Origin of the sequence: Rhodomicrobium lacus, assembly GCF_003992725.1 — a bacterium.
Classification (GTDB): Bacteria; Pseudomonadota; Alphaproteobacteria; order Rhizobiales; family Rhodomicrobiaceae; genus Rhodomicrobium; species Rhodomicrobium lacus.
The window spans coordinates 622,760-735,834 of sequence record NZ_RZNF01000002.1 but is presented as its reverse complement, the minus strand read 5'-3'; the positions used below and the strand labels follow the sequence as shown (position 1 = coordinate 735,834).

Below are 113,075 nucleotides of genomic sequence, written 5' to 3'. Positions count from 1 at the left end.
GTAAATATCCCGTCGGCGGAGGGCTCGCGCGCTACCCATGCGGAGTCGATGGCCGCTTCATGCAGGTGCATGTTGAAGCGTGGATCGAGGATATTGTACCAGGGGCCTGTCGCCATGACCTTGGAGATTGGCCCCGTGTAACTCTGGATCGCGCCGGAATTGCCGACGACGACGCCGATGGGCGTTGCCGTTGCCGCCGCCCTTTCGAGAGCGGCGCGGAGCGCGCGCGGGGCAACGCGGGTACGGTTGCCGGGCGTTGGATCTGGTGGCGCAAGGCGGGCAGGCGTCACGTCGAGTTCGTTCGATTGCTCGGCGTGCATGAAGCGCCCGACGATGGCGTCGAAGGCCGCGCGGTCTGTGTTCTCGGTCTGGTAGACCTTGTGCACCGCCGTGCCATCCGCGTCGAAAAACTGAAGGCTGGTCATGATCATGCCCATCTCGCCTTCGTCGGTGAGCTTGTAAGCGTGGCGCCAGTGGCCAAGGAAGAGCTGAAGCTGCAATCCCTCGCCGCGCACGCTGACGGCGTCGCCATCGATGGCGACGGTTTCGAACGTGCCGTGCTTCTCGTGGACGCAATGCTCGTTGCGCGTAAGCGCCAGCACCTCGCCGACGCCGGATAGCGCGTGAACGATGTCTGCGAAATCGGGTTCTAGGCGGATGGCCTCGTGCCCGACTTTTGCCGCCACAAATTCCGCCTCGCTGACGCCGAGACGCGTGGCGGCGTCGCGTGCGCGAAGTTTTTCCGCTTCCCTCAGACGAAGCATGGCTCCCCTGAGTGCGCCGCCCCGAAGCCGCTCGCCACGGGCCGGAATGCCGTCCTCCAACATCCGGTCCTCCTCCGCCTGAATCTTGCCGGAGTATAGTCCGCGGCGAAGGGGGTATTCAATGGTAAATATCTAATTTAGAACGATAATATGTTTAATATGAGCCAGATGCGCGATGGTAACGAAGCGGCCGGAAAGCAGCAATGAAGTGTTTAACTCGCGGCGGGGCAGCTCTCGCCCGGGCTTTTTTCACGGATGGACCTCGCGCGGAGCCGTCGCGGTATAAGGCGCGGCGTCGCCCCCAACCGCCGGTTGGCGGTCGCTCGATCTCCTGCTAAAGCGGAGCCAGGCGAAGCGCGGGAGGCTCGGCGATGGACCTGATGGCGATTGCATTTCCGTTCAACGACCCCGTGGCGGTGCATATCGGGCCGCTCGGCATCCGCTGGTATGGCCTTGCCTACATGGCGGGGCTGCTGCTCGGCTGGCTCTACATGCGCCGTCTCTGCGGAAACGAACGCCTTTGGGGCGGCCCGTCGCCGATGACGCCTTATCAGGCCGACGACTTCCTTTTCTGGGCGACGCTCGGCACCGTTCTGGGCGGGCGGCTCGGCTTCTTCCTGATGTACGAACCGACAATGCTCCTGCACGATCCGCTCCGCTTTTTCCGCCTCTGGGAAGGCGGCATGGCGTTTCACGGCGGATTGCTCGGCGTGGGCGCGGCGATCTGGATTTTCGCGCGCATGAACCGCATCCCCGTGCGCTCGCTGATGGACCTGTCGGCGGCGGCAGTGCCGTTCGGGCTCTTCTTCGGGCGGCTCGCGAATTTCATCAATGGCGAGATTTACGGGCGGCTCACCGATGTTCCTTGGGCGGTGGAGTTTCCCGCGCGCGTGCTGCTGGCGGGCGACGCCGCCGGGCCGCGTCACCCGACGCAGCTTTACGAGGCAGCACTCGAAGGTCTCGCGATGTTTTTCCTGTTGCGCTACTCCACGCATACGCGGCTTGCGCTGCAACGGCCGGGGCTCGTGACCGGCGTCTTTCTCGCGGCTTATGGGGTGTTCCGCATCGTCGCGGAGTATTTCAAGGAATGGGACTTCGGCCAGTTCTTCACGACGGCTTATTTCTCGGAAGGCGTGGTGTATTCGCTGCCGATGATCGCGCTGGGAGTTTTGTTCGTGGCGACGGCGCGGCGGGGGAGGGGGAAGGAGCCGGCACCTGCATGAAGCGGGCTCGCTGATCTTATTCGCGAGAGGGTCCGGCGCGTTCGAGCGAAGGAAGCTTCGGGGCACCGTTCTTGCGAACAACGTCGGCTTTCTCTCCTCTCCTAGACGATCGAATGGTGACTTGACGCGGGCCGATACAAGAACGCTTTGGGCTCTCCGGCGCGCCGTTACGCGAAAGCAACCGGTACGCTTCGCCGCCGCCACCTGATCGCCTATATATGGACGGCAGACGCTCCCTTTCTCCGGGAGCGGCAGCGATAGCCACCCGCCAACCCGGCCATTCCCGCAGAACAGTTCGCCATGCCGCGCCCATGATCATTCCTCTCGTCGTTGCCTGCGGGCTGTTCATGGAAAGCCTCGACGCGACGGTCATTGCCACGTCACTGCCAGCCATCGCGGCGAGCCTCAACGAAGACCCGATCACGCTGAAGCTCGCGATGACGAGCTACCTTCTCAGCCTTGCCGTGTTCATCCCGATTTCCGGCTGGGTGGCGGACAGGTACGGCGCGCGCAGGGTTTTCATGGCGGCTATCGTCGTCTTCGCGGCGGGATCGATGCTGTGTGGACTGTCGAACGGCCTGCCCGAGTTCATAGCCTTTCGCATCCTGCAAGGAATTGGCGGGGCCATGATGGTGCCGGTTGGCCGGCTCCTGATCCTCCGCTCCGTGCCGAAACATGAGTTGATCCGCGCCCTGGCATGGCTGACGATCCCGGCGATGTTCGGCCCGGTGGTCGGGCCGCCCCTCGGAGGTTTCATCACGACCTATCTGGACTGGCGCTGGATCTTCTACGTGAACGTGCCCATCGGAGCGCTCGGCTTGTTCCTGTCGTGGCGTTTTTTCGAGAACATACGCGAGGAGCGCTCGCCACCGCTCGACAGGACGGGCTTCGTTCTATCCGGCCTTGCGCTGGCCGCCATCGTGTTCGGGCTCGCGCTTCTGGGCGAGACTCACGAGTCCATGCTGACGGGCGCGGCCATGACGTTGGGGGGCGTCGTTTTCGGCGCCGCGTATGTGCGTCATGCTTTTCGCGTCGACAACCCGGTGATCGACCTCAGGCTTCTCGGCATTTCCACATTCCGCGCCGGGGTGATAGGCGGGTCGGTGTTCAGGATCGGGATCGGGGCAATGCCGTTCCTTTTGCCACTGATGCTGCAACTCTGTTTTGGGCTTTCGCCGTTTCAGTCGGGCATGCTCACGCTTGCAGCGGCGGCAGGCGCGCTCGTCATGAAGACGACGGCACCGGTGATCATCCGGCGATTCGGGTTTCGCAATGTGTTGATCGTCAACGCCGCCATCAGTTCGGCGTTCATCGCTCTGTCGGGCTTTTTTACCGACGCGACTCCACACGCCGCCATTGTGGCCATTCTGCTCGCGGGCGGCTTCTTCCGTTCGCTGGAATTCACAGCCATCAATGCATTGGCCTATGCCGACATCAAGCCGTCCCAGATGAGCCGCGCGACGAGTTTCGCGAGCGTGGCGCAGCAGGTTTCGCTTTCGCTCGGCGTCGCTATCGGAGCGCTCGTTTTGCAGGCGTCACAGGCGACGAGGGGCGAGCCCACGCTGACGCAGGCCGATTTCGCAACGTCATTCTGGGTCGTGGCGGCCCTATCGGCACTTGCGACGGTGTGGTTCTGGCGATTGCCCGAAGGAGCCGGGGCATCGCTGTCTTACCGGCCGGAAACCGACCGCGAGGCAGACTCCGCGAGCGGCGTGCATGTCGCGGTGAAACACGATTGACAGTCGAAGGACGGCGCCCTGCGTCAGGCGGAAAGGCGCTCCACCATGGTTTCGACGCCGAAAAGGAACATCCCCGAGCCGCCGATGAGAATGTGGGACACCGTCGCCGCCATCAGCGAGTTGGTGCGGGCGAAGATCCATCCCCATAAAATGCCGGGCAGGAATGCGGCAAGCGCGAAGGCGAGGCTGATATGCGCATGCGCCGCCGCGAACACGAGGTTGGACGCGAGGATGGAGGCCCAGCGGCGTTTCAATTCGCTCCCGTGCAGAAACGCGTAGAGCGGTGCCTGAATGCCGGAACGCGCGACGAACTCCTGCATCGGGGTCAACAACAGATAAACCGCAAGCGCGACCCAGTACCACGCCGAACCGCTCCCCAGATGCCCATCCACCTGAACGTCGGCCCTGTCGATAAGGGGGAGGTCCGCAAAGCTCTGCGTGCTGCTGATGAGCAGCCATTTCACGGTGATGAAGAACAGTATGAACATCGACGACACGCGCAGCGAATACGCCAATGCCGGACGCCAGTTGCGGAGCTGAAGCCCGAAGAAGCTCAGCGGAAAGCCGCTTGTCGCGATGATGGGTATGAAGGAGAGGCTGAAAAGCAGGATGATGAGCGGCGAAAGCGCGAAATTTGCATGCGCCACGCTTTTGAAGGCCGGCAGGAAACTCAGCGTCAGCGTGTAGAAGGACAGAAGACACAACGTGGTGACGACGATGTGTCCGACGCCGTTGCGGTACGCGGAGAATTCGTTTTCGAGCTGCAGCGTGTTCACACGCAGGGTCACCGACTCATCGGCATGGCGGGCGATATGGTGGCGAAGCTTGCTCGTCACGATCTCCCTGAGCCGCCTTGTGCGGCGGAGCCGTGCCGAACCGCTGAGGTCGAGCACCGCCACCGTCGCCTCGACCGTCGCCGTGAAGGTCAGCGCGCTCGGCTTTCCGTCCACGAAGGAGAGTTCGCCGAAGATGTCGCCTCGCCGCATCAGGCCGATCTCGTATGACGTGGGCACCCCTTCGATGGGCGACAGCCCGAGCTTCGTGGCGGCCACCTGACCTTCGATGACGATGAAAATCTTGCCGGGATTTCGTTGCCCTTCGGCCAAGATCTCCCGACCCGGCTTGAAACGCTTATACTTTACGTGGGGAAGAACGAGCCTGATTTGCGCACGCGAAAGGCTCGAAAACAGAGCATTTCTGGGAATCTCGATAGTGTTGTTTCTTACCCTCGCGTGAAGGCGAGGCAGGGCCGGGGCGGCCAGTGTATTTGCCAATTCAACCATATGCTCCCAAAACCGCTCTTCAGATTCAGTCTATCGATTTTCTCCAGTGTATGCTCTTCAAAACCGCGTAATGATAAAACGATCCCGCAGTGCATGCCTGTTATGCTTTCGTATGCTACTGAGGGTAGCTGAATCGAACAGGCTTCGCGTTTCACATTTCATTACAATTGGACATGACGACCGCCCGGGCAACACGCGGTCCCGGCGGCGCGCACAAAAAAGGCCGGGAAAGCCCCGGCCTTTTTGCTCGATCTTTTGACGCGGTACGCTACCGGCGCAGATCCGGCGGCACGGCCTCGGCCGCGATCCGCGCAACGGCCTCGTCGAGCGGCAGCGTCTCCTGCGCCTGGCTGCCGAGCCTGCGCACGGACACGGTCCGCTCTTCCGCCTCGCGCTTGCCGACGACGAACAGCACCGGCACCTTCGCAAGGCTGTGCTCGCGCACCTTGTAGTTGATCTTCTCGTTGCGAAGATCGGTTTCGGCGCGAACGCCCGCCGCCGCCAGCGCCGCCTCCACCTCGCCCGCATAAGCATCGGCGTCGGAAACGATGGTCGCCACCACGGTCTGAACCGGCGAAAGCCACAGCGGCAGATGTCCGGCGTAGTTCTCGATCAGGATGCCGAGGAAGCGCTCCAGACTGCCGAACAGCGCGCGGTGGATCATCACCGGCGTATGCTTCGCGCCGTCCTCGCCGATGTAGAACGCGCCGAGCCGCACAGGCAGGTTGAAGTCGAGCTGGATCGTCCCGCATTGCCATTCGCGGCCGATCGCGTCGCGCAGCGTGTATTCAAGCTTCGGGCCGTAGAACGCGCCTTCGCCGGGGTTCAGCGTGTAGGGCTCGCCCGCCGCTTCCACGGCGGCCTTCAGCGCGGCCTCCGCCTTGTCCCAGACCTCGTCGGAGCCGACGCGTTTCTCGGGACGCGTGGACAGCTTGATGGCGACGTCCTCGAAGCCGAAGTCGCGATAGATCGACAAGAGGAGGCTGTTCAGATGCACGCACTCTTCCGTGATCTGCTCGGGCGTGCAGAAAATGTGCGCGTCATCCTGCGTGAAGTGGCGCACGCGCATGATGCCGTGGAGCGCTCCGCTCGGCTCGTAGCGGTGCACCTTGCCGAACTCCGCGATGCGAAGCGGCAGGTCGCGGTAGCTCTTCAGCCCGTTCTTGAAGATCTGGATATGGCCGGGGCAGTTCATCGGCTTGCAGCAGAACACGCGCTCGTCGGGCGTCTCGGTGACGAACATGTTCTCGCCGAACTTCTCCCAGTGCCCCGATTGCTCCCAGAGCTTGCGTTCCATCATGTCGGGCGAATTCACCTCGACATGGCCGCTCGCGTGCTGGCGGCGGCGCATGAACGCGATGAGCGCCTGGAACACCGTCCAGCCTTTCGGGTGCCAGAAGACCGAGCCCGGCGCCTCCTCCTGCAAGTGGAACAGGTCCATCTCGCGGCCGAGGCGGCGATGGTCGCGCTTCTCGGCTTCCTCCAGCATGGTGAGGTACGACTTGAGCTGCTCGTCGCTCGCCCAGGCCGTGCCGTAGATGCGCTGAAGCTGCTCGCGGTTCGAATCGCCACGCCAGTAGCTTCCCGCGAGGCGCATCAGCTTGAACGCCTTGCCGACTTTGCCCGTCGAGGGCAGATGCGGGCCGCGGCACAGGTCGAGCCAGTCGCCCTGTCTGTAGATCTTGAGATCCTGACCCTCGGGGATGGCATCGATCAGTTCGACCTTGAAGCCCTCGCCTTCGGCGGCGAAGAAGTCCTGCGCCTTCTCGCGAGACCACACTTCCTTCACGAAGGGCTTATCCGCCGCGATGATCTCGCGCATCTTCGCCTCGATCTTTTCGAGGTCGTCGGGCGTGAAGCTCTCTTCGCGGTAGAAATCGTAATAGAAGCCGTTTTCGATGACGGGGCCGATGGTGACCTGCGTGCCGGGAAAAAGCTCCTGCACGGCCTCGGCCATCACGTGGGCGGCGTCGTGGCGGATGAGTTCCAGCGCTTCGGGGTCGTCGCGGGTGACGATCTTGACGCGCGCGTCGGCCGCGATCGGGTCGGCGAGGTCCGCAAGCTTGCCGTCGAGGGCGACCGCGACGGCCTTTTTAGCGAGCGATTTCGAGATGGATGCGGCGAGTTCCGCGCCGGTGATAGCGGCGTCGAAGGAGCGTGCGGAACCGTCGGGAAACGTCAGCGTGATCATGGTGTGCCTCTCACTCCCGCCTACTTGCGCGGGTAAGATGTTGGGATGCCCCCGTATTGGCTTCTGCGCCGCGCGATGTCAAGGGCGGGGGGCGACAATCAAAAAGCACTTCTCTCTTAAGTGCGCTCGTTCCGCACCGCTTACAAAGCCGGGCACAGACGCGCCCGCCCCTTTAAATTCCGCGCGACCGGGCCGAGTTAAGGCGCTATAACCTGCGGCAGAACGCGCAGGGACAGGACTTCCTTGACACAGACACATATCGCGATACGCGGCGCGCGCGAGCATAACCTCAAGAACGTCTCGCTCGACATTCCGCGCGAAAAGCTCGTGGTCATCACGGGCCTGTCCGGCTCCGGCAAATCGAGCCTCGCCTTCGACACCATCTATGCCGAGGGCCAGCGCCGCTATGTCGAAAGCCTGTCGGCCTATGCGCGCCAATTCCTTGAGATGATGCAGAAGCCGGACGTCGACCTGATCGACGGCCTTTCGCCCGCCATCTCCATCGAGCAGAAGACGACGAGCCGCAATCCGCGCTCCACCGTCGGCACCGTCACCGAGATTTACGATTACATGCGCCTTTTGTGGGCGCGCGTCGGCGTGCCCTATTCGCCCGCGACCGGGCTTCCCATTGAGAGCCAGACCGTCAGCCAGATGGTGGATCGCGTGCTTGAATTGCCCGAGGGCACGCGGCTTTACCTGCTCGCGCCGATGATTCGGGGCCGGAAGGGCGAATATCGCAAGGAACTCGCAGACCTTCAGAAGCGCGGCTTCCAGCGCGTGAAGATCGACGGCACGTTCCACGAAATCCCGGACGCGCCGGCCCTCGACAAGAAGTTCAAGCACGACATCGACGTGGTGGTGGACCGTATCGTGGTGCGCGGCGATATCGGCACGCGGCTTGCGGACAGCTTCGAGACTGCGCTCGAACTCGCGGACGGCATCGCCATAGTGGAATTCGCCGACGCGCCCAAGGCCGAGCCGGAAGCGGACGGCGGCGGCAAGAAGAAAAAGGCCGCGCAGAAAGCCGACGAGCCGCGCCGCATCACCTTCTCGCAGCGCTTCGCCTGCCCCGTTTCGGGCTTCACCATCGACGAGATCGAGCCACGCCTGTTCTCGTTCAACAACCCGTTCGGCGCCTGCCCGAAATGCGACGGCCTCGGCACGGAATTGAAGTTCGAGCCGCAGCTCGTCGTTCCCGATCAGTCGCTTTCGCTGCGCAAGGGCGCGATCGTGCCTTGGGCGCGCACCGGCAACACCTCGCCCTATTACACGCAGACGCTCGACGCCATCGCCGCCCACTTCAACGTCTCCATGGAAACGCCGTGGAGCAAGCTGCCGAAAAAGGTGCAGGACACGATCCTGTTCGGCTCCGGCGGCGAGGTGATCGCCTTCACCTATGACGACGGCATGCGCACCTACACCACGCGCAAGGCGTTCGAGGGCGTCATCACGAATATCGAGCGGCGCTGGAAGGAAACGGACAGCCAATGGGTGCGCGAGGAGCTTTCGCGCTACCAGTCGAACCAGCCTTGCGAGGAGTGCAACGGCTTCCGCCTGAAGCCGCAGGCGCTCGCGGTGAAGATCGACGGCCTGCATATCGGCGAGGCGTCCCGGATGTCGATCAAGGCGGCGAACGACTGGTTCGCGACGCTGTCGGGCAAGCTCACGCCGAAGCAGAACGAAATCGCGACGCGCATCCTGAAGGAAATTCGCGAGCGGCTGCGCTTCCTGAACGACGTCGGCCTCGATTACCTCGCGCTCAGCCGCAACTCGGGCACCCTGTCCGGCGGCGAAAGCCAGCGCATCCGGCTCGCCTCGCAGATCGGCTCGGGCCTGACGGGCGTGCTGTATGTGCTCGACGAGCCGTCCATCGGCCTCCACCAGCGCGACAACGCGCGGCTGCTCGACACGCTGAAGCACCTGCGCGACCTCGGCAATTCGGTGATCGTGGTCGAGCATGACGAGGACGCGATCCTCACCGCCGATCATGTGGTCGACATCGGCCCAGGCGCCGGCGTCCATGGCGGGCGCGTGATCGCCGAAGGCACGCCCTCCGAGATCAAGGCGCACCCGGAAAGCCTCACCGGGCAATATCTTACGGGTAAACGAGCGGTGCCGCTGCCGACGGCGCGCCGCAAGATCGACAAGCGCCGCATGCTGACGGTGCGCGGCGCGCGCGGCAACAATCTGAAGGACGTCACCGCCTCGATCCCGCTCGGCTGCTTCACGGCGGTCACGGGCGTTTCGGGCGGCGGCAAGTCCACGCTCCTCATCGAGACGATCCAGAAGGCGGCATCCCGGCGGCTGAACGGGGGAGGCGAGACGCCCGAACCGTTCGACGCGCTCGACGGCATCGAATTTCTCGACAAGGTCATCGACATCGACCAGTCGCCCATCGGCCGCACACCGCGCTCGAACCCGGCCACCTATACCGGCGCGTTCGGCCCCATCCGCGACTGGTTCTCGGGGCTGCCCGAGGCGAAGGCGCGCGGCTATCTGCCGGGGCGCTTCTCGTTCAACGTAAAGGGCGGACGCTGCGAGGCTTGCCAGGGCGACGGTGTCATCAAGATCGAGATGCACTTCCTGCCGGACGTCTATGTGACGTGTGACGTCTGCAAGGGCCACCGCTACAATCGCGAGACGCTCGACATCAGGTTCAAGGGCAAGTCCATCGCCGATGTGCTCGACATGACGGTGGACGAGGCGGCGGAGTTCTTCAAGGCGGTGCCGTCCGTGCGCGACAAGATGGAGACGCTGCAACGCGTCGGCCTCGGCTACATCAAGGTTGGTCAGCAGGCGACGACGCTGTCGGGCGGCGAGGCGCAGCGTGTGAAGCTGTCGAAGGAGCTGTCACGGCGGGCAACCGGCAAGACGCTGTATATCCTCGACGAGCCGACCACGGGGCTGCATTTCCACGACGTGGCGAAGCTGCTCGAAGTGCTGCATCAGCTTGTGGACGCGGGCAACACGGTGGCGGTGATCGAGCACAATCTCGAAGTGATCAAGACCGCTGACTGGGTGATCGACCTTGGGCCCGAAGGCGGCGACGGCGGCGGCCGCATCGTGGCGGAGGGGCGCCCGGAGGACATCGCCGAGGCGGAAGCGAGCTATACGGGGCGGTTCCTGAAGGAACTGCTCCAGCGCCGCCCCGCAGCGAAAGGGAAGGCGAAGGTGGCGGCGCGGGCTGCGGAGTAACGGGAGGACAGATGGCGGGCTGCTGCGATAACGGTGTTTGCGAGGGGGACACTCGTCGGGGCGACCCTTCCTTCAAGCGCGTCCTGTGGATCGTTCTTTTCATCAACGCCGTCATGTTCGTCGTGGAAATCGTCGCCGGTCTCGCAGCGGGGTCAGCGTCCCTGCAAGCCGACGCGCTGGACTTCCTTGGCGACACGGCGAACTATGCGATCAGCTTGTTCGTCGTCGGGATGGCGCTGCGGTATCGCAGCATGGCAGCGCTCGCCAAAGGTGCGACAATGGGGCTGTTCGGCCTCTGGGTTATGGCAACCGTGGTATGGCATCTGCAAGCGGGAACGGTGCCGGCGCCGCAGACGATGGGCCTGGTCGGCGTTGCCGCGCTCATCAGTAATGCGATCTGTCTCGCGCTTCTCTATGCCTATCGCAACGGCGAATCGAATATGCGCTCCGTGTGGGTGTGCTCGCGCAACGACGTTCTGGGCAACGGTGCCGTGCTGCTGGCGGCACTCGGCGTATTTGGAACCGGCACAGGCTGGCCCGATCTGGTCGTAGCCGCGATTATGGCAGCACTCGGGTTGCAAGGCGCGGCCGTCGTTATGCGGCATGCCACGGCCGAACTGCGTGCAGCGAACCGCGCAGGGCGAACGGCGGCTTCGGTGGAACCCTCGGCCAGCAGCCCGTTTTAGAAACGCCGGGCCGTAGCCACGCACGCCGAGCATTCGTCAACGCGCAGCCTTGCCGGAATATCGGCCCTGTGGGCCTTTGCGCCTTAGCCCCTTTGCTGTTTCATGCAGGCAGGATGGACGCCCGGTCATGCTCTGAGACGGGCGGGGAAAGATCAAGGCGCCCAATGGTGGCCGCCTCATGTGGTGTGCGTCCCGGCTTAACGCTCTTCTGATGCGGGGGCATCGCCTGTCCTCGCTTGTTCAGTCCTCGTCGCCCACCTGATATTTCCGGGCCAATACCAGTGAGTTACCGGATTTTCTCCCAAGTGGCCGCCACTGTCGGGGCCACGCATTTTCCCTTCTGATAGAACTTGCCAACGCCGCATTTGCCCGGCGCGGGCTTGACCTTCTTGACCGCGACCGGCGCAGGACAGTCGCCGCAAAGGTAATTCCAGAACGGGCCGTTGAACGTGGTGATCGTGTAGGCCTGAACGCATTGCGCGCTGGCCGATGAAATTGCGCCGGCGCAAGCCATGGCAAGACCGGCGAACAGCGCGGTTTTAGCAGGACGCATGACGGTTCCCCCGCTTCGAATAATCAACACGTGCGAGGATAGGGGAGAAGCGATAAGGGCCAGCTAAAGCGTGATCGGCAATTTTATGTGCCTGATCAGCTTGTTATATGATCGCATCGCGGCTGGGAGCGCCTGTAGCGCCAGACGCGCCAGGGTGCCCAGAAGGGGATTTCTTGCGTCCGTAGATCGGGCGCAGGATCGTAACCCGAACTTCCCCATGGATGACAGCGGAGGATGCGCCCAATGGTGAGCCAGCCGCCGAACCACGCGCCGTTCTTGTCGATTGCGTCGAGAGCGTATTGCGAGCACGTCGGCATGTGGCGGCATCGCGGCCCGATGATCGGCGAGATCGCATATCGATAAACGTAAACCGGCGCCTTTACGACCGTCTTCAGTAATGTGGGAAGATCGACTGTCACGCCTTAGTCTTCGAGGGAGACGGTTTCGAAGCGGATGGAGCCGCTCGCATCCTTTACCGTCAGCGTCGCTTCGCGCCGCGCGAGCGCCCGCAGCTCGTTCAGGCGCTGGTCGAGATCGTCGGCAGAGCGGATCGGCGCGTGCGCCGCTTCGACCACAAGCTCCCCCGGATTGAGATTTCCGTGCGCCACGATCCGGCTTTCGTCGGCCGAAACGACGGCGCCTTCGGCGTCAGCCGAAAGGCCAAGCCTGGAGCGGCTATCCTCGGACAGTGACTCGAAGCTGATCTTTCCGAGCCTCTGCCGCTTGGCTTTTTGCTGTGCGGGTGGCAGAACACCCGACCAGTCGGCCTCGATCATGCGGCCAACCTTGACCTTGACCGTTTTTCTTTCGCCGGCGCGCTGGATCAGAACATCGGCGTCTTCGCCCACATTGGATTGGGCGATGAAGCGCGGAAGCTGGCGCGCATGTTTTACGGGCAAGCCAGCGAAGGCCAGCACCACGTCGCCCTCCTGCAAGCCTGCGGCTTCGGCGGGGCTTCCCTTGTCGACGCGAGCGATCAGCGCGCCCTCGGCATGGGAGAGATGAAGATGTTCCGCGATATCGTCGCTCGGCGTTTGCAGACGCGCGCCGATCCAGCCCCAGCGAATTTCGCCGTGCTTGCGCAATTGTTCGACAATACGCTTCGCGGTGTTCGAGGGAATGGCGAAGCCGAGGCCGATGCTGCCGCCCGACGGTGAGAAAATCGCCGTGTTTATGCCGATGACCTCGCCTCGCGTATTAAAGAGCGGGCCACCGGAATTGCCGCTGTTGATCGAGGCATCGGTCTGAAGGAAATCGTCATAAGGCCCGGCGCTGATGTCGCGGCCGCGCCCCGACAAAATACCCGCCGTTACGGTGCCCTTGAAGCCGAACGGATTGCCGACGGCTATCACCCAATCGCCAATGCGCATTTGCGACGAGTCGCCGAACGAAACGGGCGTCAGCGGCCTCGACGGCTTCGGCGTGATCTTGAGGACGGCGATATCCGTCTTGGTATCGCGTCCGACGATCCTGTCGACCTTCACCTCGGAGCCATCGGGCAACGCGACAAAAACCGTGTTGCCATCCTCGATGACGTGATTGTTGGTGACGATGATGCCGCTCGCGTCGATGATGAAGCCCGAACCGACCGAAGTTTTCTGGAGCACGCTCTGCCCCCCCTTCGGAGCACGCGAGCCCTCGCCTCGGCTTCGCCGGGCTCCCGACGCGCCGATTTCCTCCGTGACCTGGGCCGACACGCTTACAACCGAATTTCGCACACGCGCGGCAACATCGGAGAAGGACTCGCCAGATTTCATCTCGACTGCGAATACGGGGGGCGGGGCGGCAAAACTGCCGAGAGCCAGAAGGCTTGCCCCAAGAAGCAGCCGGAGATGATGGTGGATCGCCATTAGCCTCACCTTAAAACACACGAGACAACGCTGCAAACCGCGCCATGCCCTTCGGGTTCCGAAACCAGCGGCAGATGCGGTGGGAATCCGTGCCTGCCTATAAGGTGAGACATAAAGGCGTCGAGTGCAATGTCCATGCACTCGACGATAGGTAGTGAAAGGAAATATTCCGTTTTCAACCCTTGATTCAGCGCACCGGGGGCGTAGCCGCGGCGGCGCTGGACCCTGTCTGTCCGGCAGGCGAAGGCGTCCTGACGCTTCCGGGTGCCGCACTCATAGGCTCATTGAAATAACGGAAGAATTCGGACGAGGGCGACACCACGATGCGGGTGTGGCTGCCCTTGAGCGATTCTTCGTAAGCCTGCATGGAGCGGTAGAAGGCGAAGAAATCGCGGTCGCGACCGAATGCGTCGGCATAGATGCGGTTCCTTTCGGCATCGCCTTCGCCCCGGATGCGCTCGCCGTCGCGATTCGCGTTGGCGGTGACGACGGTCACTTCCTTGTCGGCGGTCGACCTGATGCGCTGCGCCTGCTCGGCGCCCTGCGCGCGCAGTTCGGCGGCTTCACGCTGACGCTCGGTCTGCATGCGGCGGAAGATGGCCTGGCTGTTCGCCTCCGGCAGGTCCGCGCGGCGGATGCGGACATCGACGACTTCGACGCCGAAACCGCGAACGTCGTTGTTCACGAAAGCGAGCGTCTGCTTCATGAGCCCCTCGCGCTGATTACGCACGAGATCGATGAAGGTCGCGCGCCCGAGCACGCTGCGGATCGTCGAATCGACGATGGCAGTGAGACGCTGACGCGCGGCAAGTTCGTTGCGGAAGGCCCGGTAAAACGCGAGCGGATCGCTGATCCGGTACCGGGCGAAGGCATCGACGATGATACGCTTCTGGTCGGCTGCGATCACTTCCTGCTCCTCGGTCTGAAGATCGAGGATACGCCGGTCGAACTGCACGACCGTCTGCACGAACGGCAGCCGCCAGTAAAGGCCGGGGTTGTCTATCGTGCGGACCGGCTCGCCGAATTGGAGCACGAGCGCGCGATGTGTCTGCGGCACGATGAACGCGGAGAAACCGACCGCGATGACCAGGCCCGTCGCAAGGAGAATGAGGAATCCCACAATCGCGGTTCTCATCGCTGGCCTCCGGTCTGGGTGCGCTGAAGTTCGTTCAAGGGAAGATAGGGCACGACGCCGTTGGTTCCGGATTTCTCATCGATGATGATCTTGTCCATACCGCCCAGCACACGTTCCAGCGTTTCGAGATACATGCGTTTGCGCGTCACATCGGGAGCCTTCTGATACTCTTCGAAGACCTTGAGGAAGCGCTCTGTCCGGCCCTTGGCCTCTGCCACCGCCTGCTCGCGATAGCCCTGCGCGCCCTGAAGGATGCGCTGCGCTTCGCCTCGGGCTTCCGGCACGACGCGGTTCGCGTAGGATTCCGCCTCGTTTCTGAGGCGCTCCTGATCGGCGCGCGCGGCCTGAACGTCGCGGAAGGCCGCGATGACCTCGCTTGGCGGATCGACCTTTTGCAGATTGACCTGTGTGATGTTGATGCCGGACTTGTAGCTGTCGAGTGTGCGCTGGATGAGCGTCTTGACCGACTCCTCGATGTCCTGCCTGCTCTTCGTGAGGATGGGCTGGATATCGTTCTGGCCGATCACCTCGCGCATGGCGCTCTCGGCTACTGCCTTCACGTTCGGACTGGCATCGAGGCTGTCGCCCTGATTACGCACGTTGAAGAGGTAAGCGGGCGCGTCCTTGACGTTCCAGAAGACGTTGAAGTTCAGTTCCACGATGTTTTCGTCGCCCGTCAGCATGAGGCTTTCCTCATTGCGGGCAGAGGAACGGATCGCGCCGAATGGCCCTGTCGGGCCGCTCGAAAAGCCGACCTCGACGCGGTTCTGGCGTGTGAACGGAACGATGGTCACTTCCTCGACGGGATAAGGCCAGCGGAAATTGAGGCCGTTCGAAAGCTCGCGGTCGTATGCGCCGAAGCGCTGCACGACGCCGCGTTCATCCGGATTGATGCGCACCGTGAAGCCGAAATAGCCGACTGCGGCAGCGAGCACGAACAGGAGAAGCCCGATGCCCGCGAAGCCGACACCGCCCGGCACGGCCTGGCGCAGCTTGTCCTGACTGCGGCGCAGGATTTCTTCGAGATCGGGGGGAGGCGAACCACCGCCGGCGGGGCCTTGTCCCCAAGGGCCGCCGCTCGGACCGCCCTTCCAGCCTCCGCCGCCACTCTGATTCCACGGCATAATGCGTTTTCCTTTACCATCGGCGGGTTTAGCCCCGCTTCGCCCCGGCCAGCGGGGCCAGAATTCTGCTCGTAACAGGGTGTTCGAATGTGGCCCGCGTTTGACAATCGCGTGTCAATTTCGGGGCGGCCGCCACATTCGGGTGCGGGGCCGGACACACTCGGAAGGTGTTCCGCATATGGCTTCCGCTATCGCTCGCGTCAAGCGCGCGAGGACCGCTCCAGCGTAAGATCGGTCACCGAAAACTCGTCGGACTCGCTCGCGGGCCATTCCTCTCTGGACACAACGAGCCATTCCTCTTCCGGCGGCGTTCGCCAGTATGCGTCGCCGGACGGCGAGGCGTGGACGCGGGCGAGATGGATTCGATCGACGAAGGGCAGGGCGATGGCGAAGATTTCCGCGCCGCCGATGACGAAAGCCCCGGCCACGCCGCGCTCTTCGGCACGCGCACGGGCGAGGTCGATCGCGTTCGCCATCGACGTCGCCGTGAACAAACAGGGCTGCGGAGAAATGGCTGCCGGATCGCGCGTCAGGACGATGGAATCGCGGCCGTCGAGCGGCTTGCCGATGGAGGCGAACGTCTTGCTGCCCATGATGAGGGGATGGCCCATCGTGAGCTTGCGGAAGCGCTTGAGATCGCCTTTCAACCGCCAGGGCAGCTTGCCGTCGCGGCCGATGACGCCGTTTTCGGCGGCCGCCACCACGAGCGCGAGAGTGAAAGACCGCGCCTTGTTCATACCGCCACGGGCGCCTTGATCGCCGGATGGGGATCGTAGCCTTCGAGCTTGAAGTCGGCATACGTGAAATCGAAGATCGAGCGAACCTCGGGGTTGAGGGTCATGCGCGGGAGCGGGCGCGGCGCTCTGCGAAGTTGCTCGTCGGCCTGCTCGATATGGTTCAGGTACAGGTGCAGGTCGCCGAAGGTGTGCACGAAGTCGCCGGGACGCAAGCCCGTCACCTGCGCCGCCATCATGGTCAGGAGCGCGTAGGAGGCGATGTTGAAAGGCACGCCGAGGAAGATGTCGGCCGAGCGCTGGTAGAGTTGGCAGGACAGGCGGCCGTCCGCAACGTAGAACTGGAACAGGCAGTGACAGGGCGCCAGCGCCATGCGCGGCAGGTCCGCCGGGTTCCACGCCGAGACGACGAGGCGGCGCGAATCGGGATTGGTGCGGATTGCATGGATGACGTCTGCGATCTGGTCGATGGCGCCGCCGTCGCGCGCGGGCCATGACCGCCACTGCGCGCCGTAGACGGGGCCAAGGTCGCCATTCGCGTCAGCCCATTCGTCCCAGATCGAGACGCGGTTTTCCTTGAGATACGCGATGTTTGTATCTCCCGCGAGAAACCAGAGCAGCTCATGGACAATCGATTTCAGGTGCAGCTTCTTGGTCGTGACCAGCGGAAAGCCGGCTTCGAGATCGAAGCGCGCCTGACGCCCGAAGAGGCTCAGCGTGCCCGTACCGGTGCGGTCGTCCCGGCGGGTGCCCTGGTGGCGTACATCACGAAGGAGGTCGAGGTAAGTTTGCATGGCGTCAGAATACGCGATTCCTTGAAGGGCGAGGCGAGGCCCTGCTGCGAATTGCATCAGAACGGCCCATTGGGTGCAAGAGAAGCGGTGAAACCGCAGGCGTCGATACGCGTTTTTCCCAAGAGGGCACTTTGTCGCAATGGGTCCTTATACCTGAATTCTTTTTTATTTTCCGTGCGGCTTGAAACGCGGTAGGCGGTTCTAAGTTCTTTAAGGTGACGTTTAGAATTATTGTGTTTCACGCGATTTTCTGATTGAAACACACGCCATCAGAGTGACCTTAAACGGTGCAGGTGAAACTATGAAAGCAGTCAAAATCGCCATGGTCGGCGCAGCTCTCGTCTGGTCGGCTTCGGCATATGCCGCTGGCGATCCGGTGAAGGGTGAGCAGGTCTTCAAGCAATGCAAGATCTGTCACCAGGTTGGCCCGACGGCGAAGCCGGGCGTCGGCCCCGTGCAGAACAACGTCGTCGGCGCGAAGGCGGGCTCGCGCCCGGGCTTCAACTATTCCGACGCGATGAAGAACTCCGGCCTGACGTGGGACGAAGCCACCCTCGACAAGTATCTCGAAAATCCGAAGGCTATCGTTCCGGGCACGAAGATGGTGTTCGTCGGCCTGAAGAACCCGCAGGATCGCGCGGACGTCATCGCGTATCTCGCGACGCAGCACGGCCAGTAAGCCGCTGTCGGTTTCGGAAAAAGGCACCCGCGAGGGTGCCTTTTTTTGTTGCCCCGGACGGCTTGGGCCCGCCCATCGGGCGAGACTGCCCGCGCGCGCCTTGTGGCCGCGCCGCCGTCCTCGACGAAATCAGATCGAGCTGGCGCAGAGAAGCTGATCGACAAGACAAATCTGCCGAGCGCGCGGCGTTTGATTTGCCGCATGCCCGAGAGCGCTGGCGCGATTTTCGGCACGCGCTTGGCCCAGCTCTCCGGCGGAAAGCTTGTTTTACAATCAGGAGGTCAGGTCGGCTTTCTGAACCGCTTCACCATGTCGAACACATGTGAAATCCCGGCTAGCGTGACGAGCGCGAGCACCGGCAGCAAGGGCGACGTTTCCGTCCAGGCGAGACGGACCGCCAGCATGAGGAAAAAGCCGGACGCGAGGTAGGCGAGATCGGACGGGATCGCAGAAGCCTCGTTCCTCCGAAAGCGGAACGCCGCGATGACGGCCGATTCCACCAGAACGAGCACGAGAATGATGTCGAGAAGCGTCGTCATGGCGCAGCCGATTTGTGTAAGTGAAGTGCAGCCCCGAGGCGGAGCGGAATTTGGGGGGGAACGGACAGGAAGGGCAGGGATGGCCGGGCGTACCCGGCCACGTTGACGCTATTGCGCGACGATCTGCGGGTTCAACTGAACCACTGTGTAATTCAGGAAGCCCGCGAAGGTCACCCATGCAAGATAGGGCACGAGCAGCCAGCTCGCCGTCTTCGAGTAACGCGCCAGAACGACGATCGGAATGAATACCGAGGCCCAGAGCGCGCCCACCTCGATCAACGCCCAGTCCGGCCGATGAAGCCGAAAGAACAGCAGGCTCCAGAGCAGGTTGAAGAACGCCGTACAGAGGAACAGGAGGACGATTGTCAGCCTGTCATCGCGGGTGGGAGCCTCGCGCCACGCGTAGACGGCGGCAAGCGCGGTGAAGGCATAGATCACCGTCCACGCCGGTCCGAACGCCCAGTCCGGCGGCTGCCACGACGGCTTGTTGAGCGAAAAATACCAGGAAGAAAGGTCGGTCGTCAGCGCTCCCAGGCCGCCGACCACCATGGCCAGCAAAAATGCGATTCCAAAGGGCTTCCAGAACCCCGGCCGGGGCCCTGCCAGCGCTTCCGCGGTGTCTGTGTGTGTATAAGTCACGTTCGTACCAATCCCAGAAGGTGAGCCAGATCCTTGAAGAAGATCCTAGCATGGGCAACAGGATTGGAGCGAACTAGTTCCTTATGCATGTATGACTGCCAGGTGAGGCGCTGAACGTCCTTGTCCTGACAGATGTTCACGAAGCGTTCACGGCGCTTGTCGTTGCGGTACCAGAAGTGCTGCATGATTTCGAGCACCCAGAAAATCCTTCCGTGCTCCTTCATGAAGCGCTTGCGGGCAGTGGCGAGCGCCCTGGCGTCCGCAGTCTTGAGGAACTCTGCTACCGCTTCTGCCGCGAGTCGGCCGCCCAGCAGAGCGTAATAGATGCCCTCGCCCGAAGCCGGGGCAACCACGCCGGACGCATCGCCCGCGAGCACCACGTCGCGGCCATTATCCCAGCGTTTCAGAGGCTTGAGCGGAATGGGCGAGCCTTCCCAGCGCAGCGTCTCCGCATGCTCTTCGTCGAGGCCCACATGCTTGCGCAGGTCCGCCACCGCCTGACGCATGTCGAAACCCTTGATCATGGTGCCGGTGCCGATGCTGACCGTGTCGCCGTGCGGGAAGATCCAGCCGTAGAAGTCAGGCGACAGCTTGCCCTGATAATAGACGTCGCAGCGCGTTGGATCGTAGTTCGTCAAACCGCCGACCGGAGCCTTCACAATTTCGTGATAGGCGTATACGAGCGGCACCTTCTTCACGTCGGGCAACGCCTGCTTGGCCACTTCCGAGTTCGCCCCATCGGCGCCGATGACGGCTTTTGCGGTGACGTTGACGCGATCCCCTTCGGGCGTCTTGTAGGTGATGACGGTGCGACCCTTGTCGTCGCGCGAATACTTCTCGAACTTGCCTTTGCGGCGCTCGGCACCAGACGCCGCTGCGCGGTTCCGCAGCCATTCGTCGAACGTGGCGCGGTCCACCATGCCGACGAAGCCGCCGTCGATGGGCATGTCCACTTCCTTGCCGGACGGCGCAACCATGCGAGCCGAGGTGATGCGCGCAACGAGGCACTCGCCGGGTATGGCGAAGTCCTTGATGGCTCGCGGCGGGATCGCGCCGCCGCAAGGCTTGATGCGGTGCCCCCGGTCGAGCAGAAGCACGTGATGGCCCATCCGTGCGAGATCGTTTGCTGCCGTTGCACCGGCGGGGCCGCCGCCGACCACGATGACGTCGAATGTGTCAAGATCGGTCATTGTCAAACTTGCTCCGGATGGACCCGCAACGGGGCGTTCGTCTGGTGAGAAAGCTCTGTATCGCGATGCGATTCGGTTGGGGCTTGGGCGGCCGCGGTCAGCCGGAAGGCGAGGTAGGTCGAGAACGCGAAAAGCACGCCCTGAATGATGAACAGCAGAGAATAGGCGGCTGCGGCGGAGCCGAGCGCGACGCGTGCGATATCGACCGAAGCCGTGCCCACGACGCCGCCGAGCCCGAAGGCCACCGCTTGCGCCGCGCCCCACATGCCCATGCGGACGCCCTCGCGCGAACCCTTGCCGATGCTCGCCATGGAAATCATGGTGCCGATGGCGGCCACAGCGTAAATGCCGTTTGCCACGCCGAGCGAGAAGACGACGCTCTTGAGAAACCCGCCCTCGGCGCCGAGACCGACGGCTGCGAGCGCGAAAAGCCCGGCGGAAGAGGCGAAGCATCCGCCCGCCACCCAGTACCGCCCGAGAGAGTTACTTTTGGCGGAGAAGATGCCGAGGAGCCCGCCCGCCACCATGCCGAGCACAATGCCCGCGCGATGAGAGCCGAACAGCTTTGCCGTCTCGGCTGGCGTCAGGCCGAAGACCGAGCCCGCGAACGGTTCGAGAAGCAATTCCTGCGCGCTGAAAGCGAGCATGGAGATGAAGATGAAGATCGTCATGCGGCGCGCGTCGCGCTCTGACAGAACGTCCTTCATGGCTTCGATAAAGCTGTGGGCCGGCTTTTCCTTCGGTTTCTCCGCCGCGTCGACCACGCGCCGCTCGACGCCCCAGATGGCGAGGACGGCAATCGTAAATGCGATGGCCGAGATCGAGGCGCTGACGGCTATGAGCCGTTCCATCGAGAAGGGGGCGAGCATGAAGCCCGCGAAGCCCGCCGCGAGCGCGGTCCCGCTTATCATCAATGTCCAGACGATGGCGGCGGCGGTAGCCTTGCGGTCGGGGGCGGTCGACTTGGCGACGAGGACGAGAAGCGATGTTCCCGCCGCGCCCGCGCCGATGCCGATGCCGATATAGGCAAGGACCGCGCAGGCGATGCCTGCCGTCGTGTTCGTGGACATGAGTGCAATGGAACCGGCCGCGCCGACACCCGAAAGCGCGAGAACGGCCATGCCGCCGATGATCCACGGTGTGCGCTTGCCGCCCTTGTCGGAGCCGTGGCCCCAGCGCGGGCGGAGCATTTCGGCCGCGTAGTGGATGCCGAACAGCAGGCCCGGCAATGTCGCGGGAAGCAGAAGCTCGACCACCATAACCCGGTTCAGCGTCGAAGTGGCGAGAGCCACGATGCCGCCGAGCGACATCTGTACGAGTCCGAGGCGGACGATGCCAAACCAGCCGAGCGTCGTGGACATTTACATCTGACCCTGCAACAACGGACGCAATGCGAAAGCCGTGACGAGCATCCCGAGCACGTAGAGCGTGGTGCCCGTGGCGTTGTACCAGATCGCCTGCTCGCGCGGGTTTCCGAGGAAGCGGCGCATCAACACGAACTGCGCGACGAGAAGCGCCGAGACGATGCCCGCGTGCCACAGGCTGTCCCACGAGACGAGAAGGCCGATCACGATCACCTGCGGCAACGCCATGACGACGCAGGCGAGCCAAGCGGCGTTGCGAACGCCGAGCTGCACGGGCAGGGAGCGCACGCCCATCTTGATGTCGCCTTCGACAGACTTGAAGTCGTTCAGCGTCATGATGCCATGCGCGCCGAGGCTGTATAGAAGCGCGACCGTCAGGATGCGCCAGTCGGGAAGCGCGGCGGCAATGATGGCGGCGGCGGTAATCCACGGCAGCCCTTCATAGGCGAGCCCGCAGGCGAGATTGCCCCACCAGCCGTTCTGCTTCAGGCGGAAGGGCGGCGCGCTGTACATCCACGCAAGGATGAGGCCGAGGGTCGCCGCGGCGAAACCCCAGAAACCCAGCGTGGTCGCAAGGATCAGCGAGAGGATCGTCCATGTGACGGAGATATAGAAACCCCAGTTTCCGGGCAGTCGCCCGGACGGGATGGGCCGGTTCGGCTCGTTGATGGCGTCGACGTGGCGGTCGTACCAGTCGTTGACGGCCTGGCTCGTGCCACAGACCATGGGGCCCGCGAGCAGCACGCCCGCGACCACGATCTGCCAGTTGCTGCCGAAGCTGAAGCCTGAAGAGATCAGTCCGCAGCCGAAAGCCCACATGGGTGCGAACCACGTGATGGGCTTCATGTATTCGAGGATGGTTGCAAAGTCGGGCCGGTTCATGGCCGGACACTAGATTTTACATTGGCGCCTGTCAATTTGGGTTTACAGGCGGTATCGCTGGCTGAGGCAAAAAATCCTATCCGGCTGAAGCTTGTCGGAAGAAGCGCAATTTCGCTGTTTCAGCGTCAGCTCTATTCGCCGCTGCCTTCCGGTTGCAGATCGCCGAGCCCGTAGCGGCGAAGCTTCACATACAGGCTCTGGCGCGACAGCCCCAGCATTTCCGCCGCCGAGGCCCGATTGTCGCCGGTCAGTTCGAGCGCGGCCTCGATACAAAGCTTCTCGATGAGGTCGCTCGATTCGCGCACGAGATCCTTCAGCGAGACGCGCCCGACAAGTTCGGTCAGTTGATCGACGGATCGCGCGAGGTTCGCCGGGCGCGCGGCCTTTTGCTGTGAGGCTCGTGTCGCGGACGAACGAATGACGAAACCGAAACCGGGCTGCTGCCCATTCGGCACGGACACGGCGGAAACTTCGACATCTTCCAGCGAGCCATAGGCTCCATTGACGATTGTCGGGAAGCCGCGAACGGAGCCGTGCTCGCGAAGGTTGGCCATCAGCACGTTCATGTCGACGCCGGAGCGGCCAAGCCAGTTTTCGAGAGCATGGCCCTGCGCCTGCTCGGGATTTGAAAGCTGCGCGAGATCGAGAAAGGCGGTGTTGGCGGAAAGCACGCGCCCATCGGCATCGGTCGTGACGAAGCCTTCGGGCAGCCGTTCGAGAATTCTGTCGAGCATGCCCGTCTTGCCGGGCATGCATTCGCACACCTGAGGATCGACGGGCGCGATCCGCGCGAGGATGAATGCGCTGGCCCCTTGCCGGAAGAACGAGCTTGAAAAGGTGAAGCGCCGGTCGAGACCCGCGAGCCGCAAGACGACACTGTCGCCCGCCCCCGTGGAGCGGACGGTTGCGAGAAGGTCATGAAGCGCGGCGGCGTCGGCCGGATCGACGAGGTCGACGAGTGTCTGCGCGGTGAGCTTCTTCGACGATTCGCCGATCAGCGTCTGCGCGGCGGGGTTCACCTCGGTGATGCGGCCGGACCAGGCGTCTGCGATGACGATGGCTTCCGACGCGATCTGAAAGAGCAGCCGGTAACGAAGCTCGGACTGCCTCAGCCGCGCGTAATCGCGTTCGATCGAAAGCTGTGCGTCGACGAGTTGCTGCTGGAGGCTCGCCAGCGCGCGAAGGTCGCGTCCGAAGGCGACGATGCGGCCGTCGGAGCGAATCTGGAGCGCGGAATAACGCACCGGCACGAGATCGCCGCCGGGTGCGGTGTGGTTGACTTCGCGCCACCGTGTGGGAACCTTGAGCGCGGCCTCGCGGAGCAGTTCCTCAACCTTGTGGCGGCTTTCCGGCGTCACGGTGTCGACCCAGGGCACACCGATCCATTCGCCGAAACCGGCGTTGGCGAGGTCTTCGCTGCCGACGGCGATATCCTTGACGATGCCGCTCTTGTCGACGACGAGCGCAACATCGGCCGCGGCGGAGATCAGCCTCGCGATGACGCTGGCGTTCAGCGAACCAAGCGACTTCTTCGGTGCCTGAAACGAGTTCACGTTGCGAGAGACCAGGATCTCCATTGTTGCGCCAAATATCCTCTCGCCTCGCTAATTACGCAGAGGCTTCTGCGCGAGTAAGGTTCGCGCCCGCAAGACAGCCAAACGCCCGTCGGTGGCAAATGCGTCGGCTCCAACCCGCTCCACCAAATCAGGCTGCTGAAGGAACACCGCGCCGCCTACAAGCACGCCGATATCGCGGTTGCACGAGTGCCGCCGGACACTTCGGATCAGCGACGCCAGCCGATCCAGAAATCGCTCCGAACTGAGAGAGAACCCGGCGACGGCGAACCATTGCCTGCCGACTAAGTGGGTAATTTCCTCGCTCGAGTCAATCTGTCCCCCCCACACATCCCAACCGTCGCGGCGAAAAAAAGATTCGACCACGAACAATCCCAGCGTGTGCTGGTCGCCGGGCGTGGAGGCAAGGAGCGCGCGCCGTCCGTGATGCCAGATTTGCGCGTTGAATTCGTAGGAAACGGCGCGTGTCCGCAGCAGTTCCCGAAGGCGCGAAACGGCAATCGTCACCTGCGTGAAGCCGCAATGGTCGGATTCCCAGAGATGCCCGAGACGAACTGCCGCAGGTCCAAAAAGGCCGAGAAGGATGGTCTCCGGTTCGTAGCCCTCGTCGCGCCTGCGGTCGAGGAAGGCTGACGCGCCCGAGCCGTCGGGCGACAACAGGAGAGACGTGAAGCGCTCAATATCGCTCGGGGTGAAGTCTCCCGCGTCAGCCGCTGCGGGCTTTATGGGCATGCCGGATTGAAGAGCAACAAGAAGCCGTGAAATGGTCTCACCCTCTCATCGTTTGGCAAGTCCTCCGGTTCGAACCGGTGACGAAGAGGGCCACAATCCTGCGCCTTCACGTCAGCTTGCCTTTTCCTCCTGCCGGCGATAAGTGACACGATCTTCAAGCCCGGCGTAACACCCGGTCGACGATCGCTTGTATCGATGGGGTGAGACTTGGGCGAGGCTTACGCTGAAAGGGATGCGTTATTCAAACGAATTCCGCCAGCCGCCAGCGCACTCTGCGCCCAGCGTTCTCCAAACGACACAGCTTAAGGTAACTGTAAATTGGGCGTTACGTCAAGTTTTGTTGACAGTCCATTGACACCAGTTCTAAATGCCAGCGACTTTTTGTGGGGATAGCGCATGCAACAAAAGCTGGGCAAAAAACCGCGACGCCCGCTTTACACGCCTGAAGAACGCATCCGCCGCGACGCCTCCCCCTGGACCATCGTTCAGGGCGTGCTCGCGCCATTGCAGTTTCTCGTCTTTCTTGTAAGCCTTGGGCTTGTGGTCCGCTATCTCGCGACCGGCACGGGCGAATATGCGGCGACGGTGTCCATCGTCGTCAAGACGCTGGTCCTGTATACGATCATGATTACCGGCGCGATCTGGGAGAAGAAGGTTTTCGGGCAGTATCTGCTGGCGCCTGCCTTCTTCTGGGAAGACGTGATGAGCTTCCTCGTCATCGCGCTCCACACCGCCTATCTTGCCGCTCTCGTCTATGGTGTGTTCGATACGCGGACGCAGATGTTCATCGCGCTCGCGGCCTACACGGCTTACGTCGTGAACGCGGCGCAATTCCTTCTCAAGCTTCGCGCTGCCCGCCTCGACGAGGCGAGGGCCGCCGCCGAACCGAAAGCCGCAGTCGAGCCGGAGATGGCGCAATGAGCATTGAAAACGCCGTCGCTGACGCTGGTTGTCAGGACCGGCAGGTTCGTCACGAACGCGGCCAGCGCGCCGTTTTCTGCGGGCTTACCAGCATCGTCTGGCTGCATCGCAAGATTCAGGATGCCTTCTTCCTTGTCGTCGGCTCCAGAACCTGCGCGCATCTGATCCAGTCGGCCGCCGGTGTGATGATCTTCGCGGAGCCTCGCTTTGGCACCGCCATTATAGAAGAACGGGATCTGGCGGGCCTCGCCGACATGAACGAGGAACTCGACCGCGTGGTGAACCGGCTGCTGGAACGCCGCCCGGACATCAGGATGCTGTTTCTCGTCGCCTCATGCCCATCCGAGGTGATCAAGCTCGATCTCGATCGCGCGGCGCAGCGGCTTTCGGCGAACTTCGCGGGCAGCGTCGGCATTTTCAGCTATTCCGGCAGCGGCCTCGACACGACCTTCACGCAGGGCGAGGACACCTGTCTCGCGTCGCTGGTGCCGGTTCTCCCGGAAGCGGGCCGGGACGCCCCTCGCTCGCTGATGGTCGTCGGCACGCTTGCGGATGTGGTGGAGGATCAGTTCGCCAGGCTTTTCCGCGACATAGGCCTTGAAAATGTGCATTTCTTCCCGCCGCGCGACAGTCAGCATCTGCCGCCGGTCGGCGAGAACACCCGGTTTCTTCTCGCGCAGCCATTCCTCACGGAAACCGCTCGCACACTTCAGCGTCGCGGCGCGCGGCACATCCCGGCTCCGTTTCCGCTGGGCGAGGAAGGCACGACAGGCTGGCTGCAGGCTGCGGCGAGAACCTTCGGCGTGCCGGACGAGCGCTTCGAGGCCGTTGTCGCCGCGCCGCGCGAACGCGCAAGACGGGCGCTCTCCGCGCACAAGGCGAAGCTCGAAGGCAAATCCATCTTCTTCTTCCCCGATTCGCAGCTGGAGGTGCCCCTCGCGCGCTTCGCGAGCCGGGAACTCGACATGACGCTCGCGGAGGTGGGCACGCCCTATCTTCACCGCCAGCATCTTGCGGCGGAACTCGATCTGCTTCACAAGGACGTCGTGATCTGCGAAGGACAGGACGTCGAACGCCAACTCGACCGTTGCCGCCAGGCGCGCCCCGATCTGACGGTGTGCGGCCTCGGCCTTGCCAACCCGCTCGAAGCGGAAGGTCTCGCAACAAAATGGTCGATCGAGCTTCTATTTACGCCGATCCAGGGCTACGATCAGGCTGGCGATCTCGCGGAGCTTTTCGCGCGGCCGCTGAATCGTCGCGGGCGGCTGGAGGTTTAACGGATGCAACTCACCGTATGGACCTATGAAGGCCCGCCGCATATCGGAGCGATGCGCGTCGCCACCGCGATGACGGGCGTTCATTATGTCCTTCATGCGCCGCAGGGCGACACCTACGCCGACCTTCTCTTCACAATGATCGAGCGCCGCGACAAGCGTCCGCCCGTCACCTACACGACATTTCAGGCGCGCGATCTCGGCACCGACACGGCGGAACTGTTTCAGGCGGCGCTTGCCGAAGCCTACGAGCGGTTCAAGCCGCAGGCGCTGCTCGTCGGCTCGTCATGTACGGCCGAACTCATTCAGGACGACCCCGGCGGTCTCGCCGAAGCGCTCGGCCTGCCGGTTCCCGTGATCCCGCTCGAACTGCCCGCCTATCAGAAGAAAGAAAACTGGGGCGCGGCCGAAACCTTCTATCGTATCGTCCGCACCCTCGCGGGTCCGCGTCAGGGGCAGGAGCGCCCGAAGAACGAGCGTCCCCTTGCGAATCTCCTCGGCCCGACCGCTCTCGGCTTCCGCCATCGCGACGACATCCTCGAAATCACGCGCCTTCTCGACAGCATGGGCATCGGCGTCAACGTGGTAGCGCCGCTAGGAGCCTCGCCCGCCGACATCCAGCGCATTCCCGACGCGGATTTCAACGTCGTGCTCTATCCCGAACACGCGCTGTCGACCGCGCAGTGGCTGGAGCGCGCTTTCAAGCAGCCCTATACGAAGACCGTGCCCATCGGCGTCACCGCGACGCGTGCCTTCATCGCCGAGGTCGCCCAAGTCGCCGGCGTGTCCGCAGACGTGACGGAGCGTACGCGGCTGCCGTGGTACTCCCGTTCGGTCGACTCGACGTACCTTACCGGCAAGCGCGTCTTCATCTTCGGCGACGCGACGCATGCGCTCGCCGCCGCCCGCGTGGCCTCGAAGGAACTTGGTTTCCAGGTCGTCGGCCTCGGCACCTACAGCCGCGAATTTGCCCGCGAGATCCGCGCCGCCGCCGCCGAATACGGGGTTCAGCCGCTGATCACCGACGATTACCTCGAAGTCGAATCGGCAGTCCGCGACTCCAATCCGGAACTCGTGCTCGGCACGCAGATGGAGCGGCATGTCGCCAAGCGCCTCGGCATCCCTTGCGCCGTCATCTCCGCGCCTGTCCACGTTCAGGATTTCCCGGCGCGCTATTCGCCGCAGATGGGTTTCGAGGGCGCGAACGTGCTGTTCGACACGTGGGTGCATCCGCTCATGATGGGCCTCGAAGAGCATCTGCTTCGCATGTTCCGCGAGGATTTCGAGTTTCAGGAGGCCCCCTCGCATCTCGGCGCTGCGCCGCAAGCCCCGAAGGAAGCGCCCGTCGCGCGAGAGGCTGCGGCCGCCACGGCTCAGGCGGCCGCAGTTGCGGTGGCCGCGCGGCCCGCGGAAAGCTCCGGCACGGCCGCAGCGCCGGTGTGGCTCGCCGACGCCGAGGCCGAGCTTCGCAAAATTCCTTTCTTCGTTCGCGGCAAGGCGAAACGGAACACCGAGCGCTACGCCGCCGAAAAAGGCATCTCGAACATTACGGTAGAGACACTTTACGATGCAAAAGCGCACTTCAGCCGCTAGCAGCACACCCGTGCGCTTCGTCATTGTAACGCTCGACAGCCATCTGGCGAGCGCCGTCGAGCGTGCCAAGGAGACGCTGGCAGACGAACTGCCGGGCCTTCGCATCACGCTTCACGCCGCGAGCGAGTGGGGTCAGAACCCCGAGCTTCTCGACGAGTGCCTCGACGACATCCGCGAGGGCGACATCATCCTCACCACGATGCTGTTCATCGAGGAGCACATCAAGGCGGTGCTGCCCGCGCTCGAAGCGCGCCGCGACCATTGCGACGCCATGATTGCCTGCATGTCGGCGAGCGAAGTCGCGCGCGTCACCAAGATGGGCGGCTTCAACATGGACGGCTCGGACAAGGGCGTCCTGTCGCTTTTGAAGAAGCTGAAGCCGAAGAAGAAGGAAGGCGAGAGCCAACCGGCGAACGCCGGCGCCAAGCAGATGGCCATGCTGCGCCGCCTGCCGAAGATCCTGCGCTTCATCCCCGGCGCCGCGCAGGACGTGCGCGCCTACTTCCTCACGCTGCAATACTGGCTCGCCGGTTCCGACGACAATATTGCGCACATGGTTCGCTATCTTGTGAACCGCTATGCGAGCGGCCCGCGCCAGGCTCTGCGCGGCAAGATCAGCGCGGCCGAGCCGGTGGAATATCCCGAGGTCGGCGTTTATCACCCGACGCTTAAAAATCGCGTCGGGCACAGCATCGACGAACTGCCGCACGCAAAGGGCAGCGACAAGGGCACGGTCGGCGTGCTCGTCATGCGTTCCTACGTGCTCGCGGGCAATTCGCTCCATTATGACGGCATGATCGAGACGCTGGAGAAGCGGGGCTTGAACGTGATTCCCGTCTTCGCGAGCGGCCTCGACGCGCGCGAGGCGATCGAGCGTTATTTCATCGAGAACGGCAGGTCGAAGATCGACGCGCTCGTCTCGCTCACCGGCTTCTCGCTCGTCGGTGGTCCGGCCTATAATGACGCCAAGGGCGCGCAGGAAATTCTTGCGAGGCTCGACGTCCCTTATATCTCCGTCCAGCCGGTCGAATTCCAGACGCTTCAGCAATGGGCGGGCGACGTTCGCGGGCTTATGCCCGTGGAAAGCACTATGATGGTGGCGATCCCCGAACTTGACGGCGCCACGGGTCCGGCGGTGTTCGGCGGCCGATCCGACTGCACCGACGCGCCTTGCCCCGGCTGCGAACTCGGCTGCGTCTTCCCGGCCTCGACCGCCCGCGACATGCATTCCTGCGTCGAACGCGCCGATATGATCTCTTCGCGTGTCGAGCGTCTGATCCAGCTTCGGAAGAGCGCGCGCGCGGAGCGAAAGCTCGGCGTCGTGATGTTCTGTTTCCCGCCGAATGCTGGCAACATCGGCACGGCGATGTCGCTTGCGGTGTTCGAGTCGCTCTACAACACGCTTCAACGGCTGAAGGCGGAAGGCTACACCGTCGAGCTGCCCGAGTCCGTCGATGCGCTGCGTGAACGCGTGATCGGCGGCAATTCGGCCCGTTACGGCACGCCCGCCAACGTGCTGGCCCGCATCCCGGTTAACGATTACATTCGCGCCGAGAAGTGGCTGCCGCAGATCGAAAAGGCGTGGGGCGCCGCTCCCGGCCGCCAGCAGACCGATGGCGCGACGGTGTTCGTGCTCGGCGAGACGTTCGGCAATGTGTTCGTCGGCATCCAGCCCGCGATGGGCTATGAAGGCGATCCGATGCGCTTGCTGTTCGAGCGCGGTTTCGCGCCGACGCATGCCTTCTCGGCGTTCTACCGCTGGCTGCGTGACGATTTCGGCGTGCACGCGCTGCTGCATTTCGGCACCCATGGCGCGCTCGAATTCATGCCGGGCAAGCAAACCGGCCTCTCGGGCGACTGCTGGCCGGACCGGCTCATTGGCGACCTGCCGAACTTCTATCTCTATGCGGCGAACAACCCGTCGGAAGGCACGCTCGCGAAGCGCCGCAGTGCGGCGACGGTCGTCAGCTATCTGACGCCGCCCGTCACGCAGGCGGGGCTTTATCGCGGGCTGCTCGACCTCAAGGCTTCGGTGCAGCGCTGGCGCGAGTTCACCCCCGAGACGGTCGACGCCGAGAAGGAAGCACTCGCCGCGCTCATTCAGGCGCAGGCTTCCGCCGTCGATCTCGCCGAAGCCGAGCCGCAATGGCCTGCGGCCGAGGTCGAAGGCAAGGTGGCGGCGCTCATCAATGCCGTGATTGAGCTTGAAGAGACGCTGATCCCGCATGGCCTCCACGTGGTTGGAAAGCCGGCGACCGACGACGAGCGGCGCGACCTTCTCGCCTTCGCCGCCGAGGCGCTCGACGGTTTCAGCCCGCCTCACGATCTGATCCGCGCCGTAGCGGGTGGCCAGTCGCCGGAGGAGGCGCTGAAGCGCGCGGGGCTCGAACGCTCCGAGCAGAATATCGCCAAGCTCGCCAAGCTCGCGGAGATGTACAACCACCTCGGCGAGGACGCGGAACTGCCCGCCATCGTGCGCGCGCTCGACGCCCGCTACATCCGCCCCGTCGCGGGCGGCGACATCATCCGCAATCCCGACATCCTGCCAACCGGCCGTAACATCCACGGCTTCGACCCCTTCCGCATCCCGAGCGTGTTCGCGATGAAGGAAGGCGAGAAGCAGGCGGCGCGGCTCCTCGACCGCCATATGGCGGAAGGCAACGCGCTGCCCGAATCGGTCGCGTTCGTGCTCTGGGGCACCGACAACCTCAAGACGGAAGGCGAGCCGATCGCGCAGGCGCTGGCGCTCATGGGCGCGCGCCCGCGTCTTGACAGCTATGGCCGCGTGTGCGGTGCCTCGCTCGTGCCGCTCGAAGAACTCGGCCGCCCGCGCATCGACGTGGTGATGACCATGTCGGGCATCTTCCGCGACCTCCTGCCCTTGCAGATGAAGCTGCTCGCGGAAGCGTCCTACGAGGCCGCCATCGCGGACGAGCCGCTCGACAGGAACTTCATCCGCAAACACGCGCTCGCCTATCAGACGTCGCAAAACTGCGACATGGAAACGGCCTCGCTTCGCGTTTTCTCGAACGGAGACGGCGCTTACGGCGCGAACGTCAACCTGCTCGTCGACTCGGGCGCATGGCAGGACGAGGACGAACTGGCCGAGACCTACAGCCGCCGCAAGTCGTTCGCCTACGGACGGCAGGGCAAGCCGATGGCGCAGCCCGCGCTCCTGAAGACGATGCTCGCGGACGTCGATCTCGCCTATCAGAACCTCGATTCGGTCGATCTCGGCGTGACCACCATCGACCAGTATTTCGATACGCTGGGCGGCATCACGCGGTCGGTCAAGCGCGCGAAAGGTGGCAAGGATCTGCCCGTCTATATCAGCGACCAGACGCGCGGCGAGGGCAAGGTGCGCACGCTTTCCGAGCAGGTTTCGCTTGAGACGCGCACACGGGCGCTCAACCCGAAATGGTATGAAGGCATGCTGGAGCACGGCTATGAGGGCGTGCGCCAGATCGAGGCGACCGTCACCAACACGATGGGCTGGTCGGCGACGACAGGGCAGGTCGATCCATGGGTCTATCAGCGCCTCACGCAGACCTATGTGCTTGACGAAACGATGCGCAAGCGGCTCGCGGCCTTGAACCCGACAGCGACCGCGCGCATGGTGAACCGTCTGAACGAAGCTTACGAACGCAACTACTGGAAGCCGGACGACGAGACGCTCGACGCTCTTCGCAAGGCGTCCGAGGAACTCGAAGACCAGATAGAAGGGGTTGGCATGGTAGAGGAAGCCGCATGAGCATGTACACGCGCATACCGGCGCAGCCGATCCCGCAATATCGCGCCAAGGGCGCCGCAGGCCAGGACGAAGGCGACGGCGAAGGCAGCATGCAGGTGCATCTCGATCCGAACATGAAGATCGGGAATGCCAAGGTTTTCGCAGTCTACGGCAAGGGCGGCATCGGCAAGAGCACGACGTCGTCGAACCTGTCGGTCGCGTTCTCGAAGCTCGGCAAGCGCGTGCTCCAGATCGGCTGCGATCCGAAGCACGACAGCACGTTCACGCTCACGAAGAGCATGATTCCGACGGTCATCGACGTGCTCGAAACGGTGAACTTCCACACCGAGGAGCTTCGTCCCGAGGACTACATGTTCGAGGGCTATAACGGCGTCATGTGCGTCGAGGCGGGCGGACCGCCGGCGGGCACAGGCTGCGGCGGCTATGTCGTGGGGCAGACGGTGAAGCTCATGAAGGAGCATCATCTGCTCGACGAGACCGATGTCGTGGTGTTCGACGTGCTGGGCGACGTGGTATGCGGCGGCTTCGCGGCACCGCTGCAATATGCCGAGCGCGCGCTGATCGTGACGGCGAACGACTTCGATTCGATTTTCGCGATGAACCGCATCGTCGCGGCCATTCAGGCGAAATCGAAGAACTACCGCGTGCGTCTTGGCGGCGTTGTGGCGAACCGCAGCCGCGCCACCGACGAGATCGACCGCTTCAATGCCGCTATCGGTCTGAAGCGCATGGCACACGTCCCCGACCTCGACTGCATCCGCCTTTCGCGTCTCAAGAAGAAGACCCTGTTCGAGATGGACCCGTCGGAGGATGTGGAACGCGCGCAGTCGGAATATCTGAAGCTTGCGCAGGCGATGTGGGACGGCGCCGAGCCGCTGGAGGCCACGCCGATGAAAGACCGCGATATTTTCGAATTCCTGGGATTCAACTGATGACGACGCAGTCCTACCTCGATCGCCGCCACGACCTCAAAACCTATTTCGACAGGACTGCGGCGGATGCGTGGGCGAAACTGACGACCGATGCCCCTGTCAGCGGCGTGCGCGCGACGGTGCGCGCGGGCCGCGACCGCATGCGCGCGACGCTCATGAGCTGGCTTCCCGACGACCTGACAGGCGCGCGTCTTCTCGACGCCGGTTGCGGCACCGGGCTTCTCTCGGTGGAAGCGGCGCGTCGCGGCGCGCATGTGGTGGCGGTGGATCTCTCCCCGACGCTCGTCGGCATCGCTCAGGAGCGCATGCCGGAAGATGTCGCCGACCGAATCGAATTCCATTCCGGCGATATGCTGGACGCTTCGCGCGGTCGCTACGATTTCTGCGTCGCGATGGATTCGCTCATTCACTACAAGGCGGACGACCTCGTAAGCGCGCTTTCGGGTCTCGCCTCGCTTGCAGATCGGCAGGTGCTTTTCACCTTCGCGCCAAAGACATTCGCGCTCTCCGTCATGCACAGCGCGGGCAAGCTTTTCCCCCGTTCGGATCGGTCGCCGGCCATCGAACCTATTGCGGAAACCAGACTTTCAGGGATGATCACGAAGGATAGCCGCCTCGCGGGCTTCACACAGGGTCGCTCGGAGCGGATCGTGAACGGGTTCTACACCTCGCACGCCATGGAGTTGGTCGCCGCGTGACGGATGTCGGAGGTCATAGGCAGGTGGGCGCGCCCGGCACTCCGAAGGAGACGCCGGACGAAACAGCTGCCGTGTCCGATTCGACAGCTTACGCCGCGCCGCAGCCCGCTAACGCCACCCTGACTTCAGGGGGCGACAAAGCAACCGATATTCCGCCGATTTCGGTTTCCACCGCAAACCCGTCGAAGCCTTCCGGCTCGCAGAAGGCAACCGAACCCAAGGCGTCGCCGCCAGCAACCTCACATCCAAGCGCCGCTTTCCTGTTCCTGAAGGGCCTCGGGCCGAAGTTTCTGCCTTTTGCCGACGCGGCGACGCCGCAATTTCCACTGCACCGGCTGCTGCGCCTCTCCCTGTTTCAGGTGACGGTCGGCATGGCTCTGGTGCTCGTCAACGGCACGCTGAACCGCGTGATGATCCTCGATCTCGGCGTGCCCGCGTGGCTTGTCGCCCTGATGATCGCGATCCCGCTCGTTTTCGCACCGTTCCGCGCTCTCCTGGGCTTCAAGTCCGACACGCACCGCTCGCTCCTCGGCTGGAAGCGTGTGCCTTACATCTGGTTCGGCACGCTGATCCAGTTCGGCGGCCTCGCCATCATGCCTTTTGCTCTGATCCTCCTGTCGGGCGATACGCAAGGGCCGCCGATCCTCGGTCAGTTCGCGGCCGCGCTCGCCTTCCTGCTCGTCGGCGCGGGCATGCACACGACCCAGACGGCCGGACTCGCGCTCGCGATGGACTTGTCGCCCGCCGAGAAGCGGCCGCGAGTCGTCGCGTTCCTCTATGTCATGCTGCTGATCGGCATGAGCGTGAGCGCGCTGCTTCTGGGCGATCTGCTCACGAATTTCAGCCAGATGCGGCTTATCGAGGTGATCCAGGGCACAGCGCTCGCGACCATGGTGCTGAATATTGTCGCATTGTGGAAGCAGGAGCCGCGCAGGCCGCGCCGCCTCGTCGAACACGAGCCCAAACCCGATTTCGGCGAAGCGTGGCGCACGTTCATGGCGACCGGCAACTGGAAGCGCATATTTGTGGGCCTGGGGCTCGGCACGGTCGGCTTCAGCATGCAAGATATCCTGATCGAGCCATATGGCGGTCAGGTTCTCGGGATGACGGTGTCGCAGACGACGGCGCTGACGGCCTTTTTCGCGCTGGGCGCGCTCATTTCGCTCGCCATTGCCGCGCGCCGCCTCGACAGGGGTGTCAATCCGCACCGGCTCGCCGCGCAAGGCGTGATGGTCGGCCTCGCGGCGCTGGCTGCGTTCGTCTTTTCCGCGCCCGTCGGCGAACGCCTCCTGTTCGAGGTGGGCGTCGTGGCGCTGGGGTTTGGCAGCGGCTTTTTTGCCGCAGGCACTCTGACGGCCGCAATGGAGCTTGCAAAAGCCTCTCAGGCCGGTTTAGCGCTTGGTGCGTGGGGTGCAGTCGGTGCCTCTGCGACAGGAGGCGGAATTGCACTCGGCGGTGCCATCCGTGACATTAGCGCGACCCTTGCGGCGAACGGTAGCCTGGGTGAGGCGCTAATGCGCACAGACACAAGTTACCTCATTGTCTATCATATCGAAATTGCCCTGTTGTTCGCGACGCTCGTGGCCATCGGCCCCCTCGTGCGCACAGCGGGTGATACATCAAGGCAAAAGCCGCCGCAATTCGGCCTAGCTGATTATCCGGGTTGAGAAAAAACTTTGGAGGTTTTAATGCCAACCGGCGCACTGACATCACATCTCGACGTCGCCCAGGTGACGTTGTACGCGTTCTGGATCTTCTTCGCGCTCCTGATCCTTTACCTGCGCCGTGAAGACCGGCGTGAGGGGTATCCCCTGATCAACGAATCGACGGGCAAGCCGCAGAACGACGGCTATCTCACGATCCCGGACAAGAAGATCTTCCGTCTTTTCCATGGCGGCACGACGACCTCTCCTCAGCCCTACAAGCCCGAGCGTGAGATCAAGGCCAAGCCCGCGACCAATCATCCCGGCTCGCCGCTCATTCCGACCGGCAATCCGTTGATCGACGGCGTCGGCCCGGCTTCGTGGGTGCAGCGTCAGGACGTACCGGATCTGACCTATGACGGTCTGACCCGCATCGCTCCCCTGCGCGTCGCCACCGATTATGCGGTCGACGAGCATGACCGCGACCCCCGCGGGTTCACGGTTTATGGCGCCGATGGCGTCAAGGCCGGCAAGATCCGCGATGCGTGGCTCGATCGCTCGGAAGTCATCATCCGCTATCTCGAAGTTACGACGCCGAAGGGCCGGAATGTTCTCGTTCCGATCACGCTCGCCAAGGTCGACCAGGGCAAGGGCAAGGTCGTTCTCGAATCGATCCTCGGCGCCCAGATCGAAGATGCGCCGAAGCTCGCCAACCCGGATCGCGTGACGCGACTCGAGGAAGACAAGGTCGCCGCGTACTATGCGGGCGGCATCTTGTACGCTACGCCGGCTCGTCAGGAGCCTCTTTTATGAGTGAATACGACTACGAGCCGATACGGGGTCTCCCGTACCGGCTTCCCGAGGATGAAAAAATCCTTTGGCAGGGATCGCCTAAATGGCGGTCCCTGGCCGTTCATCTCTGCCATGTGCGCACGATCACGCTCTATTTCGCGCTTTTGATCGCGTGGAGGGTCGTTGCCACAGCGCTCGACGGCAAGCCCGTATCGGAAGCGTACGAACTCGCTGCCTTTCTCGCTTTGCTGAACGGCATCCTGGTCTCGATAGCGGTGATCTGGTCGATCCTTCTCGCCAAGACGACGATCTACACGATCACGACGCGGCGCGTGGTGTTGCGTTACGGGATCGCGTTGACGAAGGCCGTGAATGTGCCGCTCCGCTTCGTCAAGAACGTCGCCATGAACAGGCATTCGAACGGCTGCGCGGATATCGCTTTCGAAACGAGCGGCAAGGACCGCATCGCCTATCTCATCTTGTGGCCTCATACGCGGCCATGGCGCGTTTCTCCGACGCAGCCGATGCTCCGTTCGGTAGCGGAGCCGGAAAAGGTTGCCGAAATTCTCAAACAGGCTCTTGCACCGTTTGCGGCGCAGAGCGTAGATGAGAATGAAAATAAAGAGACGCAGGCTGCAACCGATCAGCAGGATGCGGAAAAAAAGGTGACTGACCCCGGTCAGCCCGCTGCCGAGGCAGCGTAATCGAATTGGAAACGCACCGGTATGTTCAAGGGTGTGAACAAAGCGCTGCTTCTGGGAAGCGCGGCAGTCGCCGCTCTCCTCGTTATCGTCATCGGCTCAAGCGTCGTCGATAGGTTCGGCGGCGGCGTGGCGGATGCTTCGCGCCGCCCCGTCGTTTCGCGGGCCGTCATCTTCCGAGACGCGCCTTCCGGGGGGATCGCGGTATTCGATCAGGGAGCAACCGAGCCCTTCCAGATCCTCGACCGCGAAAAGAATTCATTCATGGCGACGGCGATGCGCATTCTTCGCCAGGTGCGTCAGGCGCGATCCAAGGCCGGGCCAGACGCGCCGTTCGTCGTCACGCAGTGGAGCGATGGCAGGCTGACGCTGACCGACCCATCGACCGGTGAAACGGTGGAGCTTGCCGCCTACGGTCAGAAGAACGCCGAAACCTTCGCGCAACTCCTTCCCGATACGAGCGTGCCTCGATGATGCGGGTTCGAGCAGAAGGGGGCTCTCGCGGGGTCGTGCAGATTTTTGGCGTGCATGCCGATCCGGGATTTTTGAACGCTGTCGGAAGAACAGCGATGGCTTGCGGCTCGCCTTGCCCACAGAGCATGGAAGGCGTCAAGGCCCTTGATTTCTTCGCAACACAGCGCCGTTCCAGGGCGGTGCGGGTGCTGCTGCCTCAGAGCAACGGGCGTGTTCTTGCAGCGCAGAAGCGGGCACACCCCGGCGTCGGCGAGCCCGGGCGCGCGGACTTGATTGATATCAAGGATCGGGAGCCTCTATTTGTCATAAATGCATCAGACGCGTCGCGGCGCTTGCCGCTGAGAGAAATATCGCGCTCATCGGGGAAGCCAGCTTTGTCCTTGCGCGCGGTTGTCGCGCGGCTGCCTTTCAGGGCGCCTGGCGCGCCGCGGGCAGTGCGGTCGCGAACGGCGAGCTAGCGAGGGTAGGGCATTGATACATTACGGGCTTCCGACCCTCTACGTTCTCTTTGTCTGGTGGTTCAGCACTGGCGCTGTTCTGTATCTCAACAATCTGCCAAAACACACCTACAAATGGAGCGTGCTCGGCGGAACGCTCGTGCTGCTGGGCTCGCTCTACGGTCTGCACGTCTCCAGCCAGAGCCAGACGGTTCTGGCAGCCTATGTCAGCTTTACCTGCGGTCTTCTCGCCTGGGCGTGGACGCAACTGACGTTCTACACCGGCGTCATCACCGGACCGCGCAAGACCGCCTGTCCTCCGGGCTGCTCCGGCTCAAGGCACATGTGGCATGCCGCCGAAACTTGCCTTTATCACGAGGCTAGCGCGGCGCTTCTCGGTGTTGCCGTTTGCTTCGCAACGCTCAACGGCACGAATCACATCGGGTCCTGGACGTATACGGTGATCTGGCTCATGCATGCGAGCGCGAAGGTGAACGCCGTCCTCGGTGTCCGCAATCTCAACGATCACTTCTTCCCCGAGCATCTGCGCTATCTAAGCTCCTACCTGCGCAAGAAGCCGATGAACCTTCTGTTCCCGGTTTCGATCACCGTATCGACCGTTTTCGCGGCCATCCTTGTGCACAAGGCGGTCGAGATGCAGCATTCGCCCTTTGACGCGCTCGCGCTGACATTTTCGATCGTGATCCTGGTGCTCGGCATCATCGAGCACTGGTTTCTCGTCCTGCCCATCCCGGCGGAGGCGCTCTGGAACTGGAGCGTCAGGGCCAAGACCGGCGTTGTCAAGCAGGAGTCGGTGAGACTTCCGGAGATCGTCGATGCGAGCAAGCCAGCTTCGACGCGCCTTCGCATCGTAGCGAGCCGCGGCGACATCTAGTTGTCCGATTCCGACAATTGCATCCGTTTGCAGCACGCTTGCGCGTGTCGGGATCAAAAGGACCATCGGCAAACCATGCTTCTGGTGCAGCTTTTGAATTTGACCTTTGATTGAAAGCTCGGAGCAACCGGGGCTCAGAAGTCGCATTCGCTCCACTTGACGGAGCCCAAAGCGGCCTTCTTGGTCGTTGGCGAGCGTAAGCTTGTCGTGCGACCGCCGCCTTTGAGGGTCGGGATCTCGCGATAACGCAGCGCGCCACAGCCCTTGCTGCATCCTGCCGCAAATCGGATGTGGCCCGACGCTTTATGTTTCTGGTCTCGACCTGCTTCTTTGCTTGCGGCGAAACGTGCGGCGCCCGGTTGAGGTGCTCCCGGATGAAATCGCGATGCCGGCACGAGGCTGCGCTTGCCGTCGCCGCCCATCTTGCCCGTGCGACGAGCCCGTCGCCCGGTAAGCGGCATCGGCTTCACCCCAGCCGTGCCTGAAGTTCTGGAAACGGGAGCGGATGGGACAAACGGCTTCTTGAGAGCCGCTTTCGTCGGATCGTGATGTGTAGGCTTCTTCGTTGATCCTCTAGTCGGAGCGGTAGGGCGGGTTGGCAGTCGATCTCTAGAGTCTCGATGCCTGGGTCCTTGCCGATTCGCATCGGAATGCTGGCGAACGAATGCTCCCCCTCCGGCCCTCGCGCGGGGGGCGGGGCTTCCTTTTTCAGGGCCAGTTTGAGACCAGCTCCTCCGGCCCCTCGCGCGGGGGGCGTCGCGCGTCGTAAACGCTGGAAGGCGTCATCAAAGCGGGCTGCGGCCGCCCTCTTGCCCGCGCCGCCAGTCGCGCAACTCACGCTGACGCAGATCGTTCGAAAGAGGAACGTGGCGTCAATGCCGGCTTCCCCTGGCCCGCATCTCGAATCCCGGTTCAATCAAGGAGGGAATTGCCGCTATTCGGCCATGCAGTAAACCGGCCTGATACGCTCTAGCGGCGTTTCTTGGCGGCGGCCTTCGGAGGCGCGGCGATGACAAGGGTTGCAGCCTGTGGCGTCGGCGCGGCTTTCGCGGCGGCGAGGCGCTGATACCCGTCGAAGCCCGCCATCAGTTCCGCGAACAATGCGCGCGCAGAACGCAGATTTCCGGCCTCCGTCAGCGTGAAATGGTCGGGGGCGGCCAATGGCGGGTTGACAGTCGTCCATGCATGGATCGAGCAGTGGCCGCCCATGTATTTCGCCCAATCCCAATAAAAGGCCCCGCTTGCTGCTGCCGTGCGCCGGATGGCGGAGCGGACCGCTTCGAGGCGCGGCGGTGCGTGCCAGCGGCCGAGGCGCTCGTTGCCGCGGCCGAGAAGGCGCGTGTAGCCGGCGATTTCCTGCGGATTGAGGGCGCGGCAGACCTGCGCGCCGCCGGAACCGGAAAAGGTCGGCAGCCGCGCCGCGTCGGGTGGCCCGATCAAAAGGAGCGACGCACCTGGCACGGCGCTCTTGATCTGCTCCACCGTCAGCCTGAGGCGGGCCTCATAATCGCGAATGTCGAGATCGTCATCGAAGCCTTCCTTCTTTCCGAAACTCAGGATCACGAGATCCGGATCAAGCTTCTTGAGGTCATTCGCAGCGAAGTCGCGGGACCATTTGCCGAGCGTCATCGCGGTCGCGCCGGGGACACCGGCATTCGAATAAACGATGCCTGGCGTTTGCGTGCCGGTTGTCAGCGACAGCATCGTCACTTCGCCGTCGCCGCGCGGGCGGATCGTGACTTCGCGCGCCTTCGCCATGATGCGTATCGAGGTCTGGCTCACGTTCGGCGCCCGCGTCGGGACGAGCTTCATCTCTCCATCGACGCTGATGGCGACGGTGCCCTGCTGAGGCCCTGTCATGAAAGAGGCTTCGACCCAGTCGAAGGCGGTTTCCGCGGAGGTGAACCGCAGCCATGCATCGGAGGCGGCCGAGGTCACACGCACGCCGGACAGGCCGAACGGACCGGACGCGCTGCTCGCCGCGCTGGCAAGCGACCACGCGCCGCCGCGATCGATCTTCATCCCCCGAACGGGATAGAGGCCGGGCAGCATGAGGCCACGCCCGGCGTTGCCGAAGCGGCTTGTGAGATGCTCCCTGAGAGCGCCAGCGAAACGGTCGTCCACGATTTCGTCTCCACCGAGATGGACGATCTTCGCGGCGCCCGAACGCCTCCCGGCGTTCAACTTTGTGAGTGCGCCGTAAAAGTTCTGCAATGCTTCGGCGGCGGTGATGGCCTGCGGCTCGTAAGCCTCTGTCGTGTCGAGGGCAAGCGCGAGCGAGGCGTCCGAAGGGGAGGGGCGTCGCGCTTCGAAGGTGGAGAACGCGAAGAGCGACGGTCCGCTGTCGGGCATGAGCGTCGGAGCGGGGTGCGATCCGGCAGAAGACGGAGACTGGAACGACAGGAAGTTCGTCTTGTAGGACCGGTTCAGCGCGGGTGATCCGTCGTTGTCTTCCGCGAGAGGCGCACGGCCCGTATCGTCGCCCCATCCCATGCCGGGCAGGCATCCGCCCAGAAGCGGGAGGGCTGCCAGTCCCAATGCGGGCAGCAATCGCTTCCAACAGAAGCGCCGATCGGGTCGTTGACTTCCCTGCATGAAGACTCCGGCGCACTTACTCGACGACATCTGACAACACGAAGTGGAATTACTGCTGCGACGTGGCGCTATCCTCGCGCCACGTGAAATCATCGGCTCGCCCTTCTTTCGATGGCAAGGCATCGCCACGGCTCAGAACCTTGAAATACAGGCGGTCGGCGAGGGGCGTCTGCCGCTGGATCTCCCGCATCGAGAATTCACCGACAGGCGATATGGCAGCAATGGCCGTCATGCCGTCGCCGAGGTCGCCGAAGATCAGTTCACCGCCCTGAAAGCCGGAGGAACCGGCGAAGGCGGCATGCTCGCGGGGTTCGTCGCCGGCGCCAGCCGGCGCGGTGTCTGGCCCCGCTGCCGGACCATTGTCTTTTGCTGAAGCAGCTTTCGTTTCCGTCCCTGTACCGGCGGCCGGCCCGTCGGGCCTTGCATCCGTTTCCGTCGTCCAGACGGATTTGCCGCCAGCACCCTTTGCAGAGCGGCTTGCACCCGGAACCACCCGTGCCTGTTCTTCCTCGTCGCCCGCGAGCGGGATGTTGCGCTGCGCCTTCGCCTGGGCAAGATCGCGCCTGAGCACGATTTCCACGTAATTGGCGAGCTTGCGGCTGCCTGCCGCCGTAAAGCCCACGCCGTCGCCTTCGCGCAGACGTTTCGTCTGGCCGCTAAGGTCGGGGCCATAAGCCGTGTAGGCCCCGGATTGATCGGTAAAGCCCGCGCTCGTTTCGATGAATTTTGCGCCATTGACGTAAGCCGACTGGCGTACCGCGTCGTTCATGGCAGCAACCGCTTCGTTTCTCTGGCTATTCGCCATGACGGGAAGGCCGAGCCAGTAAACCGCTATGTTGGCGGCCTTCAGCTTGCGAATGAGCTTTTCGGCTTCCCGACCGTAGACATCCTTCCATTCGGCGGTGCCGGGCTGAAGTCGTCCTGTACCTGTCGGCGCTTTCATGGAGATAACGTCATTCACGCCGAGCATGATCACCGCGACATTGACGGGGGGTGTCGACGCGACCAGCTTGTCGATGTCGGCAAAGAGGCCGATCTGCTCCGTTCGCGCGAGGCCGTAATTCGATTTCGACGCATCCTGAATCTGTACCGATGCATCCTGCTTGAAAGCGTCCTGAAGGCCGTTTGTGAGGCCCGGCCCGAGCCAGTCGCCGATAATGCGGACCAGATATCGATCCGTCAGCGGAAAGGGTGTCACGTAGCTCGACGAGAGAGGGTTCGGTGTCTGCGCAAGGACGATTCCGCCCCCTGCGGCGAGGGCGAAGACGATGGCGACCAATAACGCCAGGGCGCGGGATATCGAGGTCATCTGATTATCCTCGCTGAACGCGCCAAAGACTAAACTCCACCCCATTTTGCCTCACGGCCTTGTTTTATGCGGGAATGTGTCAGGATCAAGCCTGCACCGTGGCCGCACACCTTTTTCCACCTGTCTCAGGGAAAGCGCGCTTCCCTACGCCAGAACCCGGGCTTTCGCTTATCGCCCGTCTATCGCGATGAAAGCTCGGCGGCCAGTCGATCGGCGAGCAGCCCTACCGCGAGAGCATACAGATCCGAATTGTTGTATGTCTTAATGACATCGAAGTTCGCGACAGTGAGAAATGCCAATGTGTTGGCTTTTTCGCCCGTGAACGGATTTGTTTTCTCCGGCAGGAAGAGGCGCGCGGTTTCACCCGGCTTCGGGAAAGGCTCACCCGTTTCGCGCGCCACGCCGAGCTTGCGCCAAGTTGCGATGGGCCTGGCTTCCTGTGCGTCGGTCGGCGCGAAGCCATCCGGCAAGCGGACCGCGTAGCCCCAGGTTCGCCGCCGCTGCCAGCCCGATTGGGCGAGGTAGTTCGCCGTGGAGGCCATCGCGTCGGCAGGGTCGTCCCATATGTCGCCTCGCGGCCTGCCCGAGAAGCTGATGCCGAACTTGTTGTAAGTGGACGGTATGAACTGCGTGTGGCCCATGGCGCCCGCCCAGGAGCCTGACAGCTTGTCGGGCGAGATGCGCTGGTTTTCGACGATCTTGAGCGCTTCCACGATTTGCGTCTTCCAGAAATCCGCGCGGCGTCCGGCTGCGGCGAGCGTTGCCAGAGAGCGGAAGACCGCCCACGATCCCTGCTTGTTGCCGAAATCGGATTCGGCGCCCCAGATCGCGACGAGAATGAAGCGGCTCACGCCGTAGCGCCGCTCGAGCACCTTGAGCTTTCCCTCATATTTGAGATAGGCGGCCTTGCCGTCGGCGATGCGCGCGGGCGTGATGATGCGGTCGAGATATTGTGTCGCGGTGAGCGTGAATTCGGGCTGGCGGTTGGCGAGCCGCAGCACTTCCGGGTCCGGTTCGAGGCCCGCGAAAGCCGCGTCGAACGTGTCGCGTGCGATGCCTTCTCGTTCCGCCAGGGGCCAAAGCTCCGACTTCAGGGCGCCGAATGCCGTGTCCTGTGCCTCCTCCGCGCGCGCGCCTCCGAAGCCTGCGAGCGTCATCATCGCGATCAGCGCGGCGGCCAGCCGCGCGGCGACCCTATGCAAATCGATTCTCCCTCAGCGTGCCTCGCGGGAGCCGCAATTAGCGCTTCTATCTCGGCGCGCGTTCGCTATATCGTTCGCGAACGGTCTCACCGCTGAAGCGCCCGAGAATCTTCGTCGATAAGCTCAAACCCTCACCGAGAAGTCCCATGAGCAAGCCTATCCGCAAGGCCATTTTCCCCGTCGCCGGTCTCGGCACGCGCTTTCTCCCCGCCACGAAGGCGATGCCGAAAGAGATGCTGACCGTGGTCGACCGCCCCATCATCCAGCACGTAGCCGACGAGGCGCGCACCGGCGGCATCGAACATTTCATCTTCGTAACTGGGCGCAATAAAGGCGTCATCGAGGATCATTTCGACCGGCAATTCGAGTTGGAAGAAGTGCTTAGGCGGCGCAACAAGCAGGAAGAGCTGCTGAACCTCGAAACGCATCTGCCGAAGCCCGGCGCGACGAGCTTCACCCGCCAGCAGGAGCCGCTCGGCCTCGGCCACGCGGTCTGGTGCGCGCATGACATCGTGGGCCGCGATCCGTTCGCGCTGCTTCTGCCCGACGTTATCGTGCTGCCCGATGGCGAAAGCTGCCTCGGCCAGATGATCCGGGTCTATGACGGCCTCGTGGAAAAATATCCCGAGGCGAAGATCAACATCATCGCGGTGGAAGAGGTGGCGCCCGAGGAGACGAGTTCCTACGGCGTTGTCGGCCTCGCGGGCGTCGAGGGCGACCGTCTGTGGCGCATCGATTCGATGGTGGAAAAGCCCGCGAAGGGCACGTCGCCCTCGAACCTCATCATCATGGGCCGCTACATCCTCCAGCCCGAGATCTTCGACATCCTGAAATATCAGGAGCGCGGCGCGGGCAACGAGATCCAGCTTACCGACGCGATGCGCACGCTGATGCAGGATCAACTGTTCTTCGCCTACAAGTTCCGTGGCAAGAGCTACGATTGCGGCTCGAAGCTCGGCTTCCTCACGGCGAACGTGGCATTTGCGCTCGCGCGTTCCGACCTCGGCCCCAAATTTGGCGAGGAACTGAAGAAGCTCGCCGCCGAGGTGCAGGCGAAGAAGGCCGCCGAGTAGGGCGAGAAAAACTCGAAGCGAATTCCGATGCAAGATCGGAACTCGCTTCTTTTGCCAACAGCGTGCGGCCCGACGCTTTATTTTTCCGCTGTCGATCAGCTTCCCTGCGCCGCTTCGGCGGAGGGTTATCTAATGCGCCTCGTCCCAGTTCCGCGCGGCGCGGGCGTCCACCTTTAGCGGCACGGAGAAGGCCACGGCGGGCTCGGCGGCGCGCTCCATGACGCGGGTCACGGCCTTGATCGTGGCTTCCACCTCGGCATCGTCGGCCTCGAACACGAGTTCGTCGTGCACCTGAAGCAGCATCTTCGCACGGACGCCCGCCTTTTCCAGGGCGGCGGGCACGCGCACCATCGCGCGGCGGATGATATCGGCGGCGGTGCCTTGAATCGGCGCGTTGATCGCCGCGCGCTCGAAGAACTGCCGCATGTTCCACTTCGGTGTGTTGATCTCGGGGAAGTGGATCTTGCGGCCGAACAGTGTCTCCACATGGCCGTCTTCGTGCACCTTCGAGCGCATTGCATCCATATAGGCGCGGATGCCGGGGAAGCGCTCGAAATACCTGGCGATGTAGTCGCCCGCCTCCTGACGCGGGATGCCGAGCTGCTGCGACAGGCCGAACGCTGAAATGCCGTAGATGATGCCGAAATTGATGGCCTTCGCGCGGCGGCGCACCTCGCCCGGCATGTCCTTCACCGGCACGCCGAACATCTCGCTCGCCGTCATCGCGTGGATGTCGAGCCCTTCGGCGAAGGCGTGTTTCAGCGCCGGAATGTCGGCCATATGAGCGAGCACGCGAAGCTCGATCTGGCTGTAATCGGCGGAGATGAGCTTCTTGCCCGGTTCCGCGATGAAGGCCGAGCGGATCATGCGGCCTTCGCGCGTGCGGATGGGGATGTTTTGCAGGTTCGGCTCGGTCGATGACAGCCGCCCGGTCGAGGTGGAGGCGAGCGAAAAACAGGTGTGGATGCGGCCCGTGTCGGCGTCGATGTGCTGCGGCAGCGAGTCGGTGTAGGTGCTTTTCAGCTTCGCAAGCTGCCGCCATTCGAGGAGCTTCGCGGGCAAGCGGCGCTGGTCTTCGGTGAGGTCTTCGCTCGATACCAGGTCTTCGAGCACCTTTGCGCCCGTGCTCCACTTGCCGGTGGAGGTCTTCTTGGCACCGGGCAGGCCGAACTTGCCGAAAAGCAGGTCGGCGATCTGCTGCGGCGAGCCGATATTGAAGCGCTGGCCGGCAAGCTCGTAGATCTCATCCTCAAGGCGCGCGAGGCTCTGCGCGAAGTCGGCGGAAAGGCGTGAGAGGACCGCGCGATCGACCCTGATGCCGTTGAATTCCATGGTGCCGAGCACTGCGGGCATCGGGCGTTCGAGCGTCGCGTAAACGGCGGCCATGCCCTCGGCGGCGAGGCGCGCGCGGAACAAGTGCCACAGGCGAAGCGTCACGTCGGCGTCTTCGGCGGCGTATTCCGTCGCCTTGTCGACCGCGATGCAGTCGAAGGTGGACTGTGCCTTGCCCTTGCCCGCAACATCGGTGAAGGCGATGGGCGTGTGTCCGAGATGGCGTTTCGACAATTCGTCCATGCCGAAACCCGCGAGCCCGCCGCGCCCCTGATCGCAGGCATAGGCCATCAGCATGGTGTCGTCATAGGGCGTGACGCGGATATCGTCGTGGCGGCGCATGACGAGCGCGTCGTATTTGATGTTCTGGCCGATCTTCAGCACGCTGTCGTCTTCGAGGAGCGCTTTCAGGCGGGGCAGGGCGCTTTCCATCGGAAGCTGGGCGATCTCGCCCGCGCCCGTAAAGTCGAGGCCGTCGCCCGCGCGATGCGCAAGCGGGATGTAGCAGGCACGGCCGGGTTCGAGCGCCAGCGCCACGCCGCAGAGCTTCGCGGACATGGCGTCGAGCGCTGTCGTTTCGGTGTCGAAGGCGACGAACCCTTGCTCGGTGGCGGCTGCGATCCAGTCTTCGAGCGTCTGGAGGTCCGTCACCTGCTGGTAAAGCGAACGGTCGAACGGGATCGCCTTCAGCCACGCTTCCACGCGGCGCACTTCGTCGGCGGGCGTGTCGCCGCCGGGCGCTTTATCCGGGGTTTCCCCTTCGACCGCTTCGGCGGGCGATGGCCGCGTCATCTCCCCCGTGGACGGCTCAACGCCGAACGCCTCGGAAATCCGCTTCGTCAGCGAGTTGAATTCCATCGTGCGCAGGAATTCGAGCAGCGCGTGCGGGTCCGGCTCTTCGACGGCGGCGATGTCGAGCGGCTTTTCGACGGGCATGTCGCAGCCAAGCTCGACGAGGCGGCGCGACAGCCGCGCCTGGTCGGCGAACTCGATGAGCCGCTCGCGCCGCATCTTCTGCTTGATGAGGGGCGCATTGGCGAGCAGGTTTTCGAGGTCGCCATATTCGCGGATGAGTTCCGCCGCCGTCTTGATGCCGATGCCCGGCACGCCCGGCACGTTGTCGACCGAATCGCCCGCAAGCGCCTGCACGTCGACCACCTTCGCGGGCGGCACGCCGAACTTCTCGATCACCTCCGCCTCGCCGATCACCTTGTTCTTCATTGTGTCGAGCATGGTCACGCCGGGGCGGACGAGCTGCATCAGATCCTTGTCGGATGAGACGATGACCACTTCCGCGCCTGCGTCCGCCGCCTGGCAGGTGTAGGCCGCGATGATGTCGTCGGCCTCGAAGCCCTCCTGCTCGATGCAGGCGACGTTGAAGGCGCGCACGGCATCGCGGATCAGCGCGAATTGCGGCACGAGTTCGGCTGGCGGCTCGGGGCGCTGCGCCTTGTAGGCGGCGGAAATTTCGGTGCGGAAGCTCGCGCGGCTGTGGTCGAAGATCACCGCGAGATGCGTCGGCGCCTTTTCGCCCTTCGTCTCGCGAAGCAGCTTCCAGAGCATGTTGCAGAAACCGTGCACCGCGCCGACCGGCAACCCGTCCGACGGGCGCGTCAGCGGCGGCAGCGCGTGGAAGGCACGGAAGATGTAGCCCGAGCCGTCGATAAGATAGACGCGGCTGCCGGGTGGCACGGCGGCTTCGGCTGGGGCGGTGGAAACGGACGTTTCGGCGAGCGATGGGGCGGCTGTCATGCGGCGAATATAGGCGGGTTCGAGGCGACCGGCCAACCCCAATCGGCGGGCATCGACAGGCGTGTGAGTGGCGCCATCGCTTTCAGCATGACGTTTTGCCCGTGCGCCGACCGAGATGACTTATTGCGACGGCGCGGGGCTTCGGCTATGCTCCCGCCAGATGCTTGCATATCGGTTTGCGAACCGGTATGCCTTGGCACACGCACCCGTAGCTCAGCTGGATAGAGTACTAGATTCCGAATCTAGGGGTCACAGGTTCGAGTCCTGTCGGGTGCGCCATCCAGCTATTTTTGCGTTGATTTTGTTGGGTTTTTTCTCTGGTGGGACAGAGGGTGAGACAGAGCCCAGCATTTTGCCAGCCGCGCTCGCGGCCATTTTTTTCTGGGCGGCGGCCTTCGTGTACACCCTCGCCATCTTCGGATCGTCCCAGCCGAACAGCGCCATCATCTCGTATTCGGACGCTCCAGCTTCGGCGCATCTCGTCGCGGCGATCTTGCGCAGGCCGTGTGACGAGCACTCAGGCAGGCCGATCGGCCGGCACACATCGTCGCGGAACCAATTCCCGAAAGAGTTCGTGCTCGCGAACGGTTTCCCGGCTTGGGTTAACAGGTAGGTATCGCCCGCCTTACAGGCATCGATCGCTTCGCGCAGCGGTGGCAGGATAGGCAGTGTCAGGATCTTGCCGAGGCGCTTGCGGCCTTTATAAACGGGGAACGTGATCGACGCGCCATCGGCGGCTTCGTCCTTGGGCCCGATTCTTACCGCGTCGGAGACGCGAACGCCAAGATACAGCATGACCGACATCGCGAGGCGCTCGCGAGAGCCGACAGGCCAGTGACGCTCGAATTTGTCGAGGTCTTGCTCCGTCCAGGTGTAGTAGCCCGTCTCGTCATATTCGACGCGACTGACGCCCTTGCAGGGGTTCGTGGCGGTAATTTCTTCCTTAACGGCCCATTCGAACAGCGCCGAAAGGTGCTTCAGCCGATGGTTCGCCATCGACCGCTCCTTCATGTCGCGTAGCTTCCGGACCCGCTCCCGCGTCATTCCAGCGAACGGCAAGTCGCCGACGCGGCGTGTCGCAGCGCCAGCCTGGAAAGCTGTGTCTCTCACGCTGTCGAGGTGCCGCCGCTTGACGACGCGCGTGATCTCCTCGAGCGAGCCGAACCGCTTGGAAGCGTAATACTGCTGGCACAGCCAATCGAACGTCTTTTGGCGGGGCGCGCCGTTTTCTCCGGCCAGCGCCTCCTTGTAAGCCGCCATAAATTCTTCAGAGCCCGGCGCGCCGGGCAACCGGATCTTCGCCTTGCCCGGTCGGCGGAAATAAAAACGGATATTGCCATGACGGTCTCGGTCGCGCGTCACGAACTGCAATTTGATTGTGGCCACAGCTATGCTGCCCTGTCGAAGTCGCTCCACGGGTCGTCTGCAATAGCGGCGTCTTCACTTTTCATGGCGGAGAAGTAAAGATCGACGTCGACGCGGTCCCAGACGGGCTTGGTATTGATCCGCATCGGCCGAGGCATGCGGCCGTCCTTCACGAGCTGGTCGAAGAGGGCAGGGCTCACGCAGATATATTCGGCGGCCTGATCGCGGCTCAAACCTCTGGGCGGGAGCGATGGCGGCAGCCTAGATTGCTTTGGTGTCGGCATAATCGCACCTCAGAACGGGATTTCGTCGTCGAGGCGGTCTGACGATCCGCCCCCGGCCGAGCCGCTGTAGCTCTCACGCGTCTTGGTGCTGCCGTAGGCGTCCTCGCTGCGCGTGGCGCCGCTGGGCTTGCCTTCGAGCGACAGGCTGCCGTCAAAGCGGCCGATCACGACTTCCGTCGTGTAGCGGTCTGTGCCGTCTGAGTGCTGCCACTTGCGGGTTTTCATCTTGCCCTCGATGGCAACCCGCGAGCCCTTGGTGAGGTGCTGGTCGATCACCTTGATCAGCGCCTGGTTAAACACGACGACCGTGTGCCACTCAGTGCTTTCCCTCTTTTCGCCGGTGTTCTTGTCGGTCCAACGCTCCGATGTGGCGACGGAAAACGTCGCAACACGGTCTCCGGTTGTGGTCGACCTGACTTCCGGATCTTTGCCGACGTTGCCGAGCAGGATGACGCGGTTGATGCTCATGGCTTCACCTTTGCAAGAGCGGTTTTGGCCGCATCCATTTGCTGATCGTGTGTTTCGATCAGCTTCAATGCCGCGTCGTAAAGCGGCGCCATTACTGCTTCCGTTGCGCGGCGCTCCTGATTGAGCCAGAGCGTCGGATCGACAAAACAACCGAAGGCATCCATGTCGCGGCGTTCTTTCTTGAATTGCTCGATCAGTTCCTTGTGAGGCCGCAAAATCATTACAGCCACGCCTATGGCATGCCCCAGCTCGATCAGCGCCTCGCGCGCTTCCTGCCTGTTCACGATGTTGCCTCGCGTTCAATGAATTCTGGGAAACTCAGCGTCGAAAACGTCGCCGCCAACGCATCAGCTCGTTTCTCTCGTCGACCAGCCATGGCCTTCGTGGCAAAATCGCGCATCGAAATGGGGCGCGCGCCGCGAGCTATCGCCGCCTCGCGCTTCGACTTGCAGATGTCGTAGTGGTCACCCTGGAACCACCGCCTTGCGACGCCGATGGCCTGGGCCATCTCGTGCAGTTCGGCCTCGCTGTCAGCGATCATGTGCGACATCTTCATGCGGCCAAAGCACCCCATGGGCGTGGTGTGCATATCGTCGACGTAGACGGTCATCTGCCCACCTCGCTCTGCGTGACGACGTCGGAAGCCCGCCCCTTCAGGCGCGCGAGGTGGAAGGCGGCCGTGGCGCGCTCGCGGGAAGTCGCGGCGGGATCGCCCGCCACCCATTGCAGGAATCTCTCGTCGTCGATGGCCGCCCAGCGTCTGCTCAGCCAGGGAGAGCGGATCCTGCACCGCTCCTGAAGCGTCGGCAGCCCGGTCAGGTGCAGGAGATGCTCCAGCGGGTGATCGTCCAGCATGCGGCGCAGGATATGCGCGACAACGAGCGCGGCCGCTCCGGCCTTGTGCTTGTCGGCCTCCTCGCGCTGAACGGGGAGCTTCAGCCAGTAGCGCAGCGCATGCTTCTGGTAGGACGGAGCCTCAGGCCAGAGACGCAGCGCGCAGCGGTACGTGTCGATCCACGGCGTATGCTCGGTCATCGCGTCCGTTGCCCAGCGGCGCGTGAACGAGATCTGGTGAGAGGCGAACGCGACCGCGCCATGCCGCTCGGGTGGCACGATCTCATCGAGCAGCTCCGCCCACGACACCATCCCGCGCACGTCCTCGTTCAGGATGTGATGTACGGCGCTCGCCTGCGGCGGGATATAGCGGCCCGGATTGCAGAGGTAGTTTGCGCACGGGCCGATTTCCCACGAGGCGATTTCGTTTTCGAGCACGGTGCCGGTGGCGACAAGGTCGGCGTAGCCCACTTCGCAGGGCGCGTGGAAGCGCTCGTCTTCTCCGGTGGTCCGGAGTTCCAGAATGCGGATGCGCATTGGTCACTCCTCCCAATAAGACATTTCGATTTCTACGGCTGTACGGGGCTCAAACTCGGCCAATGCGTAGGAAAGCGCACCGGCGTAGCGCCATGCTTCGAGGCGCTGCATGCCAGTGAGACGACGAAGCCAGTAAGCTGTGCGCGCGCGCCAGATAAGAGCGGTGATCATGCCGACGCCCTTTCCCGTTTCGCGGCCATGGCGGCCTCGTATTTCTCTTGCTGGGTTTTGCCGTTCAGGCCGCTCGGCAGTTGCCGCTCAAGCAACGTTTCGAGAGCGGGGAGATCGCCTCGGCGCAGAAGAGAGAGGGCTTCCTCGCTCAAATCCTGATCAGTGAGCAGGCCTCGCCAGCGTGCTTCCTCGACCGCTTCTTCGAGTTGGGAATCGGTCAAGAAGTTCACATCGAACGCAAACGGCTTGTCGAGTTCGCGGCAGAGCATCGCCCAACCCCACGCTCTGCGTGGGTTGTATTTCGCGGCTGGAAGAGCCTTGAAAAATACTTTCAGGAATTCTTTCGGGCTCATCGCTCAGACCCTCATCGGCATGAGGACGAGCAGGCTGTCGGCGTCGTCGGCAGGCTGGAACAGCGTCGGGCTGGAGCCGTCCGAGAGCGCGATCGACACTCCCCCTTTTGGCAGGTTCGCGAGCGTGTCGGCGAGATACCGGGCGTTGAAGCCGATCTCGACCGGGCTGGCTGTAGCCTCTTCGAGGTCGACCTCGTCGGCGGCGGAGCCTCTTTCCGGGTCCGTCGCCTCGATGCGAAGCGTCTCGCCAAACGAGAGCTTCACCGCCCGGCCCTTCTCGGACGAGACGAGCGACACGCGGTCGGCGGCAGCCGCCAGCGCCTCGTTGTCGACCACAGCGCGGAGCTTATTCGACGCCGGGATGACACGCTGGTAATCGGGGAATGACCCGTCGACGAGTTTCGAGGTGAGCGTGGTCGTGCCGAAGGTGAGCCGGATCTTCGCGGGCGAGATATCGACCGCAATCTCCTTCACGTCCTTCGCGAGTTTCACGATCTCGCCGACGCATTTGCGGGGCACGATGATGCCCGGCATGCCGGACGCGCCGTCCGGAGCCGGAACGTCGCGGCTGGACAGGCGGTGACCGTCGGTCGCGACGCCGCGCAGTTTCACGCCGTCGCCCTTGTCGATCGTGTGCAGATAGACGCCGTTCAGATAGTAGCGTGTCTCTTCCGACGACATGGCGAAGGACGTGCCGTCGAAGATCGTGGCGAGCGCGTCCGCCTGGGCCGTGAAGCTGTGCTGGAATTCGGACGCGCCGAACTCGGGAAAATCTTCGGCGGGAAGGGTCATCAGCTCGAACCGCGAGCGCCCCGCCTTGACCGTGGCGCGGCCCTTGTCCCCGTCCCACGACAGCGATATGTCCCCGTCCGGCAGCTTCCGGACGATGTCGGACAGCGGCCCGGCGGGCACGGTGAAGCCGCCTTGCGTGGTGAGGTCTCCTGAGCAATCGATCGTCGTGCGCGCCTCGAGGTCGAGGTCGGTCGCGGTGACGGTGAGCTTGCCCTGGTCGACGGTGAGCAGGAAATTGGAGAGGATCGGGATCGTGTTGCGCTTTTCGACGACGCGGGACAGCCGCGTGAGCGCGCCGGACAGGTCGGACTTGCGGGCAGAAATGGTCGGCATGATCGCCTCAAATCGAAATCTCGGGAAGGTGCCGGGTTGCTCTCCACCCGGCGTAAGCCACGCGCTGGTTTGAGTGGCGCTGCGCCCCGCTGGCCGCGCGCCTGTTATCCTCTGGCCGGCGTTCGCCGCTCGGCCGAGGCTCAGCCGAGTTCGGGTGTGCCTTCGTAGCCGGGCAGGCCAGTCTCCTTGACAGCGAGGTCGAGATCGGCCTTCACACGCTGGCGCAGATAATCGTCGAGGCGATAGAGCTGATAGCCCCAACTGATGCCGCCCTTCAGCCGGTAGCGAAGGCGCGCGGGCACGCGAATGAACTCGCTGTCAAGAAAGGGCTGAACCGAAATCATAAAGATGCCGGGAACATCGACCTTTTCGCCCGCCGCATTCAGATGCTCTTCGGTGAAGACGATCTCGCGCTCGCCGTTCGACAGGCGCGTTGCGTTCCGGACCTTCGCCCCGACATAGACTTCGAGAGCGCGTGACAGTGCAATCAGTTCGTTCGGCGAGGCAAAACGTTCTTTGAACAGCGGCTCGAATTGCTGGCGCTCGTCCTCGGTCGGCGCGGCCAGTTCAGCGGCGTGCTCTTCGATGAAGGCAGCGAATTCACCTTGCCCCATCAGCTCACCGTCGAGCTTCTGCCAGGCGGTCAGTTCCTCCGTGATCGGGAATTTATAGACGATCCGATGCTGGAGGTGGCGGGGCAGGAACTTCACCAGAGTTTGCGCCGCATCCGCTATGGGTTTGACGTCTTGTCTGGTGTAAGCGGGTTTCTCCGCCATCTGGTGATAGTCGATCACGGCAGTGAGCGCTGGATCGGGCAGCGTCGTCTTGGCGAAGATCGCCGAATGCTCGTCGGAGTGATAGTTCACGAGACCAATGAATGATTGCAGCGTGGTCACATGGGCCGTGCCGCGACGGCGTTCCGGGCGCTGACGGTAAGCCTCGATCTGCGAGGCGAGATTGCCGACGATAGCCTTCTCGCCCTTGGCGTCGACCGTGATCGGCACGACCGGCGGCAGACCTTCGCCGAGGCCATCCGTCTTGATGTCGAGTACGCTGAAGCCGGAACCCTGTCTTGTCAGTTCCGCGATCGCCGCAATGCCAGCGGCATCATCGGGGATGAAAGATGTGGAGGCGGTAAGCTCAATTTCGTTTGCCATTGGAAAACCTGTCTGGGTTAAGTGGCTTAAGCGCGGTCGCGCAGGCGCTCTGTTGCGTCGCGCGGACCGCCGAACATGTCGATCTGGCTGGGATGCTGGGTGGAAAGGCCGCCCTCGTGCGTCCAGAACGGCGTTGCGCCGAACTTGTCCCCCTCGGGGAGCTTCGATTTCACGGTCGGCGTTACGTCGACGCGACCGCCCTGGTAGGCGATTTCGATCTCGACCGTGATCTTCGCCTTGCCCTTCTCGCCGGGCAGGGCTTCGAGCGTTTCGACGGCCTCGCGCAGCACGTCGTCACATTTTTCGGCGAACTTCCCGCGGTGCAGGAGGCCGATCATCTGATCGAATTTGCGAATGGTTGGTTGGCTCATGGCCGTGGTTCCTCGACAGTGAAAGATCAGGCCGCCGCAGAGGCGCGGACGGACCGGGTGATGCTGGAGCGTTGCCGACCGCGCAGACGCCCGACGCGCGGCGCATAGCGCTCGACGCGGGCGCGGTACTCGTCGGCCGCCATGGGCCACGGCCAGAGGCCGAGCTTGCCCATCACGCGCAGCGTCGGCTCGTCTGGCGGGAGCGTTTCGCCGAGCAACTGCACGGCTTCGGTGTTGTGGAGGCGGCGGTCGACGTGGAGCAGCCGCGCCATGGCCGCGTCTGAGAGCGGCCATTCAAGGCCAGCGGCCTGATGCACGGTCGACAGGATCGTGTACTTCAGATCGTCGAAAGCGGCCTCGGCGGCGCGTCGCGCGGCGGGCACGATTGTCTCGCGCGGCATCGTGGCCTGGAATTCCTGGTCGAGCCGAGCGGCAGCGGCGAACCAGGCGCCATAGGCCACAAGGGCGGCCTGTGCGGTCCGGCCGAGATAGGCCTCATGCGCGGCGTGAAACAGGAAGGTGGCCGCAAGTGCGTCTGAACCCGTTTCGCGGGCAACGGCGTCGGCGCCGATCACGCAGTGCTGCGCGACCGAATAGACGCCTGAGGCACAGCGGCCTCCGGTGTGGTCGATGCGCGAGAGGACCTCGGCGAGGTCGTTGAAATCGATCTGCTCGGGCGCGGGGCGGAGCAGGTCGACGGCGATGCCGGACGGCATCCGCGTGCAGGCGGCGTGAGCGGTCATATCAGCGCCCTCTCGTCTTGTTGCCCGGCTTCGCAGGGCGCGTTATCTTGGGCGCTGGCTCTTTGGGGGACGCAGCATGGACGGCACCAATCTCTTTCTCTCGAGTGGCATCGCCGAGCACGACGGGGACGTTTACGGCGTGATCCATATTACGGTGGAGACGCCCTCCTTCCGCACCGTGTCTTGCCAGGCGAGCGTGGAGGAACTCGAGCGCTTCGCCGCAATGTTTCTGGAGACAGCCAGCGAGGTCCGCCGGCGACAGAGTGTCTATAAGTTCCCAGAGCGGAGCTGATACGAAAGCACCGCCCAGAGGGCGAAAGATCACCTCGTTGTGGAGTTCGTAGCCGAGCTTTGCGGCGAGCGCCTGCGCGCATGCGGCTTTCAGCGGGTCATCGAAATAGGCGCGCGCATCGTCCCGGACATAGTCGAGGATGCTCGACGCGAGGTAATTCGCATCCCTGATCGGGAGGCGAAGGCGAAGCGTCTCGTCGTCAGTCTTGAGGCAGATCGCGATCTGCGCGCCGTCTCCGGTTTCAGCCAACGGCGATGTGTTGGCCCAATTCGCAACAGGATAGGAGAAAAACCGATTGGACGGCGTCGGCGCGCCATCGGGCGCGGCACTGGCATGCGTGGCGTGAGACAAGGGCGGCCTCCGTTAGCTGGCAAAATGAGCGGGATGTGTGGGAGAGTGTTCGGCGCGGCATTCGCTACCGCGCCGCTTCTTGGCGGAAAGCATGGGCAACCCATCCGCGAACCGGGCGCTGAGCACGCCTTTCTGCGCCGATGAGGTGAGATTGGCCGGCAGCTCGCGGCCGTCGAGGAAAGCCGCCACCTGATCGCCGTGAACGTCCGGTGGAAGCGATACCGACAAGCGGAAGCCGCGCCCGTTCGAATTCGCGTGAAGCTTCGTGCCCGTATTCAGTTTCGTGATGCGAGAAATCTGGAACGCACCCAGATCTTCATCCACGCCCATGGCGATGGCGAAGCGTTCGCCCGAGTGCCAGCGCAGCCTGTCGATCAGCGCGACGGACAGCACGAAGGTCAGGCGACTGCGGTCCAGGTTGCGCCCGGTCTTGCTGACATACAGGCGCAGGTCGCTGGCGTTGCGGCGGGCGCGGCCATCGGAAAGGATGGGGAGGAAAGCCATGTCAGCACCCTCCGCGTGTGGTAGGGTTCGCCCCGCGATACAGGGGGGGCATCGGATGTTTGGTTATTGGGAATTCAGGACGCACGGTCACTCGATCCGGATCGTTCCGCAAAGCGAGAAACGGTGGATCATCATGGACGGCGATGATGCGCTCGAAAGTCATCCCTCGGACCTCGCGGCCCTGGACGCTCTTCTCGCCGGTAGCACATGTCTGCTTTCGGACGGCATCAACACAGCGGAACTCGGCCTGCCCGACGATTTGTCGGAATGGCGGTTCGTCCGGTTGCGATAAGCCGCGTCGAACTCGCTGATCGTCTCCGCGATGTTAAGTGCACGCGAGCGGGATGCGAAATCGCAGGGCCTGATCGCCTAGCCCGAGAGCCAGCATAAGCTGAGGACCGTTCGGCGTATCCGCGACGGGCGACGTGCTGTGCCAGCTTGCTGCCGGCCAAGAATAAAATGCTTTGGATGGCGTTGAAGCGCACCTGAGAGGAGCGGAGGGGGCCCATCCTTCGCCCGGGCGGGCGCGGCCTATTTTCGGACCGCGAAGCACGCGCCATGCTTTCGCAAACCGCTGAGAAAACGTCAGCAGGCCCGACGGTCCGGCGCTGGAAAGGGGTGCGTGAGACAAGGGCGGCCTCCATCAGGGGTGATGAAGACCTGGTTATATCGGTTTAAAAACCGCGTCAATCCACAATCGGTTTAAAAACCGCAGCGATGCGGATTAAGGATGACTGGTGCCTGCGCCTGAGAGCACTGCGGCGATCTTCGAACTTAAAACATATGTTCGTGAGAAGCGGTCTTCCGCGACTGGCTCTGGGAAGCACCACCATATTTCAGGCCTACCAACCCCGACCCGGCAAACGAGATTCCCATAGAGCTTGGCGGCTCGTTCGTCATCCTGACCGGTTCGGTCATAAAGCGGTTGAAGCGGCGATCCTGTCCATTCAGGAGGCCGGGGCATGAACGCCCTGATCGCGGTCGTAACATTCATCCGCCCCGTTTGATTAGACTTTGCCGCGTCAAAAATGTTGGCATCGATCCAGTCTATCGCCGCCTGGCGTTCTTGAGCATTTAGCAACAGGAACCCGTTGTTAAGCTCGACGGGAAACCAGCAATCTCTCAGTCTAGGAAAATTAATATTCCCCGCATCAATTACAGTCATCTCTCACCCGGTCATTTCTCTATTTTCAGGCTGGTTCTTACTACCGGCGCACGACCAGCCAGGGAAGTTGCCGTTCATACCTTTAACACTCATGCTACGTTTCTGAAGATGACATCACTGACCAGTTCGGTGCCCAGGAAATCAACAAGCATGTTTGAGTTTGTGAGGTCCTCTCTCGTCAAGGCTCCAATCGCCTGACCAACCACCACTTCCCAGGGCTTTTTGCACTCCAGCGCCGCACAGACGAGCGTGCGGACCTCTTTGATTTTCTGGTAGCGGAACCGATCATCGGATTCGGCAAGTTTCTTGAGAAGGTCTCGGCAATGGTTTTTCGGATTTTCCTCGCCCCATTTTATCGCGGCGGCTACAAACCCCTGCCAGGTTGCCCCCATCAAGGCAAGACAAGGGTCAGTTAGAAGCGCATTTTCGATTGCATAGCATCGCAGGCGGTATCGCTTCACAGGGGGAGTATGTTCGATCGGCTGATTCACCAGGCCGTCGCCGTCGCGAAGGGAGAAGGCCACCGGATTGTCATAGAGCGTGCGAAGCAGATCGGCGCAAAAGGTTTCTAGGCGGCCCAACTGGTCCACGCTGCCAGCCAGCACAGGAAAGACCCTGATCCGCCCCTGCGACGTTCGCGCAGCCTGCTGCCAGACCCTTTCATCGTCCTCGCCTTCTAGGATCAACGCGGCGTCTTCGCTCAGCGAAAGTGAAAGAGGGTGACCGAAGAACGGGGCAACTTTGCGAAGTTCGGCGCTGGCAGGTTTGAGTTCAACAGTGTCTACTGCGAAGCTTTTGGTCCCTAGCGAAACATATCGCGAATCCGCAAGAGAACAGACCAACGGGCAGCTATGCGTGGAGAGGCATACAGCGATGCTTTCAGCATGACTCTTGAACTCGTCGAGCATGGCGATGATCAGCTTACCGAGGCGCGCTTGGAGATCGGGATGAAGGTGCACATCCGGCTCATCAAGGAGCAGAACGTTCATTTTTGTCGTATCAATCGTATCGAAGAAATATAAAATCTCGGAAGCCAAAGCTACGGCTTCTGACTCTCCGCTACTGATCTGGTCTGGGCTAATTGGCTGGCCATCAGACAGCGAACGGAATTCGAAATCGACTCTACCCATCTCAAGCGAGATATTAGTGAGCAGTTGATTTACCTTACTCAGCCGATCTGTTTTAAAATTGCGCGTCGAATCCTCTCGGATTTCCGGCGTGGCGGCTAGGCGACGCAGGTAAAGCACTTCTGTTTCACGGAACAGCGTCGCTGATGCGGCTTTGAAGTTGCCGGCCTGATTAAACGCCCTTGTTTGCCGAAGCCAAGTGGGGTCTTGACTTATAGATGTAAGTACAGATCCATCGCGCCTAAAAGTTCCAGCCCGCTCAGGGCTAATATAGCTAATATTAAATAGTTGATTATTATCGCTGTTACTTTTCTCAAGATCTCGAAGGAAGCGGCTTTTTCCTGCCCCGTTGCGCCCCATAATTATATTGATGTTGTTCATGTTAGTAAGGTGAGCGTTTTTCCCTTTTAATTCGATTACTTTCAAAATAGCCCCCGTGTTTTTATCTCATATACGGCATTGGCAGGGGAGACAGGATTGTGCCAGCCTCCAGATCGAGGCGAGCCTCACAAATCGGTGATTACTTTTCTAACAGTGCCGATCACTTCCGTAGGCTGATTAATAAAAATGGTCTCGTGGGAGGAATTTGTTGAGAACGGTTCCAGGCGATCGGGGTTGTGGCGATATCTCTTGAATGTCGCCTCACCATCACTTGTTAACACGACGTAAAAATTGCCATTTATCAGCATTTTTTCGCGTCGGTTCACCAGAATATGCGATCCTTCTGGTGCAACTCTATCCATGGAATCGCCCTTAATTGTCAGAGCGATCCACTCGCCTGCTCGGAGCCCCGCCATGAGCAGTTTCGGGCATTCCGACAAGCCGCTTTGGGGCTCTACATGGAAAAGCCGCCCGGCGCTCACCCAAGATATTATTGGCACTTCGAACACATCGACAGGATTGGTCGTTTCTTCGTCCCCAGCACCTGTAAGTAGCCAAGCGGCATTGGTGCGGAGCGGCTTTGCAAGCTTTTCGGCTGTTGCGGCAGTGATACTTCTCGGGCGCCCAATTTCGACGGCACGCTGAATATTCCTGATAGTGTCCGGGGACCCAGTAGCCGCGCGCGATGCAGCGGCGGCGCTGATGCCGACCGTTTTCAGCCTTCGATTGATCCTGTCCAACACACCGTTGCTCATGCGGTTAATTTACCGCTTAGCGCAAGCGGCTTGTATCGGTTATAAAACCGTTGACATAGCGGTTTAAAAACCGCTAACCCTATCGGCATGTTCACCGACGCCATCATCACGGTTGCCGCGAGATATCTCGAAGCGCGCAACTTGTCGCCCAAGACGCTGTCCCACAGGCTTTTCGGCGATAGCAAAGTCTTGCCGTCGTTCATGCGCGGCGAGAGGACAATCACGCTTCTGCGCGCAGAGCGCGCGATGCAATGGCTCTCGGCGCATTGGCCTGACGGGGCCGTGTGGCCTGCGCATGTGCGGCGACCGTCATCCGATCAATCGATCACCTCCCCGGGGCGACGACCCCCAGTATCAGCCGCGTCGCTCCCAACTGACGAGGCTCCGGCCTCGTCCTTTTCTTCCGAACGGGACGCCGCGTAGCGCCACGCGCGGCACCACGGCCCCGGCCAGCTTTGGCCGGGGCCTATCATCCTCACAGACGGGGCAAACATGAGCAGCATCTCCATCGTGCTTTTTGAGATCTTCGTCCGATGGGCTCATGGCTTTCCCTTTTTCGTAAAGAGCGTCGGTGCCGCCTAGAGCGGCGTCCGCTCCGGCCGGGTTGGCCGGAGTGGGATCACCCTATTTACGCGAGGTGCCTCATGAAAGAGATCGTTTCCATTTTGAGACGTTCGCGGTTCCTCGCTCGTTTTTGCCTGCCTTCTTGCCCGCACCTCTTGTTCAAGGGCGTTTTTCATATTTGCCAGAACCGCCGCGAGCCGGAGTTGCCGCTCCGTCTCGCGCGCTCTGGCGTCCAGATGTTGGGATTGTGAGATGACTGCCACGTCTTCCACCGTTGCCATAGGGCTCCAGGCCTCAGCGCCCGACCCTCTGATGCACACAGCATCGGAGGGATCGATCGGAATGTCTTCTCAGAAAAATGGAAAACTTTCCCAGAATTCCGGAAAACTTTCCGGAAAAATTGGAAAACTTTCCGGGCCGTGCGCGGAGCGCGCCGTAGCGTTCCTGCGGGCGACGCACCCGGAAAAGACGGCTGAGGCGATAGAGGTCGAGACGGCGGGCATCGTTTCTGCCGACACGGCGCGCAAGTGGCTGGCGGGATCGTCGACGCCAAATTTCCGCGCGACGATGACGCTGATCGCGATCTATGGCCCGCCGTTTCTCGCCGCCGTTTTATCCGACGATCTTCATTGGGTGGCGCGCGCAATGCGCGCCGAACGTCTTGCCGCGCTCGAGGCCGAGCATGCGCGCCTGAAACATGAAATCGAAACCATAACAAGGGGTTAGTCGTGAGCGCTCTTCGGCGTATCTATCACGTGTGGCTGGCTGAATTTCACCATGCGATGGCGAAGCGTCGCATGGCCGACGCTGGACGGCATATCGACGCCGCAAGGCTGCACGAAATGGCGCTCAAGGCGCTTCGCTGCGCGAGGGTCTAGCCATGCTGAGCCCGGCGCAAATCGAGGATCTGAAGGCGCGCGTCGATCTCGCCTCGCTCGCCGAGCAGCTCGGAGCGAAGCTCCGCCGATCCGGCCGTCACATGATGGGCTCGTGCCCGATCTGCGGCGGGGGAAAGCGCGCGACGCGGTTCGAGATCAAGGGATCGCAGTGGGTTTGCGCCGTGTGCGGTGATGGCGGCGACGCGATCAAGCTCATTCAGGCGGTGACAGGGTGCGATTTTCCGGCGGCTGTCGATCGGCTCGGCGGAGCGCGGCCGTTGACGCGTGAGGAAGAAGCGAAGATCGCGGCTGTGCGCCAGAGGCGCGAGGCTGCGCGCCAGGCCGAGCAGGAGCGCTACCGTCAGAAGGAAATCGAGGCGGCGCGGCTGATCTATGATCGCGGCCGGGCGCTGCAATCGGGCGGTGCCATCTCACGCTATTTCGCGGCGCGGAATTGCGACGGGGGGCCCGGTCTCGCGCCCGGTCTGCGCGGCGCGGCGGACGTGCCGTATTTCCACGGCGAAACGGTCGACCACACGGGGCGCAAGAGCCCGCGCGTCGTGCATCGCGGTCCGGCGCTGCTTTCGCCTGTGCACGATAATGACGGCGCCTTCATCGCGCTGCACATCACGTGGCTCAAGCCGGATTTTTCAGGCAAGGCCGAGATCGTCGATCCCGAGACGGGTGAGCTGTTGCCCGCGAAGAAAGTGCGCGGGTCGATGGGAGGCGGGCACATCGTTGTGCTTGGCTCCCGCGAGACGCCGCGCCGCCTGTTCAAGGGCGAGGGCATCGAGACCGTCTATTCGGTCGCGACGGCGCTTTACCGTCTCGGGCGGCTCCGGCCCGGCGACCTCTTCTGGTCGAGCGTTTCTCTCGGTAATCTCGGCGGGCGGGCCATCTGCACCGTGGCGCATCCGACGCTCAAGGGGCCGACCGGACGGCCGCAACGCATTCCGGGGCCGGTGCCGGATCTGAACCCCGCTATTCCGTCGATCTCGATCCCCGCCAGCATCGAGCAGCTCGTGCTGCTGGGCGACGGCGACAGCGATCCCTTTCTGACGACGAAAACGCTCGAGCGGGGGCGAGCCCGCTATGCGCGCGATGGGCTGCGCATCGGTATCGCCATGGCCGAAGGCGGGCGCGATTTCAACGACATGCTGGAGGGGAGCGCATGAGCAACCGCCTCTCCTACCACGACTTCCTGCGGGCAAAAATCCCGTTTGCGGGGCAGAGCGAGGGGGCGGAAACCATTCCCTTCGCGCCGCATCCCTCGCTCAAGCCGCATCAGGCCGCCGCCGCGCGGTGGATGATCGACGGCGGGCGCCGTGCGCTGTTCGCCGCCTTCGGTCTTGGCAAGACGCGCGTGCAACTGTCCGTGGTGGACGCGATCGCGCGGGCCACTGGGACCCGGGGGCTGATCGTTATTCCGCTTGGCGTCCGGCAGGAATTTTTACGCGACGCGGCCGACATGGGAATCTGTGTCCGCTTCATCCGGAGCGTCGACGAGGCGGGACCGACCGGCGTTTATCTGACCAACTACGAGACGGTGCGCGACGGCAAGATCGACCCGACGCAGTTCCCGTGGTCTCGCTCGACGAGGCGAGTTGCCTGCGCGGCTTTGGCGGCACGAAGACCTTCCGCGAGTTCATGCGGTTGTTCGACGCCGTGACATACAAGTTCGTGGCAACCGCGACGCCCTCGCCGAACGACTATATCGAGCTGCTCGCCTACGCGGCGTTTCTCGGCATCATGGATGTCGGCGAGGCGAAGACGCGGTTCTTCAAGCGCAATTCCGAGAAGGCCGACAAGCTCACCCTTCACCCGCACAAGGAGGAAGAGTTCTGGCTGTGGGTGGCGTCGTGGGCGCTGTTCATCCAGCGGCCGAGCGATCTCGGTTTCTCGGATGAAGGCTATAACCTCCCGCCGATGACGGTGCATTACCGCGAGGTGCAGAGCGATCTGCGCGCGAAGGACGCCGATCGAGGTGGGCAGTTCATGCTGCTCCGCGACGCGGCGATGGGCTTGCAGGATGCGGCGCGGGAGAAGCGCGAGACGCTGCCCGCGCGCGTCGAAGCCTTGAAGACGATCCTCGCTGACGATCCCGAAAGCCATTACCTCATCTGGCACGATCTCGAAGCGGAGCGGCACGCGATCGACGCGGCCGTGCCTGGCGTCGTTTCGGTCTATGGCTCGCAGGACCTCGACCAGCGTGAGCAATGCATCGTCGAGTTCTCTAACGGCAAATTCAAGTATCTCTCGGCAAAACCCGTCATCGCCGGATCGGGCTGCAACTTCCAGCGCCATTGCCACAAGGCCGTGTTTCTCGGCATCGGCTTCAAATTCAACGATTTCATCCAGGCGATCCATCGCATCCAGCGATTCCTGCAGGAGTGGCCTGTCGAGATCACGATCATCTACGCCGAGAGCGAGCGCGAAATCTTGCGCACGCTGAAGCGCAAGTGGGATCAGCACAATCAAATGGTGGCGCGCATGAGCCAGATCATCAAGGACTACGGGTTGAGCCACGCCGCCATGGCGGACGCGTTGCAGCGCTCTCTCGGCTGCAAGCGGATCGAAGTCTCGGCCGAGCGCTATCGGCTCGTAAATGCCGACACGGTCGAAGAGACGGCGCGCATACCGGAGGCCAGCGTCGGGCTGATCGTGACCTCGATCCCGTTCTCGACGCAGTACGAATATTCGCCTTCCTACAACGATTTCGGGCACACGAACGACGATGCGCATTTCTGGGCGCAGATGGATTATCTGATCCCGGAACTGTTCCGCGTGCTTCAGCCGGGGCGGCTTGCCGCGATCCATGTGAAGGATCGGATCATTCCAGGCGGCGTGTCCGGCTTCGGCTTTCAAACGCTCAGCACCTTCTCCTATGACTGCATTGCGGGGTTTCGGAAGCACGGGTTCGCGTTTCTCGGCGAGAAAGTGATCACCACGGACGTGGTGCGCGAGAACAACCAGACCTATCGGCTGGGCTGGACCGAGCAGTGCAAAGACGGCTCTCGCATGGGCTTCGGCGTGCCGGAGAAGCTCCTGCTGTTTCGCAAGCCGCCGTCTGATCGGTCGAACGGCTATGCCGACTCGCCCGTGGTGAAGGACAAGAAATGGCGCGTTGATGAGGACCGCGAAACCGGGACGGCAGCGCACTGGCAGCACCCGAACGGATATAGCCGCGCGCGTTGGCAGCTCGATGCGCACGCCTACACGCGGTCGAGCGGCAACCGACTGATCACCGCCGACGAGATCGTGGGGTTCGGCGCGAGCGATGTTTACAAGATCTGGAAGAAGTTCTCGCTCGAAACCGTCTACGATTTCGAGCACCACGTGCAGATCGCTGAAGCACTCGAAGAGCGCGGGAGGCTGCCGGCAGACTTCATGCTCCTGCCGCCGCACTCGCGGCACCCCGACGTGTGGACCGATATCACGCGCATGCTTTCCGCGAACACGCTGCAAGCCGCGAAGGGCAAGGAAATGCATCTTTGCCCGCTGCAATTCGACATCGTCGACCGGGCGATCAACCAGTGGTCGATGCCCGGTGAAGTCGTGTTCGACCCGTTCGGCGGACTGATGACGGTGCCGATGCGCGCCGTGAAATTCGGGCGCATCGGCTGGGGCAACGAGTTGAACCACCGCTACTTCCTCGACGGCGTGAAATATGTCGAGGCGGAAGCGCGGGCACTCGATGTGCCGAACCTGTTCGCAGCACTCGATGCCGCGCGCGACGAGATCGCGGAGGCGGCATGACCGGCTCGACCGATCCGAACAAGCACATTGCCGATATCGTCGAGGGCTCGCTCGAAGAAGACGATTATGGCTGCGACGCGGCCGAGCTTGGTGGCGACGATTATGGCGGCCTGCCGCCGGGCATCACGCTCGACATGATCGCGGGTAATGCCGTGCTCGACCAGAATGACACGGACAACGCGAGGCGGCTGCTCAACCTCTATGGCGACCGACTGCTCAATGTGAACCAGGTCGGTATGCACTTTTGGGACGGGCGCCGCTGGGAATTTGAGGGGGGCGACCACGAGGCCGAGCGCTGTGCACAGCAAACCGCGAAGATGATCAAGCTGGAACACCGCTATCTGCCGGTGCCGGAGATCGTGCGCATTCAGATTGAGCGGGCGGCGCCGCTGAAGGCCCGAGAGGAAGAAAGCCTCTCGGCCGAGGAAAAGATGGTGCTCGCGCTTGGCGCGGCTGCCGAAACCGCGCTCGAAAAGCGTCGAGCGGGGCGGGTGAAGTTCGGCATCAGTTGCGGCAACCGCGCCCGAACGGTGGCGATGATCCAGCAAGCGGTGCCCCATATCACTGTCACTCCCGCAGCCCTCGATGCGGACCCGCTGAAATGCAACGTCCAGAACGGGACGCTTGTTTTCGAGGTGAAGGAGATCGAGGAGGAAGATCTCGAATGCCCCGATCCGGACGTCGTGCGCATGGTGAGGCGGAAAGTCGCGAGCGTGCGCCTCGATCCGCATCGGCGGGAGGACCGCATCTCGAAAATGGCGGCATGCTCCTACGATCCGAAGGCGACGGCACCGCGTTTTTTGGCGTTTATGGAGCGTTTCCAGCCGGACGATGCACAGCGGCGATACCTGCAAGTTGCTGCCGGGCGTGGTCTGCTCGGCGGCGCCTCCACGCAATGTCTGATTTTTCTCTATGGTGATGGCGCCAATGGCAAATCAGTCTGGATGGAGACCATGGCCCGGATCATTGGCGACTATGCCGGGCGTCTGAAGCCGGAAAGCATCACGGGAACGCAAGAGCAGGCCGGAGATAGACCAAATCCTGATTTCGCGCGCCTTGCTGGCAAGCGGTTCGTCGCTATCGCCGAGCTTCCGCGCGGTTCACCCCTGCGCGAGGGGCTGATCAAGACCGTGACAGGCTCGGAGCCGATCCCCGTGCGGCACTTGAACAAGGGCTTTTTCGATCTGATTCCGGAGCTCATCCCCTTCATGTCGGGTAACGAACTGCCGCAGATCGGAGGCCTCGACAAGGGCATTTGGCGGCGCATGAAGTTCCTTCACTGGCCCGTGACGCTCACTGAGGCCGAACAGAGACCGCTGCCCGAAGTGGTCGGGGAGTTCATGGAAGAGGCCGCTGGCGTCCTGAACTGGCTGATCGAAGGGGCACGGATCTTTCTCACGGAAGGGCTGCTCGAGCCGCCCGCGGTTCGTGGGCTAACGCAAAGCCATCGCGAGGATAGCGATCCCGTTGGGGCTTTCATCCGAGATTGCGTGAAGCCTCTCCCGGGCGCCCAGGTGCAGGCTCGCGCGATGTACACCGCCTTCGCAAAGTACTGCGCCTCCAATGCGATCAAGCCCTGGTCAGAAACATCCTTCTCCAAAGCCATGAAGCAAAAAGGGTTCATACGCGAGGATAAGCGCATCCGGCAGTGGATGGATGTGACGCTCGACTGGATCCCGGAAGGCGACCCGCAGCCCCCGCATCGGGAGGATGAGCATTGATCCTCGCTCGAAGGCGCCGATTTGCGCAATTTTGTAAAACAGTGCCGCGAGGGTGCGAGACTTACGCGAGGGTGATAGCTGAACCCTCGCAGCTCATAAAGCATTAATTGCGCAGTTGTTTTAGCGTTTTTGCGAGGGTTGCGAGGCTTGTCGCGCGTACGTACGTAAGGAAAAAGGGGCTTCGGGCGAAGGCTATAGCCGTTTTTTTCTTACACATTATAGAGACAAGCCTCGCACCCTCGCAAAAAGCAAATAACAGTCTGAAACAAAAAGGGAAAAAGGGCGCGAGGGTTGTTCGTTGATCCTCGCGCAACCCTCGCACCCTCGCGGGACACAAAAATAGGACCAAACATGGCACGGACGAAGGAAATCATCGACATCGAGAAGCTGCTGGACTGGGCCTATCGCGTGCAGAAGGTGGACCGGCAAGCGGCTGGCGGCTTTTCGGCGCGCGGTCCTCAGGTTAGCACGGCGTCGGTTCTTGGCGCGACGGCGGTGCTGGGTGTGCGCGTCGATAATTCGGGATTTGCCGCGCGGACATTGGGGGCGGTTTCGCGTTCGTCGCCCGACGACGCGCTGATCGCTCACGACGCGGTGCTGTCGCTTGCGGATATGTGGCTCGAATGGGCGGATCTCGATCAGGTCGAAATCTGGGACAGGGAGCGGCTCGACCGTGAGGGGCAGATAGTCGAGCAGAGGAATGGCGCATGGTGGCGCGTGCCAGCCGTTACCTTCGGCAATGTCGAGCCGCTGCCGGTCCGTGTCGAGCAGGCGTGCTCGGCGGTTTTGGTGATCGTGCACGCGAAGGCGGGTACTCGGCCTGAGGCCTATGAGGATTGGGCGGAGGCGGTGACGACCGGCAATCGCGGCGGACGCGGACGCAAGTCGCATATCGGCGCGACAAGCGCGGAAGAAGTCATGCACGCTCGTGCGGTCTATCTCGTCTGGCATGCTGCGCTGGCTACCCTGGCCGCGCAGCTTGACGGTGCGCTCGAAGGCTTCGAGGTGACGGGGCCGGACGTCCCCGCCGAACCGTGGATCGAGGCGAAACAGGCGAAGCGCGTGCTGGAAGGCGATTTTGTGCCCATGAAAAACGCCCGCAAGCCATTGAAACAAAAACGGAAAAAATAAGATTTGACACAAAACCCTATTGTGACTACAAGCAAATCATCCACCAAAAGGGTTAGACAACGCCTCCGAGCAGCCGCTCCGGGGCGTTTTTTTATGGGCGGGTCGCATGGCGCGGGGCACGATCAGGATCGCTGCGTCGCAGCCCGGCACGGCGACGGTGATCGCCACGGTGGCGATGCTGTCCGAGCCGAAGATGCGCGCGGCTCTCGCTCGCGCGGTCAATCACTCGACGGGCAAAACTCTGACGCAGGTGCGTCGCGCGCTCGTCAAGCAGACGGGGCACAAATACGGGGTCATCAAGGCCGCGACGGCGCAATGGTCGGCGAACGAGGCGACGTTGCAGGCGCGGATCGACGCGCGAGGCAAATATGCGCGGCTGAAGGAATTCGGCGCCAAGCAGACTGGCGCTGGCGTCGTCGCTGCCCCCTGGGCGAAGTCAACCCTGTTCAAGGGCACGTTCATCGCGCCGCGCGGGAAGTTCGCGGGCAACGTCTACAAGCGCATCCGCCGCACCGATGGCAGCGTGATCCGCGTCGGCAAGAACCGCTCATGGCTGCCGATCAGGCCGCTCTATGGCCCCGCGATCCCGAAGGAAATCGTGAAGGACGCGTCGGAAGCGGCGTTCCAGCGCACGGTTGCGGCCGAACTGCCGAAACGCACTGAACATGAACTGAAACGCCTGCTCAAGCTCTGATGGAGGGATCGACATGGCAACGGATATCTATGGGTACGAACCCTTCCACCTATGGGCGATTGCCCAGGCGGCCTACACCGGGCGAGTAGTGACCGTCGACGAGGCTGGTCTTGCGCAGGCGCGGCAGCTCGTCGACGACGGGCTGCTTGAAAGCCTCGGCGATGCTGGCAGCTACGCTCTGACAGAGCGTGGCCGGGTTGTAGCCAACTGGCTGCTCGCCACGCTGGACGCTACGACATGGCTGCTGTCGAGGCCTGCCGAGCCGGAGCGGCGCGAGCCGTCCACGCTGGGCTATCTCGTGCGGCTCTGGTGGCCCTTCGGGGCGGCCCGCGCCTAGAAAACTGTGGCTTTCGCGCAACTGTTGCGGTCGCGCCACCCTTTTTGGTGTGTGGCAGGCATGCCACAGTGGCCTATATGCCACATGCGCGGGTCCCTCTCGCCCCTTCCCATGGGGGCGAACGGCACGCCGCCCCGAAATAGCGCTAGCCGATTTCAAGTTTAACTGACCTTACACGGCTGACATCATGAACCTGACGGCTGACACGCAAGAGCCAGTCGGCGCTGGCTTGTGGGTCAGCGTCTCCGATCTGGCGGCCCGCAAGGGCGTCACGAAGCAGACGATTTCCGAGCGGGTGGCCAAGCTCGTCCGCGACGGGCTGATCGAGACGCGTCCTGGCCCCGGGCGGGCGAAGCTCGTCAATCTGGCTGCCTACGATAGGGCCGTCGGCGAAACTGGCGACGCGGCCAAAGAGCTGGGCGCGGCGACGAAAGCCTCTATCCGCGCGCAGGAACAGGGTGAACCCGCTCCCGCGACCGGCGGCGATCACGTGCTGGCGCGCGAGCAGGCTCGCCGCATGGCCTACGAGGCCGACCTCGCGAAACTGAAGCTCGAAGAACGGCTCGGCAATCTGCTGCCGATCGAGGATATCGAGGCGGCGATGGTGCGCTGCGCCGAGGCACTGACCCGTGCTTTCGAGCAGCTCCCGACACGCGCAGACGATCTGGCTGCGGCGGTGGCGAAGGATGGCGTGAACGGGGCGCGGGCCTTTCTGAAGACGGTGGCGCGGGACATGCGGGCGTTGCTCGCGAAGGAGATGAGGCTGCTCGATAAAGACGAGCCGCAGGAGGCGACAGAGGCCGAAGGGCAGGGCGAGGAATGAAGTTCAAGCACTCTGCCCTCCGTATCGTCGCGCGCACGCTGGCGAAGCTCCTGGAGCCGCCGATGCCGATCCCGCCTTCAAAGTGGGCACGGGAAAATCTCATGGTGCCTGACGGCCCGCGCGCCGGTGAACTTTGGGACCCGTATCTGACGCCCTATCTGATCGAGCCGCTCGACATGCTCGGACCGGATTGCCCGGTGAACAAGGTCGTGGTGCGGAAGAGCGCGCAGACCGGCTTCACGACGCTCGGCATCGCCTGGATCGGTCACACGATCGACCGTGATCCGTGCCGCATGGCCGTGGTGCAGCCGACGGACAGCGCATTGAGCGAATTTTTGAGCGAGAAACTAAACCTCGCAATCAGCGAGACGAAGGCGCTCAAGGAAAAGGTGCAGGCGCAGAAGTCGCGCAGCTCGCAAGGGTCGACGACGTACACGAAACGCTATCCGGGCGGCTCTCTGAGCTGCCTGATCGCCACGTCGACCGCAGATCTTCGCTCAAAGACACTGAAAAAGGTCTTCAAGGACGAGGCGAGCGAATACCCGGACGATCTCGACGGGCAAGGTTCGCCGCATGCGATGATCAGCGCCCGCTACACGAGTTTTCTCGCGAGCGGAGACTGGAAAGAGCTGAATATCTCGACGCCGGTGCTTAAGGGTGCCTGTTACATCTCGGACGAGTTCGACGCAGGAGATCAGCGCTTCTGGCATGTGACCTGCCCGCATTGCGGCGAGCAATTCACTTTCGAGTTTGACCGCAAGTGGTTCAAGTTCAACGATGTCTACCCTTACGAAGCTCACTACATCGCGCCGTGCTGCGGTTCTGTGATCGAATATCATGAGCGCAACGCGTTGGTGCGCGCTGGCGAGTGGATCGCGCTGGAGCCTGCGCCGGGGAAGTTCCCCAGCTACCATTTCGATGCGTTGTCGAGCCCCTTCGTGCCATGGGACGAGATCGCGAAGAAGTTCATCGAGGCCGGGGACGATCCGGCCAAGCAGAAAGGCTTCTGGAACCTCACGCTCGGCTTGCCCTACGAGCTGCGCACCGACACGCCTGATCACACACGGCTGATGGAGCGGCGCGAAGACGGTCTCACGCGCGGGCACATCCCGCCGCAGGCTCTCTTGCTGGTGGCATCGGCTGACGTGCAGATGCGCGGCATCTATGTCGAGGTGTTGGCGATCGCGCCAGACCGGCAGAGCTGGGTTGTTGACGTGCAGTATCTCGACGGCGAGACGACGGACGCCGAGCGCGGCGCCTTCGCCAAGCTCACCGACTTGTATGAGCGGACCTATCCTGACGCGTTCGGCAATCGCCGCCGCGTCGACCTGTTCGGCGTGGACAGCGGCTATCAGACGAACACGGTCTACACCTGGTGCCGCAATCGGCCCGGGGCAATGGCGCTGAAGGGCGAGGACGGCTGGAGCCGCCCAGCGCTCGGATCGCCAACGCTTCAGGACATCGACTACGGCGGCAGGAAGATCAAGAAGGGCGCGCAGAAGTGGTCGGTCGGCACGTGGCCGCTGAAAGCCACGTTCTACTCTGACCTTCGCAAGGACGGGCTGAAGGCGGGCCGAGAGATCGACCCGCCCGGCTATTGCCATTTCGGCACCTGGCTCGACGAGGTGTATTTCCGGCAGATCACGTCGGAATATGTCGCCGACGAGAAGTTCAAGGGCCGCAATCGCAAGGTCTGGAAGATCAAGTTCCGCGAGGAAAACCACTGGCTCGACTGCCGCGTCTACAACATGGCGCTGGCCGAATATCTCGGCCTGTCGCGCATGACGGCGGACGATTGGGCGGTGCTGGCGAAAGAGCGCGGCGTGCCTGAAGAGGCGCGCGCTGTCGATTTGCTGTCACCGGCACCGGTTCGGGCGGCGGCGGCGTCCGAAGCCGCGAAAGAGACTGCGCCGGAGCCCGCCCCGGAGCCGAAACAGGAAGAACCGGGCGGGAACGACTGGTTCAAGGGCCGCAACCGCGGCTGGTTCAAGCGATAAACTGAGAGGGCGGTCTGGCTGGGCTCGAAGCTCCGCGCCAGCCTCCCCACACGAATACCCGAGAGGGCGGTCTGGTACTGCTCGCGAGGCACCCAGCAGCATCCCCGGCCTCACGGCCCTTGGGAGGCTTGAGCAAGGTCTTGGAACATAGACCGGCAATAAGGGGATACCCCCGCCGCCCCGGAAAGCCGCCGGCTCACCGCCTCCGTTGAGAGGCGGCTGTTCCGGCGGCACTTTTTTGCACGAGAGACACCGATGGCCTTCACGCAAGCCGACATCGACGCGCTGAAGCGCGCCATCGCGACCGGTGCCCGCAAGGTGCGCTACGAGAGCGGCGGCGAGGTGCGCGAAGTGACCTATCGCTCTCTCGACGAGATGGAGCGGTCGCTCGCGGCCATGGAGCGCGAGATTTCGGGCGCTTCTCGCCCGCGTTCTGTGCTCGTTTCCCATAATCGGAGCCGATAAATGGCGTTTCTGGATCGAGTTATCGGCGTGTTTTCGCCTATGGCGGAAGTGCGGCGCCTTCAGGCGCGTGCGGCGGTCAAGGTGCTCCGAAAACGCTCCTATGACGGTGCGCTCGCGCCGCGCCGCTCCATGGGCTGGAGCCGTGGGGCGTCGGCCAATGGCAGCATAAGCCCGGCGCTGGCAAAGCTGCGCGATCACGCTCGCGACCTGGTGCGCAACACACCTATGGCGAGAGTGCCGGATGTGCTAGCCGCGCACATCGTGGGCACGGGCATCGTGCCGACTTCCCGCACGGGGAAGCGCGCGATCGATAAGAAGGTGAATGCGCTTTTCGCCGAATGGCAGAAGCAGGCCATCGTTTCCGGCGATGTCGATTTCTACGGCTCACAGGCGCTGGTTGTTCGCGCGATGGTCGAAGGTGGCGAGGCGCTCGTGCGCTATCTCCCACGCTCGTCCGACAGCACTCTGCCGGTGCCGCTGCATCTGCGACTTATGGAGGGCGATCAGCTCGACGAGAGTAAATCGGGCATACCGGGCCGCTCTTCGGGTGGGACGGCGACGCTCGGCATCGAATTCGACGCGGATGGCCAGCGCACTGGCTATTGGGTGCGAAAGGCGCATCCGGGTGATCCCGTGACACTCATGGGCTCGCTCGACAGCGTATTCGTGCCCGCCCGCGACATCGCGCATATCTATCGCCCGCTCCGCATCGGGCAAGTTCGCGGCGTCTCGTGGTTCGCGCCGATCTTGCTCACGGCGCGCGATCTTGCCGACTACATGGAGGCGACGCTCGTCAAAGCCCGCGTGGAAAGCTGCTTTGCTGGGTTCGTGGAATCTGCCGATGTTGGGATGCCCGCAAACCTGGCCTCGGCAACGAGAGCAAGCGCGGAAACGCGGCGGGGGCCGGAAGCGCTCGAACTTTCTCCGGGCATGATGACCCGGCTGGAGCCCGGCGAGAAAGTCACCTTCGCACAGCCGTCATCCTCGACCAGTTTCGAAGCCTACACGCTCAACGCAGCGATGAGTGTCGCGGCCGGCGCTGGCATTACCTACGATCAGTTCACGGGCGATCTGAGACAGGCGAACTATTCGAGCTTGAGGGCTGGGAAAATCGAGTTTCGGGCGCTGGTGAGGCAAATTCAGCACCATCTGATCATTCCTCGCTACTGCCAGCCGACGTGGGATCGCTTCATCGAATGCGCGATCCTTTCAGGCACGCTCAAACAGCGGCCGGGCGGGTATCCGGTTACATGGATCGCGCCTGGCTTCGAGCCTATCGATCCGAAGAAAGACCTTGAGGCGGATATTCTTGCGGTCAGGTCTGGCCGGATGACGTGGGATGAGTTCGTGGCCGAATGGGGCAACGATCCGATCGAGCAGCTCGACGCCATCGCCCGCATCAACGAGGCTTTCGACGAGCGAGGGATCACCCTCGATATCGACCCGCGCAAGGTGACGGCAACAGGGGCGGCTCAATCCGCCAACTCTCCGGAAAAGTCGGACAGTTCCAAGAAACAGGATGAACAAGATGCCGCAGATTGAAACGCGGGAGGTGTATCTCCCCGTGCAAATGCGCGCGCTCCCGCTGACTTCGGTCGACAAGGAAGCGCGCACAGTCGACGTGGTGTTTTCGACCGGTGCTTCCGTGATGCGGGCGCGTTGGGAGGACTGGACCCGTATTCCGTATGAGGAAACGCTGGTCATCAGCGCGGCTGCCATCAACATGGAGCGGCTGGCCGCTGGCGGCCCCGTTCTCGACAGCCATCGTTCTTGGTCGACCGATACGCAGGTTGCCGTGGTCGAGCGCGCCTGGATCGAGGGCGACAAGGCTCTCGCTCGCATTCGCTTCCCGAGCGAGAGCACCGACGAATTGTCGGACACGCTCTGGCGGAAGGTCAGCGAAGGCATCGTCCGCAACATCTCGATCGGCTACAGCATCGACAAGGTGCGCATCATCGAAGCCGAGAAGCGCGGCGACGTTGAGCAGTGGATCGTGGAGCGCTGGACGCCCCATGAAATCAGTTTCGTGCCCGTGCCCGCCGATCCCGGCGCGCAGGTTCGCGGCGCCCGCTCAGACGGCGGCGAGCGCTCTTTCCCGGCCGTCATCACCACAACTCAGGAGCAATCCATGCCGGACAACGTCCGCACCACGCCGGAAGATCCGGCGAATGAAGCTCAGCGCTCGGCCGCACCTGCCGCCGCACCTGCGCCCGTCGACACGCGCGCTCTGACCGAAGAGGCTACGCGCGCCGAACGCACGCGCGTCTCGGAAATCACCGCGCTCGCTCGCCGACACGGCATGAGCGACGACTTCTTGCAGCGTCATATTGACGGTGGCGCGAGCGCGGTCGAATTCGGGCGCCATGTGCTCGATGAGCTCGCCACGCGCGCCCGCGCGACCGACACCGTCGCCGTGCGTGTGACGCAGGACGAGGGCGACACCCGCCGCGCTGCGGTGGAAAACGCGGTCTTGCACCGCGCCAATCCGGGCGCCACGCAACTCACCGCCGCCGCTCGCGAATATCGCGGGATGACACTCCTTGAGATGGGGCGCACCTATATCGAAGACACGCGCGGCACCCGCCTTCGCGGCCTCGGGAAGCTTGAATTGGCGAGCGTGCTGATGGGCTTCGAGACGCGCGCGGGCATGATGTCGACGAGCGATTTCCCGCTCTTGCTTGCCAACGTCGCAGCGAAGAGGCTGCGAGACGGCTACGGCACCGCGGTGCAGACCTGGAAGCCGTTCTCTCGCCAGTCGAACGTGCCGGACTTTAAAGACCGCACGATTGTGATGCTGACCGGCCTTCCTGAGTTTAAGAAGGTCCGCGAAGGTGGCGAATACACCTACGCGACGTTCGGCGAAGATCAGACGAAATACGCGATCGGCACCTATGGCCGCATCGTGGCAATCACGCGTCAGTCGCTCATCAACGACGACCTGGGCGCCTTCGACCGCATCCCGACGCTGTTCGGTCGCGCGGCGGCCGAGTTCGAAAGCGATACCGTCTGGAACCTACTCATCAACAACCAGACCTTGAGCGACGGGAAGGCTCTTTTCCACGCCGATCACGGCAACCTCGCCGCTGCCGGGGCCGCGCCGTCCGAAACGACGCTTGAAGCCGCGGATATCGCGATGGGGGCGCAGGTCGACGCCGCCGGGAAGCCGCTCAATCTGCGCGGCAAGTATCTCGCCGTATCTCGCAAGCACAAGGTTGCGGCTCAGAAGCTGCTCACCAGCGTGCAAGCGACGAAGACCGGCGACGTGAACGTCTACCAGAACTCGATGGAGCTGATCGTCGAGGATCGTCTCTATGTGCCCGGCGGGAATTCGCCCTGGCACGTCATCGGCGACCCTGCCCAGTGGGATACGCTCGAATATGCGTATCTCGAAGGCTCTGAAGGCTTGTACACCGAGCAGCGCGTGGGCTTCGAGGTCGACGGCATCGAGTTGAAGGCTCGCCTTGATTTCGGGGCCAGCGTCATCGACTACAAGGCGTTCTACAAGAACCCCGGCAACTAAGCGCTCACCGAAAGAACAAGCGGGTAAACCGCTCGCCGGAGGACGGCGGGCGGCACTCCCCCATTTCTGGAGACACTCATGAAGAACTATTTTCAGCGCGGTGAGCGCATCACCGGCACGGCGTCGGCTGCCATTGCGAGCGGCGATGTCGTGGTCATCGGCGCCCTGATCGGCGTGGCCGAAACGAAAGCGGCCATCGGCGACGAGGTTACGGTGCTGCTCGAAGGCGTGTTTACGCTGGCGAAGGGCACGTCCGAGGCCATTTCCAAGGGCGCGGCGCTTTACTGGGACGCCACGAACAAAGTCGTGACAGCTACCGCAGGCAGCAACGCAGCCATCGGCAAGGCGTTCACGTCAGCGCTTGCGGCAGACGCGGCTGTGCAGGTCCGCATCCGCAATTAACGAGGCCCAAGCGGTCAGCCTTTCCCCCTGACCGCCACCAAGCGCAGAGCTGTGCCCCACCCAGCTCTGCGCACCCCGCATCGCGGGGGGCATCGTGATCGAGCGACATTACCCGCTGCGCATGTGGGGAGCCTGCCGGTGCTGTCCGGTTGGGCTTGGCTCGAATGCGCCACGATGTCTCCCGCCATGCGGGTTCCCATCGCGAAAAACCGACGCAACGAAGCGACCGCGCGCGCACCGAAGACCGGCTGGCGATGCGCGCGGAGTGGAGCTGAGGGGAGTAGGACCGGCAACGGGGTCGGACCGAAGGGCGCGCGGGGCTGCCACAAGCCCCGCACCAAATTTTGAGGATGGATCATGGCATCACCTTTCGCGGCAATCGATGCCGTCACAGCGACGGCGGTCGACGCGACCTTCGGCGAGCTTGTCCGCATCCTTCCCATGCGCTCCGGCAAATATTCGGCGGGCGGTGCTGATCCAAATCGGCAGGAGCGCGATCTTTACGCGATCCTAACCGAGGATCACGGGTTGCAGCGCACGGACGGCGACCGCATCGGCGGCAATTTCGGCGTCAATCTCGAAGCCGGGCCGATCCGCGTGAGCGTGCCGAAAGCCGCCTTTGCCTCGCGGGCCGACTGGCCGCGCGAGAAAGACCGAATTCAGGCTCTCGACCGCGAGGGGCAGCCCATTTACGAAATCGCACGCGATCCACTGCCGGACAACGCCTCGCGGCTTGTTCTGCACTGCACGCGGCTCAAGCAGGCATAGCCATGAGCCTCGTTGGACTGGTGTTGCGCATTGCGACGGTGAAGGCCCTCGCGGGCCGCACCTTCGCCGAGGGGCGCGTCTACGACAGCCGGAATTCTCCGCTCGACGATCACCTTGACACGGAGCCCGGACCGTTCGTCGCCGTCTACACCGACGACGATGACGCTACGGTCTCTGGTGGCGATCTTTTCGCCCCGGCTCGCTCTCTGTCGCTCGTCTTCGAGATCGGCATCGCCTCACCCGTGACCACGGAAGCGGGTGTGCACGCCATCACGATCCCTCACACCGATGAAGGGATGGAGGCGGCGCTTGACGTGTTGCGGTTTCAGATCGTCGCCGCGCTCCAGCATGGCGATGGCGTTTGGCTCGATATCTGGCGCAGGCTTGTCACCGGCAAGAAATCGCTCTCGGTCAAGCGTGGCGGCAGCGTTCGCAAGGGCATCCGCTTCGCTGGCCGCGAGCTGGTTCTGACGGTCGACACGATCGGCGATCCATCGCCCGGTATCGACACGTCATTCTGGGACGAGATCGAGGCCGCGCTTCGGGGCGATCCCGACACGGCCGATATCGCGGATCTGATCCACAGCCTCGTGCATGTGGGTGACGGCTGGCCGGAGTGGCAGAAGGCGGCAGCGATCCTCGGCATCAGCGCGGAGGGTCGAAAGGCTGTGGGCATAGGGCCTCACGACGATAAGGCAGCCGCCGTGACCACATCGAGCCTGACGGTCGACTTCGGCGACGGCAGGGTTTTCACGGAGAATTCCGGATAATGGCTTTCGGTGACGAAATCCTGCTTCTGAAGGCGGAAATTGCCGAGTTGCGGCGGATCATTGCGAACATGATACAGATCGGCCCCGTTCACGAGGTCGACGCGAAGACAGGAACGCTCCGCCTGAAGCTCGGCGAAGACGCGAACGGCCAGCCGATCCTCGGCCCCGCGATCCCGTGGGCCGAAAGCGGCGGCGCGATCAAGACATGGCTGCCGCCGAAGCAGGGGCAGACGATGCTCGCGCTCAACCCGGTCGGCGCGAAGCGACAGGGTCTCGCGATTAATGCGGCATTCTCTGACGAGAATAAGCAGCCCTCCGAGAAGGGCGACGAGAACGTGGTTACGTTTGGCCCATGGAAAATCGTGCTCGATGGCGACGCGCTGTCGATCACCGGGCCGAAGGTGAAGATCAAGGGGGACATAGAAGTCGCCGGCAACGCCGACTTCAAGGACGGCTACGTGAAGTCGAACAGCAAACATATCGACGACACGCATGGCCACGTCTCCGCGCCGCCTGGGCCTCCCGGCCCGCCGGTCTAAGCATCTGATCCGCACCGAGGGGCCGGTGACGTGGGAATTCAACGGCGATCTTGAGGCCCCGACGTTCAGCCCGAGCGTGAAGATCACGTTCGGCGGCTATGCGGGCGACCCTGTCTGCCACTACTTCATCGAAGCCGGGCAGATCATGTTTTGCGCCGATAGCACTCATTCCATGGCTGGGCAGACGATGCCCATGCCCGACCTTCCCGACCATCTGAAAGGATGACCATGACCACGAAACCCTACACTGTGCGGCCTGGTATCGTCCGCATCAACGGCGCGCGCGTGCCCGAAACCCGCATCGTGCATCTCGACGACGCCGCGGCGCGGTTCGATCTCGACCACGGCAACATCGTGCCGCAGGTCGAGCAGACCACGACGGAGCCGAAAAAGGCCGTCAAGGCGGCGGCGTCCGATGGCGGGGCTTGATCGCGTCACCGGGCGCCCGCTCGACGGCTTCGCCCATGTGGTGCAGTCGATCGATGTGATCTTCACGACGCGCCTCGGCGACCGGGTGATGCGCCGCTGGTTCGGCGCGATCGGCTCGGCCCTGTTGGGCCGGTTGCTCGTGCCGAAAACCATTCTGCTCTTCATCACGACCCTCGCGACGGCTCTCGACCTCTGGGAGCCGCGCTTCAAGGTCGCGCGGATCGACACGTCGGGGAACACCGCCGACGCGATCCGCCTCGGTCAACTGGCGCTCGTGATCGAGGGCGAGTATCGACCGCGCGGCCATCTGGGCGACACGCGCTCCGAAGGGCTGCGCCGCATCTCGCTGGCATCCAGCAAATACGGCTACACACTTTCCGAGGTCTGACATGGCGGCTGCCATCGATCTGACGCGCATGCCCGCGCCCGACGCCATCGAGGCGCTCGATTATGAGACGCTGCAAGAGCAGTTTCTCGCGCGGTTTACGGTCGTCTGGGCGGCGGCGAGGGCCGTGGACCCGACGCTCCCGTCTTATGATGTCGACGCGCTCGAAACCGATCCCGTGGTGATCGCCTCGCAGGCGTGGAGCTATCTGCGGCTGCTCGACAGGGCGCGCGTCAACGATGCTGTGCGGGCCGTGCTCGCGCCCACGGCACAGAAAGCCGATCTCGACAATGTCTGCGCGCGCATCGGCGTGCAGAGGCTCGTCGTCGTGCCCGCGACAGACACGACTGAAGCCGTCATGGAGAGCGACGCGCGATTGCTCGCGCGCTATCTGCTGGCCTTCACGCGGCCGGCTGCGGGCAGTGCTGAGCGTTACCTCTATGAGGCAATGACGGCCTGGCCGCAGCTTCACCATGCGGCGGTTATCGGGCGGGCGGTTCACGGGCGGCGTGGCGACGTCGATCTCGTGATCGCCGGACCGTCGGGGCGCGACGCGACCGATACCGAGCTAGCGCTCGTGCGCGCCGCGACGAACAACACGACCGTGAAACCGGAAGCCACCAGCCTTTCGGTGCTGCGGGCGACGCGCGGCGTCTACGATGTGACCGGCACGATAATCGTGCCGACTGGCCCGGATGCCGAGGCCGTTCGCGCCGAGGCTGAGGCGCGTATTCTTGCTGCCGGGCAGGCGCGCATGCTGATCGGGGCACAGGTGCCTCGCTCGGCACTCGAAGGCGCAGCCTATGGCCTTTCGGTGACCCGAGCGGATCTGACCTCGCCCGCCGATATCCCGGCCGATCCCTACACGATCCCGATCCCGGGCGTGATCGAACTATCTGTCGAGGTGGCAGGATGAGCGCGAGTGTCCCCGACATTCTGCCGCCGAACAAGGCGCCGTTCGAGGAAGGCCTCGCGGCGGGCATGAGCGACGATCTGCCGGTGCCGGTCGAGCAGGTGCTCGATCCGCAGACGGCGCCGGCGCATTTTCTGCCCTGGCTCGCCGTTCATGACGGGGTGCGGCTGTGGTTCCCGGACTGGCCCGAGCCGCGCAAACGGCGGGTCATCGATGAAGCCCTTGTGGCCGCCTGGGAAGTGGGCGTGCGCGCGGGCGCTGTGCGCTATCTCGGCTATGTCGACGGCACGCTCGTCGACGTGATCGCATACCCGGCGCGGTTTGTTTTCGGGCGCGCGAAGGTGGGCCGCACGCCGATTGGGCACGGTCCGTTCCTCGCGCGATACCTTGTGCGCATCGTTACCTACAAGCCGCCGCGCGCTTTCGTCTTCAACCGTTCCCGCATCGGCAGCGCGAGGCTCAAGACACCCTCTCGCGAGGCGCGACGACGCGCGCTCACGGCGCTTCGGGCGGCGAAATCGCCGGAGACAGAAATTCGTGTCGATTTCTCGCACAAGCGACAGATCACATTCGCAGACGCGCCGCCGATCGATGGCAGCATGCGGTTCGGCCAATACCTTCCACGCTTCAAGCTCTGAGGCCCCATGACCAAGATTGTGAAATTCTCCGAGGCGGAAGTGGCTGAGCCCAGCGACTTCGACGACATCTCAGCTTATGCCCGCGCGGGCGACGAGGCGATCACCTCAGGTGCTATCGGCTATCCGCATCATTGGGCGGATTATACGGTTTCGAATGCGAACGCCATTGAGGCGACGATCAGCGTCGGCTCCTTGTTCGTGGGCGGTCTTGTCTATCGAAACGACGATCCTATCGTTGTCAATTTGCAGGTGCACCTGCCGCTCGTGACCGGCGACCGGCGCTATGTGGCGCTGCTCCTGCGCGGCGAGGAGGAGGTCACCACAGGTCAGCGCCTGGTCGAAACTGATGCCGATACCGGCGAGACTGTCGAACAGAGCGTGCCGAAGACCGGGCTCCGCAAGGTTGTGTGTGTCGTTCAGCAAGGGCTGTCGTCGCCGACGCCGCTGAAGCCGACTGTCGCGGCCGACCAGTGCTGCCTCGCCTATGTGGAGCTTTCCCCGACTGGCATCGTCGCCATCGAGATGGACAATGCGTCGCGGGTAAAGAGCCTCTACGAGATAGAAGGGCGGCTCTCGCTCGTCGAGGGTGATGTGTCGAATGTGCGCACGCGCGTGAGCACGATCGAGACAGATATCGCCAATATCGCGAGCCGCCTCGGCGATATCCCGTCGCCGATCATTATGCGCCAGATCAAGCGCGAACTCGGCATTCTTCGCCGCACGGTGGCGTTGCCGGATGAGGCCAGGGCGTGGTGGTACGACGCCGGCCTTCTGCAGGATGCGTGGGACAAGGCACACGCAAGCTGGCTTGCGCGCGTACGCGAAGGCATTCGCTTCCCATGGGCGGCGGAGCGCGACGCTCAGCTTGCGCTGATCGATGAAAGCTCGAATGCGATCCGCTTCTCCGGTCGACTGCTCCTGCCTGCGTGGACGGAGGCCGCGCGGCTCGAAATCGACGGCGATGGCGGCAGCAAGAATATCTCGCAGCTCGTGCACACCGTCACAACGGCGGTGCGGCGCGAGCTTTCCCGCACGGTCACGGAATACGGCCCAACCGTTACCGTCTGCGAAAACAACGCGGAATGGTCGAACACCTCCGGCCTCGATGTCGGCGCTCTGTTCACGAAAAACGGTGAGACGTGGGAGGTTGTGGGGTCTGATAACGGCGCCAATTACGGAGTGGGCCACGTCCTGCGGTACGTTCGAAAGTTGACCGTTCGCACGGTAACGGAAACCTATTGGGACAAGGTCACCGAAAATTTCGGCGTCAACGGCTCGATTTACGGCCAGACATGGCTCTGCGCGCAGCCGATGATCGTGACGAGCATCGACCTGAAGTTCACGCGCGTTGCCTCGACCGGCGATGTGCATCTGTTCCTGTGCGAGTGCTCGGAAAGCGGCGAGCCGCAATTCGACAGGGTGCTCGCGAAGACGACGCTCGCCGCTGGCGATCTCGCGACAGGCTGGGTGAGGTTCTCCATCACGCCGCGCTTCCTCGAAAGCGGCAAGCGCTATGCGTGGTTCACTGTTACGACGGGCAACCACGCGTTGGAGACGGTGAGCGGCAACAAGTTTGCTCAGGGCAGCCTGTTCTGGTGCACCGATGGGGCCTGGGCGCAAGGCGATCCGCTCGTGGACTTCGCCATGCGGCTCAACGCGGCCTCCTTCGCATCGTCGCGCACGGTTGTCGAATTCCAGCCGCTGACGCTGGAAAACGGCATGACCGAAATCCGCCTGCTTACGGCGGGCTGGGCACCGGGCGGCACCGCGCTTGTGTGGGAGGTGAAGCCATCCGACAGCGAGACGTGGCAGCCGCTCACGCTCGATAGCGCGGCGGCTTCGACGGCTCTGAACGGGGTGCCTGCGCTCGTTCAGCTCCGCGCCGTGTTCACCGGCACGACGGACCTTCAGCCAGCCCTGGTGCTCGACGCCTATGCGCGCGGCATGACGTTCCGCCCGCGCGGCGACATGGTGGCGGTGTCGAAAGAGCAGGCGTTCGGTCTCAGCACGACCCATGTGCAGCTTGAAGCGGTGCTCGACCAATACGACGCGGCCAAGCACACGGCCGCGCCGAAACTCGTGATCGGCGGCACGGTGGTGACGCCGACGACGCTCACGATCACGCCGGATCTCGTGAACCCGAAGAAGCGCACGCTTCTCGCCAACTTCATGCTGGGCGCGGCGACCACGTCGGCGCGGGCGCGCATCGACATGACCACGACAGAGGTCACGGACCTGCCCTTCGTCCAGAACATCGCGCTCTACGCGCTTTAAGGAGAAACCCATGCCAGAGAGCACTCAGGCCGCTTCGGCGGCCGGAGACGGCGCGCCTGCGCCTTATGAAGCGGCTGCGACATACCAGATATCGCTGTCTCGCCTGATCAAGCTGGGTGGCACTGTGCCGCTCATTCCTCGCGGCGACATTTTCGTCAGCGGGGCTGCCCTCAACCAGATCGTGACGGAGCACGGAGCCGATGTCATCCTCTCTGCCGAGCGCCGATAACGACTATCGTATCCTCGATATCGACACCAAGCTCACGCTGGCGCTGTGGAACGCGGTGCTGCCTTCGGTCGGCACACGCTTGCGCGCGGCCGAGGCGATCCGGGCCGATTTCGAGGCGCTGATCAACCTCGGCACCGGGCAGGCGCTCGAGGTGATCTCGGCCAATGTCGAGCCGCAACTCGCTGCACTCACCGCGACTATATCGCAGCTTCAGAGCGACGTGCGCGAGGCCGAGGACGTTATTGCGGCACTGATCAGCGGCAGCGTGCCGATGGGCACAGTGACGGGGCTTGGCGCTGCTTTGCTGGCAAAAGCGGACGCGGAGGCGACGAGCGCCGCCTTGTCGGCGCTGAATACCCTCGTTGCGACAAAAGCTGCGTCTGCGGATTTGGCGGAGGCGCTCCTACTCAAGGCGGACGCAGCGGCCACCAACGCCGCGCTAGCCGCGAAAGCGGACGCGGCGGGCACCTCCATCGCAATAGCGTCTGGCGCTCGCGGGTTTGTAAACGCCTTTCGCAACGGGGGTTTTACCGTCGCACAGCGCGGCACGTCGGGTTCGGTCGCCGCCGGCGCGACTGCCTACACGCTCGACGGCTGGCAGATTTCAGCGGGTGGCGCTGCGGCTGCTTGGTCGCAGGTTTGGAATACCGGGATTGCGGGCGCGTCGCTCCGGATCAACCGCGCCTCGGGGTTGACCGCCTGCACGCTGCAACAGCGCATCGAGAGCTATCTATCGGCCCAATTGCTGACCCACGCGCTTGCGGTGCAACCGGTCACGGTGCAGGTTGCAGTGTATAATGGGACGTCGGCGGCGATCACACCAAAGATCGCCACAGGCTACGCCTCGGCGCGTGACAATTTTGGGACGGTCACGGCGAACCTTCCGCCCACAAACTTGCAGACTATCCCCGCAGGGGCAAGCGGCATCGTTTCCTATACTTTTGTTCCAAATGTCAACATTGCCAACGGGCTGCAAATCCAATTGCAATTCGGCTCAGCGCTCAATGCCGCAAGCGGTTACGTCCAGATCGGGCGCGCGGATATCCGCGCCACGCCGGGCATCGCTGTCGGGATCAACAGCGCCCCGCCACCTCCGGAAACGCGCGACCCTGCAACAGAGAAAACGCTGGCGGCGCGGTACTACTCAACTGTGCCCGCGAATTTACTATCTAACGGCGCAGCCCCGTTCGGCGGGTGTGTGGTAACTGTCCCCATACAGATGAGGGCGGCACCCACGGCGCTCAGCGTCGCTTCCACGTCTGCGTCGAGTTGGGACAGCCCTACTTTGCTAAATATGGAGGCATTTAGTGATAGAGTTTTGATTTGGCCGCCAGCTGACAGAGTATTAGGAGCGTATAATAAGGCGATCATTGAATTATCGGCGGAACTATAAAATGTATGCACTGACACATAGCGGTGCTGTCCGCCGTGATGATGGAGCCGTGATCCCAGCCGATCAGGCGAATTCGGACTGGCAGCGCTATCAAGACTGGCTTGCTGCGGGGAATGCGCCGTCGCCGGCGCCTGTTGTGCCGGAGCCGGTGCCGTCGAGCGTGACGCCGCTGCAATTGGTTCGCGCGCTTCGGCAGGCGGGCCTCAAGGAGGCGTTCGACGAGGCGCTCGCGGCGAACTCTGAGGCGAGCGAGGATTTCGCGCTCGCCCGCGAGATCGAGCGCGACGACCCGATGGTCGCCACGATAGCGACCGCACTTGGAAAGAGCGCGGTCGAGGTCGACGACATCTTCAGGCTCGCCGCGACCTTGTAGCGAACCAAACAAACCATCTTCACCCAGCCGCCCACGACTGCGCTTCGCGCGAGTCGGCCTTTAGAGCCGACCCACGCAAGGCGTGATCGGACGCGGCTTTTTTCATGGAGAAAACGATGACGGCACCGTCATTCGGCATCATCAACACGCGGCCCGAAGACGAGGCCGTACCAGTCATCGGGGCGGATTTCTCGAAGCTCGGCTTCGTGGAAACGTCGCCCGACGCGGACCCGGCGACCTTTCCGCTCGACGAGCCGGTGCGCTTTTCGAGCGGCGACACGGCGATCGTCGCGAAACTCGGCACCGGCTATCTTGCCGACGCGGTGAAGGGCGTCAACGCGCAGCTGGCCGAGTTGCAGGTGGCCGCCGATATCACCGTCGTGCGCGTGGCCGAAGGCACCGCCACGGACGCGCAGACGAAGCTCGAGCAGACGACGGCCAACATCATCGGCTCGGCCGCGAACCAGACCGGCCTTTATGCGCTGAAATCGGCGCCGGAGCATGTCGGGGCAACGCCGCGCCTCATCTGGGCCGGGCGCACCGCGTGGCAGCCGGACGCCAACAGCGCGAACCCCGTCGTCGCAGCGCTGCCGGAGATCCTGAATTCGCTGCTCGGCGTCGCTGTGGTGGACGCGCCAGAGAGCCGGACGGCTGCGCTCGCCTGGCGCGAGGCGACGCAAAGCAACCGCATCATCCCGGTCGGGGTCGGCGCACGCGTCTACGAAGGCGCGACAGTCGTCACGCGGCCGATGGCACCGCGCATTCTCGGTATCGGCGTCCGCGTCGATCACGAGCATGAGGGCAAGCCGTTCCACCCGTGGGCCAATCAAGCCGTGAACGGCATCGTCGGCACGAGCCGCAACATCGCGTTCAGCCTGACCGACGGTGCAACCGAGGGGCAGATGCTGCTCGAGAGCGACATCGGCATCGTGGTGCGCGGCGAGAGCGGCGTGGACACGGCAATCGCAGATGGCGGCTTCGTCTATATCGGTACGGAAAGCACGGCTGAAGGCGATCTGTGGGCGCAGTTTCATCAGGTTCGCGGGTCCGACTATCTCACTGCGAAGATGATGCGCATCACGCGCCAGTATCTCGGCAAGCTCATCTCGGCCGATACGGTCGAGGCGTGGATCAACAGCATCAAGTTCATGTTGCGCGATCACAAGGCGGCGAACGATATCCTCGGCTATGACGTGAAGTTTCTGCCCGCGCGCAACAGCGTGGAAGAAGTTCGCCTCGGTCGCCTTGTCGTCTCCCCCTTCATCGAGCCCGCGCCGGTCTTCCGCCGCGCCACGCACGAGGTGCGCCGCTACGCGGCCGCCGTCGACGCGCTGGTGGCCGATATCGCCGCCCGCGTGAACGCTTCCGGCACGGTCTAATCGCCTCTCAACCCTGAAAGGAAAGCCACATGGTTTTGCCTCTTTACGTCATCGAGGCGGTCGACGTGCGCCGCGCGGACGAAACCGACACGAGCCGAGCGCTGCTGCTCGAGAAGCTGGGGCTGCCCGCGCTCAAGCGTGTCTCCGCCGAACACAAACCGGGCGGCGGCGTGGGCGGGATCGAATTCACCTTCCCGCAGATCGAGAAGGTCGAGCCGAAATTCGCGATCAAGGGTGGGATCGATCTCGACGCCACCACGAAGTTCGGCTTCTCGAATGGCGTGTACAACAAATGGGTGTTTGCGGGCGCGTGGCGCGACAAGCGCACGGGCTTGGTGGTTCCGGCCCGCGCGATCATCGCCGGCATCATCTCCGACTGGGAGCCGGACGAGGCGGCGCCCGGCGAACTGGCGGGATGCACCCACGCGCTGAAAGAGGTCTCCCACTACGAGTTTCTGCTCGACGGTGCCGAGATCTTCTACTGGGACTTCTGGGAACGCGAGGGCCGCTCCGGCGGCGTTTCGTGGATGAGCGATGTACGCTCTGCGCTGGGAAGTTAAGCGATGGCCGACAATCTAAGGTTTACGCTTCAATATCCTTTGAAGGTCAGCGGGAAGGGCGTGTCGATCATTGATCTCCGCCGCCCGAAGGTCCGCGATATCGCGGCGGTGGAAAAAGTGCGGGCGGCGGAAGGCGACTTGGCCGCGAGCATCGCGCTCACGGCGGCTGTGACCAACCTCCCCGTCGAGCTGGTCGAGGAGATCGACGCAGCCGACTTCGCGAGCTTGTCCCAGGTGATCGCGGGTTTTATGCCGCGGGCCACGCCCGCCACTGGCGAACCTACGCCGCAGACGTAGCGCACCTCCTGAACACGCCGCTCGGCGAGATCCTCGATATGGATTTCGCCGAGCTGATCGCCTGGCATGCCGAGGCGGCCCGCATCCACAAATCCAAGCGCAGTTGATGGAGCCCTCGCATGGCCAATCTTTCCGCATCCCTCATCATCAGGATGATCGATGGCGTGAGCGGCCCTGCGCGGGCCGCCGCGCAAGCTCTGCGTGGTATCGGGCTGGCGACGGCAGCGCTCAACCGCAATGTCGGCGTTGTGGCGATCGGCAAGGAGATCGGCGCTCAGGCGAAGTCGATGAGCGAGGCGTCTCAGCGACTGTCCTCCGCTGTCGCGCCCGTCGCTATGGCGGGCGGCTTCGGTTTCTTCAAGGCTTTCGAGTTCGAGAAGGCCATGAACACGATGGAAGCGCTGGGCGAATTGACTGCCGCGCAACGGAAGGACGCAGAAGACTACATCAAGCTTTTGAGCACCCGCTATCCAAAGGGTCTTACTCAGCTTGCGCAGACGACGAATGAGTTGCTTCGCGGTGGCCTGGACATCAAGGCCGCCATGGGCGCGTTGTCGTCGACCATGGATCTGGCAATCTACGGCGATATTGAGCCTAAGAACGCCGCCGAGATCGCGATCAACGCGCTCAACCAGTTCCGCATGCCGATGTCGACTGTCGAAGAGGCGGCGGCTTCGATGCAGAAAGTGGCTGACACGATTGCCTATGCGGCGAACAAGTCGAACACCGACGTGCGCCTCATGGGCGAGACGTTCAAATATGCGGCGCCCATGGCGACCGCGCTCGGCATGAGCATGGACGAACTTTCCGCCGCCGCCATGATCATGGCCAACAACGGCATCAAAGGCTCGGAAGCGGGCGTCGCGATCCGTTCGGCAATGGTTCGAATGATTAAGGGGACGCCGGGCATGAATGCCATGCTCGAACGTCTTAACATCAATCTGCGGGACTTTATCAAAAATGGTCGGGAAGTAACGGCGGTTGATGTCGTCTCCGGCCTTCGTGGAGCGGGCATCGATGCAACGCCTCTTATGTCCAAGATCGAAGAAGCATTCAAGAAGCCCGAACTTAAGGCTTCGCAAGCTCGCATGGTTACTGAGCTTACTAAGATAATTTCGGAGGGTATGGGATCATCAAGTATTGTGGACAAGGAAGCTCTTGCCACTCATTTGACGGAAACTTTGACGGCGGCAGGATCGAAAATCGATCTGATAGGCTTTATTCGCGAAATCAATACGAAGGCTGGCCCGAATGTAGCGGGCGCTATCGCTCATATTTTCGACGTTCGTCAAGGCGCACGCCTTATGACGATGGCCGCAGGCGATGTCAGGCAAATGCTCGATGACATTACGAAAGATAGCACGGGCTACGCCGCCAAGGGCGCGCAGATCATGCTGAAAGGCATCGTTGGCCCGGTCTATGCGGTCATCTCTGCGTTTGAAAGTTTCTTCGTTTCGGTAGGAAAATCGGGCGTATTTGAGGATATGGCCGAGGCGTTCAAAAGTCTCGCGCAGTGGATCAACCGGCTGGGAGAATCGAACCGCGAGCTTCTGCGCTTCGGCGCATATTCCGTGGCGGCCCTCGCGGTGCTCGGACCGCTTGGGCTTGCTATGAGTGGAGCCGCAGCGGCGGTCAGAATGTTCGCCGCGGCTATGAAGATCGCGGCGCTTGCCGCTTTATTCCCGTTTTCGGCGGCAATAACTGGAGTGTGGAAGGGGTTTTTGGGACTGGCCGCTGTTAGCGGTCGCGTCGCGGCGGGCTTGCGCGCGGTGGCTGTTGCAGCCGCGCTCGGGCCGATGGCGATGCTGTCGGCTGGGGCGGCGACGGCGCTTACGTCCTTCGGCGCGCTGGCGCGCTCGATCTGGCCCGTGGTGCGCCTCGTCGCGAGGCTGAGCCTTCTCGGCGGTGCCGTGGCGACGGCGGGCACCTTGATCTACCAGAACTGGAGCCAGATCAAACAGGCATTCGCGGATTTCGGGAGCGGTTTTCAGACCGGCTTCTGGGATAATCTGAAGCCGTCGCCGGAGTTGAACCAGGCATGGGACGGGCTCAAGCAGGCGATTTTGGACGCTGGCGTCGGGCTCAATATTCCGTCATGGCGGGAGCTGGGCGTGTTGTTCGGCGGCGCTCTTGCCGAGGGGGTCAACCTCGCGGCGAGCGGCATCTCGAAGATCGTGCAAGGGCTCACAGCCGCTGTCAACGCCGCGCGAGACGCTGCTCGTTGGATCGGCAGCATCAAGATGCCGAGCATCAGCCTTCCGAGTTGGGGCTCATCGGCCCCGGCGACCGGCGGGCAATCTGTTCCGGCGCGCGCGGCCGGTGGGCCAGTTCTGGGCGGCCAAGCCTATCTAGTCGGCGAAAAGGGGCCGGAGTTGTTCGTTCCCGGCCGCTCCGGTTCGATCGTGCCCAACCGCTCACTCGGCGCTCCACGCTTTGGCTCGGGTGGGTACTCCTTCGGCCCGATCAACATCGCAATCAACGGCGCCTCGAACGTGCGGGAAATCGCCGACCAGGTCGGCGACGAGCTTGAGGCACGGCTGCGGCGGCTCATGCGCGGCCTGCAAGCCGACTACGCTTAAAGAAAGGCAGCCATGCTGTACCAGATCGGGCCGGTGTCGGTCGACGTTTTCCCGTTCAACGCCGATTCGGTCGAAGAAGACGGCTCGACCGAATACGCCAAGAAAGACCTGCTCGGGCGCGCGCCCGGGCGGGAATTCACGGGTGAAGGCGATGAGAAATTCTCGATACGCGGGCAGGTCTTCCCGACCAAGATCGGCGGCCTCACCGAGATCGAGACGCTCAACGGGCTGCGCCGATCCGGCGAGCGCGTCATGGTGGCGCGCGGCGACGGCCGGGTGCTCGGCTGGCACGCCATCGAGAGCGTGCGCAAAAGCCACGAATTGTTAGGGCCGAACGGCGTCGGGCAGGTGATCAAGCACGACATCGTTCTGGTCCGCGTCGAGGCGCCCCGGCAGCGATGCGGGCGCGAGATTGCTTTCGATGCTGCTTTCGCTTTTTTGATCTGCCGTGTTCACGCCCACGCGGATGAACCAAAGCGACAGCGGCAGCAGCCGCCCCGGTGAAGGGTGTTCCCCGCCCACGCGGGGTTTTGACGGCGGGTTATAGGCCCGCCGCCTTCCGGAGCGCTTCATCGATGCGGCTTTGCCAGCCGGGGCCGCCCGCCTTGAAATGGTCGAGCACTTCGGGGCTCAGCCGGATTGTGGTGCTGATTTTGGGCGCGGCTGCTTTCGGGCGGCCGCGCTGCACCTTGGCGTTTTTAAACGCTTCATCCCATTCCGGGCCGGTCAGATCGGGGATTTCGTCCGGGTCAACCCAGTTTTGGGCCGAATTTTCTTTGTTCGCGGTCATTGGCTTTCCTCATGCTGATAATGCGGCGCGCTTCGCCGCGCAGCGTCCATGCGAGCAGGATCATGCGCCCCGCGAGGTATCCGACAGTGATGAACCGCTCTTCCCCGTATGGAAATCTAACATCAGGGAAGGTCAGATGCGTGCCGTCGAATATCTCGCCAGCGTCGGCCATGTCGAGCCCGCGGGCTTCGAGAGTGGCTTGGCGCTTGGCTGGATCGAACTCGATTTGCATGAATTATCGTTACTACGAAAATTAGAGCGCGTCAATATCTGTAGTAACAAAAAAGGGGGCGGCCATGACCGAAACTGTCACGATCAGGGGGGAGGGGATAACCCTCGACCTGTTGCTCTGGCGCAAGTATGGGCGCACGCGGCCGAACCTCGTCGAGGCGGCGCTCCTGCTTAATCCGGGCCTCGCGGCATTGGGCGCGGAACTGCCGCTCGGCACCGTCGTCACGCTGCCGGACGAGCCCGAAGCGACGACGACAACGGAAACCGCAATATCGCTCTGGGATTGACGTCATGGCCTGGACAGTCGCATGGGCGGTGCATGTCGACGGCATCGACGTGTCGAGCCGCATGAACGCCTATCTCACCGAGATCGAGGTGCACGATAAGGACGGCACGGCGTCGGACACGGCGAGCCTGACTTTTTCTGATAGCGACGGCGCGCTGATGCTGCCGAAGCATGGCGGCCGCGTCGTGATCTATCTCAGCGCCGCGAAGGCATTCGAGGGCACTGTCGACGAAGTGCGCTCTTCGGGATCGAAGGGCGGAGGCCGCATGCTGCATGTCTCGGCCAAGGGCTTCGACAGCCGCGGCAAGGTGAAGGAGCCGCAGAGCTTCCATAAGGACAAGGCGACGTTGCGAGATTTTCTCGGCGACGCCGCGAAGCGCGCAGGCCTGTCCGGCGTGACCGTCGACCCGTCCTTCGCCTCGATCCAGCGCGACTTCTGGAGCGCGGATGGCGAGACGATCATCCATCTCGGCCGGCGGCTTGCCGACGAACTGGGCGGCACGTTCAAGATCAGGGGCGACAAGGCCGTGCTTGCGAAGCGTGGGAGCGGCACGACGCCCGGCGGTGCGGCGCTCCCGACCGTGACCGGCACGTGGGGGCAAAACCTCATCTCATGGGACATCACGCCCTATCAGGGGCGGCCTCGCTTCACGAAAGCGAAGGCCCGCTGGTTCGATCGCAAATCCGCGAAGTGGAAAACGAAAGAAGTCGAGATCGAGGCGGGCGACGGCGCGCCCGAGGCCTCGAACAACGTGCCCTATCCAAAATCGGACGAGAAGGAAGCTGAGGGCACGGCCAAGGGCCGCAAAGCCGAGAGCGAGCGCGAAAGCGGCGGCGGCTCGGCCGAGATCGATTTCGACGTCATGGCGCAGGCGGAAGGCACTTTCGTGCTCGTCGGCGCGCGGCCTGGCGTTGACGGCACCTATCGCATTGCGGGCGTCACGCATCGCCTCTCGAAATCAGGAGGCGCGACGACGAGCCTCGAACTCAAACAGCCACAGGGCGACGCTGGCAAGGACAAGCGCCAGCGCAATCGCAAGGCGGGCTAATCCCGCACGAAATCCTCGCCGGGCTGGGAGCGGCCCCGGAGCGCGAGGCAGTGAGAACCGCTCCACCCCAGAAAACCGAAACCAACTGAAGGAGGGCTTCATGCCTGTTTCCACCGAAGAGCTTATTGCCAAGATCGAGCGCAATGCGACCGTCACCGGCTCTGTGCTGGAATTCATCGAGGATCTGAAGGAGGACCTCGCCGACGAAAGCACTCCGGCGGAGGACCGTCTCTCGGCCGCGCTCGTGAAGCTTGACGAAAGCACGGACAAGCTCGCCGCCGCTATCGTCTCCAACACCGTGGCTGCAAGCGAAACTGTGACCGATCCGGCCCCTGTCGATCCGGCCCCGACCGAGACTGTGACCACGGAAACCACGTCTCAAGTCCAGTAAGCGCAAGCGTTGAGTGTGTGAAGGCGAGGCCGCTCCGAAACGGGCGGCCTTTTTTCTTACGGAGGGAGACGACATGGTGTTCACACCAGCGCAGTCCCGGAAGGGCTACATCAATCTATTCAAGAGCGCGCAGATTGCGCCTGACCGCCGTCCGACCGTGCGCTCGGTCGCCCAAAAAATCCTTTCTGGGCGCGCTCGATATGAGGCACTTGAGCACCAGACCGGCATTCCGTGGTGGTTTCTTGGCCTCCTGCACTACCGCGAGGGCAATTGCAAATGGGAGACTTATCTCGGCAACGGGCAGCCTCTCAGCAAGCGCACGACGATCATTCCAAAAGGGCGAGGGCCTTTCGGCACGTTTGAAGATGGCGCTCTCGATGCGTTGCGCTATCAGGGCTACCTCAATCAAAAGGACTGGTCGCTCCCGACGATCCTATGGCGCATCGAGATGTTCAATGGCCCAGGCTACATCATGCATGGCATCAACAGCCCGTATGTCTGGGGCTCGACCAATCATCAGCAGCGCGGGAAGTACGTCAAAGACAAAGATTTCCGCCGCGATGTTTGGGACATTCAGGTCGGCGCCGCGGCCGTCATCCTGATGCTCGTCGAGGATGGGCATGTCACTATTCCGGAGGCCGATTTCGCGCTCGCTGCTGACGCCAGCGGCGATCCGGTGCTCTACGAACCCGGCGACCGCGGCGAAGGCGTGCGCGAGGTGCAACGCAAGTTGCGCGCGCTCGGCTATCAGGCCGGCGCGATCGACGGCTGGTATGGCGAGAACACGGCCGATGCGGTCGCGGCGTTCCAGCGGCGCAACGGCCTCTCTCCGGTCGACGGCAAGTGGCGCAAGACCTATGAGCCGCTGCTCGAGACGGCTCAGAAGATCGTGCCGGAAAGCCGCGCCAAGGCAACACCGAGGCAGCTCGAGGCATCGGGAGACTGGATCACGCGGGCGCTGCGCGCGGTTCGGAACTTCGTCGTGTATATCGCGGGCCTGTTTGGCGTCACGATCGGCACCGGCTCGACCGTGCCCGACCTGATCGGCCAGACGCAAGGCGTCGCATCGCAACTCTCCGGCCTCGGCGACTGGGCGAAAGGGCACGCATGGATCGCTCTGATCGTGCTCGCAATCGCCGTTGCCATCGTGGCTGAGATCGCGCGCCAGCGGCGCGCGAAGGACTATCAGCACGGCGACTATCAAGGTCCTTACACTGAGGAGACGGTGCAGTGAACGTGATCTTTGCGTGGTTTCTCCGGCGCCTCACCGCGTGGGGCCTCGGAGGCGTGTTCGATCTACTTTCGGCGGGCATCGCAAACTTTCTGGAGCCGGCGGCAAAGTTCGCCCTCGCGCTCATCCGCGGCTTGCTCGAAATCGTCGTGGACCTCTCGAAGAGCTTCGAGGGGCGCATGGTGCTCGCGGGGATCGTGACCGGCCTGGGCGGCTGGTACGCCTATGAGACCTACACGATCAGGCCGCAGAGCGAGGTCGCAGCGCTCGAGCAGAAGGTGCGCGATCTGGAGAAGCGGCCCGCCTCGTGCCCTCAGGCGCCGAAAGTGAGGCCGCAGCGGTGACACAGGGCATAAATCTGTCGCTGGACATCATCATCACGCTCGCCACGATCATCGGCTCGATCGCGGCGAGCTATGCTGTCACGCGACATCGGGCCGAGGCTGCGCAGAAGGAGGCGTCGGAGGCGAAGGCGAGAGCAGACGCCGTCGCCGGGCAACTCTCCGATTTCAAGATCGAGGCGACAAAACGGTTTGCGACGGATGAAATGCTGCAATCCGTCGAAAGCAAGATTACCGAGGCGATCAATCGCCTCGCTGATCGGCTTGACCGCATCATCGAGGGGGGCAGGAAGGGATGGTGGCAGCGTTAGCGCTGCCGCTTCTTTAATGGCATGGGATCGAAAACTGCAGCGATATTCTTCTCGGGAGTCGCCCCGTCTCTGCATGTCTCGATTAGACGGTGTCTCGCTTTTATCTGTTCAAATTTCGCCCGCGCTTGATTTTTGTTCACGGCGGAATGGCCTAAGAGACATCTGAGACACTGCCAATTTTTTGAATTTTTAAACAGAGAAGACACTTAGGTCGTTGAGGAAATTTTCGATTGATCTCTGGATGCTGCTGAACCTCGCGTTCTTTGAACCAGTGTCCTCATTCATATACAAGCGCCGATTAACTTCGATCATGAGCGATGATACAGCCGGTTCGATCGAGTAATAAGGCGCCGGCACCATCGACCCCGCGAATGGTCGGTTGATCTCTGTTTCAAGTCCAATATTCGCAAAATAGCGAACGGCAAGATCGATAAGCCGACTCGGGGTATGGAAGGAATCAGTTCCCAGACATATGTCCGGTCTAGCCGCTCCCTGATCAATCTCGTAAGGCAAAGGCCGTGACGGGAAACTGTGAGCGTCGATGATCAGCGCGCGACCGTATTGGTCGAGCGAGTGCCGAACCGCATTGGTCAAAACTTCATGGTGCGGATCGTACCATTGTCGGAGCCACACTTCCTTATCTTCAAGGCGCAATGGCGCGCGCAATTTCCCTTTATGGGCGGTGACTTCGTAGATCGCGCCCATACCGCGCGACGACATCAATTCTTTCGCGTCTTCTCTAAAGCGCTCGACGTCAACAACCAGTCTGCTGACTGGCGCAACAACCTGCACGGACGAAGGGCACAAAAACAGCTCGTCTGTATAAGCGTCAGTCATCATTAAGAGTTCGCGCCGCAATTCGTCTTCGGGCAGCAAAAAACTCTTTCTCGCTTCAACCGGTATTACGGTTGAAGCGTGTGGGATATGTACGATCAGGCTCGTCATTAGGGGTGTATCTTCCAATTAAAATCTTTTCGAAAACATAACGGCGCTTTTCTGCACTTGCTAGCCGAGAGATGTTAAAAGAACGCTTCGTGTAGAAGCACCGGTTATCCCCGCGGAGGCGGGGAACACGATAGCGAGTTTGAAATACGTCGTCAGGGCACCGGTTCATCCCCGCGCAGGCGGGGAACCTCTTACCGAGGCGATCAATCGCCTCGCCGATCGGCTTGACCGCATCATTGAGGGGGGCAGGAAGGGATGGTGGCAGCGTTAGCGCTGCCGCTTCTTACGCCGCGGCGGGGCTGAGGGCCCAGAGCCTTTGAAGCGCCCGTTTCACATCCTCTTTTCAAGAGCCCGTAATAACCCGCGCAGCCTCTCTTTCGCTTCGCGGGGGTGATCGGCGGAGAAGAAGTCCTGAATCGCTATTCGCGCGCTGTCGGATTCTGTAGGACCGGCATTGTAAGGGTCGTGGTAGAACCACTCGTGTTCGACAAAGGCTGGCGCGCCATCATCTGGGAAAACCAGGCGATACGAATCCTCGTTTTCTCCTAAAACCCCCTTTGCCCTGCTGTAAAATTCCGTAGCGTGCGCCATTTTTTCGCCCTCGCTTGTCTAAGTATATAGAAGCACTGTAGAAGCGTTGCCCTATGTCAAGCTGACGGAGAATTTTGAAGTGCCACTACCGTTCCTCGTAGGTCCGGGGATGAACCAGTCTTCGAGATGAAACGCCTTCCATTGGTTACGTACTCCCCGCCCACGCGGGATGAACTTATACGGAGCAAATGAAGGCAGCCCAAGCTGGCTCGAAAGGTGTTTCGGTCATATCGATGGCTCCTGCCAGCCGTCAGGAAAGGATGCTGTATGAGCAAGAAACACCACTCTGACGCGGAATAGGCTCGTATTCAGCAGATGATTGCGAGCGATCCAGATAACCCCGAATGGACGAGCGAAGAATTCGCCAAGGCGAAGCCTTTTACTGAAGCATTTCCAGCCTTAGTCGAAAAGATGCGCAAGAACGTTGGAGGTCGACCTAAAGCCGATAATCCAAAGGTGGCTGTTTCGCTTCGGCTCGACCGCGATGTTGTTGAAAAGTTTCGCGCTACCGGGCCGGGATGGCAAACGCGGATCAATGAAGTACTGCGGCGAGCGGCGGTGTAGAGGCGGCTTAAGCCGCCTCTACACCAGGACTTTCAATGCAGAAGACAGAGGTGAAGCGCCTTTCCATGTCTGTCGGTTCATCCCCGCGTGGGCGGGGAACACACTACCCAAGCGATGCCCGCACGTTTCATAAGCGGTTCATCCCCGCGCAGGCGGGGAACTCTTCTGCTGAAGCGCCTCATAGCGCGTGCGCCCCGGTTCATCCCGCGCAGGCGGGGAACACCTGTTGAGCGAGCCACAGTCCAAAGAGAGAACCGGTTCATCCCCGCGCAGGCGGGGAACACAAGATGTCCTTGATGTCAGATGCAAGCGCGGCCGGTTCATCCCCGCGCAGGCGGGGAACACTCCCATCGGCGACTGCGGCGCGAAGGCGTCAGCGGTTCATCCCCGCGCAGGCGGGGAACACGGATATGGCTCTCGCGCTGAACCAGGCGAAACCGGTTCATCCCCGCGCAGGCGGGGAACACGGTCCCCGTATTTCGATTGTAACGTTTGTACTCGGTTCATCCCCGCGCAGGCGGGGAACACGTGAGTTCACGAAGAAGCAGGCCGGTGACCACCGGTTCATCCCCGCGCAGGCGGGGAACACTATCTTCCGCGTAACGGATTGATCGGTCGAAAAAATCACCATGTCAAAGAGCGCCACCGAAGTTCCTGCTTCGTTCCGCAGGCTCCAAAAGGCTAGCTATTCAAGGCTGGACGTCAAATTTGGTCAACTCTCACACGTAATGCGATTCGTCATTTGCCTCATGCGCTGCTTGTGAGTTTTCGAGCTCCATTTAAAGGAAAATTTATGAGGCGACGACGCGTTTGCCCGTGGGACAAGTTTAAATAAAGTGTAGCATTTTCATAATCGGGATTTGTCCCACTTTTTAGTTAAGCACTTGAATTTAAAGCGTTAGTTCAGTCCTGTCGGGTGCGCCAACATTTTTTCAGGTGTCGGTTCCTGCAGATACAACAGCAAAATCAATGACTTGATTTGCCGCCGGAGTATCAAACGGTGGTATCAACGGCATTCTTCGTGGGCATCGTCAGGGGCGGGAACGGCTTCTTCGACGCGCGGAAACTCTGGTGCGAGCAAAGCGCGAACCGGGTCGTACTGTGGACGGCTCTCCACCGCGAACTGCGGTATGTTCAGCAAAAAGCCGAATATTGCGAAACAGCTCTCAGGTGCACGGGGTTAGTGCGGTTTGTTGTTCGTCGGGTGCACCGCGTGCGGTTGATCCGTATCTGAGCGTGTTCCAGTCATACGGCGTCGTGCGAGCGCCTGCTCGAACTCATTTCTGCCGAAAAACGCCTCTGTCGAAAAACGCCGCCCTCTAAACGGGGATTTTCGTTTCGTCGAAAATTATCGCTGTTTAGCGCGCAGTCCGTTCAATAAACCCATAATAATCTTCGATACCGCATCGTCATCTTAGCCGATGAGTCGAATAAACAATGTCGTCGATTGAGACTTAAGCTTGCGCTATCACCTACATAATGGCCTTCAGTTGCGTCCGCGCTTCGGCTTGCGGCCGCCGTTGCTCGCTATTGCCGCCGTTGCGTTGGTCCTTGGTGCTTGCGCCGAGGAAAAAACGACGACATCAAACACAGCCCTCCCGCCCGAGGTCGGCGTGTTGACCGTGACGGAGGCGCCAATCACGCTCACGAAGGATCTCCCCGGGCGGATTACACCAACCCGCGTCGCTGAGGTGCGTCCGCGAGTCGGCGGTATCGTCATCGAGCGAACCTTTCAGCAGGGCAGCTTGGTGAAGGCCAACGCAGTGCTCTACCGTATCGATCCCGCGCCGTTTCAGGTCGAACTCGACCGCGCGGAAGCCGCTCTGGCCAAGGCCCAGGCCGTCGCCCAGCAGACGACGCGGCAGGAAGGACGCCTGAAAACGCTTCTGACCGGCCAGACGACCACCCAGGCGCAATACGATCTCGCTCTTGCCGCGAGGCAACAGGCGGAAGCAGAGGTGGCCGCACAGAAAGCGGCCGTAGAACAGGCCAAGCTCAACCTCGACTATGCAACAGTCCGCGCGCCGATTGCCGGGCGCATCGGTCGCGCGCTTGTTACGGAGGGGGCACTCGTGGGCCGAACCGAAGCCACGCATATGGCGACGATCCAGCAACTCGATCCCATTTATGCCGACTTCACCCAGTCCGTGACCGAAGTCAACGACATGAAACGAGCCCTTTCCGATGGGAACCTCAGACGCGTGTCGCCTGACACGGCGAGCGTGCGCCTGCTATTCGATGACGGCTCGGCCTATGCATTCCCCGGCCGTCTCCTGTTTTCGGACGTAACCGTAGATCCCGGCACCGCAAAGGTGATGCTGAGAGGCGAATTCTCCAATCCGAAATCAGAACTTCTTCCGGGGATGTATGTGCGAGTGGTTATTGAGGAAGCGATCGACATCGACGGCATTGCCGTACCGGCGCAAGCCGTGCAACGCACAGACTCCGGTGTGAGCGCCGTTTTCGTTGTCAACGACAGCGACCGCGCCATCCTTCAGCCTGTGCGCGTTGGCAGGACGATCGGCGGGCGGGTCACCATCGAGGACGGACTGAAGCCGGGATACAGAATTGTCGTCGATGGCTTCCAGAAGTTCACTCCGGGAGAACGCGTCAAGCCGGTGCCCTGGAGCGAGCGCCCGATCACTCAAGCCGCGACCCGATAACCGGCGAGGCCGCCTCTACTGCTCCCGAACCGCCACTTCTGTTGGCGTGCAGCCGATGTCGAGCTTCTTTATCGCCCGTCCGATTTTCGCCTGGGTTGTTGCGATTTTCATATGCCTCGCAGGCATGCTGTCGCTTCCCTTTCTTCCGGTTGCACAATATCCGATCATCGCGCCGCCTTCGATCTCGATCACCACGTCCTACCCCGGCGCCTCGACGCAAAACCTGTATTTCAGCGTGACCCGCCTGATCGAAGAGGAATTGAACGGCGCTACCAACATCCTGAGCTACGAGTCCACGAGCGACACGACCGGCGAAGTGGAAATTCTCGCCTACTTCAAGCCGGGCACCGACATCACGCTCGCCTCGGTCGATGTGCAAAACCGCATCAAGCGTATCGAGCCGAGACTCCCCGAAGTCGTCCGCGAAGAAGGCATATCGATCCTGGAGGCGAGCAGCGCCATTCTGCAGTTCGTGACCCTGACCTCCAAGGACGGCAAACTCGACGAGATTGCGCTTGGCGATATTGCAACGCGCTATGTGCTGCAGGAGCTGAGACGTCTGGAAGGTGTCGGGCGCGCGCGCCTGTTCTCCACCGAGCGGGCGATGCGGATCTGGCTCGACCCGGACAAGCTGCTCGGCCTCAATCTGACGGCACGGGACGTGGACGAAGCCATCGAGGCGCAGAATGCGCAGGTCGCGTCCGGCTCTCTTGGCGTTGCGCCCGCGCCGCCCGAGCAGCGGATTCAGAACATGGTCCTCGTCAAAGGGCAACTCGCATCCCCTGACGAGTTCGGCGATATTGTGCTTCGCGCCAATCCGAACGGCGCCACGGTCAGGCTGCGCGACGTTGCGCGTATCGAAGTCGGCGGCTTGTCCTATGGCTTCACCACGCGGCTGAATGGCCGCCCTGCGGCTGCAATCGCGGTTCAGCTTGCACCCACCGGAAACGCGCTCGCCACCGCCATCGCCGTCCGCGCTAAAATGGCAGAGCTGGCCACATATTTTCCGCCGGGCGTGAGCTACGAGATTTCATATGACGTGACGCCAGTCATAGAGGCGTCCGTCAAGAAGGTGTTGCTGACGCTCGGCGAAGCAGTCCTGCTCGTGTTCCTGGTGATGTTCCTGTTCCTTCAGAACATCCGCTACACGATCATCCCGACGCTCGTGGTCCCTATCGCGTTGCTCGGCACCTGCGCCGTTTTGCTGGCGATGGGTCTTTCCATCAACGTGCTCACCATGTTCGGGATGGTGCTCGCCATTGGCATCCTCGTGGACGACGCAATCGTCGTGGTGGAGAACGTTGAACGCATCATGGACGAGGAGGGACTTCCACCGAAGGAGGCGACGATCAAGGCCATGGGCCAGATCAGCGGCGCGGTCATCGGCATCACGCTGGTGCTGACCGCCGTGTTCGTGCCGATGGCGTTTTTTCCGGGTTCGGCGGGCCTTATGTACCGGCAGTTCTCCGCTTCTATTGTGGTATCGATCGCCTTCTCAGCGTTTCTCGCGCTCTCGCTCACGCCCGCCTTGTGCGCCACGATGCTGAAGCCGGTGGAGAAAGGGCACGGCCATCCAAGACGCGGCTTTTTTGCCTGGTTCAACAGACGCCTCGATGCGACGACGTCCCGCTATACGAAAATCACCCGCTGGATGATCGCGCGAAGCGTGCGCTTCATGATTGTCTATCTCGCGCTTGTGGTGGGCGTTGGCTATGCGCTCTGGAAGATGCCGGGCGGCTTCGTCCCGATCGACGATCAGGGCTTCATCATGGTTGATGTGCTTGGGCCTTCGGAAGCCAGCGCGAGTCGAACGCTCGACGTCGTCAAAACAGTCGAAGGGCAACTCGCAAAAACACCCGGCATCGACGATGTGACCTTCATCACCGGCTACAGCTTCTTTGGCCATGGGCCGATGACGGCGCAAGCCTTCGTCACGCTGAAAGATTGGTCGAAGCGCGGGCCGGACGAAACCGCCGACGCGCTGATTGAAAAGAGTGACGCCGCCTTCAGGGCGATCCGCGATGCGCAGGTCTCGGCACTCGCCCCGCCGCCCATCGACAATCTCGGAACGACGAGCGGATTCAGCTTTCGCCTTCAGGACCGTGGCCAGCGCGGTTACGAGGCGCTGATGGCGGCGAAGGACACGCTCATTGCCGCAGCGGAGAAGTCGCCGGTATTGTCGAATGTTTCGGTCGAAGGGCTCCCGCCCGCTCCACAAATCAGGCTTGACATCAACCGGGAGAAGGCCGCTGCGCTCGGCGTGACCTTCCTTGACATCAATGCGACCCTTTCGACCCATCTCGGATCGAACTACATCAACGATTTCCCGAACCGCGGCCGCATGCAGCGCGTGATTGTGCAGGCAAGCGAGGAGACGCGCACAAAACCCGAGGATCTGCTCACATACAGCGTGAGGAACAGCGCCGGCGAGATGGTGCCGTTTTCGTCCTTCGCGAGAATATCCTGGACGCTGGCACCAACGCAGATCGTCGGCTACAACGGGTATCCTGCCATTCGTCTCACCGGCGAGCCCGCTCAGGGCTACAGCAGCGGCGACGCCATCGCCGAGATGGAACGGCTCGCGCGACTTCTGCCCTCCGGTTTCGGCTACGAATGGGCCGGACAATCCTATCAGGAGAAGCTCGCGGGCAATCAGGCCAGTTTCCTTCTCGCCTTGTCGATCCTGTTCGTCTTCCTCTGCCTCGCTGCGCTTTACGAGAGCTGGTCCATTCCGTTGGCCGTGATGCTGGTTGTCCCGCTCGGGGTCGTGGGGTCCGTCGCCGCCGCAAATATCAGAGGCTTGCCGAACGACGTCTTCTTCACCGTTGGCCTTGTCACCATCATCGGGCTGTCAGCCAAGAACGCCATCCTGATCATCGAATTTGCGAAAGATTTGCTGGCTCGCGGAAGACCTCTGGAGGATGCGACGATTGAGGCCGCCTATCTCCGCTTCCGGCCGATTCTCATGACGTCTTTCGCCTTCATCCTCGGGGTCGTACCGCTCGTTATCGCAGGCGGGGCGAGCGCCAAGAGCCAGCATGCTCTCGGAACGGGCGTATTCGGCGGTATGGTTACGGCAACGGTACTAGCGGTGTTCTGGGTTCCGATCTTCTTCGTGGTCGTGATGCGTTTACTCGGTCGCAAGCACATCGCGAGAGCTGAACAACCGCGTCATTCAGAAAGCGAGACCACTGCTCCCCTTTAGGTCACCGACTCATAACTTCGCAGCCAGCCCCGGACTGACGCAAGCTTGACGGATGCGAGGAAACTATCGTCGCGCTTGTCGTACCGGGTTGCAACGGCGCGGAAGTGTTTGAGTTTGTTGAAGAAGCGCTCGACGACATTTCTCTGGCGGTAAGCCAGGCCGAGAACGCCGTGCGCTTCTTCCGGTTCGGCATGAGGCTGATGTTGCCCCACGCGCCGCGCTGTTCGAGGGCATGGCGCAAACCGTCGCTGTCATAGGCGCGGTCTGCGAGCGGGATCGCGCCGGCCTTGACCTCGTCCAGCATGTCCTCGGCCGAGCGGCCGGCCTGCCGGTCGCGTTGAAACTCACCGAGGCAGGCCCACGGACGAAACGTATCCTTGGACTTGTTTGGTCAGGTAACGATCAGATGTCCTTCGCCCGAAACACATTGGCGCCACTGATCAAACCCGGAATGAACGTTTATGCTGAGTTGAGGCGTGATATCTTCGGCCGTTAGCTGCCTTTACACCCAACCAAAACCTTCCCCGGGTTCATCACACCACGCGGATCGAACGCCGCCTTTATCCCTCGCAGCAGCGCCATCTCGGCGGGGGATTTGATCGCGGCCAGCGCGTCGGCCTTCATGCGGCCGATGCCGTGCTCGGCGCTGATCGAGCCGCCGTATTTCAGCACGATGCCGTGGACCAGCGCCTGCATTTCGTCCCAGCGCGCGAGGTAGGCGGCCTTCCGCGCCTCCTTGTCCGTGCCCGCGTCGCCGCCCACGGGCTGGCTCACGTTGAAATGGATGTTGCCGTCGCCGAAATGGCCGAACGGCACGGGCCGCGCGCCGGGCACGAGCGCTTCGACGGCGGCGGTCGCTTCGGCGATGAAGGCAGGGATGCGTGCGACCGGCACGGACACGTCGTGCTTGATGCTGCCGCCCTCGAATTTCTGCGCCTCGACGATGGCCTCGCGCAGCCGCCAGAAGTCGCGCGCCTGCGCTTGGGACGCGGCGAGGGCGGCGTCGGCGACGATACCCGCTTCCATCGCCGCTTCGAGGATGGAGAGCGCCGCGCGATCCGCGATGCCGTCGCCCAGCGGCGACGAAATCTCGACCAACGCATACCAGGGAAAGCGCGCGGCCAGCGGGTCGCGATGCTGCGGCAGATGGCGGAAGACGAAATCGAGGATCGCGCGCGGGATCAGTTCGAACGCGGTGAGGAGCGGCCCCGCGCCTTCGCTCGCACGGCTGAAAAACGCGCCCGCCGCATCGAGCGAGGGGAGGCCGACGAAAGCGGTCGCAACCTCGGATGGCTGCGGGAACAGCTTCAGCGTCGCCGCCGTGATCACGGCCAGCGTGCCTTCCGAGCCGACGAGCAGGCTTTTCAGATCGTAGCCCGTGTTGTCCTTGCGAAGCGCCTTCAGCCCGTGGATCACCGCGCCGCCGGGCAAGACCGCTTCGAGGCCGAGCACGAGATCGCGCGTATTGCCGTAGCGCAGCACATGCACGCCACCGGCGTTCGACGCGATGTTGCCGCCGATCTGGCAGGAACCTTCCGAGCCGAGGCTCAAGGGAAACAGGCGCCCCGCGCTGGCGGCGGCTTCCTGCACGGCGGCGAGCGTCGCGCCGGCCTCGACGGTGAGCGTGTTGCCCGCCGCGTCGATATCGCGGATGCGGTTCAGGCGCGAAAGGCTCAGAATGATTTCGCCGCCGAACGGCACCTGTCCGCCGACGAGCCCCGTGTTGCCGCCCTGCGGCACGATCGCAATCCGTTCTTCATGGGCGAGATGAAGGATGGCGGTGACCTGCTCTACGGTCGCCGGACGCAGCACCAGCGGCGATGCGCCGTGATAAAGGCCGCGCGGCTCCTGCGTATAGGGCGCGATTTCCGACGGCGCTTCCAGCGCGCCATGCGGCCCGGCAAGCGCGGCGAACTTGGCGGCGAGGCCAGCCGTCAGCGGCTTCAGGTCAGGGTGCACGCGCGCCGCCTTTCGATCCGCCCACGGTCCGTCTTTCCGCTTCGAGCGCCTCGAACCGAGCAAGGAAGGCCGCCTGCGCCGCCGAGGCGTCCAGCGGTTCGGGATGGCGCAGCGCGACGGGCCAGTCGATGCCGAGCGCGTCCGGGTCGCCGAAGCACGCGCGCGCATCGGCCACAGCGAAGCCCGCAAGCTCGGTCGCCTCGAAAAACGCCGCGATCTTGTCGGCGCGCTTGATGGTCTGCGTGGCGCCCGGCGCAAGCTCGGGCGGCAGGCCGAAGCGGATATGCACCGCGCGCTGGATGCGCAGTTCGAAAGCCTTGTAGGTCTTGCCCATCGCGGCCTTGAACGGGCTGATGAGGTCGCCCACGACATATTCCGGCGCGTCGTGTAGCAGTGCGGCCATGCGGAAATGCGGCCCGGCGGCAGGCTTGATGAGGGCCGCCACCTGTTCCACCAGCACGCAATGCTGCGCGACCGAGAAGGCATGCGCACCCTTCGTCTGCCCGTTCCAGCGGGCGACGCGGGCCAGTCCGTGCGCGATGTCGCCAATCTCGATGTCGAGCGGCGACGGGTCGAGCAGGTCGAGGCGGCGGCCCGAAAGCATGCGCTGCCATGCTCGGCTCTGGCGGTGCACGACGAGCGGCTGAGGAGCGAGTTTTTGCTGCATCGCGAATCCTTTTCGAGGACAGCGCCTTTATGCCAGAATTTCGGGTCGACCCAAAGCGGCGCAAGGATCGTGGCAATGGCAGGATGTGATGTGGTCGTTGACGAGCCCCGTCGCCTGCATGAGGGAATAAACGGTCGTCGGTCCGCAGAAGCGGAAGCCGCGGCGCTTCAGTTCCTTCGAGATCGCGGCACTGAGCGGCGTCTGCGCGGGCACCTCGGAAATGGCGGTGAAGCGGTTCTGAATGGCCGTCCCGTCGACGAAGCCCCAAAAAAACGAGGCGAGCGACTGGCTCTGTTGCAGGTCGAGGCAGGCGCGCGCATTGGCGATGGCGGCCTCGATCTTGCCGCGATGGCGTACGATTCCCGCATCGCCCGAAAGGGCCGCCACCTTTGCCACGTCGTAACGGGCGACCTTCTCGGGATCGAAACCGTCGAAGGCGGCGCGGAAATTCTCGCGTTTGCGCAGGATCGTGATCCACGACAGGCCGGACTGAAACCCTTCGAGGATGAGTTTTTCGAAAAACGCGCGGTCGCTCGTCTTCGGCACGCCCCATTCCTCGTCGTGATAGCGCACGTAGAGCGCGTTTTCCGCGTTTACCCAGCCGCAGCGGACAGGCTGCAACACCGCGGGCGCGGCATCCACGCCGCTCACGCCGCATCTCCGGCAGGTTCCGGCTCCAGCGAATATGTCGCCCAGCCCGGCACGGTGAGATCGACGTCCGCCGCACCGACTGTCAGCGCGAGCCGTTTCGCCAAGGCGTCGCGGACGCGGTCGATTCGCGCCAACGCAACGCCTCGCGCACCATCGACAGAACCGAGGCGCCCGACCGGGAACCCGCCCGCCACGATATCGGCGCCGCCTTCCGGCAGGTCCGCGGATGAAGCCACGGAGAGAACGCGGGTGCGTGCCGTGCCGCGGTGCTGCATGCGCGAGACGACTTCCTGCCCCACGAAACAGCCTTTCCTGAAATCGACACCGTGAAGAAAATCGAAGCAGGCCTCGTGCGGAAAGGCGTCGCCGAAGGCATAGTCCGCGCCGCCTTCGGGCACGGCGAGCGCGATGCGATGGGCGGCGTAATCTTCGGGCGTCGCATTCACGGCAGGGGTTGCCGTGGCGGAAATCAGGACGCGGCTGCCAAGCTCAGGAAGGCGCGGATCGGCATAGGCAAGCCCGCCGTTCGCCTTCGCCCACGCGGCTGCGTCCTCGCCCCAGACCGCGCCCGCCGCCGTCTTTTCAGACACATCGGCAACATCCACTTTGGCGCGAAGCTTGTACATGGTCAGCCGCTTGACAAGCGCATCGGCTTGTCCTTTCGGCGCGTCGATGAAGTGCGTGTCGCCATGGCGGACGACGAAAAAGTCAAAGAGGATCTTGCCTTGCGGTGAAAGCAGAGCTGCGAAGCGCGCCTCGTCGTTTCCGAGATCCTCGATATCGTTCGTGATCAGACCGTGAAGGAACGGCACATGATCATCGCCCGTGACCTTGAGAACGGCGCGACCGGGCAGAAGTGTGGAGGGCATGCAGAGAACCTCGCCATGACAGAAGCGGTGGCCGGATCATAACACCGATTGGTGTTCCCGCCATGTTCTTCATGCCGAGGCTCGCCAAACCGTGAGCGGCGCGCCTGCGCAGGGCCGTCCACGATCGGCAAACCCGCCCTCGATCGGGCGCCGTTGACGCCGACAGAAATCTAGGGCTGTGCGGGCCAGTCCTCGACGGCGCCGCCTTCAAGCTTCGGCGTGGCCTTTGCCCGGCTGCTGCGAAGCGGTGCCGTCTTCGCAATCCACGGATCCACCTTCGAGGCGACCTCGAAATTCACGTGAGCGCCGGGCGCCGGGACCGCATGCACGATCTTGTAACCGCGCGCCTTCAGCTCCTGCAAAATGATCGGCAAGGCGAGAGCGGTCCGTTCGTGGATATCGTGAAGCAGGAGAATGCCGCGCCTCTTCTGTTCTATGCGCGAAATGGCGAGGCGCGCGAGATTCTCCGGCGTCTGTTTCACCCAGTCCGATGCATGGAAATCGATGTTCCAGATCACGAGTCCCGTCGCAGCGGCGTAGGTTTCTGTCGCGCGCGTCGATTCGAGATAGGGGAAGCGGAAGAACGGCGCGACGGCCGCCTGATCGCCGAGGCTCTTTCCGGCGCTCGTGAAGCCGTCGGAGATTTCGCTTGTCGCGGCCTTGTAAGGCAGCTTCGGAATGTGGGCGTGATGTTCCGAATGTGTGCCGACGGTATGCCCCTCGGCAAGCACGCGCTTCAACAGCGCCGGATGAGCACGCGCCATCGTACCGACGGTGAAGAAGGTCGCCTTCGCGCATTCAGCCGAGAGCGCATCGAGCACCTTGCCCGTCCATGGGGGGGTGGGGCCGTCGTCGAAGGTGAGGATCACCTCGTGATCAGCAAGTATGGGCGTGCCGTAGTCCGGGCCGCCGCCGACCCGGCTCACCTTCGCCGGATCGATGGCAAGAGTTCGACTCGTGCCGAGAGCACCCGCGGGGCATTCGGCCGCGCTGGCCGCGCCCGCGAGCGAAAGGAGTGCGACCAGCCCAAAGGCCGCATGTCTGTAAATCATGATCCCACCACACATGGCTCCTGCAACTCGGAACCATATTCGCCTGCATGCTTATAGCGCGGCTTAAGACACGACCGCAAAGTCTTCTTAATCTTGGTTTCGCATGTCTTGAGGCGTGATGCCCGAGGGTGTCCGCGCGGGAGATTGTGGCAAAAACGCCGGAACCGGCTCTTTCGGCCCATTCGCACCACAATTCAAAGCTTTGCCTCGGGGCAACGCGGAATAATACGGGAAGCGGTAGACGATAATGCCACATCACAAAAAATTGTGCCTCGGGCTGATGGCCGCCAGCGCCTCGCTCGCGATCCTTCTGGCGGGGTGTTCGTCTCCCGCCGGCCTGAGCGACTCGGTCGAAGGATCGTTCATCCGGGCGGCGGCGACCTGGGATCTGAACCACGACGGCGTCGTCACCTGCGATGAGTGGCGCGCCTATGTCAGCCAGTTGTTCAAGGATGCGGACGTCAACCATGACGGGAAGCTGTCGCCGGAGGAGTTCAAGCGCCTTGCCAAGGTGGACCGCCTGTTCGAGACAGCCGACTTCAAATATTACGACGTGGAACGCAAGGGCTATGTCACCGAGTCCGACATGGTGGACCGTCGTAACCCCGCCTTCGTGGAACTCGACAAGCAGAACACCTGCCGCCTGAACACCTACCAGCTTCGCGCGGCAACGGTCGAACAGCCTAAAGTGGAAAACCCCGCGATTCCCGGCGCTCGATAACTCAGCGGCGCGTCATGACAGCAAGGCGCCGTGATGCGGCACGGCATGGACGCCTTATCGAAAGCGTTACCTCGAACTCCCGGTCACGCACCGGCAGAGTGCGACTGCCTGCGGCCGACATTCGGGAAGATTACGCTTGCCTCAGCGTATCCCTCGCCGAGAGGGCAGCTTTCAGGCTCGCGTGCCGGAGGTCGCGCCGTTTCTCAGCGCAAGGCAAGATCGAACGGACAGAAGGAGCGGAAGCACGGCCCGCGATTGCGCTCCGTAGACAGGTTCCGTCGTTCAATGACCTTCCCGTCGACGGCAACGATCGAGAAGCGGTCGGACTGACGGTTGAGTACAAGGTGCCATGTCGAAACACCCTTCGAGCGCGTGCTTCCGCTGGCGACTTCCCAGTCGATCAGCGCGTCCACCAAGCATTGCGCCTGCGGCGCCTTGCACTGGACGATCACGCTCCCCTGCTTGAGCGATTGCTTGCGATTCGGCCATTTCGTGACGAAAAGGGCGTGCTCGGCCAGAACTTCCTGCCGGGTTTTCATCTTGCCGAAGTGCGAAACCTTGTCGTCGTAGACATCTGACATCAGAGCCAGCGAGCGAGCAGCCTCTTCGTTTTCGTAGGTCAGGTAACGCGCGGCGAAAATGCGCGCCTGCGCCTCGACATCTGCCGGCGTGGCGGCGGCACCGACACCAAGCGATGAAACGTCTTTCGTAACCTCGGTGGTTCTGGGCGTCTGGGCCTGCTCCGTCACGCCCCCTTCGGAGGCGCCGTCCAGATCCTTGATCGTGACATCGACTCCGGTCCCGCGGACCTGCGCCGGAGAAAACCACCGCACGCTCGTCGGCGGCGCGGAAGTGAGGCTCAGCACCGCCCTCTCCGGCAACCCGAGCGTGTTCAGATAAGAGCCGACGATCGCGTTACCCGATGCGCTGACTTCCTTCACGCCGGACAGATCGTAATAGGCGGCATGGAACCCGACGCGAGCCGTAGACGCCATCTGGCGCGGCACGCCCGCGAGCCAGATCAGCGCGCAGGCCGACGCGCAGCGGGAATTCGCCGTGACATAGGTCGAGAAGCCCTTGAGCCGGATTGCGCGGCCTATGTTGAGCGCTTCCTTCAACGCGCCGCCATCGCTTGCCAGCGCGACGACGGCGTCGTCCGTCATCAGCGCGATATTGGCAAATTTCTGCGCGTCCCCCGGAGCGATAACGCCGGCAATGACAATGACCTTCGTGACGCCATCCTGGGTCACGGTAGAGATATTGGCCGCGCGGGCGTCAAGGCTCAGAAGCCCGGCGAGGATCAAGAGCGATGCCAGAAGACGATGCATGCAAAAGCCGCGTCTGAATCGAATTGGGACCGGCTTTTTTTCTATCAGGGCACAGCAGTTTTGTCTGTTGCGCGAATGCACCAGCCCACGCTTAGGATGCAAAAATGAGAAAATACAACCTGATAGCGTAGGGTGTTGTCCGACAGGCTGCCTGCGATGCAAAGCTCGCGCTCGCATCAGTATCGGCGGGAGCGCGATCATCCCGCCTGCGCCATCAAACGATCATCCCCGTTCGGGATGATCGAAGAGCCGATGAATGACGGGCGACGCTATCTCTTGCCCGCGCCTGCCAGAACGTGAAGCGCGTCCGCTTCATCGAACATCATCTGTGTGCGGCTGGGAAACGCGTTTTCGCCCTCGGAAATGAGCGCGATCATCCGGCGCAGCTCGCCGCCTATGTTGAGGATGTGCACCTGCAACAGCCTGTCGGTCTCGTCCGGAAGCCCGTCGCGGATGGTGCGGAGGATGCGGTCGTGCTCCATGACGGAGGGCAGGATTCGGTTGATGTGGTCGAGCTGCAAACGCCGGTAAGCGCCGATCCGGTTGCGGATGCCGAGGGTCATCTTGACGAGATAGTTGTTGCGGCTCGCCGCATAGATTGTCTCGTGAAACACCTCGTTCGCGCGCGCGTAGCTTTTCGGGTCGTGCGCTTCCGCAAAGCGGCGGCAATCTTCCTGCGCAGCCGCCATCGCATCGATATCGCTGTTGAGGCAGGACTTGGCCGCGAGACGTCTGCAAGCGCCCTCAAGCTCCGCCATCACCTCAAGCAGTTCGACGAGTTCGCGGATGCCGAGGCGCGCGACCATGGCGCCCTTGTGAGGCCGGATTTCGACGAGCCCATTCGCGGAAAGTTGACGAAGCGCCTCCCTGACCGGCGTTCGCGACGTGCCGTATCGCTTCGCGAGGCCGCACTCGTCCAGTTTGTCGCCGGGTTTGAGCTGGAAGGAGAGAATTTCCTCCTCGATCAACGCTCTCAAGCGTTCCGCTTGGGAACTCATAGGACCTCGCTCTTCGTTTCGTGCTCTCGACGATCCTTCCGTCCAACGTCAAAGATCGGCGCAATTTTTACCGGGCAGGAAGCCATAGCCCGGATTATCCGAACAGAGAAGAAGCCGAAACCGCCTTTTCGGGCGTAGACCATGAATTTCATGGTATCATCCTACTCAGACTGGACCTTTGATCAATCGCAAGCAACGAGGCAAGCAGCCGGAATATGGATGTTTCTTTCTTCCAGGAAATCCTGAGCAAAATTTCGGACCGGGGCAGGCAAATTCTGGATTTGTCATCCTTGATCGGAGCAGACGCTGAAGAGTCATTCGAGGAATTATGCCAGGCTTTGGTTTCGAGCAGGGGCGAGGCTTCGGGCGTTGCTCTTGCAAGGCGAATCCTCGACCTCTACCGCTTGACGACGGATAAGGAAAAAGACGCTTTTTTCGTCTTTTTGGCAAGACATTTTCTCCCGAGCGCTGAGGCCGTCCGACGCGCGGCGGTCGCCTATGTCGAGCGGCCCGAGATCGGTCAGCTCGAAGCGCTCATGGCGGCCGTCGAATCGCCAAGGCAGGAACTTTTCCGTAGGCTCAATCTCGCACCCGGCGGCACGGCGGCGCTCGTGCGCATGCGGGAAGACTTGCTGCGCCGCCTGAAGGACAACCCCGAACTCGCAGGCGTCGACCGCGATTTCGTGCACCTGTTTTCCTCCTGGTTCAATCGCGGCTTCCTGATGCTTGCGCACCTTTCCTGGTCGAGCCCCGCATCGATTCTGGAAAAGCTCATCGCCTATGAGAAGGTGCACAAGATCCATGGTTTCGAGGATCTGCGGCGCAGGCTCGACCCGGGCGACCGCCGCTGCTTCGCGTTCTTCCATCCGGCGCTCGTCGACGAGCCGCTGATCTTCGTTCAGGTTGCGCTCGCCGGGGATATCCCGTCCTCGATCCAGCTGCTGCTTGCCTCGGACGCCGAGGATTGCGACGATCCCGAGCCATCGGTCGCCGTCTTCTATTCGATCTCGAACTGCCAGGACGGCCTGCGCGGCATTTCCTTCGGCAACTTCCTCATCAAGCAGGTGGCGGAAGACCTGAAGAAGGAGAAGCCTTCGCTAAAGACCTTCGTCACGCTTTCGCCGGCGCCGACTTTCCGGTCGTGGCTCGAAGCGAACAAGGCCGAACTTTCCTACCTCCCGGCGGCGCAGCGGAAACTGATCGATGCTGCGCTCGCGGGCCAGTTCGGCGAGAGCGAGGAGGAACTCGACGCGCTCGAACCCGCCATCCTTGCCGCCGCCGCGCATTATTATCTGCGTGCGAAGGACAAGAAAGGGAAACCGATCGACCCGGTGGCGCGTTTCCACCTCGGCAACGGCGCGCGGCTGGAGCGGATCAACTGGCTCGGCGACACGTCGGAGAAGGGAATTCGCGAGTCTCTTAGCGTCATGGTCAACTATTTATACGACCTTAAGGACATCGAGCGTAATCACGAAGCTTATGTGAATCTTGGTCAGGTGGCCGCGTCGAAGGCTGTGAAGTCCATCCTTCTGGCGCCGGAACCGACCGCGAAGCCTGTGCAGCGTAAAAGCGAGACAATTTCATGAGATGGCAGGGACGCCGCGAAAGCGAGAACGTCGAAGACCGCCGCGATGAGAGCGGCGGTGGCGGTTTTCCGTTTCCAGGTGGCGGCGGCATCCAGATCGGGCAGGGCGGCGGACTCGGCATTCTCGGCGTGATCGTCATCGTCGGCATCGCGCTGCTGTTTGGCGTCGATCCGCGCGTCATCCTGCAAGGTGGTGAGGGTGGCTTCCCCGGAAACATCCAGATCCCACGCGAGGCACCGCGAGCGCCCTCCCAAAGCGCGTCTGCGGACGATCAGGCAAAGCGGTTCGTTTCCGTCGTGCTCGGCGATACGGAAGACGTCTGGTCGAAAATTTTCGCGAGTCAGGGCGCGCGCTACCAGCCGCCGAAACTCGTCCTCTTCCGCGACGGCATACAGTCCGGCTGCGGAATCGCGAGCGCGCAAATGGGGCCTTTCTATTGTCCTGTAAACCGCAAGGTTTATATCGACCTGTCGTTTTTCGACATGTTGAAGCGCCGTTTCCGGGCACCGGGCGAGTTCGCGCAAGCCTATGTGATCGCGCATGAGATCGGCCATCACATCCAGAACCTGCAGGGAAGGCTTCAACAGGCGCAGCGCCTTCAGGCT

Annotated in this window: 112 protein-coding genes, 1 tRNA gene, 1 pseudogene and 1 CRISPR repeat array (2 of these 115 running past the window's edge); of the genes and pseudogenes, 63 read left to right on the top strand and 51 right to left on the bottom strand. The window is 62.7% G+C overall.

The window, feature by feature from the left end:
• A protein-coding gene (locus EK416_RS04205; protein ID WP_127076215.1) for a ChuX/HutX family heme-like substrate-binding protein crosses the window boundary here: on the bottom strand, positions 1-827 show its 5' portion. The gene continues 130 nt to the left of window position 1, outside the view; 827 of the gene's 957 nt are visible here — the first part of the coding sequence; the start codon lies at positions 825-827; its stop codon lies beyond the left edge, outside the window.
• A gap of 308 nt (positions 828-1,135) precedes the next feature.
• On the opposite strand from EK416_RS04205, the gene lgt reads away from it, so the two are divergent.
• Positions 1,136-1,987: a prolipoprotein diacylglyceryl transferase gene (gene lgt / locus EK416_RS04200; protein WP_127076214.1), complete on the top strand. Its 852-nt coding sequence runs from the start codon at positions 1,136-1,138 to the stop codon at positions 1,985-1,987.
• 311 nt (positions 1,988-2,298) lie between these two features.
• Complete coding sequence (locus tag EK416_RS04195) at positions 2,299-3,726, top strand: DHA2 family efflux MFS transporter permease subunit (RefSeq protein ID WP_127076213.1); 1,428 nt, start codon at positions 2,299-2,301, stop codon at positions 3,724-3,726.
• A gap of 23 nt (positions 3,727-3,749) precedes the next feature.
• Here EK416_RS04195 and EK416_RS04190 read toward each other — a convergent pair whose 3' ends face one another.
• Positions 3,750-5,009: a CPBP family glutamic-type intramembrane protease gene (locus EK416_RS04190; protein WP_127076212.1), complete on the bottom strand. Its 1,260-nt coding sequence runs from the start codon at positions 5,007-5,009 to the stop codon at positions 3,750-3,752.
• Between the two features lie 268 nt (positions 5,010-5,277).
• On the bottom strand, positions 5,278-7,200 hold the full coding sequence (gene thrS / locus EK416_RS04185) for a threonine--tRNA ligase (RefSeq protein ID WP_127076211.1): 1,923 nt from the start codon (positions 7,198-7,200) through the stop codon (positions 5,278-5,280).
• Positions 7,201-7,443: 243 nt separating this feature from the next.
• Here thrS and uvrA point away from each other — a divergent pair, with 243 nt between their 5' ends.
• Positions 7,444-10,395: an excinuclease ABC subunit UvrA gene (uvrA, locus tag EK416_RS04180; protein WP_127076210.1), complete on the top strand. Its 2,952-nt coding sequence runs from the start codon at positions 7,444-7,446 to the stop codon at positions 10,393-10,395.
• Between the two features lie 11 nt (positions 10,396-10,406).
• Complete coding sequence (locus EK416_RS04175; protein WP_127076209.1) at positions 10,407-11,081, top strand: cation efflux transmembrane domain-containing protein; 675 nt, start codon at positions 10,407-10,409, stop codon at positions 11,079-11,081.
• Positions 11,082-11,367: 286 nt separating this feature from the next.
• Here EK416_RS04175 and EK416_RS04170 read toward each other — a convergent pair whose 3' ends face one another.
• The 7 genes from EK416_RS04170 to EK416_RS04140 all read right to left on the bottom strand — a co-directional run bounded on the left by EK416_RS04170 (position 11,368) and on the right by EK416_RS04140 (position 17,271).
• A complete protein-coding gene (locus tag EK416_RS04170; RefSeq protein WP_127076208.1) occupies positions 11,368-11,634 on the bottom strand; it encodes a hypothetical protein in 267 nt (88 codons plus the stop codon).
• A gap of 95 nt (positions 11,635-11,729) precedes the next feature.
• Positions 11,730-12,053 carry a membrane protein insertion efficiency factor YidD gene (gene yidD / locus EK416_RS04165; protein ID WP_127076207.1) on the bottom strand — a complete coding sequence of 108 codons (324 nt, stop codon included), beginning with the start codon at positions 12,051-12,053 and terminating at the stop codon, positions 11,730-11,732.
• A gap of 3 nt (positions 12,054-12,056) precedes the next feature.
• A complete protein-coding gene (locus EK416_RS04160; RefSeq protein WP_127076206.1) occupies positions 12,057-13,484 on the bottom strand; it encodes a trypsin-like peptidase domain-containing protein in 1,428 nt (475 codons plus the stop codon).
• A 187-nt stretch (positions 13,485-13,671) separates the two neighbouring features.
• Positions 13,672-14,619 (bottom strand): protease modulator HflC, encoded by a 948-nt coding sequence (gene hflC / locus EK416_RS04155; protein ID WP_127076205.1) that lies wholly within the window; start codon positions 14,617-14,619, stop codon positions 13,672-13,674.
• Positions 14,616-15,743 (bottom strand): FtsH protease activity modulator HflK, encoded by a 1,128-nt coding sequence (gene hflK / locus EK416_RS04150; RefSeq protein ID WP_127076204.1) that lies wholly within the window; start codon positions 15,741-15,743, stop codon positions 14,616-14,618. The genes hflC and hflK overlap by 4 nt, the downstream gene beginning before the upstream one ends.
• Before the next feature lie 200 nt (positions 15,744-15,943).
• Entirely contained in the window at positions 15,944-16,480 is a 537-nt protein-coding gene (locus EK416_RS04145; RefSeq protein WP_127076203.1) for a dihydrofolate reductase, read from the bottom strand.
• Positions 16,477-17,271, bottom strand: a complete 795-nt coding sequence (locus EK416_RS04140) for a thymidylate synthase (protein ID WP_127076202.1) — start codon at positions 17,269-17,271, stop codon at positions 16,477-16,479. The genes EK416_RS04145 and EK416_RS04140 overlap by 4 nt, the downstream gene beginning before the upstream one ends.
• 301 nt (positions 17,272-17,572) lie before the next feature.
• Here EK416_RS04140 and EK416_RS04135 point away from each other — a divergent pair, with 301 nt between their 5' ends.
• Entirely contained in the window at positions 17,573-17,950 is a 378-nt protein-coding gene (locus tag EK416_RS04135; RefSeq protein ID WP_127076201.1) for a c-type cytochrome, read from the top strand.
• Positions 17,951-18,231: 281 nt separating this feature from the next.
• On the opposite strand, the gene EK416_RS04130 is transcribed toward EK416_RS04135, so the two are convergent.
• The 7 genes from EK416_RS04130 to EK416_RS04100 all read right to left on the bottom strand — a co-directional run bounded on the left by EK416_RS04130 (position 18,232) and on the right by EK416_RS04100 (position 24,870).
• Positions 18,232-18,489, bottom strand: a complete 258-nt coding sequence (locus tag EK416_RS04130; protein WP_127076200.1) for a hypothetical protein — start codon at positions 18,487-18,489, stop codon at positions 18,232-18,234.
• Positions 18,490-18,597: 108 nt separating this feature from the next.
• On the bottom strand, positions 18,598-19,128 hold the full coding sequence (locus EK416_RS04125) for a TspO/MBR family protein (protein WP_210210967.1): 531 nt from the start codon (positions 19,126-19,128) through the stop codon (positions 18,598-18,600).
• A complete protein-coding gene (locus tag EK416_RS04120) occupies positions 19,125-20,318 on the bottom strand; it encodes a geranylgeranyl diphosphate reductase (protein ID WP_127076199.1) in 1,194 nt (397 codons plus the stop codon). Before EK416_RS04120 ends, EK416_RS04125 begins: the two co-directional genes overlap by 4 nt.
• Positions 20,319-20,320: 2 nt before the next feature.
• The gene (locus EK416_RS04115; RefSeq protein WP_127076198.1) at positions 20,321-21,679 is read right to left on the bottom strand and encodes a BCD family MFS transporter; all 1,359 of its coding nucleotides are present in this window, start codon (positions 21,677-21,679) and stop codon (positions 20,321-20,323) included.
• Entirely contained in the window at positions 21,680-22,564 is an 885-nt protein-coding gene (gene chlG, locus EK416_RS04110) for a chlorophyll synthase ChlG (protein ID WP_127076197.1), read from the bottom strand.
• A 131-nt stretch (positions 22,565-22,695) separates the two neighbouring features.
• Positions 22,696-24,141 (bottom strand): transcriptional regulator PpsR, encoded by a 1,446-nt coding sequence (gene ppsR / locus EK416_RS04105; protein WP_127076196.1) that lies wholly within the window; start codon positions 24,139-24,141, stop codon positions 22,696-22,698.
• A 27-nt stretch (positions 24,142-24,168) separates the two neighbouring features.
• On the bottom strand, positions 24,169-24,870 hold the full coding sequence (locus tag EK416_RS04100) for a cobalamin-dependent protein (protein WP_127076195.1): 702 nt from the start codon (positions 24,868-24,870) through the stop codon (positions 24,169-24,171).
• A gap of 396 nt (positions 24,871-25,266) precedes the next feature.
• Here EK416_RS04100 and bchF point away from each other — a divergent pair, with 396 nt between their 5' ends.
• The 11 genes from bchF to puhE all read left to right on the top strand — a co-directional run bounded on the left by bchF (position 25,267) and on the right by puhE (position 38,981).
• Positions 25,267-25,791 (top strand): 2-vinyl bacteriochlorophyllide hydratase, encoded by a 525-nt coding sequence (bchF, locus tag EK416_RS04095; RefSeq protein ID WP_127076194.1) that lies wholly within the window; start codon positions 25,267-25,269, stop codon positions 25,789-25,791.
• Complete coding sequence (locus tag EK416_RS04090; protein WP_127076193.1) at positions 25,788-27,068, top strand: ferredoxin:protochlorophyllide reductase (ATP-dependent) subunit N; 1,281 nt, start codon at positions 25,788-25,790, stop codon at positions 27,066-27,068. Before bchF ends, EK416_RS04090 begins: the two co-directional genes overlap by 4 nt.
• A 3-nt stretch (positions 27,069-27,071) precedes the next feature.
• Positions 27,072-28,658: a ferredoxin:protochlorophyllide reductase (ATP-dependent) subunit B gene (gene bchB / locus EK416_RS04085; protein ID WP_127076192.1), complete on the top strand. Its 1,587-nt coding sequence runs from the start codon at positions 27,072-27,074 to the stop codon at positions 28,656-28,658.
• Entirely contained in the window at positions 28,633-32,409 is a 3,777-nt protein-coding gene (locus EK416_RS04080; protein ID WP_127076191.1) for a magnesium chelatase subunit H, read from the top strand. Before bchB ends, EK416_RS04080 begins: the two co-directional genes overlap by 26 nt.
• Before the next feature lie 89 nt (positions 32,410-32,498).
• Positions 32,499-33,341: a ferredoxin:protochlorophyllide reductase (ATP-dependent) iron-sulfur ATP-binding protein gene (gene bchL, locus EK416_RS04075; protein WP_245433941.1), complete on the top strand. Its 843-nt coding sequence runs from the start codon at positions 32,499-32,501 to the stop codon at positions 33,339-33,341.
• On the top strand, positions 33,341-34,039 hold the full coding sequence (bchM, locus tag EK416_RS04070) for a magnesium protoporphyrin IX methyltransferase (RefSeq protein ID WP_127076190.1): 699 nt from the start codon (positions 33,341-33,343) through the stop codon (positions 34,037-34,039). Before bchL ends, bchM begins: the two co-directional genes overlap by 1 nt.
• 260 nt (positions 34,040-34,299) lie before the next feature.
• Positions 34,300-35,706 (top strand): BCD family MFS transporter, encoded by a 1,407-nt coding sequence (locus EK416_RS04065; RefSeq protein WP_164729865.1) that lies wholly within the window; start codon positions 34,300-34,302, stop codon positions 35,704-35,706.
• Positions 35,707-35,727: 21 nt separating this feature from the next.
• Positions 35,728-36,495: a photosynthetic reaction center subunit H gene (puhA, locus tag EK416_RS04060; RefSeq protein WP_127076188.1), complete on the top strand. Its 768-nt coding sequence runs from the start codon at positions 35,728-35,730 to the stop codon at positions 36,493-36,495.
• Positions 36,492-37,178: a photosynthetic complex putative assembly protein PuhB gene (puhB, locus tag EK416_RS04055; RefSeq protein WP_127076187.1), complete on the top strand. Its 687-nt coding sequence runs from the start codon at positions 36,492-36,494 to the stop codon at positions 37,176-37,178. Before puhA ends, puhB begins: the two co-directional genes overlap by 4 nt.
• Before the next feature lie 21 nt (positions 37,179-37,199).
• Entirely contained in the window at positions 37,200-37,649 is a 450-nt protein-coding gene (gene puhC, locus EK416_RS04050; RefSeq protein WP_127076186.1) for a photosynthetic complex assembly protein PuhC, read from the top strand.
• Positions 37,650-38,120: 471 nt separating this feature from the next.
• Positions 38,121-38,981 carry a putative photosynthetic complex assembly protein PuhE gene (puhE, locus tag EK416_RS04045; protein ID WP_127076185.1) on the top strand — a complete coding sequence of 287 codons (861 nt, stop codon included), beginning with the start codon at positions 38,121-38,123 and terminating at the stop codon, positions 38,979-38,981.
• 134 nt (positions 38,982-39,115) lie between these two features.
• Here the strand turns inward: puhE and EK416_RS17660 are convergent, their stop codons facing one another.
• The 4 genes from EK416_RS17660 to EK416_RS04030 form a co-directional block, all read right to left on the bottom strand.
• Positions 39,116-39,403 carry a hypothetical protein gene (locus tag EK416_RS17660; RefSeq protein ID WP_164729845.1) on the bottom strand — a complete coding sequence of 96 codons (288 nt, stop codon included), beginning with the start codon at positions 39,401-39,403 and terminating at the stop codon, positions 39,116-39,118.
• Positions 39,404-39,950: 547 nt separating this feature from the next.
• Positions 39,951-41,474 (bottom strand): GDSL-type esterase/lipase family protein, encoded by a 1,524-nt coding sequence (locus tag EK416_RS04040; protein WP_127076184.1) that lies wholly within the window; start codon positions 41,472-41,474, stop codon positions 39,951-39,953.
• A 151-nt stretch (positions 41,475-41,625) separates the two neighbouring features.
• Entirely contained in the window at positions 41,626-42,885 is a 1,260-nt protein-coding gene (locus tag EK416_RS04035) for an SGNH/GDSL hydrolase family protein (protein ID WP_164729844.1), read from the bottom strand.
• Between the two features lie 179 nt (positions 42,886-43,064).
• A complete protein-coding gene (locus EK416_RS04030; protein ID WP_127076182.1) occupies positions 43,065-44,087 on the bottom strand; it encodes a lytic murein transglycosylase in 1,023 nt (340 codons plus the stop codon).
• Positions 44,088-44,233: 146 nt separating this feature from the next.
• Between EK416_RS04030 and EK416_RS04025 the strand changes: the two genes are divergently transcribed.
• Positions 44,234-45,160, top strand: a complete 927-nt coding sequence (locus EK416_RS04025) for a UTP--glucose-1-phosphate uridylyltransferase (protein WP_127076181.1) — start codon at positions 44,234-44,236, stop codon at positions 45,158-45,160.
• 129 nt (positions 45,161-45,289) lie between these two features.
• Here the strand turns inward: EK416_RS04025 and polA are convergent, their stop codons facing one another.
• On the bottom strand, positions 45,290-48,244 hold the full coding sequence (gene polA, locus EK416_RS04020) for a DNA polymerase I (protein ID WP_245433940.1): 2,955 nt from the start codon (positions 48,242-48,244) through the stop codon (positions 45,290-45,292).
• Between the two features lie 202 nt (positions 48,245-48,446).
• Here polA and EK416_RS04015 point away from each other — a divergent pair.
• Positions 48,447-48,523 (top strand) — tRNA-Arg (locus EK416_RS04015).
• Here the strand turns inward: EK416_RS04015 and EK416_RS04010 are convergent.
• The 14 genes from EK416_RS04010 to EK416_RS03950 all read right to left on the bottom strand — a co-directional run bounded on the left by EK416_RS04010 (position 48,494) and on the right by EK416_RS03950 (position 56,799).
• On the bottom strand, positions 48,494-49,504 hold the full coding sequence (locus EK416_RS04010; protein ID WP_127076179.1) for a tyrosine-type recombinase/integrase: 1,011 nt from the start codon (positions 49,502-49,504) through the stop codon (positions 48,494-48,496). The genes EK416_RS04015 and EK416_RS04010 overlap by 30 nt on opposite strands.
• A gap of 128 nt (positions 49,505-49,632) precedes the next feature.
• Positions 49,633-49,893, bottom strand: a complete 261-nt coding sequence (locus EK416_RS04005; RefSeq protein WP_127076178.1) for a helix-turn-helix transcriptional regulator — start codon at positions 49,891-49,893, stop codon at positions 49,633-49,635.
• A gap of 9 nt (positions 49,894-49,902) precedes the next feature.
• Positions 49,903-50,361 (bottom strand): single-stranded DNA-binding protein, encoded by a 459-nt coding sequence (gene ssb / locus EK416_RS04000; RefSeq protein WP_127076177.1) that lies wholly within the window; start codon positions 50,359-50,361, stop codon positions 49,903-49,905.
• Positions 50,358-50,645, bottom strand: a complete 288-nt coding sequence (locus tag EK416_RS03995) for a hypothetical protein (RefSeq protein WP_127076176.1) — start codon at positions 50,643-50,645, stop codon at positions 50,358-50,360. Before EK416_RS03995 ends, ssb begins: the two co-directional genes overlap by 4 nt.
• Positions 50,642-50,971 (bottom strand): DUF4031 domain-containing protein, encoded by a 330-nt coding sequence (locus EK416_RS03990; protein ID WP_127076175.1) that lies wholly within the window; start codon positions 50,969-50,971, stop codon positions 50,642-50,644. Before EK416_RS03990 ends, EK416_RS03995 begins: the two co-directional genes overlap by 4 nt.
• The gene (locus EK416_RS03985; RefSeq protein ID WP_127076174.1) at positions 50,968-51,732 is read right to left on the bottom strand and encodes a 3'-5' exonuclease; all 765 of its coding nucleotides are present in this window, start codon (positions 51,730-51,732) and stop codon (positions 50,968-50,970) included. The genes EK416_RS03990 and EK416_RS03985 overlap by 4 nt, the downstream gene beginning before the upstream one ends.
• Positions 51,733-51,735: 3 nt before the next feature.
• Positions 51,736-51,903: a hypothetical protein gene (locus tag EK416_RS17655; protein WP_164729843.1), complete on the bottom strand. Its 168-nt coding sequence runs from the start codon at positions 51,901-51,903 to the stop codon at positions 51,736-51,738.
• Positions 51,900-52,256: a hypothetical protein gene (locus EK416_RS03980; protein ID WP_127076173.1), complete on the bottom strand. Its 357-nt coding sequence runs from the start codon at positions 52,254-52,256 to the stop codon at positions 51,900-51,902. Before EK416_RS03980 ends, EK416_RS17655 begins: the two co-directional genes overlap by 4 nt.
• 3 nt (positions 52,257-52,259) lie before the next feature.
• Positions 52,260-53,381 (bottom strand): DNA polymerase III subunit beta, encoded by a 1,122-nt coding sequence (dnaN, locus tag EK416_RS03975; protein ID WP_127076172.1) that lies wholly within the window; start codon positions 53,379-53,381, stop codon positions 52,260-52,262.
• Positions 53,382-53,521: 140 nt separating this feature from the next.
• Positions 53,522-54,538, bottom strand: a complete 1,017-nt coding sequence (locus tag EK416_RS03970) for a DUF2303 family protein (RefSeq protein ID WP_127076171.1) — start codon at positions 54,536-54,538, stop codon at positions 53,522-53,524.
• 26 nt (positions 54,539-54,564) lie between these two features.
• A complete protein-coding gene (locus EK416_RS03965) occupies positions 54,565-54,909 on the bottom strand; it encodes a hypothetical protein (protein WP_081796840.1) in 345 nt (114 codons plus the stop codon).
• 26 nt (positions 54,910-54,935) lie between these two features.
• On the bottom strand, positions 54,936-55,652 hold the full coding sequence (locus EK416_RS03960) for a hypothetical protein (RefSeq protein ID WP_127076170.1): 717 nt from the start codon (positions 55,650-55,652) through the stop codon (positions 54,936-54,938).
• Position 55,653: 1 nt separating this feature from the next.
• Entirely contained in the window at positions 55,654-56,295 is a 642-nt protein-coding gene (locus EK416_RS03955) for a hypothetical protein (protein ID WP_127076169.1), read from the bottom strand.
• A 12-nt stretch (positions 56,296-56,307) separates the two neighbouring features.
• Complete coding sequence (locus EK416_RS03950; RefSeq protein WP_127076168.1) at positions 56,308-56,799, bottom strand: hypothetical protein; 492 nt, start codon at positions 56,797-56,799, stop codon at positions 56,308-56,310.
• Positions 56,800-56,854: 55 nt separating this feature from the next.
• Between EK416_RS03950 and EK416_RS03945 the strand changes: the two genes are divergently transcribed.
• Positions 56,855-57,091: a hypothetical protein gene (locus tag EK416_RS03945; RefSeq protein ID WP_127076167.1), complete on the top strand. Its 237-nt coding sequence runs from the start codon at positions 56,855-56,857 to the stop codon at positions 57,089-57,091.
• 432 nt (positions 57,092-57,523) lie between these two features.
• Here the strand turns inward: EK416_RS03945 and EK416_RS03940 are convergent, their stop codons facing one another.
• From EK416_RS03940 to EK416_RS03930, 3 genes are all read right to left on the bottom strand, one after another.
• Positions 57,524-57,964: a hypothetical protein gene (locus tag EK416_RS03940; protein WP_127076166.1), complete on the bottom strand. Its 441-nt coding sequence runs from the start codon at positions 57,962-57,964 to the stop codon at positions 57,524-57,526.
• An 89-nt stretch (positions 57,965-58,053) separates the two neighbouring features.
• Complete coding sequence (locus EK416_RS03935; RefSeq protein WP_210210966.1) at positions 58,054-59,517, bottom strand: AAA family ATPase; 1,464 nt, start codon at positions 59,515-59,517, stop codon at positions 58,054-58,056.
• A gap of 80 nt (positions 59,518-59,597) precedes the next feature.
• Complete coding sequence (locus EK416_RS03930; RefSeq protein ID WP_127076165.1) at positions 59,598-60,227, bottom strand: LexA family protein; 630 nt, start codon at positions 60,225-60,227, stop codon at positions 59,598-59,600.
• Positions 60,228-61,133: 906 nt separating this feature from the next.
• Here EK416_RS03930 and EK416_RS03925 point away from each other — a divergent pair.
• The 32 genes from EK416_RS03925 to EK416_RS03780 all read left to right on the top strand — a co-directional run bounded on the left by EK416_RS03925 (position 61,134) and on the right by EK416_RS03780 (position 90,545).
• Complete coding sequence (locus tag EK416_RS03925) at positions 61,134-61,517, top strand: hypothetical protein (protein WP_127076164.1); 384 nt, start codon at positions 61,134-61,136, stop codon at positions 61,515-61,517.
• Positions 61,518-61,519: 2 nt separating this feature from the next.
• Positions 61,520-61,669 carry a hypothetical protein gene (locus EK416_RS17650; protein WP_164729842.1) on the top strand — a complete coding sequence of 50 codons (150 nt, stop codon included), beginning with the start codon at positions 61,520-61,522 and terminating at the stop codon, positions 61,667-61,669.
• Between the two features lie 2 nt (positions 61,670-61,671).
• A complete protein-coding gene (locus EK416_RS03920; RefSeq protein WP_127076163.1) occupies positions 61,672-62,844 on the top strand; it encodes a DUF7146 domain-containing protein in 1,173 nt (390 codons plus the stop codon).
• Positions 62,841-63,338: a DEAD/DEAH box helicase family protein gene (locus EK416_RS17930; RefSeq protein ID WP_245433927.1), complete on the top strand. Its 498-nt coding sequence runs from the start codon at positions 62,841-62,843 to the stop codon at positions 63,336-63,338. Before EK416_RS03920 ends, EK416_RS17930 begins: the two co-directional genes overlap by 4 nt.
• Positions 63,251-65,425: a DNA methyltransferase gene (locus tag EK416_RS03915; protein WP_245433926.1), complete on the top strand. Its 2,175-nt coding sequence runs from the start codon at positions 63,251-63,253 to the stop codon at positions 65,423-65,425. The genes EK416_RS17930 and EK416_RS03915 overlap by 88 nt, the downstream gene beginning before the upstream one ends.
• Positions 65,422-67,146: a DNA primase family protein gene (locus EK416_RS03910; protein WP_127076162.1), complete on the top strand. Its 1,725-nt coding sequence runs from the start codon at positions 65,422-65,424 to the stop codon at positions 67,144-67,146. Before EK416_RS03915 ends, EK416_RS03910 begins: the two co-directional genes overlap by 4 nt.
• Positions 67,147-67,497: 351 nt before the next feature.
• Complete coding sequence (locus tag EK416_RS03905) at positions 67,498-68,277, top strand: hypothetical protein (protein WP_127076161.1); 780 nt, start codon at positions 67,498-67,500, stop codon at positions 68,275-68,277.
• 106 nt (positions 68,278-68,383) lie between these two features.
• Entirely contained in the window at positions 68,384-68,971 is a 588-nt protein-coding gene (locus EK416_RS03900; RefSeq protein WP_127076160.1) for a hypothetical protein, read from the top strand.
• A 13-nt stretch (positions 68,972-68,984) separates the two neighbouring features.
• Entirely contained in the window at positions 68,985-69,308 is a 324-nt protein-coding gene (locus EK416_RS03895) for a hypothetical protein (protein WP_127076159.1), read from the top strand.
• A 187-nt stretch (positions 69,309-69,495) separates the two neighbouring features.
• Positions 69,496-70,131, top strand: coding sequence for a MarR family transcriptional regulator (locus tag EK416_RS03890; RefSeq protein ID WP_127076158.1), 636 nt, complete (start codon positions 69,496-69,498; stop codon positions 70,129-70,131).
• Positions 70,128-72,128 (top strand): phage terminase large subunit family protein, encoded by a 2,001-nt coding sequence (locus EK416_RS03885; protein ID WP_127076157.1) that lies wholly within the window; start codon positions 70,128-70,130, stop codon positions 72,126-72,128. Before EK416_RS03890 ends, EK416_RS03885 begins: the two co-directional genes overlap by 4 nt.
• Positions 72,129-72,383: 255 nt before the next feature.
• Positions 72,384-72,593 carry a phage head-tail joining protein gene (locus EK416_RS03880; protein ID WP_127076156.1) on the top strand — a complete coding sequence of 70 codons (210 nt, stop codon included), beginning with the start codon at positions 72,384-72,386 and terminating at the stop codon, positions 72,591-72,593.
• A gap of 27 nt (positions 72,594-72,620) precedes the next feature.
• Positions 72,621-74,135, top strand: a complete 1,515-nt coding sequence (locus EK416_RS03875) for a phage portal protein (protein ID WP_164729841.1) — start codon at positions 72,621-72,623, stop codon at positions 74,133-74,135.
• On the top strand, positions 74,122-76,113 hold the full coding sequence (locus EK416_RS03870) for a prohead protease/major capsid protein fusion protein (RefSeq protein ID WP_164729840.1): 1,992 nt from the start codon (positions 74,122-74,124) through the stop codon (positions 76,111-76,113). Before EK416_RS03875 ends, EK416_RS03870 begins: the two co-directional genes overlap by 14 nt.
• A gap of 78 nt (positions 76,114-76,191) precedes the next feature.
• Complete coding sequence (locus EK416_RS03865) at positions 76,192-76,515, top strand: DUF2190 family protein (protein ID WP_127076153.1); 324 nt, start codon at positions 76,192-76,194, stop codon at positions 76,513-76,515.
• A gap of 357 nt (positions 76,516-76,872) precedes the next feature.
• On the top strand, positions 76,873-77,283 hold the full coding sequence (locus EK416_RS03860; protein ID WP_127076152.1) for a hypothetical protein: 411 nt from the start codon (positions 76,873-76,875) through the stop codon (positions 77,281-77,283).
• A 2-nt stretch (positions 77,284-77,285) separates the two neighbouring features.
• On the top strand, positions 77,286-78,053 hold the full coding sequence (locus tag EK416_RS03855) for a hypothetical protein (protein ID WP_127076151.1): 768 nt from the start codon (positions 77,286-77,288) through the stop codon (positions 78,051-78,053).
• The gene (locus EK416_RS03850) at positions 78,053-78,592 is read left to right on the top strand and encodes a phage baseplate assembly protein V (RefSeq protein ID WP_127076150.1); all 540 of its coding nucleotides are present in this window, start codon (positions 78,053-78,055) and stop codon (positions 78,590-78,592) included. The genes EK416_RS03855 and EK416_RS03850 overlap by 1 nt, the downstream gene beginning before the upstream one ends.
• Before the next feature lie 25 nt (positions 78,593-78,617).
• Positions 78,618-78,818 carry a ubiquitination-like system serine protease family protein gene (locus EK416_RS03845; protein WP_164729839.1) on the top strand — a complete coding sequence of 67 codons (201 nt, stop codon included), beginning with the start codon at positions 78,618-78,620 and terminating at the stop codon, positions 78,816-78,818.
• A gap of 2 nt (positions 78,819-78,820) precedes the next feature.
• Positions 78,821-79,021 (top strand): hypothetical protein, encoded by a 201-nt coding sequence (locus EK416_RS03840; RefSeq protein WP_127076148.1) that lies wholly within the window; start codon positions 78,821-78,823, stop codon positions 79,019-79,021.
• Positions 79,008-79,409, top strand: coding sequence for a GPW/gp25 family protein (locus tag EK416_RS03835; RefSeq protein ID WP_127076147.1), 402 nt, complete (start codon positions 79,008-79,010; stop codon positions 79,407-79,409). Before EK416_RS03840 ends, EK416_RS03835 begins: the two co-directional genes overlap by 14 nt.
• A gap of 1 nt (position 79,410) precedes the next feature.
• A complete protein-coding gene (locus tag EK416_RS03830; RefSeq protein WP_127076146.1) occupies positions 79,411-80,322 on the top strand; it encodes a baseplate J/gp47 family protein in 912 nt (303 codons plus the stop codon).
• The gene (locus EK416_RS03825; protein ID WP_127076145.1) at positions 80,319-80,957 is read left to right on the top strand and encodes a phage tail protein I; all 639 of its coding nucleotides are present in this window, start codon (positions 80,319-80,321) and stop codon (positions 80,955-80,957) included. The genes EK416_RS03830 and EK416_RS03825 overlap by 4 nt, the downstream gene beginning before the upstream one ends.
• 6 nt (positions 80,958-80,963) lie before the next feature.
• The gene (locus EK416_RS03820) at positions 80,964-83,231 is read left to right on the top strand and encodes a hypothetical protein (RefSeq protein WP_127076144.1); all 2,268 of its coding nucleotides are present in this window, start codon (positions 80,964-80,966) and stop codon (positions 83,229-83,231) included.
• 10 nt (positions 83,232-83,241) lie between these two features.
• Positions 83,242-83,460 carry a hypothetical protein gene (locus EK416_RS03815; protein ID WP_127076143.1) on the top strand — a complete coding sequence of 73 codons (219 nt, stop codon included), beginning with the start codon at positions 83,242-83,244 and terminating at the stop codon, positions 83,458-83,460.
• The gene (locus EK416_RS03810; protein ID WP_127076142.1) at positions 83,432-84,853 is read left to right on the top strand and encodes a hypothetical protein; all 1,422 of its coding nucleotides are present in this window, start codon (positions 83,432-83,434) and stop codon (positions 84,851-84,853) included. The genes EK416_RS03815 and EK416_RS03810 overlap by 29 nt, the downstream gene beginning before the upstream one ends.
• A gap of 1 nt (position 84,854) precedes the next feature.
• On the top strand, positions 84,855-85,226 hold the full coding sequence (locus EK416_RS03805; protein ID WP_127076141.1) for a hypothetical protein: 372 nt from the start codon (positions 84,855-84,857) through the stop codon (positions 85,224-85,226).
• Between the two features lie 116 nt (positions 85,227-85,342).
• On the top strand, positions 85,343-86,605 hold the full coding sequence (locus tag EK416_RS03800) for a phage tail sheath protein (protein WP_127076140.1): 1,263 nt from the start codon (positions 85,343-85,345) through the stop codon (positions 86,603-86,605).
• Positions 86,606-86,634: 29 nt separating this feature from the next.
• On the top strand, positions 86,635-87,165 hold the full coding sequence (locus EK416_RS03795; protein WP_127076139.1) for a phage major tail tube protein: 531 nt from the start codon (positions 86,635-86,637) through the stop codon (positions 87,163-87,165).
• 3 nt (positions 87,166-87,168) lie between these two features.
• Positions 87,169-87,462: a phage tail assembly protein gene (locus EK416_RS03790; RefSeq protein WP_127076138.1), complete on the top strand. Its 294-nt coding sequence runs from the start codon at positions 87,169-87,171 to the stop codon at positions 87,460-87,462.
• 119 nt (positions 87,463-87,581) lie between these two features.
• Positions 87,582-90,041, top strand: coding sequence for a phage tail tape measure protein (locus EK416_RS03785; RefSeq protein WP_127076137.1), 2,460 nt, complete (start codon positions 87,582-87,584; stop codon positions 90,039-90,041).
• Between the two features lie 12 nt (positions 90,042-90,053).
• Complete coding sequence (locus EK416_RS03780) at positions 90,054-90,545, top strand: phage tail protein (protein WP_127076136.1); 492 nt, start codon at positions 90,054-90,056, stop codon at positions 90,543-90,545.
• 37 nt (positions 90,546-90,582) lie between these two features.
• Here the strand turns inward: EK416_RS03780 and EK416_RS03775 are convergent, their stop codons facing one another.
• Positions 90,583-90,831 carry a BrnA antitoxin family protein gene (locus EK416_RS03775; protein WP_127076135.1) on the bottom strand — a complete coding sequence of 83 codons (249 nt, stop codon included), beginning with the start codon at positions 90,829-90,831 and terminating at the stop codon, positions 90,583-90,585.
• Complete coding sequence (locus EK416_RS03770) at positions 90,791-91,003, bottom strand: BrnT family toxin (protein WP_245433925.1); 213 nt, start codon at positions 91,001-91,003, stop codon at positions 90,791-90,793. The genes EK416_RS03775 and EK416_RS03770 overlap by 41 nt, the downstream gene beginning before the upstream one ends.
• 124 nt (positions 91,004-91,127) lie before the next feature.
• Between EK416_RS03770 and EK416_RS03765 the strand changes: the two genes are divergently transcribed.
• The 6 genes from EK416_RS03765 (at position 91,128) to EK416_RS03740 (ending at position 94,671) form a co-directional block, all read left to right on the top strand.
• On the top strand, positions 91,128-91,349 hold the full coding sequence (locus EK416_RS03765; RefSeq protein WP_127076133.1) for a tail protein X: 222 nt from the start codon (positions 91,128-91,130) through the stop codon (positions 91,347-91,349).
• 4 nt (positions 91,350-91,353) lie between these two features.
• The gene (locus EK416_RS03760) at positions 91,354-92,397 is read left to right on the top strand and encodes a phage late control D family protein (RefSeq protein ID WP_127076132.1); all 1,044 of its coding nucleotides are present in this window, start codon (positions 91,354-91,356) and stop codon (positions 92,395-92,397) included.
• A gap of 100 nt (positions 92,398-92,497) precedes the next feature.
• Positions 92,498-92,788 (top strand): hypothetical protein, encoded by a 291-nt coding sequence (locus EK416_RS03755; protein WP_127076131.1) that lies wholly within the window; start codon positions 92,498-92,500, stop codon positions 92,786-92,788.
• Positions 92,789-92,861: 73 nt separating this feature from the next.
• Entirely contained in the window at positions 92,862-94,022 is a 1,161-nt protein-coding gene (locus tag EK416_RS17840; protein WP_210210965.1) for a peptidoglycan-binding protein, read from the top strand.
• A complete protein-coding gene (locus tag EK416_RS03745; RefSeq protein WP_127076130.1) occupies positions 94,019-94,363 on the top strand; it encodes a hypothetical protein in 345 nt (114 codons plus the stop codon). Before EK416_RS17840 ends, EK416_RS03745 begins: the two co-directional genes overlap by 4 nt.
• Positions 94,360-94,671 (top strand): hypothetical protein, encoded by a 312-nt coding sequence (locus tag EK416_RS03740; RefSeq protein WP_127076129.1) that lies wholly within the window; start codon positions 94,360-94,362, stop codon positions 94,669-94,671. Before EK416_RS03745 ends, EK416_RS03740 begins: the two co-directional genes overlap by 4 nt.
• A gap of 189 nt (positions 94,672-94,860) precedes the next feature.
• Here the strand turns inward: EK416_RS03740 and EK416_RS03735 are convergent, their stop codons facing one another.
• Both EK416_RS03735 and EK416_RS03730 read right to left on the bottom strand, forming a co-directional pair.
• The gene (locus tag EK416_RS03735) at positions 94,861-95,616 is read right to left on the bottom strand and encodes an N-formylglutamate amidohydrolase (RefSeq protein ID WP_127076128.1); all 756 of its coding nucleotides are present in this window, start codon (positions 95,614-95,616) and stop codon (positions 94,861-94,863) included.
• A gap of 330 nt (positions 95,617-95,946) precedes the next feature.
• Positions 95,947-96,207, bottom strand: coding sequence for a hypothetical protein (locus tag EK416_RS03730; protein ID WP_127076127.1), 261 nt, complete (start codon positions 96,205-96,207; stop codon positions 95,947-95,949).
• 315 nt (positions 96,208-96,522) lie between these two features.
• On the opposite strand from EK416_RS03730, the gene EK416_RS03725 reads away from it, so the two are divergent.
• From EK416_RS03725 to EK416_RS03715, 3 genes are all read left to right on the top strand, one after another.
• Positions 96,523-96,771, top strand: coding sequence for a BrnA antitoxin family protein (locus EK416_RS03725; RefSeq protein ID WP_164729838.1), 249 nt, complete (start codon positions 96,523-96,525; stop codon positions 96,769-96,771).
• Positions 96,772-97,025: 254 nt separating this feature from the next.
• Positions 97,026-97,360: a CRISPR direct-repeat array (repeat unit 29 nt; unit sequence CGGTTCATCCCCGCGCAGGCGGGGAACAC).
• A 901-nt stretch (positions 97,361-98,261) separates the two neighbouring features.
• Complete coding sequence (locus tag EK416_RS03720) at positions 98,262-99,434, top strand: efflux RND transporter periplasmic adaptor subunit (protein WP_425376109.1); 1,173 nt, start codon at positions 98,262-98,264, stop codon at positions 99,432-99,434.
• 55 nt (positions 99,435-99,489) lie between these two features.
• Positions 99,490-102,639, top strand: a complete 3,150-nt coding sequence (locus tag EK416_RS03715) for an efflux RND transporter permease subunit (protein ID WP_127076126.1) — start codon at positions 99,490-99,492, stop codon at positions 102,637-102,639.
• Here the strand turns inward: EK416_RS03715 and EK416_RS03710 are convergent.
• The 6 genes and pseudogenes from EK416_RS03710 to EK416_RS03685 all read right to left on the bottom strand — a co-directional run.
• A pseudogene (locus EK416_RS03710) lies at positions 102,636-102,794 on the bottom strand (IS5/IS1182 family transposase); the annotation flags it as partial. The gene EK416_RS03715 and the pseudogene EK416_RS03710 overlap by 4 nt on opposite strands.
• 337 nt (positions 102,795-103,131) lie before the next feature.
• Positions 103,132-104,598, bottom strand: a complete 1,467-nt coding sequence (locus tag EK416_RS03705; protein WP_127076124.1) for an FAD-binding oxidoreductase — start codon at positions 104,596-104,598, stop codon at positions 103,132-103,134.
• Complete coding sequence (locus EK416_RS03700) at positions 104,588-105,265, bottom strand: HD domain-containing protein (RefSeq protein ID WP_127076123.1); 678 nt, start codon at positions 105,263-105,265, stop codon at positions 104,588-104,590. The genes EK416_RS03705 and EK416_RS03700 overlap by 11 nt, the downstream gene beginning before the upstream one ends.
• Before the next feature lie 27 nt (positions 105,266-105,292).
• Positions 105,293-105,907, bottom strand: coding sequence for a DNA-3-methyladenine glycosylase I (locus EK416_RS03695; protein WP_245433938.1), 615 nt, complete (start codon positions 105,905-105,907; stop codon positions 105,293-105,295).
• Positions 105,908-105,912: 5 nt separating this feature from the next.
• Complete coding sequence (ygfZ, locus tag EK416_RS03690) at positions 105,913-106,785, bottom strand: CAF17-like 4Fe-4S cluster assembly/insertion protein YgfZ (RefSeq protein ID WP_127076121.1); 873 nt, start codon at positions 106,783-106,785, stop codon at positions 105,913-105,915.
• A gap of 170 nt (positions 106,786-106,955) precedes the next feature.
• Positions 106,956-107,837: a polysaccharide deacetylase family protein gene (locus tag EK416_RS03685; RefSeq protein WP_164729837.1), complete on the bottom strand. Its 882-nt coding sequence runs from the start codon at positions 107,835-107,837 to the stop codon at positions 106,956-106,958.
• Positions 107,838-108,084: 247 nt separating this feature from the next.
• On the opposite strand from EK416_RS03685, the gene EK416_RS03680 reads away from it, so the two are divergent.
• Positions 108,085-108,558, top strand: a complete 474-nt coding sequence (locus EK416_RS03680; protein WP_127076119.1) for an EF-hand domain-containing protein — start codon at positions 108,085-108,087, stop codon at positions 108,556-108,558.
• Between the two features lie 203 nt (positions 108,559-108,761).
• On the opposite strand, the gene EK416_RS03675 is transcribed toward EK416_RS03680, so the two are convergent.
• Positions 108,762-109,886, bottom strand: coding sequence for a COG3904 family protein (locus EK416_RS03675; protein WP_127076118.1), 1,125 nt, complete (start codon positions 109,884-109,886; stop codon positions 108,762-108,764).
• 269 nt (positions 109,887-110,155) lie between these two features.
• The gene (locus tag EK416_RS03670) at positions 110,156-110,884 is read right to left on the bottom strand and encodes a GntR family transcriptional regulator (RefSeq protein WP_127076117.1); all 729 of its coding nucleotides are present in this window, start codon (positions 110,882-110,884) and stop codon (positions 110,156-110,158) included.
• Positions 110,885-111,174: 290 nt separating this feature from the next.
• Here EK416_RS03670 and EK416_RS03665 point away from each other — a divergent pair, with 290 nt between their 5' ends.
• Together EK416_RS03665 and ypfJ are read left to right on the top strand one after the other, a co-directional pair.
• Positions 111,175-112,470 carry a malonyl-CoA decarboxylase gene (locus tag EK416_RS03665; RefSeq protein WP_245433924.1) on the top strand — a complete coding sequence of 432 codons (1,296 nt, stop codon included), beginning with the start codon at positions 111,175-111,177 and terminating at the stop codon, positions 112,468-112,470.
• A protein-coding gene (gene ypfJ / locus EK416_RS03660; protein WP_127076115.1) for a KPN_02809 family neutral zinc metallopeptidase crosses the window boundary here: on the top strand, positions 112,467-113,075 show its 5' portion. Its footprint extends 309 nt past the window's final position; only the first 609 of its 918 coding nucleotides appear in the window; the start codon lies at positions 112,467-112,469; its stop codon lies beyond the right edge, outside the window. Before EK416_RS03665 ends, ypfJ begins: the two co-directional genes overlap by 4 nt.

Excerpts from the sequence above, each read along its gene's own strand:
- EK416_RS03925 (WP_127076164.1), top strand. The coding sequence starts at position 61,134 with ATGTCTTCTCAGAAAAATGGAAAACTTTCCCAGAATTCCGGAAAACTT.
- EK416_RS03945 (WP_127076167.1), top strand. The coding sequence starts at position 56,855 with ATGTTTGGTTATTGGGAATTCAGGACGCACGGTCACTCGATCCGGATC.
- bchB (WP_127076192.1), top strand. The coding sequence starts at position 27,072 with ATGCAACTCACCGTATGGACCTATGAAGGCCCGCCGCATATCGGAGCG.
- EK416_RS04160 (WP_127076206.1), bottom strand. The coding sequence starts at position 13,484 with ATGGCGATCCACCATCATCTCCGGCTGCTTCTTGGGGCAAGCCTTCTG.
- EK416_RS04115 (WP_127076198.1), bottom strand. The coding sequence starts at position 21,679 with ATGTCCACGACGCTCGGCTGGTTTGGCATCGTCCGCCTCGGACTCGTA.
- EK416_RS03790 (WP_127076138.1), top strand. The coding sequence starts at position 87,169 with ATGGCCGACAATCTAAGGTTTACGCTTCAATATCCTTTGAAGGTCAGC.
- EK416_RS04140 (WP_127076202.1), bottom strand. The coding sequence starts at position 17,271 with ATGCAAACTTACCTCGACCTCCTTCGTGATGTACGCCACCAGGGCACC.
- EK416_RS03920 (WP_127076163.1), top strand. The coding sequence starts at position 61,672 with ATGCTGAGCCCGGCGCAAATCGAGGATCTGAAGGCGCGCGTCGATCTC.
- EK416_RS03855 (WP_127076151.1), top strand. The coding sequence starts at position 77,286 with ATGAGCCTCGTTGGACTGGTGTTGCGCATTGCGACGGTGAAGGCCCTC.
- EK416_RS17655 (WP_164729843.1), bottom strand. The coding sequence starts at position 51,903 with ATGATCACCGCTCTTATCTGGCGCGCGCGCACAGCTTACTGGCTTCGT.
- EK416_RS03825 (WP_127076145.1), top strand. The coding sequence starts at position 80,319 with ATGAGCGCGAGTGTCCCCGACATTCTGCCGCCGAACAAGGCGCCGTTC.
- EK416_RS03950 (WP_127076168.1), bottom strand. The coding sequence starts at position 56,799 with ATGGCTTTCCTCCCCATCCTTTCCGATGGCCGCGCCCGCCGCAACGCC.
- EK416_RS03835 (WP_127076147.1), top strand. The coding sequence starts at position 79,008 with ATGGCGGGGCTTGATCGCGTCACCGGGCGCCCGCTCGACGGCTTCGCC.
- thrS (WP_127076211.1), bottom strand. The coding sequence starts at position 7,200 with ATGATCACGCTGACGTTTCCCGACGGTTCCGCACGCTCCTTCGACGCC.
- EK416_RS04175 (WP_127076209.1), top strand. The coding sequence starts at position 10,407 with ATGGCGGGCTGCTGCGATAACGGTGTTTGCGAGGGGGACACTCGTCGG.
- bchL (WP_245433941.1), top strand. The coding sequence starts at position 32,499 with ATGCAGGTGCATCTCGATCCGAACATGAAGATCGGGAATGCCAAGGTT.
- EK416_RS03680 (WP_127076119.1), top strand. The coding sequence starts at position 108,085 with ATGCCACATCACAAAAAATTGTGCCTCGGGCTGATGGCCGCCAGCGCC.
- EK416_RS03965 (WP_081796840.1), bottom strand. The coding sequence starts at position 54,909 with ATGAGCCAACCAACCATTCGCAAATTCGATCAGATGATCGGCCTCCTG.
- EK416_RS17840 (WP_210210965.1), top strand. The coding sequence starts at position 92,862 with ATGGTGTTCACACCAGCGCAGTCCCGGAAGGGCTACATCAATCTATTC.
- EK416_RS04025 (WP_127076181.1), top strand. The coding sequence starts at position 44,234 with ATGAGCAAGCCTATCCGCAAGGCCATTTTCCCCGTCGCCGGTCTCGGC.
- EK416_RS03800 (WP_127076140.1), top strand. The coding sequence starts at position 85,343 with ATGACGGCACCGTCATTCGGCATCATCAACACGCGGCCCGAAGACGAG.
- dnaN (WP_127076172.1), bottom strand. The coding sequence starts at position 53,381 with ATGCCGACCATTTCTGCCCGCAAGTCCGACCTGTCCGGCGCGCTCACG.
- EK416_RS03930 (WP_127076165.1), bottom strand. The coding sequence starts at position 60,227 with ATGAGCAACGGTGTGTTGGACAGGATCAATCGAAGGCTGAAAACGGTC.
- puhC (WP_127076186.1), top strand. The coding sequence starts at position 37,200 with ATGTTCAAGGGTGTGAACAAAGCGCTGCTTCTGGGAAGCGCGGCAGTC.
- EK416_RS03735 (WP_127076128.1), bottom strand. The coding sequence starts at position 95,616 with ATGACGAGCCTGATCGTACATATCCCACACGCTTCAACCGTAATACCG.
- EK416_RS04010 (WP_127076179.1), bottom strand. The coding sequence starts at position 49,504 with ATGGCGGCTTACAAGGAGGCGCTGGCCGGAGAAAACGGCGCGCCCCGC.
- EK416_RS03860 (WP_127076152.1), top strand. The coding sequence starts at position 76,873 with ATGGCATCACCTTTCGCGGCAATCGATGCCGTCACAGCGACGGCGGTC.
- EK416_RS03700 (WP_127076123.1), bottom strand. The coding sequence starts at position 105,265 with ATGCAGCAAAAACTCGCTCCTCAGCCGCTCGTCGTGCACCGCCAGAGC.
- EK416_RS03780 (WP_127076136.1), top strand. The coding sequence starts at position 90,054 with ATGCTGTACCAGATCGGGCCGGTGTCGGTCGACGTTTTCCCGTTCAAC.
- EK416_RS03865 (WP_127076153.1), top strand. The coding sequence starts at position 76,192 with ATGAAGAACTATTTTCAGCGCGGTGAGCGCATCACCGGCACGGCGTCG.
- EK416_RS03755 (WP_127076131.1), top strand. The coding sequence starts at position 92,498 with ATGCCTGTTTCCACCGAAGAGCTTATTGCCAAGATCGAGCGCAATGCG.
- EK416_RS03730 (WP_127076127.1), bottom strand. The coding sequence starts at position 96,207 with ATGGCGCACGCTACGGAATTTTACAGCAGGGCAAAGGGGGTTTTAGGA.
- EK416_RS03900 (WP_127076160.1), top strand. The coding sequence starts at position 68,384 with ATGGCGCGGGGCACGATCAGGATCGCTGCGTCGCAGCCCGGCACGGCG.
- EK416_RS03830 (WP_127076146.1), top strand. The coding sequence starts at position 79,411 with ATGGCGGCTGCCATCGATCTGACGCGCATGCCCGCGCCCGACGCCATC.
- EK416_RS03805 (WP_127076141.1), top strand. The coding sequence starts at position 84,855 with ATGTATGCACTGACACATAGCGGTGCTGTCCGCCGTGATGATGGAGCC.
- EK416_RS04120 (WP_127076199.1), bottom strand. The coding sequence starts at position 20,318 with ATGACCGATCTTGACACATTCGACGTCATCGTGGTCGGCGGCGGCCCC.
- EK416_RS03990 (WP_127076175.1), bottom strand. The coding sequence starts at position 50,971 with ATGACCGTCTACGTCGACGATATGCACACCACGCCCATGGGGTGCTTT.
- EK416_RS03675 (WP_127076118.1), bottom strand. The coding sequence starts at position 109,886 with ATGCATCGTCTTCTGGCATCGCTCTTGATCCTCGCCGGGCTTCTGAGC.
- EK416_RS03895 (WP_127076159.1), top strand. The coding sequence starts at position 68,985 with ATGGCAACGGATATCTATGGGTACGAACCCTTCCACCTATGGGCGATT.
- EK416_RS03970 (WP_127076171.1), bottom strand. The coding sequence starts at position 54,538 with ATGGCAAACGAAATTGAGCTTACCGCCTCCACATCTTTCATCCCCGAT.
- EK416_RS03960 (WP_127076170.1), bottom strand. The coding sequence starts at position 55,652 with ATGACCGCTCACGCCGCCTGCACGCGGATGCCGTCCGGCATCGCCGTC.
- chlG (WP_127076197.1), bottom strand. The coding sequence starts at position 22,564 with ATGAACCGGCCCGACTTTGCAACCATCCTCGAATACATGAAGCCCATC.
- EK416_RS04090 (WP_127076193.1), top strand. The coding sequence starts at position 25,788 with ATGAGCATTGAAAACGCCGTCGCTGACGCTGGTTGTCAGGACCGGCAG.
- EK416_RS03820 (WP_127076144.1), top strand. The coding sequence starts at position 80,964 with ATGACCAAGATTGTGAAATTCTCCGAGGCGGAAGTGGCTGAGCCCAGC.
- EK416_RS03785 (WP_127076137.1), top strand. The coding sequence starts at position 87,582 with ATGGCCAATCTTTCCGCATCCCTCATCATCAGGATGATCGATGGCGTG.
- EK416_RS03980 (WP_127076173.1), bottom strand. The coding sequence starts at position 52,256 with ATGAGCCCGAAAGAATTCCTGAAAGTATTTTTCAAGGCTCTTCCAGCC.
- EK416_RS03940 (WP_127076166.1), bottom strand. The coding sequence starts at position 57,964 with ATGACTGTAATTGATGCGGGGAATATTAATTTTCCTAGACTGAGAGAT.
- EK416_RS04135 (WP_127076201.1), top strand. The coding sequence starts at position 17,573 with ATGAAAGCAGTCAAAATCGCCATGGTCGGCGCAGCTCTCGTCTGGTCG.
- hflK (WP_127076204.1), bottom strand. The coding sequence starts at position 15,743 with ATGCCGTGGAATCAGAGTGGCGGCGGAGGCTGGAAGGGCGGTCCGAGC.
- ssb (WP_127076177.1), bottom strand. The coding sequence starts at position 50,361 with ATGAGCATCAACCGCGTCATCCTGCTCGGCAACGTCGGCAAAGATCCG.
- EK416_RS03725 (WP_164729838.1), top strand. The coding sequence starts at position 96,523 with ATGATTGCGAGCGATCCAGATAACCCCGAATGGACGAGCGAAGAATTC.
- EK416_RS03670 (WP_127076117.1), bottom strand. The coding sequence starts at position 110,884 with ATGAGTTCCCAAGCGGAACGCTTGAGAGCGTTGATCGAGGAGGAAATT.
- puhB (WP_127076187.1), top strand. The coding sequence starts at position 36,492 with ATGAGTGAATACGACTACGAGCCGATACGGGGTCTCCCGTACCGGCTT.
- EK416_RS17660 (WP_164729845.1), bottom strand. The coding sequence starts at position 39,403 with ATGGGCGGCGACGGCAAGCGCAGCCTCGTGCCGGCATCGCGATTTCAT.
- EK416_RS03910 (WP_127076162.1), top strand. The coding sequence starts at position 65,422 with ATGACCGGCTCGACCGATCCGAACAAGCACATTGCCGATATCGTCGAG.
- EK416_RS04170 (WP_127076208.1), bottom strand. The coding sequence starts at position 11,634 with ATGCGTCCTGCTAAAACCGCGCTGTTCGCCGGTCTTGCCATGGCTTGC.
- EK416_RS03880 (WP_127076156.1), top strand. The coding sequence starts at position 72,384 with ATGGCCTTCACGCAAGCCGACATCGACGCGCTGAAGCGCGCCATCGCG.
- EK416_RS03840 (WP_127076148.1), top strand. The coding sequence starts at position 78,821 with ATGACCACGAAACCCTACACTGTGCGGCCTGGTATCGTCCGCATCAAC.
- hflC (WP_127076205.1), bottom strand. The coding sequence starts at position 14,619 with ATGAGAACCGCGATTGTGGGATTCCTCATTCTCCTTGCGACGGGCCTG.
- EK416_RS03985 (WP_127076174.1), bottom strand. The coding sequence starts at position 51,732 with ATGCGCATCCGCATTCTGGAACTCCGGACCACCGGAGAAGACGAGCGC.
- EK416_RS17930 (WP_245433927.1), top strand. The coding sequence starts at position 62,841 with ATGAGCAACCGCCTCTCCTACCACGACTTCCTGCGGGCAAAAATCCCG.
- EK416_RS04100 (WP_127076195.1), bottom strand. The coding sequence starts at position 24,870 with ATGCCCATAAAGCCCGCAGCGGCTGACGCGGGAGACTTCACCCCGAGC.
- EK416_RS04130 (WP_127076200.1), bottom strand. The coding sequence starts at position 18,489 with ATGACGACGCTTCTCGACATCATTCTCGTGCTCGTTCTGGTGGAATCG.
- EK416_RS03770 (WP_245433925.1), bottom strand. The coding sequence starts at position 91,003 with ATGGCCGACGCTGGCGAGATATTCGACGGCACGCATCTGACCTTCCCT.
- bchF (WP_127076194.1), top strand. The coding sequence starts at position 25,267 with ATGCAACAAAAGCTGGGCAAAAAACCGCGACGCCCGCTTTACACGCCT.
- EK416_RS03775 (WP_127076135.1), bottom strand. The coding sequence starts at position 90,831 with ATGACCGCGAACAAAGAAAATTCGGCCCAAAACTGGGTTGACCCGGAC.
- bchM (WP_127076190.1), top strand. The coding sequence starts at position 33,341 with ATGACGACGCAGTCCTACCTCGATCGCCGCCACGACCTCAAAACCTAT.
- EK416_RS04190 (WP_127076212.1), bottom strand. The coding sequence starts at position 5,009 with ATGGTTGAATTGGCAAATACACTGGCCGCCCCGGCCCTGCCTCGCCTT.
- EK416_RS03905 (WP_127076161.1), top strand. The coding sequence starts at position 67,498 with ATGGCACGGACGAAGGAAATCATCGACATCGAGAAGCTGCTGGACTGG.
- EK416_RS03810 (WP_127076142.1), top strand. The coding sequence starts at position 83,432 with ATGTCATCCTCTCTGCCGAGCGCCGATAACGACTATCGTATCCTCGAT.
- EK416_RS03685 (WP_164729837.1), bottom strand. The coding sequence starts at position 107,837 with ATGATTTACAGACATGCGGCCTTTGGGCTGGTCGCACTCCTTTCGCTC.
- EK416_RS03715 (WP_127076126.1), top strand. The coding sequence starts at position 99,490 with ATGTCGAGCTTCTTTATCGCCCGTCCGATTTTCGCCTGGGTTGTTGCG.
- EK416_RS03760 (WP_127076132.1), top strand. The coding sequence starts at position 91,354 with ATGGCCTGGACAGTCGCATGGGCGGTGCATGTCGACGGCATCGACGTG.
- EK416_RS04005 (WP_127076178.1), bottom strand. The coding sequence starts at position 49,893 with ATGCCGACACCAAAGCAATCTAGGCTGCCGCCATCGCTCCCGCCCAGA.
- lgt (WP_127076214.1), top strand. The coding sequence starts at position 1,136 with ATGGACCTGATGGCGATTGCATTTCCGTTCAACGACCCCGTGGCGGTG.
- ppsR (WP_127076196.1), bottom strand. The coding sequence starts at position 24,141 with ATGGAGATCCTGGTCTCTCGCAACGTGAACTCGTTTCAGGCACCGAAG.
- puhA (WP_127076188.1), top strand. The coding sequence starts at position 35,728 with ATGCCAACCGGCGCACTGACATCACATCTCGACGTCGCCCAGGTGACG.
- EK416_RS03765 (WP_127076133.1), top strand. The coding sequence starts at position 91,128 with ATGACCGAAACTGTCACGATCAGGGGGGAGGGGATAACCCTCGACCTG.
- polA (WP_245433940.1), bottom strand. The coding sequence starts at position 48,244 with ATGACAGCCGCCCCATCGCTCGCCGAAACGTCCGTTTCCACCGCCCCA.
- EK416_RS03885 (WP_127076157.1), top strand. The coding sequence starts at position 70,128 with ATGAAGTTCAAGCACTCTGCCCTCCGTATCGTCGCGCGCACGCTGGCG.
- EK416_RS04035 (WP_164729844.1), bottom strand. The coding sequence starts at position 42,885 with ATGACCTCGATATCCCGCGCCCTGGCGTTATTGGTCGCCATCGTCTTC.
- EK416_RS03890 (WP_127076158.1), top strand. The coding sequence starts at position 69,496 with ATGAACCTGACGGCTGACACGCAAGAGCCAGTCGGCGCTGGCTTGTGG.
- EK416_RS04080 (WP_127076191.1), top strand. The coding sequence starts at position 28,633 with ATGCAAAAGCGCACTTCAGCCGCTAGCAGCACACCCGTGCGCTTCGTC.
- EK416_RS03815 (WP_127076143.1), top strand. The coding sequence starts at position 83,242 with ATGCCAGAGAGCACTCAGGCCGCTTCGGCGGCCGGAGACGGCGCGCCT.
- EK416_RS04040 (WP_127076184.1), bottom strand. The coding sequence starts at position 41,474 with ATGGGATGGGGCGACGATACGGGCCGTGCGCCTCTCGCGGAAGACAAC.
- EK416_RS03795 (WP_127076139.1), top strand. The coding sequence starts at position 86,635 with ATGGTTTTGCCTCTTTACGTCATCGAGGCGGTCGACGTGCGCCGCGCG.
- EK416_RS04145 (WP_127076203.1), bottom strand. The coding sequence starts at position 16,480 with ATGAACAAGGCGCGGTCTTTCACTCTCGCGCTCGTGGTGGCGGCCGCC.
- EK416_RS03850 (WP_127076150.1), top strand. The coding sequence starts at position 78,053 with ATGGCTTTCGGTGACGAAATCCTGCTTCTGAAGGCGGAAATTGCCGAG.
- EK416_RS04195 (WP_127076213.1), top strand. The coding sequence starts at position 2,299 with ATGATCATTCCTCTCGTCGTTGCCTGCGGGCTGTTCATGGAAAGCCTC.
- ygfZ (WP_127076121.1), bottom strand. The coding sequence starts at position 106,785 with ATGCCCTCCACACTTCTGCCCGGTCGCGCCGTTCTCAAGGTCACGGGC.
- EK416_RS03870 (WP_164729840.1), top strand. The coding sequence starts at position 74,122 with ATGCCGCAGATTGAAACGCGGGAGGTGTATCTCCCCGTGCAAATGCGC.